This is a genomic window from Flavobacterium sp. B183, assembly GCF_023539155.1.
Taxonomy (GTDB): domain Bacteria; phylum Bacteroidota; class Bacteroidia; order Flavobacteriales; family Flavobacteriaceae; genus Flavobacterium; species Flavobacterium tructae.
Genome location: NZ_CP097434.1, coordinates 980,415 through 1,095,757, shown reverse-complemented (window position 1 = coordinate 1,095,757; position 115,343 = coordinate 980,415). Strand labels below are relative to the sequence as shown.

89 protein-coding genes, 1 tRNA gene and 2 pseudogenes (2 of these 92 cut by a window edge) are annotated in these 115,343 nt (G+C 34.2%); 40 read left to right on the top strand and 52 right to left on the bottom strand.

What is annotated here, in order from left to right; translation table 11 throughout:
- A protein-coding gene (locus tag M4I44_RS04885; RefSeq protein WP_249966673.1) for an FtsX-like permease family protein crosses the window boundary here: on the bottom strand, window positions 1-196 show its start. The gene continues 1,004 nt to the left of window position 1, outside the view; only the first 196 of its 1,200 coding nucleotides appear in the window; it begins with the start codon at window positions 194-196; its stop codon lies beyond the left edge, outside the window.
- Between the two features lies 1 nt (window position 197).
- Window positions 198-590 (bottom strand): 30S ribosome-binding factor RbfA, encoded by a 393-nt coding sequence (rbfA, locus tag M4I44_RS04880; RefSeq protein ID WP_017496883.1) that lies wholly within the window; start codon window positions 588-590, stop codon window positions 198-200.
- A gap of 230 nt (window positions 591-820) precedes the next feature.
- Here rbfA and M4I44_RS04875 point away from each other — a divergent pair, with 230 nt between their 5' ends.
- Entirely contained in the window at window positions 821-1,240 is a 420-nt protein-coding gene (locus M4I44_RS04875) for a CBS domain-containing protein (RefSeq protein WP_070906201.1), read from the top strand.
- A gap of 716 nt (window positions 1,241-1,956) precedes the next feature.
- Here M4I44_RS04875 and M4I44_RS04870 read toward each other — a convergent pair.
- The 18 genes from M4I44_RS04870 to M4I44_RS04785 all read right to left on the bottom strand — a co-directional run bounded on the left by M4I44_RS04870 (window position 1,957) and on the right by M4I44_RS04785 (window position 20,797).
- Window positions 1,957-3,210 carry a murein hydrolase activator EnvC gene (locus M4I44_RS04870; RefSeq protein ID WP_026110032.1) on the bottom strand — a complete coding sequence of 418 codons (1,254 nt, stop codon included), beginning with the start codon at window positions 3,208-3,210 and terminating at the stop codon, window positions 1,957-1,959.
- 23 nt (window positions 3,211-3,233) lie between these two features.
- On the bottom strand, window positions 3,234-4,019 hold the full coding sequence (locus M4I44_RS04865; RefSeq protein WP_249966672.1) for a DUF4292 domain-containing protein: 786 nt from the start codon (window positions 4,017-4,019) through the stop codon (window positions 3,234-3,236).
- 125 nt (window positions 4,020-4,144) lie between these two features.
- Entirely contained in the window at window positions 4,145-5,497 is a 1,353-nt protein-coding gene (locus M4I44_RS04860; RefSeq protein ID WP_249966671.1) for a tetratricopeptide repeat protein, read from the bottom strand.
- A gap of 49 nt (window positions 5,498-5,546) precedes the next feature.
- Entirely contained in the window at window positions 5,547-6,563 is a 1,017-nt protein-coding gene (locus M4I44_RS04855; RefSeq protein WP_017496877.1) for a sugar phosphate nucleotidyltransferase, read from the bottom strand.
- Between the two features lie 82 nt (window positions 6,564-6,645).
- Window positions 6,646-7,080 carry a dUTP diphosphatase gene (gene dut, locus M4I44_RS04850; protein ID WP_017496876.1) on the bottom strand — a complete coding sequence of 145 codons (435 nt, stop codon included), beginning with the start codon at window positions 7,078-7,080 and terminating at the stop codon, window positions 6,646-6,648.
- Between the two features lie 27 nt (window positions 7,081-7,107).
- On the bottom strand, window positions 7,108-8,568 hold the full coding sequence (locus tag M4I44_RS04845) for a lipopolysaccharide biosynthesis protein (protein WP_017496875.1): 1,461 nt from the start codon (window positions 8,566-8,568) through the stop codon (window positions 7,108-7,110).
- A gap of 94 nt (window positions 8,569-8,662) precedes the next feature.
- Window positions 8,663-9,109: an N-acetyltransferase gene (locus M4I44_RS04840; protein ID WP_249966670.1), complete on the bottom strand. Its 447-nt coding sequence runs from the start codon at window positions 9,107-9,109 to the stop codon at window positions 8,663-8,665.
- 479 nt (window positions 9,110-9,588) lie between these two features.
- Window positions 9,589-10,449: an ATP synthase F1 subunit gamma gene (gene atpG, locus M4I44_RS04835; protein WP_017496873.1), complete on the bottom strand. Its 861-nt coding sequence runs from the start codon at window positions 10,447-10,449 to the stop codon at window positions 9,589-9,591.
- A gap of 83 nt (window positions 10,450-10,532) precedes the next feature.
- Entirely contained in the window at window positions 10,533-12,110 is a 1,578-nt protein-coding gene (gene atpA, locus M4I44_RS04830) for a F0F1 ATP synthase subunit alpha (RefSeq protein WP_017496872.1), read from the bottom strand.
- Between the two features lie 38 nt (window positions 12,111-12,148).
- The gene (gene atpH, locus M4I44_RS04825; RefSeq protein ID WP_017496871.1) at window positions 12,149-12,682 is read right to left on the bottom strand and encodes an ATP synthase F1 subunit delta; all 534 of its coding nucleotides are present in this window, start codon (window positions 12,680-12,682) and stop codon (window positions 12,149-12,151) included.
- A 4-nt stretch (window positions 12,683-12,686) separates the two neighbouring features.
- Window positions 12,687-13,187, bottom strand: a complete 501-nt coding sequence (locus M4I44_RS04820; protein ID WP_017496870.1) for a F0F1 ATP synthase subunit B — start codon at window positions 13,185-13,187, stop codon at window positions 12,687-12,689.
- A gap of 89 nt (window positions 13,188-13,276) precedes the next feature.
- Window positions 13,277-13,474 (bottom strand): ATP synthase F0 subunit C, encoded by a 198-nt coding sequence (atpE, locus tag M4I44_RS04815; protein ID WP_008465835.1) that lies wholly within the window; start codon window positions 13,472-13,474, stop codon window positions 13,277-13,279.
- Window positions 13,475-13,507: 33 nt separating this feature from the next.
- On the bottom strand, window positions 13,508-14,686 hold the full coding sequence (gene atpB / locus M4I44_RS04810) for a F0F1 ATP synthase subunit A (RefSeq protein WP_070906205.1): 1,179 nt from the start codon (window positions 14,684-14,686) through the stop codon (window positions 13,508-13,510).
- Window positions 14,687-15,251: 565 nt separating this feature from the next.
- Window positions 15,252-15,479 (bottom strand): AtpZ/AtpI family protein, encoded by a 228-nt coding sequence (locus M4I44_RS04805; RefSeq protein ID WP_202700912.1) that lies wholly within the window; start codon window positions 15,477-15,479, stop codon window positions 15,252-15,254.
- Window positions 15,427-15,855 (bottom strand): polymer-forming cytoskeletal protein, encoded by a 429-nt coding sequence (locus M4I44_RS04800; protein ID WP_089076630.1) that lies wholly within the window; start codon window positions 15,853-15,855, stop codon window positions 15,427-15,429. The genes M4I44_RS04805 and M4I44_RS04800 overlap by 53 nt, the downstream gene beginning before the upstream one ends.
- A gap of 2 nt (window positions 15,856-15,857) precedes the next feature.
- Complete coding sequence (locus M4I44_RS04795; protein ID WP_249966669.1) at window positions 15,858-18,470, bottom strand: gliding motility protein; 2,613 nt, start codon at window positions 18,468-18,470, stop codon at window positions 15,858-15,860.
- Between the two features lie 88 nt (window positions 18,471-18,558).
- Window positions 18,559-19,254, bottom strand: coding sequence for an ABC transporter ATP-binding protein (locus tag M4I44_RS04790; protein ID WP_249966668.1), 696 nt, complete (start codon window positions 19,252-19,254; stop codon window positions 18,559-18,561).
- Window positions 19,255-19,336: 82 nt separating this feature from the next.
- Window positions 19,337-20,797, bottom strand: a complete 1,461-nt coding sequence (locus M4I44_RS04785; protein ID WP_249966667.1) for a DUF5687 family protein — start codon at window positions 20,795-20,797, stop codon at window positions 19,337-19,339.
- A gap of 127 nt (window positions 20,798-20,924) precedes the next feature.
- On the opposite strand from M4I44_RS04785, the gene M4I44_RS04780 reads away from it, so the two are divergent.
- From M4I44_RS04780 to M4I44_RS04770, 3 genes are all read left to right on the top strand, one after another.
- Window positions 20,925-21,977: a ferredoxin--NADP reductase gene (locus tag M4I44_RS04780; RefSeq protein WP_017496862.1), complete on the top strand. Its 1,053-nt coding sequence runs from the start codon at window positions 20,925-20,927 to the stop codon at window positions 21,975-21,977.
- Window positions 21,978-22,102: 125 nt separating this feature from the next.
- Complete coding sequence (locus tag M4I44_RS04775) at window positions 22,103-22,411, top strand: hypothetical protein (RefSeq protein WP_249966666.1); 309 nt, start codon at window positions 22,103-22,105, stop codon at window positions 22,409-22,411.
- 150 nt (window positions 22,412-22,561) lie between these two features.
- Window positions 22,562-22,975 (top strand): hypothetical protein, encoded by a 414-nt coding sequence (locus M4I44_RS04770; protein ID WP_017496860.1) that lies wholly within the window; start codon window positions 22,562-22,564, stop codon window positions 22,973-22,975.
- Here the strand turns inward: M4I44_RS04770 and M4I44_RS04765 are convergent.
- Together M4I44_RS04765 and M4I44_RS04760 are read right to left on the bottom strand one after the other, a co-directional pair.
- Window positions 22,964-23,971 carry a glycosyltransferase family 9 protein gene (locus tag M4I44_RS04765; RefSeq protein ID WP_249966665.1) on the bottom strand — a complete coding sequence of 336 codons (1,008 nt, stop codon included), beginning with the start codon at window positions 23,969-23,971 and terminating at the stop codon, window positions 22,964-22,966. The two genes, M4I44_RS04770 and M4I44_RS04765, sit on opposite strands and share 12 nt — an antisense overlap.
- 40 nt (window positions 23,972-24,011) lie before the next feature.
- The gene (locus M4I44_RS04760) at window positions 24,012-24,617 is read right to left on the bottom strand and encodes a DUF4254 domain-containing protein (protein WP_017496858.1); all 606 of its coding nucleotides are present in this window, start codon (window positions 24,615-24,617) and stop codon (window positions 24,012-24,014) included.
- A 111-nt stretch (window positions 24,618-24,728) separates the two neighbouring features.
- Here M4I44_RS04760 and upp point away from each other — a divergent pair, with 111 nt between their 5' ends.
- Window positions 24,729-25,382 carry a uracil phosphoribosyltransferase gene (gene upp / locus M4I44_RS04755; RefSeq protein WP_017496857.1) on the top strand — a complete coding sequence of 218 codons (654 nt, stop codon included), beginning with the start codon at window positions 24,729-24,731 and terminating at the stop codon, window positions 25,380-25,382.
- Here the strand turns inward: upp and M4I44_RS04750 are convergent.
- Window positions 25,377-26,306 carry a DUF6427 family protein gene (locus tag M4I44_RS04750; protein ID WP_249966664.1) on the bottom strand — a complete coding sequence of 310 codons (930 nt, stop codon included), beginning with the start codon at window positions 26,304-26,306 and terminating at the stop codon, window positions 25,377-25,379. The two genes, upp and M4I44_RS04750, sit on opposite strands and share 6 nt — an antisense overlap.
- A 141-nt stretch (window positions 26,307-26,447) precedes the next feature.
- Here M4I44_RS04750 and M4I44_RS04745 point away from each other — a divergent pair, with 141 nt between their 5' ends.
- A complete protein-coding gene (locus M4I44_RS04745; RefSeq protein ID WP_017496855.1) occupies window positions 26,448-26,678 on the top strand; it encodes a hypothetical protein in 231 nt (76 codons plus the stop codon).
- Here M4I44_RS04745 and purD read toward each other — a convergent pair.
- Window positions 26,670-27,943, bottom strand: a pseudogene (gene purD, locus M4I44_RS04740) (phosphoribosylamine--glycine ligase). The gene M4I44_RS04745 and the pseudogene purD sit on opposite strands and share 9 nt — an antisense overlap.
- A 134-nt stretch (window positions 27,944-28,077) precedes the next feature.
- Between purD and M4I44_RS04735 the strand changes: the two are divergent.
- From M4I44_RS04735 to M4I44_RS04720, 4 genes are all read left to right on the top strand, one after another.
- Entirely contained in the window at window positions 28,078-29,388 is a 1,311-nt protein-coding gene (locus tag M4I44_RS04735; protein WP_249966663.1) for a phenylacetate--CoA ligase family protein, read from the top strand.
- A 40-nt stretch (window positions 29,389-29,428) separates the two neighbouring features.
- Window positions 29,429-29,959 carry an ORF6N domain-containing protein gene (locus M4I44_RS04730; protein ID WP_249966662.1) on the top strand — a complete coding sequence of 177 codons (531 nt, stop codon included), beginning with the start codon at window positions 29,429-29,431 and terminating at the stop codon, window positions 29,957-29,959.
- Window positions 29,960-30,065: 106 nt separating this feature from the next.
- A complete protein-coding gene (gene wecB / locus M4I44_RS04725) occupies window positions 30,066-31,154 on the top strand; it encodes a non-hydrolyzing UDP-N-acetylglucosamine 2-epimerase (RefSeq protein ID WP_249966661.1) in 1,089 nt (362 codons plus the stop codon).
- Window positions 31,154-32,341, top strand: coding sequence for a glycosyltransferase family 4 protein (locus M4I44_RS04720; RefSeq protein ID WP_249966660.1), 1,188 nt, complete (start codon window positions 31,154-31,156; stop codon window positions 32,339-32,341). The genes wecB and M4I44_RS04720 overlap by 1 nt, the downstream gene beginning before the upstream one ends.
- Window positions 32,342-32,397: 56 nt before the next feature.
- Here M4I44_RS04720 and M4I44_RS04715 read toward each other — a convergent pair whose 3' ends face one another.
- The 15 genes and pseudogenes from M4I44_RS04715 to M4I44_RS04650 all read right to left on the bottom strand — a co-directional run bounded on the left by M4I44_RS04715 (window position 32,398) and on the right by M4I44_RS04650 (window position 46,676).
- Complete coding sequence (locus M4I44_RS04715) at window positions 32,398-33,381, bottom strand: UDP-glucuronic acid decarboxylase family protein (RefSeq protein WP_017496849.1); 984 nt, start codon at window positions 33,379-33,381, stop codon at window positions 32,398-32,400.
- 126 nt (window positions 33,382-33,507) lie between these two features.
- Window positions 33,508-34,245 (bottom strand): hypothetical protein, encoded by a 738-nt coding sequence (locus tag M4I44_RS04710; RefSeq protein WP_249966659.1) that lies wholly within the window; start codon window positions 34,243-34,245, stop codon window positions 33,508-33,510.
- A gap of 93 nt (window positions 34,246-34,338) precedes the next feature.
- Complete coding sequence (locus M4I44_RS04705) at window positions 34,339-35,463, bottom strand: glycosyltransferase (protein WP_249966658.1); 1,125 nt, start codon at window positions 35,461-35,463, stop codon at window positions 34,339-34,341.
- A complete protein-coding gene (locus M4I44_RS04700) occupies window positions 35,456-36,658 on the bottom strand; it encodes an O-antigen ligase (RefSeq protein ID WP_249966657.1) in 1,203 nt (400 codons plus the stop codon). Before M4I44_RS04700 ends, M4I44_RS04705 begins: the two co-directional genes overlap by 8 nt.
- Window positions 36,642-37,448: a glycosyltransferase gene (locus M4I44_RS04695; protein ID WP_249966656.1), complete on the bottom strand. Its 807-nt coding sequence runs from the start codon at window positions 37,446-37,448 to the stop codon at window positions 36,642-36,644. Before M4I44_RS04695 ends, M4I44_RS04700 begins: the two co-directional genes overlap by 17 nt.
- Complete coding sequence (locus M4I44_RS04690; protein WP_249966655.1) at window positions 37,441-37,692, bottom strand: hypothetical protein; 252 nt, start codon at window positions 37,690-37,692, stop codon at window positions 37,441-37,443. Before M4I44_RS04690 ends, M4I44_RS04695 begins: the two co-directional genes overlap by 8 nt.
- Window positions 37,692-38,822 (bottom strand): O-antigen ligase, encoded by a 1,131-nt coding sequence (locus M4I44_RS04685; protein ID WP_249966654.1) that lies wholly within the window; start codon window positions 38,820-38,822, stop codon window positions 37,692-37,694. The genes M4I44_RS04690 and M4I44_RS04685 overlap by 1 nt, the downstream gene beginning before the upstream one ends.
- A complete protein-coding gene (locus tag M4I44_RS04680) occupies window positions 38,815-39,903 on the bottom strand; it encodes a glycosyltransferase (RefSeq protein WP_249966653.1) in 1,089 nt (362 codons plus the stop codon). Before M4I44_RS04680 ends, M4I44_RS04685 begins: the two co-directional genes overlap by 8 nt.
- 6 nt (window positions 39,904-39,909) lie before the next feature.
- Window positions 39,910-40,194: a polysaccharide biosynthesis C-terminal domain-containing protein gene (locus tag M4I44_RS22575; protein ID WP_371923037.1), complete on the bottom strand. Its 285-nt coding sequence runs from the start codon at window positions 40,192-40,194 to the stop codon at window positions 39,910-39,912.
- A pseudogene (locus M4I44_RS04675) lies at window positions 40,195-41,126 on the bottom strand (oligosaccharide flippase family protein); the annotation flags it as partial.
- Window positions 41,127-41,264: 138 nt separating this feature from the next.
- On the bottom strand, window positions 41,265-41,561 hold the full coding sequence (locus M4I44_RS04670) for a hypothetical protein (protein WP_249966652.1): 297 nt from the start codon (window positions 41,559-41,561) through the stop codon (window positions 41,265-41,267).
- Between the two features lie 315 nt (window positions 41,562-41,876).
- Window positions 41,877-42,863 carry a hypothetical protein gene (locus M4I44_RS04665; RefSeq protein WP_249966651.1) on the bottom strand — a complete coding sequence of 329 codons (987 nt, stop codon included), beginning with the start codon at window positions 42,861-42,863 and terminating at the stop codon, window positions 41,877-41,879.
- Window positions 42,864-42,872: 9 nt separating this feature from the next.
- Complete coding sequence (locus M4I44_RS04660) at window positions 42,873-44,552, bottom strand: hypothetical protein (RefSeq protein ID WP_249966650.1); 1,680 nt, start codon at window positions 44,550-44,552, stop codon at window positions 42,873-42,875.
- Between the two features lie 127 nt (window positions 44,553-44,679).
- Window positions 44,680-46,164, bottom strand: a complete 1,485-nt coding sequence (locus tag M4I44_RS04655) for a GH3 auxin-responsive promoter family protein (RefSeq protein WP_089078495.1) — start codon at window positions 46,162-46,164, stop codon at window positions 44,680-44,682.
- A gap of 11 nt (window positions 46,165-46,175) precedes the next feature.
- Window positions 46,176-46,676: a hypothetical protein gene (locus M4I44_RS04650; RefSeq protein ID WP_017498755.1), complete on the bottom strand. Its 501-nt coding sequence runs from the start codon at window positions 46,674-46,676 to the stop codon at window positions 46,176-46,178.
- 212 nt (window positions 46,677-46,888) lie between these two features.
- On the opposite strand from M4I44_RS04650, the gene M4I44_RS04645 reads away from it, so the two are divergent.
- A complete protein-coding gene (locus M4I44_RS04645; protein WP_017498756.1) occupies window positions 46,889-47,071 on the top strand; it encodes a twin-arginine translocase TatA/TatE family subunit in 183 nt (60 codons plus the stop codon).
- Window positions 47,072-47,144: 73 nt separating this feature from the next.
- Here M4I44_RS04645 and M4I44_RS04640 read toward each other — a convergent pair whose 3' ends face one another.
- A complete protein-coding gene (locus M4I44_RS04640) occupies window positions 47,145-49,268 on the bottom strand; it encodes a Tex family protein (protein ID WP_070906231.1) in 2,124 nt (707 codons plus the stop codon).
- Window positions 49,269-49,384: 116 nt separating this feature from the next.
- On the opposite strand from M4I44_RS04640, the gene M4I44_RS04635 reads away from it, so the two are divergent.
- On the top strand, window positions 49,385-49,654 hold the full coding sequence (locus M4I44_RS04635) for a DUF1294 domain-containing protein (RefSeq protein WP_249966649.1): 270 nt from the start codon (window positions 49,385-49,387) through the stop codon (window positions 49,652-49,654).
- Window positions 49,655-49,807: 153 nt separating this feature from the next.
- Here the strand turns inward: M4I44_RS04635 and rpiB are convergent, their stop codons facing one another.
- Complete coding sequence (gene rpiB / locus M4I44_RS04630) at window positions 49,808-50,239, bottom strand: ribose 5-phosphate isomerase B (RefSeq protein WP_249966648.1); 432 nt, start codon at window positions 50,237-50,239, stop codon at window positions 49,808-49,810.
- An 814-nt stretch (window positions 50,240-51,053) separates the two neighbouring features.
- A complete protein-coding gene (locus tag M4I44_RS04625) occupies window positions 51,054-51,287 on the bottom strand; it encodes a putative signal transducing protein (RefSeq protein ID WP_017498760.1) in 234 nt (77 codons plus the stop codon).
- 173 nt (window positions 51,288-51,460) lie between these two features.
- Between M4I44_RS04625 and rnr the strand changes: the two genes are divergently transcribed.
- From rnr to M4I44_RS04610, 3 genes are read left to right on the top strand one after another with little or no spacing between them, the layout of a single operon-like run.
- Window positions 51,461-53,641 carry a ribonuclease R gene (rnr, locus tag M4I44_RS04620; RefSeq protein WP_017498761.1) on the top strand — a complete coding sequence of 727 codons (2,181 nt, stop codon included), beginning with the start codon at window positions 51,461-51,463 and terminating at the stop codon, window positions 53,639-53,641.
- Between the two features lie 25 nt (window positions 53,642-53,666).
- Window positions 53,667-54,335 (top strand): head GIN domain-containing protein, encoded by a 669-nt coding sequence (locus M4I44_RS04615; protein WP_017498762.1) that lies wholly within the window; start codon window positions 53,667-53,669, stop codon window positions 54,333-54,335.
- Window positions 54,336-54,349: 14 nt separating this feature from the next.
- Window positions 54,350-55,027, top strand: coding sequence for a LysE family translocator (locus M4I44_RS04610; RefSeq protein WP_017498763.1), 678 nt, complete (start codon window positions 54,350-54,352; stop codon window positions 55,025-55,027).
- A gap of 539 nt (window positions 55,028-55,566) precedes the next feature.
- Here the strand turns inward: M4I44_RS04610 and M4I44_RS04605 are convergent.
- Window positions 55,567-55,637, bottom strand: a tRNA-Cys gene (locus M4I44_RS04605).
- 94 nt (window positions 55,638-55,731) lie between these two features.
- A complete protein-coding gene (folB, locus tag M4I44_RS04600; protein ID WP_017498764.1) occupies window positions 55,732-56,091 on the bottom strand; it encodes a dihydroneopterin aldolase in 360 nt (119 codons plus the stop codon).
- A gap of 107 nt (window positions 56,092-56,198) precedes the next feature.
- On the opposite strand from folB, the gene M4I44_RS04595 reads away from it, so the two are divergent.
- From M4I44_RS04595 to M4I44_RS04575, 5 genes are all read left to right on the top strand, one after another.
- Window positions 56,199-58,316: a glutamine--tRNA ligase/YqeY domain fusion protein gene (locus M4I44_RS04595; RefSeq protein WP_249966647.1), complete on the top strand. Its 2,118-nt coding sequence runs from the start codon at window positions 56,199-56,201 to the stop codon at window positions 58,314-58,316.
- Window positions 58,317-59,560: 1,244 nt separating this feature from the next.
- Entirely contained in the window at window positions 59,561-60,040 is a 480-nt protein-coding gene (locus M4I44_RS04590; RefSeq protein ID WP_249966646.1) for a hypothetical protein, read from the top strand.
- Window positions 60,041-60,130: 90 nt separating this feature from the next.
- Window positions 60,131-60,457 (top strand): YtxH domain-containing protein, encoded by a 327-nt coding sequence (locus tag M4I44_RS04585; protein WP_249966645.1) that lies wholly within the window; start codon window positions 60,131-60,133, stop codon window positions 60,455-60,457.
- 126 nt (window positions 60,458-60,583) lie between these two features.
- The gene (locus M4I44_RS04580) at window positions 60,584-60,934 is read left to right on the top strand and encodes a hypothetical protein (protein ID WP_017495753.1); all 351 of its coding nucleotides are present in this window, start codon (window positions 60,584-60,586) and stop codon (window positions 60,932-60,934) included.
- Between the two features lie 2 nt (window positions 60,935-60,936).
- Window positions 60,937-61,191: a DUF6327 family protein gene (locus M4I44_RS04575; RefSeq protein ID WP_249966644.1), complete on the top strand. Its 255-nt coding sequence runs from the start codon at window positions 60,937-60,939 to the stop codon at window positions 61,189-61,191.
- A 20-nt stretch (window positions 61,192-61,211) separates the two neighbouring features.
- Here the strand turns inward: M4I44_RS04575 and M4I44_RS04570 are convergent, their stop codons facing one another.
- Together M4I44_RS04570 and gltX are read right to left on the bottom strand one after the other, a co-directional pair.
- Window positions 61,212-62,195: an SPFH domain-containing protein gene (locus tag M4I44_RS04570; RefSeq protein ID WP_017495755.1), complete on the bottom strand. Its 984-nt coding sequence runs from the start codon at window positions 62,193-62,195 to the stop codon at window positions 61,212-61,214.
- Window positions 62,196-62,328: 133 nt separating this feature from the next.
- The gene (gltX, locus tag M4I44_RS04565; protein ID WP_249966643.1) at window positions 62,329-63,852 is read right to left on the bottom strand and encodes a glutamate--tRNA ligase; all 1,524 of its coding nucleotides are present in this window, start codon (window positions 63,850-63,852) and stop codon (window positions 62,329-62,331) included.
- 162 nt (window positions 63,853-64,014) lie between these two features.
- Between gltX and M4I44_RS04560 the strand changes: the two genes are divergently transcribed.
- From M4I44_RS04560 to M4I44_RS04525, 8 genes are all read left to right on the top strand, one after another.
- Complete coding sequence (locus tag M4I44_RS04560; RefSeq protein WP_249966642.1) at window positions 64,015-67,425, top strand: hypothetical protein; 3,411 nt, start codon at window positions 64,015-64,017, stop codon at window positions 67,423-67,425.
- Complete coding sequence (ybeY, locus tag M4I44_RS04555; RefSeq protein WP_017495758.1) at window positions 67,422-67,841, top strand: rRNA maturation RNase YbeY; 420 nt, start codon at window positions 67,422-67,424, stop codon at window positions 67,839-67,841. Before M4I44_RS04560 ends, ybeY begins: the two co-directional genes overlap by 4 nt.
- A 399-nt stretch (window positions 67,842-68,240) precedes the next feature.
- A complete protein-coding gene (mnmG, locus tag M4I44_RS04550) occupies window positions 68,241-70,112 on the top strand; it encodes a tRNA uridine-5-carboxymethylaminomethyl(34) synthesis enzyme MnmG (RefSeq protein WP_249966641.1) in 1,872 nt (623 codons plus the stop codon).
- Between the two features lie 311 nt (window positions 70,113-70,423).
- Window positions 70,424-71,272: a bifunctional 2-polyprenyl-6-hydroxyphenol methylase/3-demethylubiquinol 3-O-methyltransferase UbiG gene (locus M4I44_RS04545; protein ID WP_249966640.1), complete on the top strand. Its 849-nt coding sequence runs from the start codon at window positions 70,424-70,426 to the stop codon at window positions 71,270-71,272.
- 622 nt (window positions 71,273-71,894) lie between these two features.
- Window positions 71,895-72,473 carry an OmpH family outer membrane protein gene (locus M4I44_RS04540; protein WP_017495761.1) on the top strand — a complete coding sequence of 193 codons (579 nt, stop codon included), beginning with the start codon at window positions 71,895-71,897 and terminating at the stop codon, window positions 72,471-72,473.
- A 99-nt stretch (window positions 72,474-72,572) separates the two neighbouring features.
- Window positions 72,573-74,852 (top strand): helix-turn-helix domain-containing protein, encoded by a 2,280-nt coding sequence (locus M4I44_RS04535; protein WP_249966639.1) that lies wholly within the window; start codon window positions 72,573-72,575, stop codon window positions 74,850-74,852.
- A gap of 164 nt (window positions 74,853-75,016) precedes the next feature.
- The gene (locus M4I44_RS04530; RefSeq protein WP_249966638.1) at window positions 75,017-75,775 is read left to right on the top strand and encodes a hypothetical protein; all 759 of its coding nucleotides are present in this window, start codon (window positions 75,017-75,019) and stop codon (window positions 75,773-75,775) included.
- A gap of 127 nt (window positions 75,776-75,902) precedes the next feature.
- On the top strand, window positions 75,903-76,664 hold the full coding sequence (locus M4I44_RS04525) for a hypothetical protein (RefSeq protein ID WP_249966637.1): 762 nt from the start codon (window positions 75,903-75,905) through the stop codon (window positions 76,662-76,664).
- A 37-nt stretch (window positions 76,665-76,701) separates the two neighbouring features.
- On the opposite strand, the gene M4I44_RS04520 is transcribed toward M4I44_RS04525, so the two are convergent.
- Window positions 76,702-77,667 carry an SPOR domain-containing protein gene (locus M4I44_RS04520; RefSeq protein WP_249966636.1) on the bottom strand — a complete coding sequence of 322 codons (966 nt, stop codon included), beginning with the start codon at window positions 77,665-77,667 and terminating at the stop codon, window positions 76,702-76,704.
- Between the two features lie 238 nt (window positions 77,668-77,905).
- On the opposite strand from M4I44_RS04520, the gene dprA reads away from it, so the two are divergent.
- Window positions 77,906-79,006 carry a DNA-processing protein DprA gene (gene dprA, locus M4I44_RS04515; protein WP_249966635.1) on the top strand — a complete coding sequence of 367 codons (1,101 nt, stop codon included), beginning with the start codon at window positions 77,906-77,908 and terminating at the stop codon, window positions 79,004-79,006.
- A 46-nt stretch (window positions 79,007-79,052) separates the two neighbouring features.
- On the opposite strand, the gene trpS is transcribed toward dprA, so the two are convergent.
- Window positions 79,053-80,027, bottom strand: coding sequence for a tryptophan--tRNA ligase (gene trpS / locus M4I44_RS04510; RefSeq protein WP_249966634.1), 975 nt, complete (start codon window positions 80,025-80,027; stop codon window positions 79,053-79,055).
- A 204-nt stretch (window positions 80,028-80,231) separates the two neighbouring features.
- Between trpS and M4I44_RS04505 the strand changes: the two genes are divergently transcribed.
- Complete coding sequence (locus M4I44_RS04505) at window positions 80,232-80,978, top strand: 1-acyl-sn-glycerol-3-phosphate acyltransferase (protein ID WP_017495768.1); 747 nt, start codon at window positions 80,232-80,234, stop codon at window positions 80,976-80,978.
- A gap of 555 nt (window positions 80,979-81,533) precedes the next feature.
- On the opposite strand, the gene recA is transcribed toward M4I44_RS04505, so the two are convergent.
- The 4 genes from recA to M4I44_RS04485 all read right to left on the bottom strand — a co-directional run bounded on the left by recA (window position 81,534) and on the right by M4I44_RS04485 (window position 84,874).
- Window positions 81,534-82,541, bottom strand: a complete 1,008-nt coding sequence (gene recA / locus M4I44_RS04500) for a recombinase RecA (protein WP_017495770.1) — start codon at window positions 82,539-82,541, stop codon at window positions 81,534-81,536.
- 148 nt (window positions 82,542-82,689) lie between these two features.
- Entirely contained in the window at window positions 82,690-83,199 is a 510-nt protein-coding gene (locus M4I44_RS04495; RefSeq protein WP_026109914.1) for an acyl-CoA thioesterase, read from the bottom strand.
- A gap of 135 nt (window positions 83,200-83,334) precedes the next feature.
- The gene (locus M4I44_RS04490; RefSeq protein WP_249966633.1) at window positions 83,335-83,718 is read right to left on the bottom strand and encodes a DoxX family protein; all 384 of its coding nucleotides are present in this window, start codon (window positions 83,716-83,718) and stop codon (window positions 83,335-83,337) included.
- Window positions 83,719-83,725: 7 nt separating this feature from the next.
- Window positions 83,726-84,874, bottom strand: coding sequence for a DNA polymerase III subunit delta' (locus M4I44_RS04485; protein ID WP_017495773.1), 1,149 nt, complete (start codon window positions 84,872-84,874; stop codon window positions 83,726-83,728).
- 437 nt (window positions 84,875-85,311) lie between these two features.
- Between M4I44_RS04485 and M4I44_RS04480 the strand changes: the two genes are divergently transcribed.
- The 10 genes from M4I44_RS04480 to M4I44_RS04435 all read left to right on the top strand — a co-directional run.
- Window positions 85,312-85,764, top strand: a complete 453-nt coding sequence (locus M4I44_RS04480) for a hypothetical protein (RefSeq protein ID WP_017495775.1) — start codon at window positions 85,312-85,314, stop codon at window positions 85,762-85,764.
- 185 nt (window positions 85,765-85,949) lie between these two features.
- Window positions 85,950-87,242 carry a hypothetical protein gene (locus tag M4I44_RS04475; protein WP_017495776.1) on the top strand — a complete coding sequence of 431 codons (1,293 nt, stop codon included), beginning with the start codon at window positions 85,950-85,952 and terminating at the stop codon, window positions 87,240-87,242.
- Between the two features lie 100 nt (window positions 87,243-87,342).
- Entirely contained in the window at window positions 87,343-87,756 is a 414-nt protein-coding gene (locus tag M4I44_RS04470; protein WP_249966632.1) for a hypothetical protein, read from the top strand.
- Window positions 87,753-89,234: a gliding motility protein SprC gene (gene sprC, locus M4I44_RS04465; RefSeq protein ID WP_249966631.1), complete on the top strand. Its 1,482-nt coding sequence runs from the start codon at window positions 87,753-87,755 to the stop codon at window positions 89,232-89,234. The genes M4I44_RS04470 and sprC overlap by 4 nt, the downstream gene beginning before the upstream one ends.
- A gap of 1 nt (window position 89,235) precedes the next feature.
- A complete protein-coding gene (locus tag M4I44_RS04460) occupies window positions 89,236-93,684 on the top strand; it encodes a type IX secretion system membrane protein PorP/SprF (RefSeq protein WP_249966630.1) in 4,449 nt (1,482 codons plus the stop codon).
- A gap of 136 nt (window positions 93,685-93,820) precedes the next feature.
- Window positions 93,821-96,490: a hypothetical protein gene (locus M4I44_RS04455; protein WP_249966629.1), complete on the top strand. Its 2,670-nt coding sequence runs from the start codon at window positions 93,821-93,823 to the stop codon at window positions 96,488-96,490.
- Entirely contained in the window at window positions 96,453-111,299 is a 14,847-nt protein-coding gene (locus M4I44_RS04450; RefSeq protein ID WP_249966628.1) for a T9SS type B sorting domain-containing protein, read from the top strand. Before M4I44_RS04455 ends, M4I44_RS04450 begins: the two co-directional genes overlap by 38 nt.
- Window positions 111,300-111,343: 44 nt before the next feature.
- Entirely contained in the window at window positions 111,344-112,318 is a 975-nt protein-coding gene (locus M4I44_RS04445; protein WP_249966627.1) for a type IX secretion system membrane protein PorP/SprF, read from the top strand.
- A 158-nt stretch (window positions 112,319-112,476) separates the two neighbouring features.
- Entirely contained in the window at window positions 112,477-113,664 is a 1,188-nt protein-coding gene (gene pgk, locus M4I44_RS04440) for a phosphoglycerate kinase (protein WP_026109916.1), read from the top strand.
- Window positions 113,665-113,774: 110 nt separating this feature from the next.
- A protein-coding gene (locus M4I44_RS04435; RefSeq protein WP_249966626.1) for a LysM peptidoglycan-binding domain-containing protein crosses the window boundary here: on the top strand, window positions 113,775-115,343 show its 5' portion. The gene runs 279 nt beyond the window's last position; 1,569 of the gene's 1,848 nt are visible here — the first part of the coding sequence; the start codon lies at window positions 113,775-113,777; its stop codon lies off the right edge, out of view.

The following is a 115,343-nucleotide window of genomic DNA, read 5'->3' as shown; positions in this document are numbered from 1 at the left end:
TTTTCAGATCAGGATCTATTTCGTTGGTGAACGAAAGACTGAAAACCTTTAGTCCGCTAAAAACGGACAAAACCACAAACAAAGCCATCGTTCCAACAATAATTCCCATGCTGGCAATACGATTGATGATATTGATAGCATTGTTTTTACTTCTGCTAAAAATATAACGCTTGGCTATGTAAAGGGGGAAATTCAATTTATGATTTTCTTCTTTTTTCTAAAAGATCACGGTTTTCAATTGGGTTCTCTCTGTTAGATAACGCATTATCAATCTTTTCGATATAATCTAAAGAATCATCAATAAAAAACACCAGGTTAGGTACACGACGCAATTGCAAACGCACACGTTGTGACAAATCGTGTTTGATTAAAGTTGTATTTGACTTTATGCCTTCTAAAGTTTCTTGGGCTTTATCCTGAGGAAAAATGCTTAAATAAACTGTCGCTACCGATAAATCTGTAGTAACACTAACTTTGGATACTGAAATTACTAAATTAGTGATTCCATTTTTTCGCACTTCACCTTGCAAAATATCAACCAAATCTTTTTGGATGACACCGCCTATTTTTTTCTGTCTGTTTGTTTCCATACTGCAAAAATACTATTTTTAAATTTCAATCGGTGCAATTTCAAATGAACAATAGGATGAATTTTGCATTCTCGTTCAATTTCTTTCAAAAATAGCTCTCCTTCTAAAGAAAATTCAACAAATACGCTACTTGTTTCAATATTTTGAGAAGTTGTAAAACATGATAAAGGTCATTTGTTTTATGTGAATTATTTCACAATTTTAATGGAAATAATACAACACTTCATATTATGAAAAAGAGAGAACCTATCAGTCATATTATGACTAAAAGCGTCATTACTGCAAGTGAAAATGACGACCTTAAAAAAATCGTTGAACTTATAAAACAACACACTATCCGCCATATTCCAATCGTTAGAGGCAAAGAAGTAATTGGTATCATAAGCCGCACGGATATTAATCGCCTAACTTTTGGTGCTTTGTTCGAAGGACAGGAGGAGGCAGACGAAGCTATTTTAGAAATGCTCAGTATTTCTCAAATCATGACTTCAAAGCCAAAAACCGTTTCATCAGATACCAGTATTCGGGATTTAGCTCAAATTTTAGTTACGGAGGAATTTCACGCACTTCCCGTTGTCGACAATGGTAAACTTACCGGAATTGTAACGACAACAGATGTTATGAAATATTTACTTGAACAATACGATTAACTTCAAATAACAAAAAACCTTTTCACCAGTCTATTTCCGGTGAAAAGGTTTTTTTCTATTTAAGTGTGAATCGACTTTATTATTACACAGTTTTCTAAATCTTTGTAAAAGTTGAATTTAAATATGCCTATCCGTTACTTATACTAATTTTTAAAATGGCACACGGATGACACAGATTTAAACCGATAAAAACAGATTTTTAGAAAATCCGTTTAATCTGTATGCATTATTGACTTATTAGCCCGCTTAACGGACAATCATATAAATTAAAATCTTTCTTAAAAAGAACTACTACTATTTTTTATAAAACTGCTCCAACGGAGCAAAATAGGTATAGTAATTTTAATTTCCCAATATCAAAAAGCTCCAGCGGAGCGGCATATAAATCTTTTTAACTTTCCCTTTTTATATCAAATTTTTCACAATCCATTCATTACAAGAAACAAAGAATCTTTGCTGTGATTATCTGCAATTTTGTCAAATTTTCTCCTGATAATATAACAATAACATCTTATATAACGCTCCGTTGGAGCTCATTTGTTGTACTTAATAATTTTGCTATATCTATTAGGCTCCGTTGGAGCCCTATTCGGAGTTAATTTGTGTTATCTGTGACCATTTTCAAAATTATGCCAATTATAACATTTATCCAGATTATATCGGTATTAATACAAATAACGGATAATTGTAAATTCAAAAACTGCAGTTGACTACTATTATCTGTTTTGCAACCATCCTTCCGGATTGTTATTGGATGTATTTTGAAGAATCAAAAACTTAATGATTGTTTTTCCGGTGTCACCACTGGTTCTCACTTTTCCTATGCTTTGTTTTACATTTACTTTATCACCTTTCTCCACAAAAACCTGACTAAGATTTTGATAAACGGTAAAATAATCTCCATGCTGAATCATAACAGCTCTGTTGATTGGAGACAAAACAATTACACTCGATACTACTCCTTCAAATACGGCACGGGCACTTGCTCCTTGTTCTGTTGTAATCTCAACTCCTGAATTATGCACCGTTAATGACGGATAAAGAGGGTGAGGCTGATCACCATATCCTAATGAAATAAATCCTTTTTCTACCGGCCATGGCAATTTTCCTCTGTTGGCTTTAAAGTCGGCAGCTAAAATTTTTCCTTCCGGAGTCAATGCAATTTTAGAAGAAGAAACCGGCGTTTTAGATGCTGTCGAACCAGGATTTTCTTTTGCTCTTTCCAAGGCAGCTTTTCTGTTGGCTTCTGCAATGGCTTCACGAATCAAACGATCAATTTGTCTGTCGATTCTTTTGGCCTCCTGCTGTTTGCTTCTCGTATCGGCAATAATTTTGTTCTTGTCTTTTTTAATCGAATTAACTAGTTTTTGCTGCTCTTTCTTTTCCGTTTCTAAACTTTGTTTTTCTTTTTCATTTTCAGCAATAATCTTCTTCTTCACAATACGCTGACCATTTAATCTGGCATTATAGTCTTCCAGCTCCGCGGTTTTAGATTGAATTTCTAATCCCTGGTTTTTTCTGAAATTGGTATATTGTTTCAAATATTGCGCTCTTTTGTAGGCTTGCAAAAAGCTCTCTGAAGATAAAATAAACATGGCTCTGCTTTGCTCAGATCGGCTTTTGTATGATTTAAGAATCATTTTTGAATAATCTGCCTTTAATACTTCCAGCTCTTTTTTAAGTTTATTAACCTTAACCTGATTAATATACATATCATTACTCAAAAGTTTTTCCTGTTTTGCAGTAGTATTAATCAGCTTTTCTTTCAGCTTGATTTTATTGGATTGAATTAAATAAACATTTACTGCCGATTTTTCTTTTTTCTTTACCGATTGCAGCATCTTTTCATTATCTCTAATTTCCTGCTGAATCTGCGCTTTACGCTGTTCCAGTTTTTCTTGTTGCGAATCTTGTGCCCACATAAAAGTAGTGGCACATATAAAAATTAGGCTTAGGAGAAATTTTGGCATGTTTATATTTTCTTTTTGCAAATTTACTTAATTATAACTTTCTTATAACCACTTGGCACACTGTAAGGAAAAGAAAGTTCTTCGTTAAACGAAATCGTATTGTAATTTAAACTAATATTTGTTTTTCCTTTTGGCTGAATTGCACTGATTTCAATACTTGTTGGAAGTATTCCCTGATTGAAAACCTTACTGTCGCCATAAGAAATCTGCAAGAATCTGTTTTCTGATGGCTGTGAGATCTCTTCTTTTTGCAACAGGTATTTTTCAGGATCCAAATAGAATGATTTTTTCAAATTAGAATCTTTTTCATCTTCTAAACGAAAAAGATTATCTACTATAGTTTGGGCATATTTTCCCTTTCTCAAATCATCTAAAGCTTCACCAACCAATAGATTCTGAACTTTACTGTAATCCAGTTCTGTTCCCAGCCATTTACTTAAACTTGTAAAATCGCCTTCGTAATAGGTCCCGTTTATTTTTTCGTAGTAGCTTACTGTTGTTGGCGTAATCAAAGCTTTTGCCATAGTAATACCCAAGAAACGAACACTTACTAAAATTTGTTTGTCTTTTTCAATTTTAATCTCAGCGGTAACATTCTGACTTTGTTTATCGTCAACGTATCTTGCACCGGCTTTTACGTACAGCGTTGAAAAATCTAACTTATTGTTATAATGATTCTCTATTACTTTTTTTTCTTCTTTTGGAGTAATTTCTTTTACTTCGCTGGTATTGTTCTGCACTGCAACCGCCTTTGATTTACAGGAAATCATAAAAACAGACAATACCGCTATCGCTATATATTTTTTCATTTACCGCCTTTTTTAATTTTGAATCTGGACAAATCAAAATCTGTTTAATTGTTTATAGTGTTGTTTCAGGTTGTAGAAAACTAAAAATCAAGATCTTAGAATGTAAGTACATCCCCCTCTTTCCTCTATTTTCTCTTTTTCAATAATTCATTTGCCTTCAAAAAGTATTCCTCTTTTTTCTTTGCATCTCCCAATCCATTGCAAGCCTCTCCCAACTGAATATTAAAATTTGCCTCCAGTGTTTTGTCCTCTACCACATAATCGAGTCCTATTTCTAAAACGGTTTTTGCGTTTTTAAATTGCTTTAGCTGATTGTTTCCTAAACCGGCATAATAATAAAACTGCGGCTGACTTGGATAAACCTCGATCATGCTCATCGCTCTTTTTGTCATTGGCTCGAACTGTTTCATCTGGGCATACGCTTCAAGCAAAAGCAAATTGGTTTCACGGTCTGTTTCTGAATTGGCTTTTAAATCTTTTTCGTAATATTTAATCGCATTTTCAAACTGACCTTTACTATGATAGAATTTTCCAATTTCTTTGGCCACATCCACATTAGGATCGTTATCGAAATACGAAATGGCTTTCTCTAAATCTGGAGCATACTGTGGATTTTTGTTCGTATAGATCAAAAACTCATTTAAGGTACGATGTTTTATTTTGGAATCAATTTTTGAACTTCCTAAAATTACATTCATTGCCTTAATCGCTTTATCGGCCTGATTAGCATCCAGATAGACTTTAAACAAACTTACCTGCGCCCATTCTGAAGTTGGAATTTCCTTTGCCAGTTGTTTCGCAACATTTAGCGCCTTATCTGTTTCTTCTGATTTTGAATATAAAAAAATCAGATTTACATAATTTGATTCTTCTTTTGGATGTTGCTTTATCTGCTCAATCAAGTTATCAATTTCTGCATTTTGATATTTCCCCTGAGATAAGATTTGCAATCTATAGCGATCACGATCTTCTGATTTCCCATACTTCTCATTCATTTCATTGATCGCCACCAACGCTTTATCAAACTGATTGGTGATCATATACAGCGAAATCAAATCATCTTTGTACTCTTCATCAAAAACCATTATTTTCTGAATGGTTTCAATCGCCAAAGGATAATTTTTGGTTTCATAACTTACGTCATAAATTCCCAACCAATACCATTTGTTTTTAGGATCAAGCTGAGTTGCTTTTTCAAACGAATCCTGTGCGTTTCGATAATCTTTTAAGGACAGATAATTTTTCCCAAGTTCAAAATAAGCTACCGCATCATTGGGTTTTAGTTTGATACACTTTTGTAATGAAGTGACAGCCTTATCATAATTTTCAATTCCTTTTTGTTTCAACGATTCATAAAAAGCATCCTGATACTCATCGGTTGCCATAGCAATATCTTCCGGCTCTGTTTGAGCCATAACCGAAATGGGATTGCCAAGCAAAACGAAAAATAAAATTGCGATAACTCCTTTTTGTATCATTTTTTTAAATTTATTTTTAAACAAAAACGAATCTATTCCAACTGATAATCTATTCTAAAACTGAATAATCTCCAATGCTAACACTGCTAAACTTACCATCATAAACCACATGATTTCCAATCATTGCATTGTCAAGCTGTGCATTTTTTATTTGAGAATAAGTTTGTATTAAACTGTTGCTAATTGTACTGTCTGTAACGTGACAACCTTTACCAATGGATACATTTGGACCAACTGTTGTGTTTTTCAACACTACATTTTCGCCAATATAACACGGTGGAATGATAGTTGAATTTTCCAATTTCACGTCGTAATCTACTAAGTGCTCCCCATCATTGTGTAAAAACCCTAACATTCTTGAATTTGTTTCAACGGTAACATCTTTATTTCCGCAATCCATCCATTCATCCACACTTCCGGTTTTAAACACTTTACCGTTTGCCATCATGGCTTTGATACCGTCGTTAATCTGATATTCTCCACCATTTTGAATGTTATTATCCAAAACTCCCTGAAGTTCCTTTTTCAAATCACCTACTTCTTTAAAATAATAGATTCCAATCACCGCTAAGTCACTAACAAATTCTTTTGGTTTTTCTACTAATTCTATAATTTCATTATTGGCGTTTAACTTTACTACACCAAATGCCTCCGGCTGATCTACTTGTTTTACCCAAATAACGGCATCCGCAGCAGGATCTAATTCAAAATCGGCTCTGATTAAAGTATCTGCATAAGCAATTACTGCCGGACCTGATAAAGATTCTTTGGCACACATAATCGCGTGACCTGTTCCTAAAGGTAAATCCTGGCGGTAGATGGAAGCTTTAGCTCCTAAACTTCCAGCCAATTCTTCTAAACTTGCTACAAGATCGTCTCCAAAAAAAGCCGCGTCTCCTAAAATAAAAGCAACCTCTTCAATAGGTTCTTTTAATATTTTAGCAATGTCTTCTACCAATCGATGTACAATCGATTTACCAGCAACTGGAATTAATGGTTTTGGAACTGTTAAAGTATGTGGTCTAAGTCTTGATCCACGACCTGCCATTGGAACGATTATCTTCATTTTTTTATTGAAAGATTAAAAAATTGAAAAATTAATAAAATAGCAAATCTTTTAATTTTTCAATTTTTAAATTATTAAATTTTTATTTTACTCCTGTACTGCCAAATCCGCCTTCTCCTCTTGACGTTTCAGAAAGTTCTTCCACTTCAATCCACTCTGCTCTTTCGTGTTTTGCAATGATAAGTTGTGCGATTCGCTCTCCGTTTTCGATTACGAATTCTTCATTGGATAAATTTACTAAAATTACGCCTATTTCACCTCTATAATCTGCATCAACAGTTCCTGGAGAGTTTAAAACGGTTACTCCTTTTTTCGCCGCCAGTCCGCTTCTTGGTCGTACTTGTGCCTCATAACCAATGGGTAACTCTATAAAAAGTCCGGTTTTTACAATGGTTCTTTCTAAAGGTTTTAGCGTAATAGCTTCTGTTAAATTGGCACGCAAATCCATTCCTGCCGAAGCTATCGTTTCGTAGTTCGGTAAAGCGTGCTGTGATTTATTGATAATTTGTATTTTCATTTTTATTATAAAAGATAAAAAAGTACCTTACTTTTTATTCATCATTCCTTTGATTGTTTGTTTTTCGTTATGATATACAAAATACACAAAGCCCAAAAACAAAGGGATTCCAACGAAATAATTTTCTCTAAATCCATAAAAAGAAATAGCCGAAAATACGATTGAAATTCCTAAGTAAGCTCCAATTTTGTTCATATCATAAGGAATTGGATAGTACCTGTTTCCTAAAATATACGAAATCAACATCATACTCCCGTATGCAGAAATAGTCGCAATTGCAGAACCGTAGTAACTGTACTTTGGAATTAAAACATAGTTTAAAATCAAAGTCACGATGGCACCTACAATAGAGATATAGGCTCCAATTTGTGTTTTGTCTGTCAGTTTATACCAAACCGATAAGTTGTTGTAAATCCCTAAAAAGAAATTTGCCAAAATGATCAACGGTACCACTTTCATGGCCTCCCAATACGATTTATTATCTAGCAATAAATATTTTAAAACGTCTGCAAATACAATGACACCTAATAAAATCAATGATCCTAAAATCACGAAGTATTTTGTAATCACGGCATAGGTCTGAGGTGCATTTTCGTTTTTCGCATGACTGAAAAAGAAGGGTTCGATTCCTAATCTGAATGCCGTTGCAAATAAAACCATGAACAAACCTAATTTATAACAGGCTGAATACGCCCCAACTTCAGATTTTGCAAGATTCTCAGGTAATAGATAACCCAATAAAATTTTATCAAAATGCTCGTTAACTGCGAAAGCAAGTCCCGCCACTAAAATAGGCAAACCGTATTTCATCATTTTTTTCCAAAGTACCGGATCAAATTTACGTCCGAGATAAAGATAGTTTGGTGAAAGCACGATGAACGTCGCTAAACTCGCCAATAGATTTGCAATGAATATATAAGCAATCTGAAAGTTTTCGACATACAAATTATCCCAAACAGAATTAGGGTTTGATGCCGCCAGTTTAGGAAGGTACATCAGGAAAAATAAGTTCAGTAACAGATTGATTATAACATTTCCAATTTTAATGGCCGCATAAACCATAGGCCGCTGATTGGCTCTTAATTTAGAAAAAGGGATTAAAACCAAAGCATCTAAAACCAGAATCCATACGGTGTACGTGATGTACTGTACGTCTACTTCGGCCAGAGTTGCCAATGTATTTCTAAAAATTAAGGCTGCAAAAAGGAAAATTATGGACGACCAGAATATTGAAATTGTGGAAGTAGCTATTACATTTTTCTTATCGTCTTCGGCACTGTAAAACCTAAAAAATGCCGTTTCCATTCCGTAGGAAAGCACCACATTAAAGAAAACCATCCAGGACAAAACAATCGAGACTTCACCGTATTCTGCAGTTGGTAAAATACCTGTATACAGTCTGACTAACAGAAAACTCAGCATTCGCGGCAAAACCGTCGCTAGTCCGTAAATAGCCGTTTGTTTGAATAGATTTTTATATAATCCCAAAATATATGTGTGTAATAAAATTTATAAAACAAAAATAACCAATTCTTTGGTTTATTATTGATTTTGCGCTTCAATAAAAGAACTTGCCGAAATTTTAGTGCGTTAATTTTTTTTCGTCCAAAATTTTAACAAAATGAAAACCTCTTGGCGCGTACCCCTGATTGTAATAGAAACGATGCGCGGCAAAATTTCCGGTAAAAGCATCCAAAACGATACTGCTGCAATCTAAATCCAGGGCTTTTTGTTCGATATAATCCGTTAGTAATTTCCCAATACCTTTTGATCTAACGTCCGGATTTACGACAAAATTGTCTATTTCAAGATATTTACCTGTCCATAGTTTGGTAGCCGACCAGCAACCGGTAATTCCTAAACAAACGCCCTCTTCAAAAACACCTATCTGGATATAGTTATGTGGAACCATTTCTGAAAGATATGCTGTGTACTTTTCGAGGGTAAGATTTGGATAAAGAAATCGCATGGTTTCAATTTGTTCCAGCATTTCTTCGACTGTAGTGAGTTCTTGTATTTGTAGTTTCATTGTTTAAAAAAATAGATTTCAAAAATACTCAATTTTTTCCATTGCTCCTCACAAAATTGAACCGCAACTTCACCTGTAAAATGTATAAAAAAGTTCGAAAATTATATAAATTTCTAAAACCGGTTCTATCTTAACTTTGTAACAAAGGGAATGAGGAAAGCTAGAATACAACCCTACAAAAAAGCAAAGCATGAGGACAAATAAAGCTAGTTTGTTCCTATAAAAGACAAAGCAATGGGATTGATTCTGCTGAAATGTAACCCTCAAAAAAACAGAGCATTGGGACTAATAAAGCTAGTTTGTTCCCAGAAAAGACAAAGCACTTGGTGATTTATAAAATGGTATTGATTCTCTCTTTTTGACTAAATTGAGAATCACCATTTTATAAGCTTCATTTCAAAAAACAACAACCCTATATATAAAAAAGGAGCCGACATTGATATGCCGGCTCTTTTGCTTTTTCTTATACTGAAATTCTCTTATCCATTTAAAGCTTCCGCTCCACCAACGATTTCTAAGATCTCATTAGTAATAGCAGCCTGACGTGCTTTGTTGTAAGTTAATTTCAATTGGTTTCTTAATTCAGTTGCGTTGTCAGTTGCTTTGTGCATTGCTGTCATACGTGCTCCGTGTTCTGAAGCAAATGAATCGCGGATTCCTTTATATAATTGTGTTTTCAATGATTTAGGAATCAAAGTCAACACGATTTCTTCTTTTGAAGGTTCAAAAATGTAATCTCCTGTAGAAACTGCAGCATCAGATTTAATTGGAGCTAACGGTAAAAACTGTTCTGTCTGAACAATTTGAGTCGCAGCATTTTTAAACTGATTGTAGATCAATTCGATTCTGTCGTACTCTCCAGTAAGGAATTTCTCTGTTAAGTTATCAGCAATTCCGGCAACATTTTCAAAAGTTAAATGATCAAAAATTGCATTATGATGACCGTGTACTTTATGCGTTTTGCTTAAAACATCATTTCCTTTTTTACCAATAGCAAAAACGTCAACTTGTTTTCCTGCGTAAAATTCGGTACGATTCTTAACCTCTTTAATTACGTTAGAATTGAATGCACCACATAAACCTCTGTTTGAAGTTATGGCTACAAGCAATACTTTTTTTACTTCACGTTGAGTAGTGTAATCACCTCCAACTTCACCATCAAGTGTAGCGGAAAGATTTTGCAACAACTCCGTTAATTTCTCGGCATAAGGGCGCATCGCAGTGATTGCATCTTGTGCTTTCTTAAGCTTTGCAGCAGAAACCATTTTCATAGCCGATGTAATCTGCATCGTCGATGAAACGGAAGTAATTCTATTACGGATTTCCTTTAAATTTGCCATTAATTTTATGTTTATTGTTTGTTGTTTTTAGTTTATTGTTGGGACAAACCACAAACAATAAACTAAAAACTATAAACTAAATATTAGTTATATTTTGCTGAAATTTCTTTTGCTGCTTTTTCGATAACATCAGTAATGTTGTCATCTAACTTACCAGCTTTTAACGCGTTAAGCGTATCTTTATGTTTGCTGTTTAAGTAAGCTAAGAAATCAGCTTCAAATTCTTTTACTTTATTTACAGGTACGTTTCTTAATAAGTTTTTAGAACCTGCATAAATAATAGCTACTTGATTTTCAACAGGATAAGGATCATTTAAACCTTGTTTCAAGATTTCAACGTTTCTTTTTCCTTTTTCAATTACGTTTAAAGTAACTGAATCTAAGTCAGAACCAAATTTAGCGAAAGCTTCTAATTCACGGAATTGAGCTTGATCTAATTTTAAAGTTCCTGAAACTTTTTTCATTGATTTAATCTGAGCATTACCTCCAACACGAGATACAGAGATACCTACGTTGATCGCAGGACGAACTCCAGAGTTGAACAAATCTCCATCAAGGAAAATCTGACCATCTGTAATCGAAATTACGTTTGTTGGGATATATGCAGAAACGTCACCAGCCTGAGTTTCGATAATTGGTAATGCAGTTAATGAACCACCTCCTTTTACGATAGACTTGATAGAATCTGGTAAATCGTTCATGTTTTTAGCAATTCCATCATCAGCAATTACTTTACAAGCACGCTCTAATAAACGAGAGTGTAAGTAGAAAACGTCTCCAGGGTAAGCCTCACGTCCCGGTGGTCTTCTTAATAAAAGAGAAACCTCACGGTAAGCAACAGCTTGTTTAGATAAATCGTCATAAACAATTAAAGCCGGGCGACCTGAATCTCTAAAATATTCTCCAATTGCAGCACCTGCGAAAGGAGCATAAACTTGCATTGGAGCCGGATCAGAAGCATTAGCTGCAACAATAACTGTATAAGCCATTGCACCTTTTTCTTCTAACATTTTAGCAATTCCTGCTACAGTTGAAGCTTTTTGCCCAATTGCAACATATATACAGAATACAGGTTTTCCTGCATCGTAAAATTCTTTTTGATTTAAGATTGTATCGATACAAACAGTTGATTTACCTGTTTGACGGTCACCAATTACAAGCTCACGTTGTCCACGACCAACCGGGATCATAGCATCAACTGCTTTTACTCCAGTTTGTAATGGCTCCGTTACCGGCTGACGGAAGATAACACCAGGTGCTTTTCTTTCTAAAGGCATTTCGTATAAGTCTCCACCAATTGGTCCTTTTCCATCAATTGGAAAACCAAGAGTGTTTACTACACGTCCTACCATTTGCTCACCTACTTTAAGAGAAGCAATACGTTGCGTTCTTTTTGCTGTTGATCCTTCTTTGATTCCAGTTGATGGTCCTAAAAGTACCACACCAACGTTGTCTTCTTCAAGGTTCAATACAATAGCTTCAAGTCCGTTGTCAAATTCAACTAACTCACCATATTGTACATTCGATAGCCCGTAAATACGAGCAATACCGTCTCCAACTTGAAGTACTGTTCCTACTTCCTCTAGCGTAGCACCAGATTCAAAACCTTCTACTTGCTTTCTTAATATTGCTGAAATTTCAGCAGGTTTGATTTCCGCCATCTTAATTTATAATTTAGACACTTTTATGTGTAATAAAACTAATTACTTAACTCTCTTTTTAATACCTGCAATCTGTTTGCCACAGAAGCATTGTATTGTTGATCCCCTATTCTTAAAATAAACCCTCCAATGATAGATGGGTCTACTGTATTTTCAATTGTTATTTTTTTATCTGATAAAGTCGCCACTTTTGCCAAAACTTTAGCTTCTAAAGCGGCATCCATTGGGATTGCTGTTGTAACTTTTGCTACTTCAACACCATTACCTTCGTCAAATATTTTTTTGTATTCTAAAGCAATAGCTTCCAGAATTTCAAATCTTTTGTTTTCAAATAATAAATGAAATAACCCTTTAGTTACACCATTTACATCTGCGAAAACTTCTAAAAGAGCACTTTCTTTAACTTCAACTTTTGTAGTTGGGTTTTGAATAAAGGCACTTAATTCTTCATTACTCTCAATTGCTGTTGCAATTGACTTCATATCGTTATTGACAGCTTCGGCAACACCTTTAGAGTTTGCTAAGTCCAGAATTGCTTTTGCATAACGAATTGCTGCTCTTGTACTTGCCATAATCTTAGTTTAGCTTTACGTCACCTAACATTTTCTCTACTAATTTAGTTTGAGATTCTTTGTTAGATAATTCTTCTTTCAATAATTTTTCAGCGATGCTTAATGATAAAGTTGAAACTTGTGATTTCAATTCAGCCATAGCAGCATTCTTTTCACTTTCGATAGCAGCTTTAGCTTGCTCGATCATTTTTTGACCCGCTTCTTGTGCTTCGTTTTTAGAATCAGCAATCATTTTCTCTTTCATTTCACGAGCTTCTTTTAGCATCGCGTCACGCTCTGCACGAGCTTCATTCAAAATTCTTTGATTGTCAGCTTGTAAGTTTTCCATTTCTCTCTTTGCATTTTCTGCAGAAAGTAATGCATCTTTAATACCTTCTTCTCTTGCTGTAATAGATTCCATAATTGGTTTCCAGGCAAACTTTACTAAAAGTAAAATCAAAACCAACAAGATTAGCGCTTGCCAAAAGAATAAACCGAATGAAAAATCGTTAATTAACTTATCCATTTTATAACTATATTAAATATTTAATTTCTTTTTTTAAAAGTAACAACACCTTTAACCAACCGTTAAAGATGTTGTTAGTTCTTTCTTTATTATTTTCCTAAGATTAAAGCAGCAAACGCTAAACCTTCTAATAAAGCCGCGATAATAATCATCGCAGTTTGAATTTTACCAGCAGCTTCTGGTTGACGAGCAATCGCGTCCATAGCAGATCCACCGATTTTACCTAAACCTAAACCTGCACCGATTACTACTAAACCTGCACCTACTAAAGTTGGAATTGTTCCCATAAGTATTTATATATATAAAATTAAACTTCTAAATTAAATAATAACATTGTCTTCGTGTCCGTGCCCATGATCATGGTCGTGATCTGCAACAGCCATACCTATAAATAATGACGATAACATTGTGAAAATGAACGCTTGCAAAAATGCAACTAAAACTTCAATTACCGAAATAAATAATGTTAGTCCTAAAGAGATTGGCAAATCTGCTGCTAAATTTTTACCTACGAAAATCATCGCGATCAAACTCATAATTACTACGTGACCTGCAGTAATATTTGCATACAAACGAATTAATAATGCAAATGGTTTTGTTAATGTTCCCAAAACTTCGATTGGAGCTAAAATAATTTTCATCGGAACTGGTACTCCTGGCATCCAGAAAATGTGTCCCCAATAATCTTTGTTAGCACTAAACTGAGTAATGATAAAAGTAAACGCAGCTAAACAAACTGTGATTGCAATATTTCCTGTAACGTTAATTCCAAGTGGAGTCATACCTAATAAGTTTAACAACCACACAAAGAAAAACACCGTTAAAAGGTAACCCATAAATTTTCTGTATTTTTTCTCTCCAATATTTGGAACGGCGATCTCATCTCTGATGAAAATAATAAGCGGTTCTAATACTCTTCCGAAACCAGTTGGGATTGGTCCTTTTTTATAGGACTTCGCTAATCCGGTAAACATTAAAAATAATAATACCGAAACAAAAAGCATTGACACTACATTTTTTGTAATCGAAAAATCTAATGGTTTTTCGTTTTCAGGATGTCCGTGGTCATTAAAAGTAATAGTTCCGGCAGCATCTGTTTTGTAAATTTTACCGTGAACTAATTTGTAGAAGTTTCCGTCAACTTCAGCAACTGCTTCACCGTGGTGTAATTTTGAAGAAGAGAAAATTTTCAAACCTCCGTCAATAAGAATTACAGGTAATGGAAAACCGTAATGTTTATTTTCTTTTTCATCTGAGAAGAAAACAAAATCATGAGAATCTTGTAAGTGATGATCAATAAAAGCGTCCACTTTTGCTTTTGGGTCAAGAGCTGCATGCTCCTCTTCTGACGGCGCGTTATGTGAAATTACTTTTTCTTCATGAGCGGCTTCAGCATGTACATGCGTTGAGTCATTCTCTGAATTTGCAAAACTCATTACTGGAGAACAAGCTACTAAAGCTGCAAGAATAAATTTGAGCGGTTTGTTTGAAATCACCATATCTGTTAAAAATCTTATTTTTTACGTTTCTAAAATTTGGTGCAAAGGTACATTTTTTATTAATATTCAAAAGGATATGAAAAATTATTTTTGAACCTTCTTTTGCATAATCCCCATTTTAATGCTTTTCATTTAATAATCGGACAGTTAAAAGCGTCTGAAATAACAAAAACAAAATAAATGTTATAAAAAAATTGATTTTTTCAACCATCACCTCGCCACTTTTGTTTTCCAAAATCGGTCTTAAAATTAAATAGGCTAATAACATTTGGCTGGCGGTCCCGAAAAGGAAAGCCATTCCGACAATTTCAAAATTCTTCTTTTTTACTACTAATAATATAAGGTATAAAAATGCCGACAGTGTGAAAAAAATCAAATACAAAAAGGCTGTACTATAATAAAAGTTTTGGGTATTAATTTCTAAAACTGAAAAAAGGGCTTTGTGCAATAAGTAAGCCGCCAAAGCAAAAAAGAATAAATATAGAATGGGTTTGTAATTTTTTAAAAGCATTTGATTTTTTTTTGCAAAGATGCAATATTTATTTCAAGCTGTTTAAAAGATGATTTACTTTGTTTTATTGATTTCGTTAACCTGACGAATTACATTGTACAAAGCCAATCCAACTCCAATCATGACAAAAATGGTATTGTAATCTAATTTTGGACTGGGATGATTTTCATCCAGCCAGGTACCAAAATAGGAAAATAAAAAAATAATGATCCCCATTTGAACGGGAATATTAATGAGCGGAAGCCACTTGTTCCTTTTGTTTTTGTTCGGTTCCTTTTCCATCTTTTAGGGTTACATCTTTAGTATGAGTTAACATGGTACAGGTAGCGGTAAAATTGGCGCCTGGTTCAATAGACAGTTTTCCTATGGCAACTTCTCCATGAATCTGTGCCGATGCTTTTATATTAAGGACTTCTAAAACTTTAATTTTTCCCTGAAATACTCCTTCAATATCGGCATTATTACAAACAATTTCGCCTTTAACAACGCCGGAGACTCCAATAACCAATTTACCTTGTGAAGTAAAATTTCCTATCAATTCTCCATCCAGTCTAAAATCGTCTTTAGCAACGATGTCTCCTACAATAGAGGTTCCTTCAACTATTCGATTCGTTTTTCCTAAAAGTTCTGTTCCGTTTTTTTTTACTTTATCAAACATGATTATGGTGTTTTGGGGGCTAAGTAGGTATCGAGATTTTTCTTAATTTGAACCAATTTGTAATTATCACTCGATATGATAATTGCGGGATTCGGTATTTTATACTTTTTATCGTCTCTAAAAACTCCTGAAATATCTCTGGCGTATGCCTCTGATTTTAAACCGTGAATCACCACAAAACTTTCGGTTCTATTGTATTTATCAAAAGAAGTTGTCAATCTCTCATAATTTTCAACTAATAAAAAGACTCTGATCGCTTCTTCAATCTTTTGACGGGTTTTAGTGTCATTATTAGCAACTACATATACAATTTTCCAGTTTTTACTGTCAACAGAAGTAAAATCAAGTTTTTCTAAAGCCGGTATTTGCTTTTCTAAAATCTCGCGCGCATTTTTTCCTTCATCACTGTTTGGATAATTATCGGCAACTGATTCTAAACCTTTTTTGTAAGCGGCCAGACCATTTACTTTTCCTAAGGTATTGGCTTTTAACAATTCATACTTAGAAACTATTTCATCACCTGAATATTGATTGATCAGATTGTCAATATTATCTAAGACGGTATCAAACTGTTCCTCCTGAAACAATTTATACCATTTTTGGTACTCTTTATCCGGTGATGCTAAATCGGCCGCATTGGTATTGTTTAAAATTTGAGCGTATCGTGAAGTCGGATAATTGTTTGTAATATCTGATTTTATCCTTTCGGCGCGGGCAGGATTTGTAATTTGATATATTTTGTACAAATTATACATCGCCGGTAAAATCAATTTTTCCTCCGGCTTATTTTTTAGTAATTGCTCCAGTTTGTCACTCGCCAGATTGTATTCCTTAAATTTTTCTTTGTAAATGAGCCCTAATTGATAGTACGCAAAATTACGTTCAACACCAATACTATCGATTGCAGCTTGTGTTTGAGGGAGCTGTTTTTCGTAGAAATCTGTAGTGTATTTTTCAATAACTATAGTGTCTTTGAGTGCATTTGCAGCGTTATTATTTAACGTGTCATTTAATGCCGCATTATTGGCTGATTTCACAGCGGCCAATCTCCAGTTGCCTTCTAAAACCCGATTACCCCATAATTTCTTAAACTGCAATTTTCCGTAAGCAACTGTGGTAGGATTGTAAAAATAAAAAGTACTGGTACTTGCCGTTTCATTTCCTGACGGCGGATTAAATGCTCCTATTCCGGGATTAGCCGCTCCAACTGACTGAGGGTTAACCGCTGTTGGTCCTCCATTAGCATTTGTGTTACGATCGATATTGGCCAGTTTTTCCTTTTCTTTTTCTTCTAAGATTCGTTTCTCCTCGTCTTTTTCTTTGAGAACAGCTATATAATCATTAAAATAACTTTTTCTGTCAGTCGGAGACAAACCGTATACTTTTATGATGCTATCGTTACGTTTTGCAATTGCTTCATACTTGATAACATTGTCCAGATTTTTTCTGTTTTTTTCAATAAAAGCAAACTCTCTGGATTTAGGATCTAATTTTACTAACGTACTGTCATAATATTTGGCAGCGATAGTGTAGTTGGTATTCTTAAAATACATGTCGCCAATATTTCTGTAAGTCGACGCTATTAAATAAGGGTCTTTTGATTTTCTTCCCAATGACTTGTTGTAGAAAACCAAAGCATCCTGCTGTTCGTCATTTTTGTCAAAGAAGACTCCCATTTCATAAAATAAAACATCCAGATAAGGTCTGTTTTCACGGTCTGCCACTAACTTATTGTACATTTCTAAAAACAAATCCTGATCTCCATTTTTATAATCAAACATTTGCGCCTTTTTTGCGTAGGCATGCATCATGTATTTTCGATCTGCTTTTCTGTTCATGTCAATTACACCGTCATAGTAATAGAACGCGCTATCTCTTATTCCGGCTTCCTGATACATCTGACCTAAGATAAAACGGTAACGTGCGCGGTCTTCGTTTATTCTGGTAAACTCCTCGGCGATTTTAAGTTTAGCAACTGCACTATCCTTTTTTTCTAAATTCAAATAAGCTTCTGCCAATAAAGCATTCGCATCTGAAAATGTCTGCTTGTTCAAATCTGTATTTTTTAAGAGCAGATTGATATTTTTTACCGCAATAGCATCATTACCTAAGCGCATATTGGTTTTTTCGCGCCAGATTTTCGCTGTATAAATATTACTGCTGTTCGGGTATTTGTACAAAATATAATTGAATGCCTCCAAAGCCGGAATAAACCTCTGATCATAGTATCTCGCTTTTCCAAGCATCAGATAAGCCTCGTCGATTTGCGAATTTCGCTCTCTTCCTCCAATATTCATGGAGTGTTTTTGAATCGCTTTCGTGGCCTTGGTCTCCGCCTTTTCAAAATCAGCATTTTTGGGTTTATCTCCTTGTGAAAAGTTCTCATCAAACTGCATCTTTTCGATCGGAAGCATTTTCCAGAAGTTATCCTGATTATTCGCATGAACAGCCTTTAATCCTTTGTCAAGACCAATTCCACCATTATACAAAATGTTGTACTTTGTACTTAGTGCATGGGAATTTCTCGCCAAAAAATTATTTTTCTTGGTAGAACAGGCTATCAAAAAGAATAAAAAAACAATAAAAAAACTATATTTAAGAGTATTCTTTTTCAATAGAAAAGAGTTTATATCAATTAACTTCTAAAAAGGATTTTTAGTATATTGACTTGTAAAAATACGCTTCTTTTTGAAATATAGAAACTTATACTGCAAAAAACAATTCCAGTTCTTGTAAGGTTTCTTTTGAAGTTTGAATATCTTTTACAATTTCTCCTTTATTTAAGGCTACTATTCGGTCACAAACCTCTACGGTATGCTGCAAATCATGACTGGAAACCAGTACGGTAACATTTGGATTATGGGCCAGATCCTTAATGATTTTTTTTAATCGGCTTACCGTTGTCGGATCCAGATTTGCAAAAGGTTCGTCTAAAATAACGACTTCCGGATTTCCGATAAGTGTAGCGATGATACCTACTTTCTTCTGATTTCCTTTGGATAAATCTCTTAAATATTTTTTGTTGTTCAGGATTTCTCCGTTAAAAAACTCTTCATGCTGCTGTAATAAAGCATCAATATCGGCTTTGTTCTGGTGGCGTAAATCCCCAATAAAATAAAAATATTCCTCAGGAGTTAAATACCCAATCAAAAAACTTTCATCGAGAAAAGATCCTGTGAAAGATTTCCAGTTCTCGTTTGCATTTACCTGAATATCGTTGTTTATTATATTTCCTGTTGAAGGCTGAATCAAATCAAGTAACAAGCTGAAAAAAGTGGTTTTTCCCGCTCCGTTATTTCCTACTAGTCCAAAGCTCTGCCCTTTTGGAATTTCAAGATTGTTTATGTTTAAAACTGTTGTACCGTTGTATTTTTTTGAAAGTTGGTTTACTTGTATCATTTTTGAAAGTTTAATTGTTGATTTGTTTAATCGTTAATTTATTGATTTCCAATTATATGCTATCAATTTTCTAATTAACTAATTAGTTTTTTTGTTTATAAGCGCTTATGGTGCTGTACTTCTCTATTTTATATCTTTTTTCGATCAGTGAAAATACTTTTTCTTTAAAAGCAAAACCTAAAACTCCTGCTCCGGCTACAAGTGCTAATCCTATGGTTTTGTTTCCTAAATACAATCCGATTCCATAAAGTCCTAAAGGCACTAATATCTTTGGTAATGTCAGCAGCATTGCATTAACATTAAACGCTTTTTTATCTCCAAAGGCACCTCCCGCCGAACTCAAATCAATTGGCGTTTTTGTAAAAGCACCACCCAAAAGTACCAGATGCGAATTGACTCCTATATTATAAATTGCTCCAACAACGACCGTCAAATAAATTTGCCATCCAAAGAAAAGATAAAAAGACGCCAGTATTGTAGAGATGAAAGTAGCAATAACAATCAGCCACCATTTTGACGTTATGTAACCGCGATACGGAATATTCTGGGTCATCATTAATTGGTAATACGAACTATCCCAGCTCGGTACAAACTGTCCAAAGACAAATAAGAATCCACCTGAAACAAATATTCCGGCAAAAATGGTCATTACCTCGGGCTGTTGTTTGTTTCCGAAAAAGATAAGTCCGTAAAACAAAAAGATAAAACTCATTACCAGAGTCGTTTTTGATCTTTTGTTTCTCTTAATCAATTTGATATCGTTTTTAAGAAAGGTTCCTAAAGTCCCGAATTGATTCAGCCACGAAAGATTTTCAGTGGTAGCGATGTCTTCTTTTTGTGAAAGTCCTGCATCTAAAAACAAATTATTCTTGAAATATTTGAAAGTAAACAGATAGAGCCCTATCAGAATCAAAGCAGGAATCAAAAACAATCCTTTTGTCGTATAAAAACCCTGGAAAATTGGCGTTGTAAAACTCGTAATGTCAAAGAGTTTATAATACTGTGCAGCTCCTAAAGCGATAATTGCTCCAACAAAAACAACAAACAACTTGTCGATATTACTTAGAATAATATTCAAAAAATTGTTGATATAAATTAAGGAGAATGCTGCTAAAAACCAGAAGATAACTCCCAAAAGATCATAACCTTCTAAAACTAACACTATTGAAAAAGGAATAAAAAACAGTGCATGAACCCAATTGAAAAAAGACAATGCTGTTTTACCTAATGAAAAATGAACGATGGTCGGTTTTTTGAACGGCAGAATTAATAATGGTTTAATATTCAAAACCGGAATTGCCTGCATCAATAAACGAATCACCAGATCGGAAAGAAAATAGTAAATCAAAAATTGGTTGATTGTCACCAGAGGCTCCAGTTTCATTTTTTTTAAAATATAGAATGCTCCTATTCCGGCTCCAACAAAAAGCAAGGAAAAATAGACCATTAAAAAACCTAATAAAACTTTCATCACGACACTTGTGCCGAATGATGCAGATCTAACAAAGGCTTTCCATTCCAGGTAAATAAACTTTTTAATCATGGTTATTTGTTTTGAGTTTTCTAGTATGTGATCAAATGTAAGAAAACGTTACAAAAAAAGTTAAAAATAATCGTTTAGTGCCTGTCAATTAACTGTCGTTTGCTACTTTTGCATAAAAAATACAATCATGCCTTCATTCTTAAAACTAATAATTAAAGAGGTAAAACGCGAAACTGCTGATGCTGTTTCTGTACTTTTTAATGTTCCTGAAGAACTAAAATCGGACTATAAATTTATAGCCGGACAATACATAAATTTAAAACTAACTCTTGATAACCAAGAGATTCGTCGTGCTTATTCTATCTGTTCTGCGCCTGAAAGCAACGAATTACGTATTGCTGTAAAAGCAGTAAAAAATGGTTTATTTTCTCAATTTGCCAATACGAGACTTAAGGCTGGAGATGTTCTTGAAGTAGGTCATCCGGAAGGAAAATTTACTTTTGAACCAGATGCTGAAAGACAAAAAAACTATGCGGCTTTTGTGGCCGGAAGTGGAATTACTCCGGTACTTTCTATTATTAAATCGGTTTTAAAAAGTGAGCCAAAAAGTTCATTTGTATTGGTTTATGGAAACAAAACTCCTGAAGATACAATTTTTTACCAGGAATTACATGATTTACAATTACAGTATGTAGGCCGTTTTTTCATCCATTATGTTTTTAGTCAGGCTAAGGCTGAAAATGCTTTGTTTGGAAGAATTGATAAATCGGCAGTAAATTTTGTTTTGAACAACAAACACAAAGAATTACAATTTGACAAATTTTTCTTGTGTGGTCCTGAAGAAATGATCGATACGGTTTCGGGAATTTTAAAGGAAAAGAATGTAAAAGAATCGGCAATTAAATTTGAACTTTTTACTTCTTCTACTCAGGAAAATAAAATCAATACCTCATTAGAAGGACATACAAAAATTACGGTTTTGGTTGATGATGACGAAGTTTCATTCGAAATGTCTCAAAAGCAAACCATCCTTGATGCCGCTTTAAAACAAGGAATCGACGCTCCATACTCTTGTCAGGGTGGAATTTGCAGCAGCTGTCTGGCTCGTGTAACTTCCGGAAGTGCTGAAATGACTAAAAACTCGATTTTAACAGATAGCGAAATCGCTGAAGGTTTAATTTTAACCTGCCAGGCACATCCTACTTCAGAGTCTATTTATGTAGATTATGATGATGTTTAATCGTTAAAATCTCAAAATATTCAAATTCCAAATCCCAAACTTACAATTGGGATTTGGAATTTTTTTTGTTTTATAATTATTAGCAACCTTTGTAAAATTTGAATTTGGAACTTAAAAATTATGTTATGAAATCTGTACAGGAAATTTTTAAAAATAAAGAATATCTTCTAGACGAACCTGAAGTTGAAAAACTTGTGGAATATTGTGAAGAACTTCAGGATGAACTTATAGAATTTAAATTTCAGAAGACAAACAATAAAGAACTCGCCATGCTGGATATGCTTAAAGAAGTTATAAAAGGCTGCGATGCTGTCGAAAAAGAACAAATGGAACACGAACGATTTGGTTATGAAGCACCAAATTACCAAGTCACAATTTCGAATCTAAAAAGTTATATTTATAGCAGATGCCGGGATGAGAAAATTTGGCTCTAATTGCAATTATAATAAAAGCATTTTTTCGATAAAATATTGCTGAATTTTTATTATATTAGAGGTAAAATTATAGCAATCACAATCTCATGTGTTCTTCTGTAGATTTGTAGTGCTAAATCAAATTTGTCAACAGTTTAAATCTTAAATATTATGACAATACATCACTTACTTCGTTTATCCTTTATAGCACTTTTTGTAATAACAGCTCTTTTTTGTATCTACTTTATCATTAAGAAACAACAAAATAAAAAAGGTCCCAAATTACTTACCAAAGAAAAATATAGTGCCACAATGATTGGTAAAATGACCGAAATAAATGTTTCTGAGAAGAATACTTTTAATATCTGGCCCTACATAAGCAAATTAAAAGCTGCTAAAATACTATCGAACAAAATTAAAGAGTCACAATTGGTGCACAAAATCTACAGAAATTCAACGGAGGATTTTGAGCACATTTTATTGTCTACAGAAAAAGAAAATCATTTTGTTGTAATCGTTGCTAATAAAACCAAAAAGAAAACAGTTGGCTACTTTTTCTATGATTTAAACGGATTATATGCTTAACTGAATCTTCGTGACTATATCTTTGGGTGAAATCGATCTCATAGCGTCTTCGTAACCTTCAACGATTTTGTTTCCATAAACAGATGTTGGTAATTTTGGATATTGATTTCTGTCTGAAACCAAAGCATTTTCCATTGTTTGTCCGAATGGTAAAAATCCGGCATACGGATGTGTAGCACCCCAAAGTGTAATGACTTTTACTCCCAGCATTGCTGCAATATGAGCATTTCCGGAATCCATAGAAAGCATAACGTCTAAATTACTAATGAGCTGTAGTTCCTGTTGAAATTTAATTTTTCCAGCCACATTAACTACATTTTCAAAGGATTGTGAAAACGAATCCAGGATTTCAATTTCTTTCTTTCCTCCACCAAAAAGTAAAATGGTATACGTTTTATTCTCTGCCAATTTTGCAATTACTTCCTGCATTAAATCTTGTGGATATACTTTAGAATTGTATTGTGCGAAAGGTGCAATCCCAATTAATTTTTGGTTTTGATCACCAATGATTTCTAAAATATCTGAGCTTAATTTTGCTTTTTGCGGGAATTCAGGATTTGATATGTCTAAAGGAAAACCAAGTTTTTCAAATACTTTTGCATGCCTTTCAAACATGGTTGGCAATTGTGCAAAAATTTTATTCTCGGCACGAGTTAATTCTTTTTTACCTTCACGTCCTTTGTCAACTGTGGCTCTTTTTTTTCCGCTTAAAGCAAAAAGAAGGCTTACAATTTTGGATCTCAGAACATTATGAAGATCAGCAAAAGCATCGATTTTGAGTTTTTTTACATCACTGTATAATCTAAGTAGCCCTGCAAATCCTTTGTGACGTTGCTTTTCATCAAAAGCAAAAAACTCAAGATTTGGGATTCCTTCAAAAAATGGCTTAAAAAACGGTCGTGAAATTACGGTGATTTTAACCGTTGGATACTGCTTCACAAAAGTGCGTAAAACAGGAACCGTCATGGCGACATCTCCCATTGCGGATAGTCTCATGACGGCTATATGCTTTATTGTATTGGACAACTCTGCCAAATTATTTTTTGTTTTGATATAAAACAGGATTCAATTCATCGTCATTGTACATTTTCATTTGTTTGTACACTTTCATGAATTTATCTCCATTTTCAATGTCAGTCAATAAATCATCAATTGCAGTTGATAAATCACTTCTTTGTTCTAAAAGTACATTTAATTTCTCCTGACATTTATCTCTGTGCTCCTGTGAAGCTTCAGCACGAGTTGCCTCCTCATGCATATGATAAATTTTTAAAGCTAAAATAGACAATCGGTCAAAAGCCCAAGCCGGACTTTCAGAATTGATTTTTGCTCCGTCCTTTACTTTTACTTCACTGTATTTTTGTAAAAAGTAGCTGTCGATATATTCCACCATATCTGTACGCTCCTGGTTTGAGGCATCAATTCTTCTTTTTAGAGTCAAAGCCGCTACCGGATCAATTTGCGGATCACGAATGATATCTTCAAAATGCCATTGAACAGTGTCAATCCAGTTTTTCAAATACAATAAATGTTCAAATTTATCCTTTGGGTAAGGATTGTTTATAGGTTGATCAACATTATCAAATTGATGATAATCTTTAATGCTTTGTTCGAAAACAGAATATGCTAATTTTGAAAACATGTCTTTATTTATTAGAGTCACAAAGATACTTTTTATACTTTTATGGTGTGAAGAAAACGATTAATTTTTCGTTATTGCACTACAATCTATCCATAATTCTAAAAATTCAGTATGAAAATTCATTATATCTCCAAAAATAACAGCGTATTAAATCACTTTTTAGGCCAAATCAGAAATGTTAATGTTCAGAACGACAGCATGCGTTTCCGAAGAAATATTGAACGAATTGGCGAGATTATGGCTTATGAACTGAGCAAGGATCTGGCTTATAAAAATGTTGAAATCCAAACTCCGCTTGGCATTAAAAATACGACTGAAATAGAGAGTGATTTAGTTTTATGTTCCATTTTAAGAGCCGGTTTACCGCTGCATAACGGTTTTTTAAATTACTTTGACCATGCCGAGAATAGTTTTGTTTCGGCTTGCCGATACCATCCAAATAACGATGCCGAATTCGAAATTCGGGTTGAATACCAGGCTGTTTCAAACATAAACGACAAGACTGTTTTACTTCTTGATCCAATGTTGGCAACGGGTCAGTCTATCGTTGCTGTTCACGAAAAACTAATTCAAAATGCAACTCCAAAAGAGATTCATATCGTTGTGGTTATTGCTGCTCCGGAAGGTGTTGCTTTTCTGGAAGAAAATCTTCCTGAAAACTGTCATTTATGGGTCGCTTCTTTAGATGAAAAGCTAAATGAAAAAAATTATATCGTTCCGGGTCTTGGCGATGCCGGAGATCTTGCTTACGGAAGTAAATTATAATTGAGAGAAAAATGTAAATAAACTACACAAAATCAACACATAAAAAACAATTTCATTATTGAGCTTTTGTTGCATATATTCTACATGACTTGCTGCCATAATAGTCAAGGGCGCAACACTAAAAAAGAGCAAATCGTTACTTTTATCCGGCGATAGAATATAAACAAAGGCTGCAATAAAGAAACAAGCTACTACCTTTTTGTATGAAGAATGTACTATTTGTGGTCGATTTGACAAGGTAGTCAGCATCGAAACTACAAAAAATAAGGTTACGGCCACATAGATTGAAAGTGCTCCGTTTTCATAATTGCTCTTGAAATAATCAATGTTAAAATCGATTACAGCACGTTTCTGAAAAAAATCAGTGATGTCGATATGGAAAATTAAAGAGACCAATAAAAAGATTATGAACACTGCTACAAGTGCTATAAAAGGTAAAATCCAGTTTCTATAATCTCTGGAAACATGGAAAACTATCGAGATAAAAACTAAAATCAGGAAAAGAATACACCAAAATTGAAATAAAGAGGCTATTAAAATCCAAAATGATGCATCAAATATTTTTTCCTTAGAAGCTTTCAACGACTGCAGCGAAATCAATCTTCGAAGTGCCAGAAGTATAAAAAAGTTACCATATATTACATTGGCATTGTTAAATATTGTGGGGAAAAACAATAGAAACAATAAGTAAAAAAATATCGCGTAACCATTGTCTTTACTGAGTCCGTTCTTTTTTACGATAAAATTTATCAGGAAAAATGAGGCCAGAATAAAGCACAATAAGCTCACTTTTTGGAATGCCAAAAAATAAGATGTTATCCAGGAAGGTTCCTGAATTTGAAACAGAAAAAAGAAAACCAGTATTAAAATTACGACCAATGAATAATTTAATGGTGTAGATTTTTTAAAAACACTTGTTATCATAAGGATATTTTATACTTTTGTGATTGTAAATATAATACTTGTTTAAAAAGGAAAACCAACAAGTTGAAAAAAGATTCTGCTAACAGACTTCTGGTTTCAATGCGTTACACAACAATAAATAACATATAATTTTATAAAATTATGACAGCTTTTTTTGAAGGAATACAGTACTTATTCGTTAACATTTTATTCGCACCACTTGATTTTTTACGTCGTTTGGAACTTGTTACATGGTTTGGTGCTAATACGATCAACTGGATTTTCATGATCATCTGTTCATGCGCAATCGTTTATTGGATTAAACAATTACGCATTTTTGATGATGCCGGAACAGAAAACCAAGATACTACGGCTCACTCTTTTTTAAAGTAAGTCGAAGCCGATATCTTTTCTAAAATACATCTTATCAAAGCTTAGTTTATCTATGTTTTGGTAAGATTTTTTATGGCCTGTTGGAAATCGTCTCCATAAGAAGTTACCGTTAATACACGTCCTCCATTACTCACGATACTATCGTTTTCTAATTTTGTACCTGCATGAAAAACAATAGAATCTTCAATATTTTCTAAACCGGTAATTACTTTTCCTTTTTCAAATTCTTCAGGATATCCACCGGAAACCACCATAATAGTAGTAGCACTTCTTGGATCAACTTTTAATTCGAATGTATCTAATTTTTGATTGGCTACCGAAAGGAACAATTCCACTAAATCAGATTCTAATCTCGGTACTACAACTTCAGTCTCAGGATCTCCCATTCTTACGTTGTACTCAATTACTATTGGTTCATTTTTTACATTGATCAAACCAATAAATACGAATCCTTTATATTCAATTCCATCTTTCTGAAATCCTTCGATAGTTGGTTTTACAATACGTGTTTCAATTTTTTCCATCAAAACAGCGTCAACATAAGGAACCGGAGAAACAGCTCCCATCCCACCTGTATTTAAACCTGTATCGCCTTCACCAATACGTTTGTAATCTTTTGCTGTTGGAAGGATTTTATAGCTTTTCCCATCAGTCAAAACAAAACAGCTTAATTCAATTCCGTCCAAAAATTCTTCAATTACCACTTTTGAACTCGCTGCTCCGAATTTTTCGTGAACCAGCATGTTTCTCAATTCTGTTTTAGCTTCTTCTAAATCCTGAATAATCAAAACTCCTTTTCCTGCAGCCAAACCATCGGCTTTTAAAACGTATGGAGGTTGTAATGTTTCTAAAAAAGCACATCCGTTCTCTACCGTTTCAGCCGTAAAACTATCGTAAGCGGCAGTTGGAATATTATGTTTCATTAAAAACTCTTTGGCAAACTCTTTACTACCTTCTAACTGAGCTCCTAATTTTGATGGCCCAATAACCGGAATATGCTGTAAGCTCTCGTCATTTTTAAAATAATCGTAAATCCCTTTAACCAAAGGATCTTCCGGGCCTACGACTACCATTTTTACATTCTCCTGAATTACAAATGCTTTGATTGCATCAAAATCTGTTGGAGACATTGCAACATTTGTAGCAATTGCCGACGTTCCAGCATTTCCAGGTGCAACAAAAAGTTTTTCGCAAAGCGGACTCTGAGTCATTTTCCAGGCAAAAGCATGTTCTCTTCCGCCCGATCCCAATAGTAAAATTGTCATGGTGTAGTTGTATTTAGTTGTGGTGCAAAAATAATTGCTTTTACACGTAAAAAATAATTAAATCTTAAAAAGTTGTTGATTGTTCTCTGTTAGTAATTTGATAGTATTATTTTTGACGAAAATTAGCTCCTCAAATGATTTCTCTTTTCGATATTTCGCTGCAATTAAATGGTTTTCCGATTAAGAAAGCCAAAACTCAATTGGATGAAATCAGAAATTTATCGGAAGAACAGTATGCACATTTTCTTCAAAACAGAAAAGAAGAAATCGTAGCTTTTCATTTGGAAAACAATTCTTTCTACCGGGAATTGGCTGGAGGTAATACAAAATTGAAATGGGAAAATTTACCCATCCTGAACAAACAAAATTTACAAAAACCACTAGAAGAAAGGCTTTCAAATGGCTACACCTTAAAAAATGTGTACCTCAACAAAACTTCAGGATCTAGTGGAACTCCTTTTGTTTTTGCCAAAGATAAGCATTGCCATGCCCTGACCTGGACTTCGATTTTTATGCGTTTTGGCTGGTACAATATCGATTTTAATCGCTCGTATCAAGCTCGATTCTATGGTATTCCGATGAATTTCGCCGGATATTATAAAGAACGAATTAAAGATTTTTTGACGCATCGTTTCCGATTTCCGGTTTTCGATTTATCTGATGGCGTTCTCGAAAAATTTCTGCAAAAATTCAAAACTAAAAAATTCGATTATATCAACGGTTACACGAGTTCGATTGTTTTATTTGCTAAGTATTTAGAACAAAAAAATCTTATCTTAAAAGAAGTTTGTCCCTCTTTAAAAGCTTGTTTCGTTACTTCGGAAATGCTTTTTGAATCCGATAAAAAACTCTTAGAAAAACAATTGAATGTTCCAATTATTAATGAATATGGCGCTTCAGAACTTGATTTGATTGCTTTTGAAAACTTAAAAGGCGAATGGCAGGTTAATTCGGAAACGCTTTTTATAGAAATTTTAGATGAAAACAATCAGATTCTTCCATATGGAAAAGAAGGCCGAATTGTGATTACATCTTTGTTTAATAAAGCACATCCCTTTATCAGATATGATATAGGTGATATCGGAATTTTGGATGAAAAAAGTACTCCGCAGAAACCCATTCTAAAAAAACTTATTGGAAGGACCAATGATATTGCTGTCTTACCAAGTGGGAAAAAAGCACCGGGTTTAACCTTTTATTATGTTACTAAAAGTATTATTGAAGACGATGGAAACGTTAAAGAATTTACCATCAAACAAACACAATTAAATACTTTTGAAATTGAATATGTTAGTGATATTAAATTAAATGTAACTCAAATTCAAAAGATAGAAAAGGCAATTACGGTATATTTAGAACCAAATTTAACTTTCAGCTTTACCCGAAAAACAGTTTTAGACAGAAGTAAAAGTGGAAAGTTAAAACAATTTAAATCTTATCTTTAATATAAATAAAATCCTACATTTGTTTTTTTAATGAAAACTTATGGAAGATCAATCTTTACTTTCTGAAGAAACTATTTCTAACAAAATATATTATATCCGCAATCAAAAAGTAATGCTTGATCGTGATTTGGCTTTACTTTATGGAATTGAAACTAAGGCTCTAAAACAAGCTGTTAAAAGAAACTTATTGAGATTTCCTGACGATTTCATGTTTGAATTATCAAAAAAAGAGTCCGATTCTTTAAGGTCACAAATTGTGACCTTAAAAAAAGGAAGAGGTGAGCATCAAAAATATTTACCTTTTGTATTTACTGAACATGGAATCTTAATGTTATCAAGCGTTTTAAAAAGTGATAAAGCCATTCAAACTAATATACAAATTATGCGCATTTTCACCAAAGTGAGAGAAATGCTGCTAGATACAACTGAAATTAAAGTGGATATTCTTCAGATTCAAAAGAAGTTAGAAAATCATGACAAAAATATTGAATTGGTTTTTTCCTATTTAGATGAACTAACCGAGAAAAAAGAAGATGGAAATGAGAGAGTAAAAATTGGTTATAAAAAATAAGCAAATTCACAGTTCGCTATTTAAGAAATTATTCCATTCTGATTAAATTCCAATTTAAACTTTACTTTTGCCGAAAGAATGTTTTTAGAAAGAATCTAATAGTCCCATGAAAATCACCCTAATCGCAGGTGCAAGACCTAATTTTATAAAAATAGCACCTCTTATTAACGCTATAAAAGACAAGCAAAATCAAGGCTTTGATGTTTCCTTTCGTTTGGTTCACACAGGACAGCATTACGATAAAAACTTAAGTGATACCTTTTTCGAAGAATTAAATATTCCAAAACCAAATGTAAATCTGGAAGTAAAAAGTGGCTCTCAGGCAGAACAAACAGCTGCAATTATGATTGCTTTCGAAAAGGAACTTATTCAAAATCCTTGTGATTTAGTTTTGGTTGTTGGTGATGTAAATTCTACTATGGCGTGTTCGATTGTAGCCAAAAAATGCAATACTAAGGTAGCACACGTTGAAGCGGGAATTCGTTCCGGAGATTTAACAATGCCGGAAGAAATCAACAGAATGCTGACAGATAGCATTACGGATTACTTTTTTACGACCTCCACATCCGCTTCAGAAAATTTATTAAAACTAGGATCAAATCCTGAAAATGTACATTTCGTAGGAAATGTTATGATCGATACTTTATATCAGAACATCAATAGAATTTCGGCTCCGGATTTTTGGGAAGAACATCAGCTTAGTGAAAAAAACTATATTGTTCTAACCTTACATCGTCCTGGAAACGTAGACGAAGTTTCTTCTCTTATTGCTTTACTACATGGAATTGATGATTTAGCTCAAGGCAAAAAAATATTGTTTCCAATTCATCCCAGAACACAGGCTATCTTAAGTGAAAGCTCAACTAAGTTTAAAAATATCCTCTTTGTTGCTCCACAAAGCTACCTGAATTTCATGTATTTAATACAAAACAGTTTTGCCGTTATTACTGATAGCGGTGGTATTTCTGAGGAAACAACCGTAATGGAAATTCCTTGTTTTACCATGCGAAATAACACTGAGCGTCCTGAAACCGAGACCATTGGTTCAAATACTATTGTTGGAACGTCATTAGAAAATTTACAAAAGGTATACGGTTCATTTTTAAAAAATGGTCCCAAGAAAAGTGGTGTCCCGGATTTATGGGATGGAAAAGCATCGGAACGAATTGTTTCAATTTTACTGGCTAAAAAATAATGAAGGATATTCTAATCATATCAAACTATTATCCACCCGAAAAAGGTGCTGCGGCCAATAGAATAGAACAACTAGCTTTAAAATTGGATCAAAATGGTTATAAAGTTTCGGTAATTTCTCCGCTTCCAAATTATCCAAAAGGCGAATTATTTCCGGAATACAAAGGCCGGTTTTCTGTTACCGAAAAAATCCAGAATATTACCTTAAAACGTCTTTGGATCTATCCGAGTAACAGTTCGAATATCTTTAAACGAATTGTCTCGACACTATCGTTTTCAAGTACTTTGTTTTTTTATTTATTGTTTGCCAAGACACCTAAAAAAGTAATTGTACAATCACCGCCACTATTACTTTCGTTTGTTTCTGTTTTTGTACTTTGGATTAAGGGTAAAACAATCCTTTTGAATGTTTCAGATCTTTGGCCAACTGCCGCTATCGAATTGCAGGTATTAAAGAAAAACAGTATTTCACACCAAATTTTGCTTTTTATTGAACGTTTTATTTACCAAAAAGCAACGCATGTTTTTGGGCAATCTAATGAAATCATTACCCATATTCATTCCATCTTTCCCGAAAAAAAATGTTTTCTATATCGTAATTATCCGGATCATTTTGTTGAAGATTTCCTCGAAGAAAAAAACAATTCCAGCGAACCTATTAAACTATTCTATGCCGGATTATTAGGCGTTGCGCAAGGAGTTTTTGAACTTATTCAGCAATTGAATTTAGAAAATGATAACATCGAACTGCATATTTTTGGTGATGGTGCCGAGAAAACTCAGATTGTGAATTACCTCAACCAGAATCCAACTAAAAAAATTGTTTTTCACGGAATGTTAGAACGAAATGTTTTGCATGAAACTTTAAAAAATTTAGATATTGCCCTTGTTCCGCTCAAAACAAGGATTTACGGCTCTGTTCCGTCCAAAATATTTGAATATAGTGCTTTAGGATTTCCAATACTTTACTATGGAGGAGGCGAAGGAGAAAATATTGTAGAAGAGAATAACCTTGGTTGGGTAGTTCCCGTTGAAGATTTCCAACAATTAAATACAACTTTAGGAACAATATCGACATTAGGTAAAGCAGAAATTCAGAAGATGAAAAAGGCTATTTTTCTTCATGCCAAAAGTCATTTTAATTTGGACCAGCAAATGAAGGAACTCATCGAAAAGAATGCTTTTTAAGTAACTTAATAAAAAACGGGCAATTATTCTGGAAATAATTGCCCGTTTAAATTTTCTTATTTGATATAGTTCGAAAAATCTTTGTGTTCTTCTTTTGAAAGCTCTTCTTTCGAAAGTGATCTGAAATAATCATACGTAATTTTCATTCCTTCAGAACGGCTTACTTTTGCTTCCCAACCCAATAACTCTTTCGCTTTTGTGGTGTCTGGCTGGCGTTGTAACGGATCATTTACCGGTAATGGATGGTAGACTACCTTTTGATTGGTTCCTGTTAATTTAATGATCTCTTCTGCAAAATCCTTAATCGTAATCTCATCCGGATTTCCAATATTTACGGGATATACATAATCTGAATGCAACAGTCTAAAAATACCTTCGACCTGATCGTCTACATAACAGAATGAACGTGTTTGCATTCCATCTCCAAAAATGGTTAAATCTTCCCCGCGCAATGCCTGTCCGATAAAGGCCGGAATTACACGCCCGTCGTTCAGACGCATTCTTGGGCCGTAGGTGTTAAAAATACGTACAATTCTGGTTTCTACCCCATGGAAAGTATGGTAGGCCATGGTAATCGATTCCTGAAAGCGTTTGGCTTCATCATAAACCCCACGCGGACCAATGGTGTTTACGTTTCCGTAGTACTCTTCTGTTTGTGGGTGAACCAACGGGTCTCCGTAAACTTCGGATGTTGACGCAATTAAAATTCTTGCTTTTTTCACACGGGCTAATCCCAATAAATTATGTGTTCCCAGAGATCCTACTTTTAAGGTCTGAATTGGAATTTTTAAATAATCAATCGGACTTGCAGGTGAAGCAAAATGTAAAATATAATCTAAATCACCTGGAATGTGCACAAACTTGGTGATATCGTGGTGATAAAATTCGAAATGTTCTAATTTGAATAAATGCTCTATGTTTTTAAGATCTCCGGTAATCAAATTATCCATTCCGATAACATAGTATCCCTCTTTGATAAAACGATCACATAAATGCGATCCCAGAAATCCGGCTGCTCCTGTAATAAGTATTCTTTTCATAGTAATTATTTATACCTCACAAATGTAACTGATTTGAAAATTATAAAAACTATTCTATAAAAAAACTGCCTAAAAAAATAATTAGGCAGCTCTTAGAATATCACAAAGAAAAACATTTGAAAGCAATTACTTCTTGTCTAACTTTGCTTCAAGTAATTCAATCCTTTTATTTTGTTCTATAATGTAAAGTGTTAATTCTTCTATTTTTTGCAAAAGTGCGTTGCTCATTTCTCCTACCTGTAGTCCTTTTTCTTTTATTTCCTGAGCTGAAGGGACACTTGGTAAGTGATTGTTCTCTTTTGTGAATTTTTCTACCTCAGCTAAAGTTGGCATCACATAATCCGATTTTAAATCTGATTTACCTGTGTAGTACTTTTGAAAAACATAATCTGCAGGGACCTGTAAATCCACTCTTACTTCCTCAGCATGGATTTTACCTTTTACTGTAAGTTTTTCATCGGGATTGATTGAACCTATACCGACATTACCGTTATTATTACTTATAAACAATCTAACTTTGGCTCCCGAAAAATCATTATTTGCATGAAGAGGTATTGTACTAAAAGCTAATCCGAAATTATTTCCATCGGTTCCTGTTGGGGAAAATAGAGTATGAATTGCATTCGAAGTATATGTTTTTTCTGGGTTACCCGACCACCTGGAAAACAGGATTGTAGGTTCATTTGCCGCACTACCCGTAGGTATAACTCCTAATAATAGTTTCATATTAAGGATGTCGTAAATTTCTAATTTACTGGTTGGTGTACTTGTCCCGATACCAACATTAACACCACTTTGAAAAATGTTTTGACAATAAGATAATATGCTAGCAAAAATAGCAATGGTTGAAAATATTTTTTTCATAATTTAAAAACTAATGGTTAAAAATTATTGCAATTATAAGAAAAAAATTACAATAAATAATCCGAAAAATCTTTAAATCATATTGTTATTATATTATTTTAATTCTTCTCTGTAAATAAGTTCAAGATTCTTTATTTTTTCATTAATATTATGGTGTAGTAAAAATGTCTCTTTTGCATTTCTTGAAAACTCATTGTGTAAATCTTCTTCTCTCAACAATTTAATTATCCTTTGACTAAATTCTTCTGTATTATTATCCTTTATACAAAAACCATTAAAATCATTTTTTATCAAATCACGATTTCCATCACAATCTGAAACAACATTTGGAATAGATAATGCTAAACTTTCAATTATTGCATAAGGTAATCCTTCATATCTTGATGTCGAAACGTATAATTTTGACTTACCAATAATGTGCAAAACATCTTCCCTTGAAGTCCAATTCAGAATGGTAATTTTATCTTTTAAATTTAACTTTAAAACGAGATTTTCAACAATATTCAATTGATCCGCATGATATCCAACACCAACTAAAACCAAATGTATGTCTATTGTTTTATTAACTTCATATAACACACGTATCAATTCTTCGGTATTTTTTTGATAGCATGGTCTACCAACATTACAGAGATAATTATCTGGCCATGTTTTTGGTACAGAGAGTTTTAAAACTTTCTCAATTGGTCTTATAGCATTATTAAAAAGTGCGGTTTTAGATCTTACATATCCTACCTCATTAATCGCTCTTTGTAATTCTGATTCTGAAGAAGCTAACAAAATTGAATTTCCCTTTGAAAGTAGTTTTTCAATTAATAAAAAAACAATTCTTTTTATTTTATTTTCTGTGCATAAATAAGAAAAAGCCTGTGGCGTGTGAAGTACTTTTATACCCGTTAGAAAGCCAACTAATCTGGCAATAACTCCCCCTTTTGTACTATGTGAATGTATTAAATCTGGTCGCTCTTTACGAATAATTTTTAGTGCTCTTGTTATAGCTAAAAAATCATTTTTTAAAGAAATTTCCCTGTAAATCGGTAATTTGAATTCTATAATTGATTCAAAATTCTTGTCACGAAATAAACCCTGAGTATCAGAATCGCCATGTATGACAATATTTTCAAACTTTACTGTATTTATATTCTCAAGGATTTGACGCAACGATACATCGACACCACCAACAGAATGCAAAATATGAGCAATTTTAATCTTATTCATTTATTTCCTTCTTAGTATAACATAAACTTAAAATAAATATCCCTACAAGATAACATCCAAATTGCCTGTAAAATATATTCTCAACACAAAAAAACAATAAAAAAGATGCGACAATAGCTGTTTGAAAAAAATTCTCTCTGACTTCCAGAAATAATTTAATAAAAAAAGCAACAAATAGTGCTAAGCCAATTAAACCTCCAATTAAATAAAAATCTATAAACTGATTGTGAGAGTTAAATTTTTCTGAGAGAAAATATTCTTTTTTAGATACATTTTCAATAGTATTACTATAACAATCTAAAAAATTATCTGAAACTGTACTGTATCCATCGAATCCAATGAAAGAATTAAAATCACTTTTCTGTGTCATTGAAAATGCACAATTCCAGATTACAATTCTTGGTTCATAATCAGACGCTACTTTAAGTGATTCTTCAAGATTACTCTTGATAAAAAAACGCTCTGATATATTTTTGTTTGTTACCACAATAAATCCAAAGAAAACAATAAAAGAGATAAGAAAAATTACCTTTTTTAAAAAGCTAATTTTAACGTAAAAAAACAAATAAATTATTGTCACTAAAAGTAATGTTATAATAGAAATTCTAGCTGAAATTAAAATTATAAATAAGAATAACAATGCTGCATTGATTATCCAAACATACTTATATTGTATTGAAAGAAATACTTTTTCAATAGCTAGTAAAAACCCTAAAACAGCAATAAAACCAATGTAAGGTCTCTCTAGAAGTAATAAGTCATTTACCTCGGCCGTGTTTGAAAAAGGTAAGCTATGGTGTTTCAAAAAAAACAGACCTACTAAAAAGACAGAACATACAATTACAGCATTAATCCCCCACAGAAGAACTCCTTTTAAAGAATTAAGATTGGTTACTTTTTTCAAAACAATTGCTAGCCAAAACAATAAAAAGAATCCTTTATAAATCTTAAAATCATACACTATCGTACCAAAAAAAACTGATTTTACTGTAAGAAATCCCAATAGAACTAATAAAATTGTTCTTGCTGAAAACGTAAAATTCAATACTAAAGCTCTATTTTTTATACAATTAATAATTGTGTAAACGGACAAAATTACCAGTATAATATTTGGAACCGCCATTGAAAAAAATAACGACAGTAATAATATATAAATGAGATATTCAAAACCTTTTTCTTTAATTAAATCTCTCATTTTTTAATCTTTTTTTGATTGCTAAAATTATAGTATAAGGAATAACTAGCAAGATATAATTCCTAATAAGCCCATATATCGGATAATATCCAATATAAAAATTTTCTTTAATAATTTGTATTCTCGCTTTTACCTGATTCCTTCTTCTTTGAATTGAAATCCCATTTTCATTAATTTCAATTTGGGTCAAATATTGCTCAATGTTAGCCATTTTAAACTTTTTTGAAATAGCAAAAAAGAAAGCAAAATCCTCTGCAGATTTATGATTTGTAGAATAAAATCCTATAGCATTTATAATTGATGTAGTAAATAATATTGCCGGATGAATTAACATAGAGTTGAAATACATCTTATTTTTTATTTCTTTATCATCTAATGGTAAATTAATTGAATACAAATAATTATCATTGTTGTCAACTGCCAATACATTTGAACCTACAATTTTTACTTCAGGATTTTGATCTAAAAATGCTGCCTGAATAGCAAATCGTTTTCCTAAACAAACATCTCCACAATCTAGTCTTGCGGTGTATTTATATCCTCTTTCAAGACTAATTTTAAGTCCATGATTTAATGCAAATTCAATTCCCTGATTTTTCTTGAAATATTCGAAATAAAGAGTTCCTTTTGCTTTAAAATTCTTTCGAAGTGTTGCCTCATCAAATTTATTTTTACTTCCGTCATCTACAATGATAATGTCCAATTCTTCACTAGCATCAATCGAATTCAACGATTTTATTAACCCAATAGAATTATTATAGTAGGGAATCAAAAGTACAATCTTATTCATTTTCTGCTAAATTTGATTTTTTTCTCATTCTAATTAAAATTGCCAAACTTAACCAAACACCATACATTCTAAAAGTATCTATTTGAAACCAATTTACATATAAACCAATAAGTGAAATAAGAAGAATCATTAACAGAACTTTTTCTTCTCCTTTAGCTATTTTTATTAATAGTCGTATTTCATTAATTGAAAAATAAAGTATCATTAAGAACAATATAATTCCAACTAATCCTGTCTCTGCCATCAAACGCGTATAGATATTATATCCAGGTGGAAATGCTCTTTCTTTTTATTCTTATAAAACAATGTAAATTCATAATTGTTTCGAGTTGCCCATATTGGATAATGTGTTCTACTATGATAGGTTTGCTGACCAAATCCTACACCAATAATCGGATTTTCTAAAAACACCTGCAAAGAAGCATATTGCATTCCGAATCGTGATTGATTAGAAACACTTTTTGTTAGATTCTTTTTAAAGTCTAAAGAATCCATTTTTTCAGATACAGATTTTAGTACTTTTTCTCCGTTTAAAACCAGTAACACACTAAAAAAAAGAGAAAATACTAATCCAAAATTTATAATATATTTCTTGAATTTTTGATCTTTATACAGAAAAACTGAAAAAATCATTAACTGAATAAAAATTACAACAAGTCCTGTACGAGATCCTGAAAAATAAGTTAAAACTAAAATACAAATTGTAGGTAAAAATCTGCATGGGTTATTACTAGTAATGATGTAACTAAACATCCATCCTGAAATTGTAATTAAATAAATTGCCAGAAATGGTGGCTCATAGCATATTGATGAAATTCTTTCTTGAGGAAAAAGATTAACTTCTAAAAATGGAAAATAATTGAATAACTCCAGGATTTTGTGAAAAAAACGATATCCTCCTGCGGAAATTAAAATTTGAAGAAAGCCACAGACAGAAGCTACTACTAAAGACCAAAGAAAAATTTTCCTGATTTTAAAAAGAATTTCTTTCAAATGCATTTTAGCCAAAACATTGATATACAAAATCAAAAACACTAAAATTGATAATAATAAAGCAAAATATTGTCTTATAAATCTATTTATACCGCCTGTTTGTTTAAAATAATTAGATAAAACAGTATTTATATTTAATAGAGTGGTAATCAAACACCAAACTAGAAAAAACATTACTAATTGAAAAATAAGATTTTTATAAGGTATATGAATTTTTCTGGAACAGATAACGTCAACACACAAAACCAAAAATCCCGCAATAAAAAAAATAGCACCAGCCTCACTTTTAAATTCGCCCAGGAAAGGAATTCCTTCATAAGTATTGAATGGAAAAAAGAAAAATCCTAAAAAGAATAATATTGTATATAATTTTCTAAGCAATACTTTTAAGTTTTTTGATTTTCAGATTATTTAGATTTCGGGCCACTTCTGAGATTCTTGGATGATACATAACTTTAGCCATCAAAACTAATAAATACAAACCCCTCTCAGATTTGTTTTTTATAATTTTCAAAACTAATACTTCAAAGACTCCTTGTTTGTTTAAAATATCTTCAGAATACTTCTTTGATACCTTAATAACTTCGGGATCAAAAGCTATGGTTTTTATTTTTTCAAATTTCTCCGAAAAAGAAGTTTCTATAGTTGCGTACTTAAATATCAAATAAAAAACTTTCTGAACAAATCGAATTGCTTTTAGTCTATTTATCTCTTCTTCTGGAAGGATTAAATCACATCTTTCTTTATAATCTAAATGAAGTTTCTGACGCGCTATTTCAAAATAATCAACTTTAAAAAGATTTTTGGAAACTCCATTAAAAACTTCTCTGTAAAAATAACCTGAATAATCTATAAAGAGAGCATTTGACGCTACATTAAAAGCTAATAAATTAAACAATTGATCTTCTTCATACCCACTTGGAAAAGTTATCTTATGTCCTAAAATAAGATCTCTTTTATATAATTTATTCCAAACTGAAAAAAGATCCTCTCTTTCTAACAAATTCGAAATAATTTTCTTTTGAATGTACTCTTTATCATAAACTATATTTACTGGAAATATTTCTTTTTTAAATACATACTTTTTATCTCTTCCTAAAAAATAATTAGAAACAACCAAATCTACATTTTCCTTACTTACTCTATTGTACAAAGTTTCAAACATTTCATCTGCCACAAAATCATCAGAATCTATAAAACCGATATACTGTCCTTTTGCTTCAATTATTCCAACATTTCTTGCTATACTTCGTCCAGTATTTTCCTGATTAATAATTCTAATTCTTTTATCAAGTTCTTGATACTTCTCAATTATTTCCAAACTTTTATCAAATGAACCGTCATTCACAAAAATAAACTCACATTCTTGCAATGTTTGATTTGTTAACGACTTAATACAATCTTCTAAAAAGCGTTCCGCATTATATACTGGAATAATCACACTAACTTTTATTTGTTTCATGCTAATTTATTTTAGAACGATTTTATCCATCTCTTTTCTTGCATAGAACCACATTCCTAAGACTATAAAAATTTGCGTAATCAGCAACGAAATGGCTGTACCGAATTCTTGATATAATTGAGTTAAAATCAAATTAATAATCAAATTTAAAATTGTTGCAAACAATATAACCCGAAAATATAATTTATCTTTTCCTAAATTTAATAGAATCTGTTTACCGAACATCGTATCCAAAAACGATAACAAGGGTATAAGAATTACTATTCTGAATAAAAGTACTGCAGGAAACATTTGACTACCATAAATAATTACTATGATTTGCTCTGCAAAGCAAAAGCATACGACTATAATTACAGAAAACAAAATGGCTCCAAATTTTGTTATTTTATTTATTTTTTGAACTGTTTTTAACTTATCAACAATCATTTCCTTTGAAAGGTATGGAAAAATTGTATTTGAAATTGGAGTTTGAAAATTACCCACAGCCCTAACAAGTTTTTCTGCTGCTGAAAAGTATCCAACAGCATGATTTCCTGCTAAAATTCCTAAAATTAAAGTATTTGTATTCGTAAATAAAGAAATTTTAAGTTCAGATAAAAATACATATTTCGATTTTTGAAGTTGCTCTATGATACCACTTAACGGTTGTACTTGAAATCTAATATTAAAATCTCTATGTATATAAAACAACGCAAAAACTCCGGCAAATATAAACCCTAAAGCGTTAAAAACGGGAACTAGGTAAAAATCAGATTTTTCTCTAACAAAAATAAAAAGTGCTATAGTAAAAACTAACTTGGTAATTAAGTTGAGATAAGTAATATATTTCATCTTTTGAACTCCCTGAAAATACCAAACAGGAAAAATTGCCTGTCCAAGAATAGAACCAAATGAAAATAAATATATAACCCAATATGTTCTGAAAATTTCAAATGAAAACACAAGTGTCATCATTAAAATAAAACTTACTGTCACTAAAAATAATTTTGCTGACATAATTTGATTAAAAATCAAATTATGCTTTACATAATCGTCAATAGTTAATGAAATATCACGAGTTCCAGTAGCATTAAAACCATAATCTGTAACAATTTGAAAATAGGTAACAAATGCAAAAGAAATGACAATAGTCCGAAATACTCAACACCTAATACTCGAATTAAATAAGGAAGAGTAATTAAAGGTAAAAGCAAATTTAATCCTTGAAGAATAGAAAGATACACGAAATTTGAAGCTAAAATTTTATGCTTTTTACATTGCTGAAATATATCAAAAATTAGTTTCAATATTTATGTATTATTATTAAAAGAAAGTTATACCTTAGAAGGGACAGCCTCAAAAAATTAATTGTATTAAAAAAACTACAATTGAACTCCTCTTACTTTTTCTATTTCAGTATAAATTACTGGTTTTGTTAAAAAATACGGATCAAAATTTTCTCCATTTTTAATAAACTTTACTTCTCCTGTTTCTTCATCAAATTTTATAAATTCATTTGGCGTAAAATATTTTAAAATATCTCTTTTTTCAATTTTAAAAACTCTTCCTTCAAAACTTAAAGTTATTGCATTAATTATTATCGGATCTTGATCCTTTTTTGAACTAATATCAAGACGAATATCATTTGGTAAAATTCCTTCCGGAACACTGAATGTCAACGATTGAATCTCTGAACTTCCTTTTACACCGTTATAAACTGTATTTTTACCATCAAAATATGCAATAGAAGGATCCTTGTAAAAGAGAATTAATTCGTCATCCTTTTGTATTTTTAGATCAACAATTACATCAAATGTATTGGCTTTAATTTCCTCAACTGGTGTAACTTCTTCTTTATTCTTACATGATATAAAAAAATTAGTAAAACTAAATTTATAAAAATTAGCTGTTTTTTCATTGTAATATACTTTTTAAATAGATTTTTTTTAAACTAATAATATATTCCATTCTTTAATTAGAATAATTTTTAATCATTATTTATTTGAATTTAAAAACTTTTGTTTCTTATAAAAAATTTTAAAAAGATTTATAAATCCAAATAGAATAATAAATAAAACTGGAAGTATAAATTTTAACTTTCCGAAGATAGATTTTGTATTTTTTATATTTAGAGTAGCGTTAATGTCTTTAATCGTTTTATCAAAACTTACTAATTTTAGCCTATTTTTTCCTTGTTCAGTAACCAAATACTGCTTTGTCTTTATAATATCATTTAGTTGTGTATTCTCGTTATAATATACTAATTTATCATTTTTAGTAGTGTTTTTTACTGTGCCTGAAAACCCGTTTAAAACATCATTTATCTGAGCAATAATAGTATCATTTTGAGCAATTTCCTGCTCAACATTTTTGAATTCTATTTTTTGAATTGAATTATAGTATTCCGAGTTATTTAAGTATTTTAGTAACGGTTCTATAATTTCTTTTTCATCAATTAATTCATTTGAGATAAATGAAATCGAATGAAAAGTATAGTTTTTACTGGTAACGTTATCCAATAAGATTTTGTTAATGTCACCATCTTCGGCCATTAACTTTATAAGTTCAAAATTTTGTTCTTTATTTTCTACAAATTTAAAAACGTCAGATATGGGTTTAATTTCAATTTTTGAAATTACTCTAGGATTCGAAATTCCAACAACACTTTTTAAGAAAACAGTATCTCCGGAAGCAATCTTTGAATCAATTAAATCAATCTTTGCATATAAATAATCAACACTCCCAAAATTTGGTGCAACAATAATTTTATTATCATACGATTCTCTATTGGCATCCAAATACCAACCCGTCAGAAAACCTAACAAAATGAGTACTGCTACCAAAATCCAGTTTCGAACAAAAAACTGAATACCCCTAAAAATAGAAGTATTGATCCTCTGAAAAAAATGGTTGATTTTTTTTGAAATCTGCAACAAATCAATTTCCTGATCTTCTTGATTTTGGGGTACTCTTGTACTCATTTATAAGTTTTATTTTACGTTGAAAATCTGTTCTAAAATTTTAATGGTGATCAGATACGTTGGTTTTACACCTGTTGTACCTAATCCACCTGAAGCTAATGTGCTACCTGTTTCCAATGGATTATCTGATGCATAATAAGCATAGCGAACTTTAATATCGTGTGGTACACTTTTTCTGATTTTAGAGGCAGACTGAATCGCTTTCTGATAATAAGAACCTTCCATTTCAAGACCGATTACACCCCAGGTAGACTCATGGAAGAATTTCAACAAATCTCTGTTTTGCAACGATGTTCCTAAAACGGTAACCATAGCTCCTTCAAAAACAGCAATATCATTTCCTTCAAACATGGCTCCTGTTAATTCATTTTCAAAGAAATAATTATCAGCAGTTCCTTCATTTATGTGTGCAGTAGGAATCATAATATCTCCTTTTCCACCTTCCAGAATTCCGGCTTTACCCATTATCGAAACCGATTTTACGTTCAATAAAGTATCTTTTTTATACGGTTTCAAAAGTTCGTCAATCGTTTCATACGCCTGTTCTCCAAATGCATAATCCATTACAATAATAACTGGTTTTTCTTCTTCCAGTTTTGCTTTTGGAAAAGCCGTTTTTCCCCAGTCAATTTTAGCCGTATCAAAAATCTGAACATCGATATTCGTTCCGGAGCTATCCGGTAGCGAAATCATTCCGTTTTTTAACGCCAGCTCTTCTACATGGCTTCTAATTTCTTTAGCACCTGATTTACTTAATTCTTCATAAATATAGAAATCAGACTTGTCCTTAAATTTTGTTTTCAACAACGGTGTTGCAAAAATTGAATTCATGACACTGTGCATATTTGCACTGATCACATGAATTGGACGTTTTAACAGATTATTTGCCTTAAGAACTTCCTTGATGTTAGTTGCCCAGATTTCACCGTGAATATGGTGCCCTAAACGTTCTCTTAAAACCGGACTAAAAGTTATGGTACGTTTATTATTGTCGATTACTTCTTCAATCGCCAGTTTTCCTAACCAGTAAATAACGTGAAGGAAACGATCAGGAGCATTCTCTGATCCAAAAGCATCATAAATATCCAAAACTTCTTCAAAAGTTCTTGCCAGAATATTAGCAACATGCGAAATTGCTTTTTCTTTTTCTATTTGAGAAAGCTTCTTCGTCTGCAATACGGCTTGTTCTAATTTCAGCCAATCACGGGAAACCTCTCCTCCGTCATCTAATAAAACTCTGTTTTTAATTTTATGTGATTCGATGAAAATAAAAGTCAAATGCGTCAGAATATCATAAATGTCTGATCGCCCGCGAGTGATTTCAACATTCATTTGCTCCTCATCAATACGATAACAGTTTCTTCTTCTTTTTGGAGGAACAATGGGTTGAAAATGTGATTTAGAATATCCTTCGTCTGAAGTTAAATTAATGAAACGACATTGCTCGATTCCTATCGGCAGACGCTCTATTACGTATAAAAGACCATTAAGTTCTACTTTTTCTTCCCCTATATTTCCGTATATCTCCGGACGTAATGCTAGTAATGACTCACGTAAACTATCTCCCGAAACTCCCATTGGTTTATAAAAACCACGGTTGAATAAGTGACGCATTGTAATGTACATTTTTTCTATAGCAGCAGACGATTCCTGTGCTCTTGATCTTGATATATGTTTGGTTTCTTTCATGCTATTCTATTTTAAAATCTTCTTCTTCAGAAGATGCAATTTGTATTTTTCAATCAACGAAAGTAGTAATTTAAAACTATAGTTTCATAAAACCCTAGTGTTACTAAACTGTTGTTTCATTATAATCTTACTTTAAATTATCGGCAATATCTCTATTATTTGATAATCTAGGAATTTTGTTCTGACCTCCTAATTTTCCTTGCGATTTCATGTATTCCTGAAATCCGTTTTTTGAAACTTTGCTTACCACAACTTTACGCAAAACATTTCCGGTTATCAAATCATCGTAGTAAATATTTTGCTTTCGCATCGAATTATCAATTGTTTCTGCAAAAACGTCCATATTTTCGGGTTCTGTTTCAAATTCAATCAGCCATTCATGATACGGTAATCCATTTGAAGGGTTTATTTGCGGGGCAACTGTAAACTCATTAATTACGACTTTGGTTCCTTGCGTGGCTTCTTTCATCGCATTTTCGACCTCGTTTGCAATGACATGTTCTCCAAAAGCTGAAATAAAGTGTTTGATTCGGCCCGAAACAATAACTTTGTGTGGAAATAAGGAAGTAAACTGTACTGTATCTCCAATATTATAACGCCAGAGCCCAGCATTTGTTGAAATAATCAAAGCATAGTTAACACCTGTCTCTACTTCTCCAATGGTCAGACTTTTTGGATTTGGTTCAAAAAATTCATCTGCTTTGATAAATTCGTAAAAAATTCCTGAGTTCAGCAACAGCAGCATCCCTTTTTCTTTTTGAGAATCCTGATACGCGAAAAAGCCTTCTGAAGCGGGAAACAGTTCGATACTGTCTACCTTTCTGCCCATCAGATTTTCAAACTTGGCACGATATGGTTCGTAATTTACTCCTCCGTAAATAAACAATTGAAAGTTTTTAAACAAATCCGTGATTTTCTTACCGCCGCTTTTTTCCTGTAAACGCTCAAAATACATCTGGACCCATGACGGAATTCCCGAAATAATGGTCATATCCTGTTCAATCGTTTCCTCAACAATCGCATCAATCTTAGTTTCCCAATCTTCAATACAATTGGTTTCCCAGGATGGCATTCGGTTTTTCTGAAGATATTTTGGTACAAAATGTGCCCCTATACCAGATAATCTTCCAAATTTGATTCCGTATTTTTCAATTAAAATGGGACTTCCCTGAAGGAAAATCATTTTCCCATCAACAAAATCAGCATTTCCGGTTTCATAGATATAATGTAGAATCGCATTTCTGGATGCTTCAATATGAAAAGGCATCGACTCTTTGGTAAGCGGAATGTATTTGGCTCCGGAAGTTGTACCGGAAGTTTTAGCAAAATAAAGCGGTTTTCCTTTCCAAAGAATATTTTTTTCCCCCATCCTCACCTTATCGATGTAGGGCTTTAAATCTTCATAATCCCGAACAGGCACACGTTTTCTAAAATCATGAACTGTTTTTATCTTATCAAAATGATGGTCTTTTCCAAACTGAGTTTCTTTGGCACTGTGTATTAAACTCTTAAATACAGCTTGTTGGGTTTCGACCGGTTTATTGGCCCAGGCCTTGGTTTGATAATATATGGTGCTGGCAAATAATTTTGCTGCTACTGACTTAATAGACATTGTTTGAGGTATTAATTCTTGTCACTTTTCTTTTTATTTCGGGATTTTTCACCCGACTCCTTCTCCATTTTGGCCACTTCTTCTCTTAATTTAATTTCTTCTTCCGAAGCTTTCATATCCACCTCCGAAGGCTCATCTGTTTCTGCTAAAATAGAATCTTTATTGAATTTTGCATATTCCAATTCTCCTCTTAAAACCTTCTGAATCCCGTTTATATAGGCCTCATTTTTCTTTAAAGCAGTTTCCAGTGAATCTGATTTTATAGCCAATTCTGTCGCGTTCTTTTTTAATTCAGAGGAAGAATACCCCGGAATAAACTCGCGCAAAGGGGTAAAAGCAATGATGAAAGTAGTAATTAAAATTAAAAAAATTCCACCCAAAGTAAACGTCACAAAAACGTTCATTAAATTAAGTTTGAACGAAAAAATTTCTTCAAAAGTATCCTCATTCAAAATCACCAATCGGTTCTTAATGAATAAACTTTTCCTGAAATTGAACTTTTTCCTGGTCATTTATGGTTATTTATTACGAGCAAATATAACAATTAATCGTCTTGTTGCTGCGAGCCAAAAATGAACGAATACACTTATTTTACTATTTTATAAAATATTTAACGCTGTCACAAACAAATATTTTAATCTAAAAAGACTCCTTGTTCGTATATTTCTATATACCTTTGCTTAAAATTTAGAAAACAATTTGCTTCGGCATTAAATATACAATCATGGGAAGATTAGGTCTTACAGAAATCCTCGTAATAGTAGGTATTGTGATATTACTTTTTGGAGGTAAAAAAATTCCGGAATTAATGAAAGGTTTAGGAAGCGGAATTAAAGAATTCAAAAATGCCGCTAAGGATGATCAATCTGCTCCTGCTGCTAAAAAAGAAGAGGAAGAAACAAAATAATAACTTTCGAGTTGTTAGAAATCCCAAATTACAATTATATAAGATTGTAATTTGGGATTTTTTTATTTCCTTTTTATAGTATCATCGTCAGCTGAATTCTCTTTCTATCTTCATCAACCTCGGTAACCTTAACGTCAACATGCTGATGTAGTTTTACTACTTCGTTTACATCGCTGACAAATCCTGCTTTTAGCTGAGAAATGTGAACCAGGCCACTTTCTTTAATTCCTATATCAACAAAACAGCCAAAGTTTGTTATGTTATTCACAATTCCAGGTAAAATCATTCCGGTTTTCAAATCTTTTATCGATTTTACATTGGCATCAAACTCAAAAACCTTAGCCGACTTTCTTGGGTCTAATCCAGGCTTTTCAAGCTCTTTTATAATATCTTTTAAAGTTAATAACCCAATTTGAGGAGTAATATAATTTTCGGCCTTAATAAGCGCTGTTTTCTCTTTATTAGCAATTAATTCATTTACCGAAAGTTTTAAATCTTTTGCCATCTTTTCAACAACCGGATACGCTTCCGGGTGCACTGCCGAATTGTCCAGCGGATTTTTAGCATTTGTAATTCTAATAAAAGCAGCTCCCTGCTGATAAGCCTTATCTCCTAAACGAGGCACTTTCTTCAATTGTTTTCTGTCCTCAAAAGGGCCATTTTCAGAACGGTACTGAACAATATTTTCGGCCAGCTTCTCTCCTATTCCACTCACATAACTCAATAAATGTTTACTCGCCGTATTGATATTGATTCCAACCGAGTTCACACAACGAATTACCGTATTGTCTAATTCTTCTTTTAATTTCGTCTGATCCACATCATGTTGATATTGACCTACTCCAATTGCTTTTGGATCAATTTTTACCAACTCGGCCAACGGATCTGAAAGTCGCCTTCCAATAGAAACAGATCCACGAACCGTAACATCATAATTTGGAAATTCCTCCCTTGCAATTTTTGATGCCGAATATACCGACGCTCCTGCCTCAGAAACAATAAAAACCTGTAACGGTTTGTCAAACGCGATTTTTTTGATGAAAAACTCCGTTTCACGTGATGCCGTTCCGTTTCCAATAGAAATAGCGTCAATCTGATACGCATTTACCATAGAACGAATTTTTTTGATCGCCATAGTTTCCTCATTTTGAGGCGCGTGAGGATAAATGGTTTCATTATACAACAAATCTCCTTTTTCATCTAAGCAAACTACTTTACAGCCACTTCTAAATCCTGGATCGATTGCCAAAATACGCTTTTCTCCCAACGGCGGCGCTAATAATAACTGTCCTAAATTATTCGCAAAAACCTGGATTGAATTAGCATCCGCTTTTGCTTTTGCTTCCTGCAAAGTTTCATTTCCAATAGCAGGATTTAGCAATCGCTTATAACTGTCTTCAATCGCTAACTGCAAATGTGCGGTTGTACTGTTTTGTTTTTTAATGATGATTTCATCAATAATGTCATAGGCTTCGTCCAGATCAACATCCACTTTCATTTTTACGAATCCCTCATTTTCAGCACGAAGCATTGCTAATAAACGATGTGAAGGCGCTTTTGTCAACGGTTCTTCCCACTCAAAATACTGACTGAACTTTTGAGCTCCTTCTTCCTCACTCTTCTTTTTTACAACTTTAGTTGCTATCACTGCTTTTCGTTGATACAATCTTCGCAATTGTTTACGAACATAAATATTTTCGTTTATCCATTCCGCGATAATATCTCGTGCGCCCTGCATGGCAGCTTCTTCATTAATCACATTTTCGTTCAGGTATTGTGTTGAAATAAAATCAACATCAACATCATTCTCCGACATAATGATTTTTGCCAATGGTTCTAAACCAAATTCACGCGCAACATCTGCTTTTGTTTTCTTTTTCTTTTTAAAAGGCAGATAAAAATCTTCTATTTCCTGTAAATCAAAACTTTGCTCAATTTTCTGTTTCAATTCCGGCGTAAGTGATTTTTGTTCCTCAATAGATTTCAAAACCGCTTCTTTGCGTTTTACAATCGTTTCATATTCCTTTTGAAGTTTCGCAATTTGCTCAATTTGAACTTCGTCCAGATTTCCGGTTGTATCTTTTCGGTAACGTGAAATAAACGGAACTGTACAATCTTCCTCTAGTAATTTTACCGTGTTTTGAATGTTAATTGCTGCTGTTGGGACAGACTTGGCAATGAATTGAATATTAGTCATACTTTATAATGAAATAATTTCTGGATTAGAAAATGAGATAATCTGTCTGTCAAAATTGACATTAGATTAATCAATCACCCCGCTAAAATAATATCTTTGTTTTTAATTTTAAGCCGATGGAAATTTTATTAACGTATTTTTTAGTCGTAAATATCACTGTTTTTATTCTCGCAGGATATGATAAATATCAAGCCCGGAAAAACAAACAAAGAATTCCTGAAAACACCTTATTTTTTCTGGAAGCCATTGGTGGCACAGTTGGATTGTTCTTAGCAATGTTATTCTTTAGACATAAAACGAGCAAATCTTCTTTTATTATAAAATTCTCGTTTATTTTTTTCATTCAGATTGTATTGATTTATCTAAAAATGAAAGTTAAATTTTAAACAATTACATTGTTAATAACTACATAAATACCTTTTGATCAGTTACTTAAAATTAAAACTTCTGTTATTTAAACAACAAACCGGATGAATTTTAAAAATCCGCCCGGCTTATGTATTTAGTATTGGTGCGAAGCACCGAATTTTTTTGAATTTTTACTGACAAGCAATTTTATTCACTCTGTTTTGATGTCTTCCGCCTTCAAATTCCGTTGTTAAAAAGATTTCAACAATCTCAACTGCCTGAGGAATAGAGGTAAAACGAGCCGGAATACTTACAATATTAGCATCGTTGTGTAAACGTGTTAAATAAGCAATTTCTTTAGTCCAGCATAAACCAGCTCTTACTTTTGGATGTTTGTTAGCCGTCATTGCAATTCCGTTTCCGCTGCCGCAGATTACAATTCCAAAATCAGCTTTACCTTCAGATACATCACTTGCAACCGGGTGGCCAAAATCAGGATAATCAACAGAAGCCTCTGTATCAGTCCCATAATTGGTTACTTCATATCCTTTTGCCTGCAGCATTGCAACAATTGCTTTTTTGTAATCCGGTCCTGCGTGGTCATTTCCTATCGAAATTTTCATTTTTTCTATACTATTAAGTTGTGTGGTACAAATTTACTCAATTAATAAATGTTTGCCACGAATTACATGAATTTTCACGAATTTCTTTTTTCTGCTCACTTATAAACATTCCATAAATCATCTCAATTAAAATCGATGTACATTCGTAAAACCAGCCGGAAAAAAACAAAATATATAACTATCACACTATCAAATTCTTAACAGTTATTAACATTATTAACAACTCTGTAACTGTCTCATTACCAATAAAGAATAATTATAATATTTGTTAAAATTTTGAAGTGTTGATAGCGATTCGTAATTCGTTGATATTCAATTAACTTTAAGTTAACATTATTTGTTAATAAGTAAGAATAGAAAATAAGAAGTTTTTTTTGGTCGTGTCGAAAAAAAACCTAATCCAAAACGCAAATGAAATAACCTAATAAAGTTTCAGGAATTTTTGGAAAAGTTATCAATACCAAAAATGCCATTTTCAACAAAAATCAACTTATGAAGTTATCTACAAATTGAATTCATTTTTGGTTGTCAACCGTTGTTAATTAAAATACAAAAACGCTTAGAAATTAATCCTTTAACAAAATATAAGTATGTTGATAACTCAAGATAACTAAGAGAAACTTCATTTCAATGCTTTTAAAAATAAATTTATAGCACATATTAACAAGCTATAATAACAAACAAATTTTTTTAAATTTTTAAAATTCTTTTTTGTTGTATTTAATATATGTTGACAACTTTGAAAACTGAAAAAGAAAAAATTTAAATTTTATTTGAATTCAAAGCTAATTTGAATTTGTTTTTGATTGTTGTTTCAAACGATTTTCAGAGGATTGTTCAGATTGTCCAGAATTTGCTGAACTTCTTCGAAATCGTTCGGATGAACTTTGAGTTTGATTCCACCCAGCGCAGTGCTGTACAAGGGAACGACAGACAGTGTCATTTCGTTTTCAAAAAAATAAGGAATCCCTTCCTGTTCTAATAAGTGTTTCAGAACCACGGTTTCGTGTAAATAATTGAATACAGCAATGGTTTTAAAGCTTTCCATATCAGGTCTTTTTGTAAAGATACTCAAATGAATAGTACCAAAATTTGTTCTTGGTACTAATTTGAATAGACGAATTGCAACGACTTCCAGAAAGTTATATTTTTAATAATTTATTTGTTAAAATATATAATCTGATATCTTATTTGTAATTTTAAACTTTTAAGAAAAGATATATGAGTAAGAAAATTAGAAAGCCGATAAAAAAAGAGAAAGATTTCTCCAGTAAAATAGTAAAAATTTTATCGCAAAGCCCAAATAAAGGATTCAACTACAAACAAATAGCAGCAAAACTTGAACTTGACGATACTAAAAGCAGAAATCAGATTATAAAAGATTTAAAAATTCTGGCTGCTTCAAAGAAAATTATTGAATCAGAACCGGGTAAATATTTAGTAAAAGCCGAAAGTCAGGATTATTACGAAGGAACAATTGATATGACCAGTAGGAAAACGGCCTATTTTATTTGTGATGAGTTTAGCGAAGATGTATTTATTCCAACCAATAATTTAAACAGAGCTTTAGACAAAGACAAAGTAAAAGTTTATGTTTACAACCGAAGAAAAGGTAAAAGACCTGAAGGTGAAGTAATTAGCGTAATCGAAAGAAACAAAACGGAGTTTGTTGGAGTAATTGATATTCAGGCCAATTTTGCCTTTGTATCTACCGCAAACCCTAAGATGTATACGGATATTTTTATTCCAAAAGATAAACTGGGAGAAGCAGAAAATGGTGACGTTGTTTTAGTTGGTATTGAAGATTGGCCTAAAAGAGCCGATAGTCCGTTTGGATCTGTATTAAGAGTTTTAGGAAAACCCGGAGAACACAATACGGAGATTCATGCGATTTTGGCCGAATACGGTTTACCGGCAGATTTTCCGGTAGAAGTAGAGGTTTATGCTCAAAAAATTGATACTTCAATTCAGGAAGCTGAGATTGCAAGACGTCGTGATATGCGTGATACACTAACGTTTACGATAGATCCGAAAGATGCTAAAGATTTTGATGATGCCTTATCTTTCAAAAAGTTAGAGAATGGAAATTATGAAATTGGAATTCATATTGCCGACGTTTCCTATTACCTGGAAGAAGGAACAATTTTAGATGATGAAGCCTATCAACGTGCCACTTCGGTTTATTTGGTGGATAGAGTAGTACCAATGCTTCCGGAAGTATTGTCTAATTTTGCCTGTTCATTACGTCCAAATGAAGAGAAATATACTTTCTCAGCGATTTTTGAAGTTTCTCCAACTGCACAGGTTATTAACCAATGGTTTGGAAGAACTGTGATTTATTCTGATCAGCGATTTGCATACGAAGAAGCACAGTATATAATTGAAACAAAAGACAATACAATTCCTGTTGATATCTCAATCACCGGAGAATCGTATACGGTTTCTGATGAAATTACAGAAGCCACTTTAAAATTAGATGAGTTAGCAAAGATTTTAAGAAGAAAAAGAATGGCCAATGGAGCTATTTCTTTTGATAAAGTCGAAGTAAAATTCAACCTGGATGAAGAAGGAGAACCGGAAGGAGTGTATTTTAAAATTTCAAAAGATGCCAATCATCTGATCGAGGAATTTATGCTTTTGGCCAACAGAAAAGTAGCAGAATACATTGGTAAACAAAAGAAAACATTCGTTTACAGAATCCATGATGAACCTAACGAAGACAAATTAATTGCGATGCAAACCGTAATTGCTAAATTTGGATATAAAATAGATTTTAGAAACAAAGGAGATATTTCGAAATCACTGAATGCTTTGATGGAAGAAGTAAATGGTAAAAAAGAGCAGAATTTAATTGATACTCTGGCGATCAGAAGTATGAGTAAAGCTAAATATTCGACAGAGAATATTGGTCACTATGGTTTAGCTTTTGATTATTACAGCCATTTTACATCACCAATTCGTCGTTATCCGGACGTTATGGTACACCGCTTGCTGCAGTATTATTTAGACAATGGAGCTTCTGTAGATGAAGAAGCCTACGAAACAAAATGTTTACATTGTTCTAATATGGAAAGTTTAGCCACTAATGCTGAGCGGGATAGTATCAAATACATGCAGGTGAAATACATGCAGGATCATCAGGACGAGGAATTTCTTGGAGTTATTTCTGGTGTTACGGAATGGGGAATTTATGTGGAGATTGTTTCCAACAAGTGTGAAGGAATGGTAAGAATCAGAGAGATAAAAGATGATTATTATACTTTCGATGAAAAACAATATGCATTAGTTGGAGCCACTTCAAACAGCATTTTACAATTAGGAGACGAAATTTATGTAAAAGTTAAAAATGCTGATTTAGTTAAAAAACAGTTGGATTTTCATTTTTTAAGAAGAGCAGAATAGAAGTTTAATTTAAAAGAATAGAAGTATGAAAAAGTTAATTATAGTAGCTGCAATTTTATTGGTTCAGATGTCTTTTGGTCAGGTTACTAAAGAGTTAGGTGATTTTGATTCCGTTAAAGTATTTGATAAGTTAAGTGTAAAATTAGTTCAGTCTTCAGAAAATAAGATTGTAATTAAGGGAGCAAGAGAATCAGAAGTCGAAGTTGTTAACAAGAAAGGTTTATTAAAATTAAGAATGCCTTTTCCTAAGTTATTATCGGGAAATGATTTGGATATTACCGTATATTACAAACGTTTAGAGCTTATAGATGTTAATGAAGGAGCCAGTGTTAGTAGTAAAGATGTTATAAAAGCAACGGTATTTAAAGTAAGTGCACAAGAGGGCGGAACGATTAATGTTGAATTAAATGTTGATAAACTTAATGTAAGCTCCGTTTCTGGTGGTTCAATTACTTTAAGTGGTAAAGCCGATAATCAGGATGCAGGTCTTGGAGCCGGTGGTTATTTGTTGGCAAGTAAATTAAAGACCTCACAAACGAAAGTAAGCGTTTCTGCGGGAGGAAAAGCAGATGTGAATGCTTCAACCCTTGTTGATGCAAAAGTGAGCGCAGGAGGCTCTATTTACATTTATGGAAAACCGAAGCAAATAAATCAAAAAACGGTTTTTGGAGGTAAAATCGAAGAAGTAAAATAAGAAATTGTATTTGAATGATAAATGATATTTTGGCTGGACTGCCATGGGGACTTTTTTTAAGTTTTATGGTAGGTCCGGTATTTTTTATACTATTGGAAACCAGTATTACGAAAGGATTCAGAGCTGCATTAGTTTTTGATCTTGGTGTAGTATTAGGTGATATTTTCTTTATTGCAATTGCCTACTTGGGAAGTTACAGACTGATTCAGAGTTTAAAAGACAAACCTGCTCTTTTTATTTTTGGCGGAATTATTATGCTGGCGTACGGTATAATTTCTTTCGTAAGACTAAAGAAAGAAGCAAAAATAAACGACGAAGAAATCGATCGTGATATTATTAAAAGAAACTACGGTAGTTTATTTGTAAAAGGCTTTTTACTGAACGTTATTAACATTGGCGTTCTTGGTTTTTGGTTAGCCGTTATTATTTCTGTTGGTCCAAAGTTAGAAATGCAAAATTCGAGAATGTTTACTTTTTTTACTTCGGTTATCATTACCTATTTAGTAGTTGATTGCCTTAAAATATTATTAGCCAAACAATTAAAATCAAAAATGACACCTACGAATATCCTAAAAATTAAAAAAGGTATTAGTGTTGTATTGATGGTTTTTGGTGTTGTTTTAATGATTCAGGGTTGGTTTCCGAAAGAGAAAGAAATGGTTAAAAACGCTTTCGAAAAGATTGAAAAGTAAGTTGTTAATAACTCCAAATTATAAAATTAAACCTCTGTATATCAGAGGTTTTTTTTATATATTAAACCGGACAGGTTTTTAAAACCTATCCGGTTTGCAATTTTGCGTAAAGTTTGTCATTTCGAGGAACGAGAAATCACACAAGAAACTCCGTAAACTTAATCGACAATCTTTGTCGATTAATTGGTGTGATTTCTCGTTCCTCGAAATGACAAGATTGTGTATAATTTAATGCCTCAAAAACCTCTAAATTTCTTTAGAGGTTTTTGAGGCATCGTCCGGATTCGAACATAAATCTTTATCTAATTTTTTCTAAAAATTACCATAAAAAAAGACACATTTCTGTATCTCTTTTTGAGGCATCGTCCGGATTCGAACATAAATCTTTATCTAATTTTTTCTAAAAATTACCATAAAAAAAAGACACATTTCTGTATCTCTTTTTGAGGTATCGTCCGGATTCGAACATAAAATCTTTATCTAATTTTTTCTAAAAATTAAACATAAAAAAAACCTCTAAATTTCTTTAGAGGTTTTTGAGGCATCGTCCGGATTCGAACCGGAGTAGGAGCTTTTGCAGAGCCCAGCCTAGCCGCTCGGCCACGACGCCATTACTTGAACGGATGGCAAAAGTAACTAAAATCTTTAAATTTCAAAAGTTTCAAAGTAACTATTTTAAAAAATTAGCATTTTTAAAGAAAAAATTATTTTCTCGTTTCCGTCATTTTTATAGTAACTGTTTCAACATCACCACCAATAGGAGGATTTATCTTAGAAACCCAAACAGTAGTTTTTTCTATCATTTCAATCTCCGAAAGTACACGAATATTGATTCTTTTGGCTACATGCTCTAATAAATGAGAGCGAATTGCCATTTCTTCGGTTACAATTTTGTTCAAATGAACGTAATCAACAGTATCTAACAAATGATCTGTTTGTGCTGATTTTTGTAAATTAGTTTTGATTTTTAGATCAACCGTGTAATCAGATCCAATTTTTCCTTCTTCAATTAAACATCCATGGTAGGAAAAAGTACGGATGTTTTTTAATTTTATAACTCCCATTTTCTTATTGTTTAAAGTTTAAAGTTTCAGGTTCAACGACACTTAAATGACTTTAAACCTGAAACCTGAAACCTTTTTTTTATCTTTGCTAAAATTACTATAAAATAATGGCATCAGAAGAGAAATCACTCAATTTTATTGAACAAATCATAGAGGAAGATTTAAAATCAGGTCTTTCTAAAACCAAACTTCATTTTCGTTTTCCACCAGAACCAAATGGATATTTGCACATTGGGCATGCAAGTTCTATTGCGTTAAATTTTGGTTTGGGAATTGATTATCAGTCACCTGTAAATTTACGTTTTGACGATACAAATCCCGAAAAAGAAGAACAGGAATTTGTTGATGCTATAAAAAAAGATGTAGAATGGTTGGGATATACCTGGTCAGAAGAACGATATGCTTCAGATTATTTTCAGCAACTATATGATTGGGCTGTTTTGTTAATTAAGAAAGATAAAGCTTATGTAGACAGTCAGTCTTCAGAAGAAATGGCGATTCAAAAAGGAACTCCGTCAACGATAGGAACTGATAGTCCGTACAGAAATCGTTCAGTCGAAGAGAATTTAGACCTGTTCGAAAGAATGAAAAATGGTGAATTTGAGGCTGGTACTCATATTCTTCGTGCCAAAATAGACATGAAATCAACCAATATGTTGATGCGTGATCCTATCATGTACAGAATTTTACACAAACATCATCATAGAACAGGGGATAACTGGAAAATCTACCCAATGTACGATTGGGCACATGGACAAAGTGATTATTTGGAAGGCATTTCACACTCATTTTGTACACTGGAATTTTTGCCTCACCGTGAATTATACGATTGGTTTTTAGACCAAATTTTTGAAGATAATAAACTACGTCCGAAGCAGAGAGAATTTGCCAGACGTAATCTTTCGCATACAGTTGTAAGCAAAAGAAAATTACAGCAACTAGTTAAGGAAAAGCATGTTAACGGTTGGGATGATCCTAGAATGTCAACCATTTCCGGACTAAGAAGAAGAGGTTATACTGCTGCATCTTTGCGTAATTTTGCTAATACAATTGGTATTGCAAAACGTGATAATCTGATCAGTGTATCGGTTTTAGAATTCTGTATCCGTGAAGATTTGAACAAAATTGCACCACGTGTTATGGCCGTTTTAGATCCGGTAAAATTGGTAATTACAAATTATCCTGAAGGAAAAGAGGAGTGGTTGGAAGCCGAAAATAATCAGGAGGATGAAAATGCAGGTTTCAGAAAAGTGCCTTTTTCACGTGAATTATATATCGAAAGAGAAGACTTTTTAGAAGATGCGCCTGCTAAATTTTTCCGTCTTACTTTAGGAAAAGAAGTACGTCTAAAAAATGCTTATATCATTAAAGGTGAAAGTGTTATAAAAGATTCAGAAGGTAATATTACGGAGATTCATGTAAGTTATGACACTGATTCTTTAAGCGGAAGCGGGACAGAAGCAAGTCAGAGAAAAGTATCCGGAACCTTACATTGGGTTTCCATTCAGCATGCAGTTGAAGCAGAAGTTCGTATGTACGATCGTTTGTTTACAGATGAAGCTCCGGACAGTTATAAAGAGAAAAATTTCTTAGATTTTGTGAACCCAAATTCGTTGGAAATAATTACAGGATTTGTTGAACCAAGTTTGGCTACAGCTCAAAACGAAGATAAATTTCAGTTTCAACGTTTGGGTTATTTTACAGTGGATAAAGATTCAACTCCTTCAAAATTAGTATTTAACAAAACGGTTGGACTAAAAGATGCCTGGGAAGAGAAGGGTAAAAAAGAAGAAAATAGTATCAACAATTCTTTGAAGGATATCAATAAATATTTCAAAGTGGAGACAAAAGCAGAACGTATTGCTATTGAAAGTGCAATAGGGGAGAGCATCAAAAATGTTTCTAGTTTTTCGTTGTTGCAAAATTCTTTAAAGAAGAATATTAACAATAACAAAGGATCATTGTTGTTTGCTCAGTTTATTCTAAAATATTCCAGTTTGAAATCTCCTGATTTTGAAGAAGAGGATATTAAAAAATTGTACACGATGTCTCTTAGAAGTGAATCTACTTATGTGAGATCTAAAGCACTTTTAAATTTAAGAGATTTAGAAAATGAAAGTTTAAGAAAACAATTTGAAGAAGATATTTTGAAGTTACATTCAAATCCTCCAAAAAATGCTTCGATGAGAGAAATTGAAATTCTTTCTGAAATGATTCAAAAATAATATAATTATAATCTATTAAAAAGCGCTTTTTGTAAGCGCTTTTTTTATTATTTGTATTTTCTATTAATATTTAAAAATTTATAGAGTTTTTAGATTAAAAACAGCCTTCATAAGTTGATTTTAAGCTATAAAAAAAACTTCTTTCGACTCATTTATCATCTTTGTGAAAATAGTTAAAAATTTAGCTTTATTTTAATTTTAGCTTTTATTTTAGTCTGATTTACTACTTTTGAACATTAGATTATGGAAAAAGTTATGAATTCGACTGGTTTTGTAAATTTTTCAAAGAATTTATTCAATTTTATCACTTTTGAAGCAAAATGAAAAGATAAAATTATAATAATTAATTTTATCTATTAATTTTTATTATAATTAAGTTTTTATTTATTATTTGTAAAAATTATATAATGGATTAATTTTATAGTTTTTATAGATTAAAAATGACTTTCATAAATTAAATTTAAGACAGAAAAAATAATCAGTGGAGTTATTTATCATCTTTTAAAAAATGATTCAAAAATAAAGCTAGTATTAATTTTAGCTATTTTTAGGGTAGAATTTTTAGACGAAGAACCCATTATTGCTCATAAAATTCGTAGTTATCTAATTTTTGTAAAACGGAAGATAAATTTGGTTCAAAAGAGAGATTTAAATGGGAATTTTAACCAATTAGCATATGATTTATTTTAATTATAAAATTTATTTTTTGTTATGTTTTTATCTATTATTTATAAAAACTATTTTATTTTTAAAATTTATAGATGTTTTAGATTAAAAATGGCTTTAATAGAGTGATTTTAAAATAATTTTTTATTTCTTCTATGTTGTAACTCATTTATTGAATAATCGTTGATTTACGGCCTTTATTTTAGTTTTTGATGTTATTTTTCTCAGTTTAACGGGTTATTAACACACAATTGTTTATAAAGTTCGTATTTTTATGCAAATGTCAAATTGAAAATGTTTTTTCGATAATTTAAAACGAAAGCTGAGAATCGAAAAGTGAGTTGGGCTAAAGTTTAAAAATGATTCATTTTTGCTTTAGTTTTAATTCTGGAAATGAATTCTTGTCAATCGTTTTATATTCTAATTTTCATTGTGATCTCATTTTGATAATATTTCAGCGAATAAGTATTTTTTCAAAGTAGTTTCATAATGTTAAAAATCATAGAATTATTCATACTGATAGTTTCAAATTTTGATTTTCAATTTTTGACTGTAAACAATTTTAAATTTATTTAGTTATGAAAAATATTATTATTACACTGTCGTTTTTATTTGCAAATCTTGCAATTGGTCAAACGCACCAAATTACAAAACACAATGGAGAACAATTGGATGTTAATTTCATCAAACAAGAAAATGATTTAATTTATTATTCATTAGATGGGAGTAGAGAAGAACAGAAAATTAGTAAGTACGCAGTTTCACAATTGACCAATAAAGAAACAAAAGAAACAAAAAAAATAAGCGATAAAGTTCTGGTTGATTCTAAATCAGATTACAAATTGGTTACCGTTTTACCTCAGGAGAAAACAGCCGGTTTGAAACAAGTAGCTAATTTTTCAGGAGTGTCAACAAAAACAAAAGGGGAGTCGCCACTTGCAAATCAGAAACAGACTGCAATGAGAATAAAAACAAAATCGGCTTCTAACGGATACCCATTTGTGAGCATTGTTGAAAAAGCAGATGGAAAGTATGAAGCGGTAGCTTATGCGTATTAAATTTTGTGTTAACTTTTATTAAATAACATCAAGTCAATATTTTATAGTTTAAAAAAAGAGTACCTTTATTAATCACTTAAATTAAATATTATGTCAAAGAATCTAAATACTGTAGCAGCAATTATAGGTGCTGCGGCCGCTGGTGCAGCGATTGGAATTTTATTTGCTCCTGATAAAGGATCTAAAACTCGTGCTAAACTGAAAGAAGGTTTAGATGATGCGGCGCATAATTTAAAAGATTCACTTTCAGCAAGTTCTGAAGTATTGCGTGAAAAGTTTACGCACGCAAAAGAAAATTTAGATGGAACTTATGGAGAGCTGCTTTCAAATATGAGTTATAAAACAGAAGAAGTAATTAGTTTTTTAGAAACTAAACTGTCTGATTTAAAAGCACAAAACGCTAAACTTCAGAAATAATAATCCGGAAGCACAAAGCTTAGAATGATTTGTTGGATTGTGTTGGTTATTTTATTCTTAGAATGACTAAATGACAATTTTTAAATCATAAGTTTTGTGCTTCTTTTTTTAACCAAAACTACAACTATGGCTTTTGAAGAATTAAAAGAGAATACTGAAAATATTCAGGATCAGGCTAAAATTTATCTCGACAGTCATTTGGCCTATTATAAACTTTGGGGTTTTAAGGTTGCAATGAAATCGACCACTCTGATTTTTAAGTTTACTTTGATATTATTGTGTGTTGGAATGGTATTACTTTTTGGATCTGTAGCAGCAGCATTCGCTTTTAGTAATTTGTTTGGAAGTTACACTTTAGGATTTCTGACAGTAGGAGGGATCTATCTTTTGGCAACAATACTACTTTTCTTTGTAAAAGATAAGTTTGTAGAAGGGCCAATTTTGGAGAAATTTTCAGAAATATTTTTTAATGATTAATTATGGAAACAAAAAAATATTCATCATACGCTGAAATCGAGAGAGATTTAGAAATTCTGAAATTGGAGAAAGATATTAATTATCAAAAATTAGTATTAAGTTTTCAAAGAACTAAGGAGTCTATAACACCCCAAAATATAATTAACGGAGTATTTTCTTCTTATAAAGAGTATTTCTTTAATTCATATCCACAAATTTTACAATCCATTTTACCCTATATTATCAATTGGTTTTTAAATAAAAAAAGAGGCAAATAAGCCTCTTTTTCTTTTTTAAATTATTTTATTTCCGGTTGAATGTCATCTTCATAGCCGGATTGTTGTGGTTCGATTGGTTTTATTTTCTCAATTTTCTTATTTGTTTTTTTCATCATTTCACCAACCTGATTAGAAGCTGTAAAAGAAGCAACCATATTGTTAAGCATATCGCTTCCGGCTTGTGGAGAATTTGGTAACAAGATTAGGTTCGAATTGGCATCAGCACCAATCGCTTGTAACGTATCATAATGTTGTGTAACGACAATTAGGGCGGAAGCTTCCTGAGAATTGATACCAACATTGTTTAAAACTTCAACACTTTCTACAAGACCTCTTGCAATTTCACGACGCTGATCTGCAATACCTTGACCTTGTAAACGTTTACTTTCGGCTTCGGCTTTTGCTTTTGCAACGATTCTGATTCTGGAACTTTCGGCTTCAAATTCAGCAGCAGTTTTTTCTCTGTCAGCAGCATTAATTCTGTTCATGGCATTTTTTACCTGAATGTCAGGATCAATATCAGTCACCAAAGTATTGATGATATCATAACCATAAGTGGTCATCGCTTCATTCAATTCTCTTTTTACTGCAATCGCAATATCATCTTTTCTTTCAAAAACGTCATCCAGTTTTAGTTTTGGAACTTCGGCACGTACCACATCAAATACATAAGCAGTAATTTGATCGTGTGGATATTCTAACTTATAAAAAGCGTCGTATACTTTTTCCTGAATAACTTTAAATTGTACCGAAACCTTCATTTTTATGAAAACGTTATCTCTGGTTTTGGTTTCAATAATAACATCTAACTGTTGTATCTTAAGATTAACACGTCCGGCCAATCGGTCAACCAAAGGAATTTTAAGTTGTAATCCTGAATTCCTTACGCTTAAAAATTTTCCAAATCTTTCTATAATTACAGACGATTGTTGTTTCACGGTAAAGAAGGAGGACATTAGTATAAAAAATGCCAGGACTAAAATGATAATAAATGCTGTGTTCATGGTGATATTGATTTAGTTTTTGATGTTGTAAATTACGAATATTCTTCCAATTTAAAATTTTAAAACATTAAAAAAACGCTAAGAACATTTGTTTGATGTTACTTAGCGTTTCTATTTTTAAATGGAATTGTGTTTATAAAGTTGAAATTGCTTTTTGAATTCTCGAAATAGTTTCTTCTTTTCCAATGATTTCAACAATGTCAAATAGATGAGGACCTTTTAGTGCTCCAACCAAACTAAGTCTGAAGGGCTGCATGACTTTCCCCATACCAATTTCATTTTTAGTCAGCCAGTCTTTTACAATGGTTTCAATATTTGCAGAAGTAAAATCTTCAATATTTTCCAGAACCGAAATTAATTCTTGCATTAAAGTAGGTGTTTCTTCCTTCCAGTTTTTACTTGCTTTTTCATCATATGAGGTTGGAGCCTGGAAAAAGAAATCCGTTAAATCCCAAAATTCTGAAACGAAATTTGCTCTTTCTTTGATAAGTGATACGATTCTTGTAAGCTTTGCAATGTCTTCCTTAGCGGAGACGAAGGAAGAGAAGCCTTTTTCAACCAAAATAGGAGAGAAGCTTTTTGCTAAATCGGTATCATTTTGTTGGATAAGATGCTGATGATTGAACCATTTATTTTTCTCAGGATCAAATTTTGCTCCCGCTTTATGTACTCTGTTCAAATCAAAAGAGGCTACTAATTCTTCTAAAGAGAATATTTCTTTGTCCGTTCCATCATTCCATCCTAATAAAGCCAGGAAGTTTACAACCGCTTCCGGGAAAAATCCTTTTTCTCTGTATCCGGATAAAATGCCTTCTTCCGTTTTCCATTCCAATGGAAACACAGGAAATCCTAATTTGTCACCGTCTCTTTTAGATAATTTTCCATTTCCAACCGGTTTCAAAATCAAAGGTAAGTGTGCAAATTCAGGAGCATCCCAGCCAAAAGCTCTGTATAATAAAACGTGAAGAGGCATAGAAGGAAGCCATTCTTCACCACGAATTACATGTGAAGTTTCCATCAAATGATCATCCACAATATTGGCTAAGTGATACGTTGGCATTCCGTCACTTTTGAATAATACTTTATCATCCAATAAATTGGTTTCAAATTTTACATCACCACGGATAATATCTTTTAAATGTAAAGTTTCGTCAACTGGAGTTTTAAAACGAATGACATAATGTTCTCCATTGGCAATTCTTGACGCAACTTCATCGGCAGAAATTACCAAAGAAGTATCCAACTTTTCACGGTTATGATGATTGTATATAAACGTTTTTCCTTCAGCTTCATGTTGCTTTCTGTGTGCATCCAGTGCTTCCGGAGTATCAAATGCATAATATGCCCAGCCAGACTGAATCAACTGATCGGCATATTTTTGGTATATTTCTTTACGATCACTTTGTCTGTACGGACCAAATTTTTCATTTTTTCCAACCGTTTCTTCAGGAGCAATTCCTAACCACTCCAGCGCTTCCATAATATAAGCTTCAGCACCTGGAACAAAACGAGTCTGATCTGTATCTTCAATTCTCAGATAAAAAACACCGTTATGTTTTTTTGCAAATAAATAATTAAATAGGGCAGTACGAACACCGCCAATATGTAATGGTCCGGTTGGACTTGGTGCAAAACGCACACGAACTTGCTTTGACATTTGTTTAAATTTTGATGCAAAGATACGGTTTATGATTTTAGATTTTAGAATGTCGATTTCAGATTTTTGCCTCCTAAAAGCTTAGCGTCTTAGTAACTTAGAATTTTAAAAGGTATTATTAAAATTACTACTTTTATAGGTTATAAATAAAAGAGATTCATTTTGAAAACAACATCTGCCATATATCAAAAATTAGAAGCGTTTATAAAAAAATATTATACAAATGAATTGATAAAAGGAGGACTTCTTTTTATTGGTTTTGGATTATTGTATTTTCTTTTTACACTTTTTATAGAGTATTTTCTATGGTTGAAACCATTTGGAAGAACCGTATTGTTTTGGTTATTTATTGGAGTAGAAGTTTTTCTTTTGTTTCGATTTATTTTATTTCCCGTTTTTAAGTTATTTAAACTTCAAAAAGGAATAGATTACAATCAGGCTTCGGCTATTATTGGGAATCATTTCACAGAAGTAAGTGATAAGCTGACTAACTTTTTGCAATTATCAGCTTCAGGAAATACAGCTGAAAGTTCAGAATTAATGCTGGCTTCAATAGAACAAAAAGCCAATTCTTTACAACCGATTCCGTTCGGTAATGCTATTAATTTTAACAACAACAAAAAGTATTTGCCATTAGCAATCGTTCCGGTTTTGCTTTTTGCCGTGTTTTATATTTCAGGAAACAGTACTATTATTTCGCAAAGTTTAAATAGAGTAGTGCACTTTAATGCCACGTTTTTACCTCCGGCACCTTTTAAATTCGTTGTTTTAAATCAGAATTTACAAACAGAGCAAAACAAAGATTTTGTTATCAAGATGGAATCTGTTGGTAAGATCGTTCCCGAAAATGTGATGATTCATATTGGGAATGAAAGTTATTTTATGGAATCTTCTCAACCGGGAAAGTTTGAATTCAAAGTAGAAAAGCCAGTTGAAAATGTTTCTTTCTCTTTTGAAGGTAATACAGTTTCATCAGAAGAATACGAATTGAAAGTGATCACAGTTCCATCAATTTCGAACTTCGAGATGGTACTTAATTTTCCATCTTACTTAAAAAAGAAAGCAGAAATTATTCAGGGAACAGGTAATGCAATTCTGCCGGAAGGAACTTTGGTAACCTGGAAAATGAAAACACAATCTACTCAGGAGATCGTTTGGAAGGGCGAAAATTCTATTTTTAAGTTTAATAGAGACCAAAATGAGTTTAAATTGGCTAAAAGTATCAGTCAAAATACAGAATATCAAATTCTTACCTCGAATAATAAGGTCAAAAACTACGAAAAATTGGATTATCAGCTCTCAGTGATAAAAGATCAGCACCCATCAATCCATGTTGCACCAGCTCCGGATAGTTTGAAGTTAGATAAAAATTATGTTTTGGGTAGGTTAGGTGATGATTATGGTTTGTCTAAATTACAGGTTGTGTATTATGAAAGAAACAAACCCAACACTGCTAAGCGTGGAACAATACCTGTGAAGTCTGGAGTATTTGATCAGTTCGTTTTTAACTTTCCAAGTAATCTGGCAGTGCAGGAGGGAGTATCTTATGAATACTATTTTGAAGTTTTTGATAACGATGCACCACATGGTTTTAAAAGTACAAAGTCTTCTGTTTTTTCTGATCGTGTTGCTACCACTGATGAAATTCATGATCTGGAATTGCAACAGCAGAATGAGAACATTAATAGTTTAGAGAAGTCTTTAAAGAATCAAACGAAACAGTTTTCTGAGATGGACAAGATTCAGAAAGCCGGTAAAGAGAAGGAAAATTTAGAGTTTAAAGATCAGCAAAAAGTAAATGATTTTATCAAGCGTCAGAAACAACAAGACGAATTGATGAAACAATTTACAGAGAAGATGAATAAAAATCTGGATAAGTTTCAATCGGATAAGAAAGATAAAACAGCTGAAGATTTGCAAAAGAGATTGGCCAATGCTGAAAAGGATTTGGAGAAGAATCAGAAGTTAATGGAGGAATTGAAGAATCTAAATGACAAGTTGAATAGCGAAGATCTGTTTGATAAGATGGAAAAATTCAAACAGATTAGTAAAAACCAATCCCGTAATTTAGAACAATTGGTTGAATTGACAAAGCGTTTTTATGTATCCAAGAAAGCAGAGCAAGTTGCTGAAAAGTTAAACAAGCTTGCTGAGAAACAAGAGCAGCTTTCAAATAAAGACAAAGAAAATACACAGGACAAACAAGAAGATATTAATAAAGACTTTGATAAAATTCAGGAAGATTTAAAGAATCTGAAAGAAGAAAACAAAACATTAAAAGCTCCACTAGACATTCCGAATGATGCTTCAAAGGAAAAAGAGGTGAAGAATGATTTGCAGAAAGCTTCAGAAGAATTGAGTAAAAAGAATTCGGCATCAGCCAAACCTAAGCAAAAGAGTGCTGCTAAAAAAATGAAAAGTATGGCAGAACAAATGGATGCCGGTATGGAAGGTGGAGAACAGGAACAAATGGAAGAAGATGTTGCTATGCTTCGTCAGATTCTGGATAATCTTTTAGCCTATTCTTTGTCGCAGGAAGATGTGATGAAACAATTTAGGACAATGAAATTGGGTTCGTCAGCGTATACGAAGAACATTAAAATTCAGCAAAATTTAAAACAACAGTTCAGATATGTGGATGACAGTTTATTTGCTTTATCACTTCGTAATCCTAAAGTTGCCGAAGATGTAACCAAAGAAATTGGAAATGTACAGTACAATATTGATAAAGCTATTGAAAGTTTAAGCGATGTTCAGGTTCCAAAAGGAGTATCGCATCAGCAGTATGCAGTTTCCTCTGCAAATAAGTTGGCAGATTTTCTGAGTGATTTATTAAATAATATGCAGATGTCTATGTCCAAACCGGGATCTGGAAAACCAAAACCGGGTGATGGGCAAGGAATGCAATTACCAGATATTATCCAAAAACAAAAAGGTTTAGGAGATAAGATGAAAGAAGGTATGAAGTCTGGTAGTAAGCCGGGAGATAAACCTGGGGATAAATCAGGAGATAAACCAGGAGATAAACCGGGTGAAGGAAAAAATGGTGAAGGCAAAGAAAGTAATGGTAAGGATGGTAAAGGTAAAAACGCTGATGGTAAAACTGGTCAGGGAAATAAAAATGGAGGTCAAAGTAATGGGCAGATGAAGGACAATGATGGAGAAGGAGATGCTGAAGCAATCATGGAAATTTACAAAGAGCAAGTAAAATTGCGTGAAGCCTTGCAAAAAGAACTTGCTAAAAAAGGATTAGATTCTGAAGGTAAATCTGTAATCGATCAGATGAAAGCTTCCGAAAAACAAATTTTGAATAAAGGTTTTAAGAATGAGAACTTGCAGCGTATTCTTAATATTCAGCAAGAATTACTAAAATTAAACAACGCAGTTCAGCAACAAGGCCAAGATACGAAGCGTCAATCTGAAACCAATAAGACTGAATTTCCTAATAGAACAAACGCATTGCCGAGTTCATTACTGGAATATTTAAACAGTGTGGAGATATTAAACAGACAATCACTACCTTTGCGCTCGAATTTTAATCAAAAAGTTCAAGAATATTTTAATACAAAATGATCAATTTTAATTACGAAACCGAATTTACTTTAGACAACGAACAAGCTTTTTCTGATTGGTTAAGTGCTGTTATCGTTTCTGAAAACAAAAACGAAGGAGAGATAAATTACATTTTTTGTGATGATGAGTATCTTCATAAGATTAATGTAGAGTATCTAAATCATGATACGTTAACAGATATAATCAGTTTTGATTATACAGTTGGGAACGAACTTAACGGAGATATTTTTGTTTCTGTTGAAAGAGTAGAAGATAATGCTAAAGATTTTAATGTTTCTTTTACTGAGGAATTGAAGAGAGTTTTAGCGCACGGTATATTACATTACTGTGGGTATAAAGATAAAAGTGATGCTGAAGCGGAGTTAATGCGATCGAAAGAAGATGAAAAGATTGCTATGTTTCACGTGGAACAGTAGATAAATTATTTTTTTAATTCAGTTTTACGTGTTCCACGTGAAACATAAAAAAATAAAAAAGGTGATTATATTAAAGTGTTTCACGTGGAACATGAAAAAATAGTTTATTTCTGTATATAAAAGAACCGGATGTTCCACGTGGAACGATTGTTTTTTGATTAAGAAAGGTTTTAGATTGTTTCACGTGAAACAATGTTTTTTAGAGATTATAGAGATTTAGTGTAGAAAAGGTTTAAGGATTTAGGAGGGTTTTTAGTTTGTGTTTTGAACCAGGAAGCTTCAGCCTGAAACCTGAAACCTGAAACCTGAAAAGAAAAACCACGTTCCACGTGGAACAAAAGAAAAGAAAATTAATTCTGAGAACCACCTTAAACGGTTTGAGGAGAATAATAAAACAAAATGTTTTTAGAAGAATACGATGTTATTGTAGTTGGTGCTGGTCATGCAGGATCTGAGGCCGCGGCAGCGGCAGCAAATTTGGGATCCAAAACTTTATTGGTTACAATGAGTTTGCAGAACATCGCACAGATGTCTTGCAATCCTGCGATGGGAGGAATTGCAAAAGGACAGATCGTGCGTGAGATTGATGCGTTGGGCGGATACTCAGGAATTGTTTCTGACCGAACGGCTATTCAATTTAAGATGTTGAATAAATCGAAAGGACCGGCAATGTGGTCGCCAAGAGTTCAAAGTGATCGAATGCGTTTTGCTGAAGAATGGAGAATGATGTTGGAGGGAACTCCAAATTTGGATTTCTACCAAGAGATGGTTAAAGGTTTGATTATTGAAGATGGCAAGATAAAAGGAATCAAAACTTCGTTGGGAGTTGAGATTAGATCGAAGTCTGTTGTTTTGACGAACGGAACTTTTTTGAACGGTTTAATTCATATTGGAGAAAAACAGTTTGGTGGAGGACGTGCAGGAGAAAGTGCAGCAACGGGAATTACTGAAGATTTAGTTCGTGCAGGTTTTGAAGCGGGAAGAATGAAAACCGGAACGCCACCACGAGTGGATGGACGTTCTTTGGATTATTCTAAAATGAACGAAGAGAAAGGTGATGCAAAGCCGGATAAGTTTTCTTATTCTGATTTGACTTCACCGTTAACGCATCAGCGTTCTTGTTACATGACGTATACGTCATTGGATGTTCACGATATTTTGAGAGATGGTTTTGATCGTTCGCCAATGTTTAATGGAAGGATCAAAAGTCTTGGTCCAAGATACTGTCCTTCGATAGAAGATAAAATTAATCGTTTTGCAGATAAAGAGCGTCATCAATTATTTGTGGAACCGGAAGGGTGGAATACATGCGAAGTGTATGTGAATGGATTTTCAACTTCACTTCCGGAGGATATTCAATTTAAAGCATTGCGTTCTGTAGCCGGTTTTGAAAATGTGAAATTCTTTCGTCCAGGTTATGCAATCGAGTATGACTATTTCCCACCGACACAATTGAAACATACTTTGGAAACAAAGTTAGTGGAAGGATTATATTTCGCCGGACAGATTAACGGAACAACCGGATATGAAGAAGCGGCTTCTCAAGGTTTGATGGCGGGAATAAATGCACATTTGAAAGTACATGAAAAAGCGCCGTTGATTTTGAAACGTGATGAAGCTTATATCGGAGTATTGATTGATGACTTGATTACGAAAGGAACAGAAGAACCTTATCGTATGTTTACTTCGAGAGCAGAGTATAGAACTTTGTTGCGTCAGGATAATGCCGATTTTAGATTGACGCCAATGTCGCACGAAATTGGTCTTGCTTCTGAAAAGCGTTTGCGTCGAATGGAAAAGAAATTAAATGAATCTGAAAAGATGGTTGCCTTTTTTAGAGTGACTAGTGTTTCTGTTGCAGAAACAAATCCGATTTTAGAAGCTAAAGAAACTGCTCCAATTTCACAAGGAGATAAAATGTTTAAAGTTTTTTCTCGTCCGCAAATTGATTTAGACGATATGCTTAAGTTTGAAAAAGTGAAAGCTTATGTGGAGGAAAATAATTTGGATCAGGAAATTTTAGAGCAGGCAGAAATTCAGGTGAAGTATTCCGGTTATATTGAAAAGGAAAGAAATAATGCGGATAAACTAACTCGTTTGGAAGAAGTGAAAATACCGGAGAATTTCGATTACGATAAAATTAAATCAATGTCGATTGAAGCTAAACAAAAGTTAAGCAAGATCCGTCCTGTAACTATTTCTCAGGCTTCAAGAATAAGCGGAGTTTCTCCAAGTGATATTTCTGTTTTATTGATTTACATGGGAAGATAAAAAATTAGAGACGTGCCAATAGGTGCGTTTTTATTTGTTTTGATTTTCTTTGTTTCAGGTTTCAAGTTTCAGGTTTGGGGTTTGAATTTTATTAAGTTGGATTGTTTGAAGAGAAGGTATCTGAAATAAAAAAATGTTCCACGTGAAACTACTTTGAGAAGGCTTGCTAAACTTGAAGAAAATCGTAAAACTATTTAAAAAAATCTGTGAGATGCGTAGTAAAGCATTTTAAATTAATTAATACTTGTTGCATTAGTATATGTGATGTAACAACCGCGTTGCCAAATTCTATTAAAAACCTATAATTAAAAATGAACGTTTTAAACAAAAAACATTTTCTTACTGTAAAAGACCATTCTGTATCTAAAGAAATTTTTGATCTGTATTACGATGAAACTTTGGATATGCTGATTACTTCTCCGCAACCCGCTTTAGAAAACCTTGGAAGATATTACGAAAGCGAAGATTATATTTCTCATACCGACAATAAAAGATCTTTGTTCGAAAAAGCGTATCACTTTGTAAAAAGTATTGCTTTAAAAAATAAGTTGAATTTGATTAATGGTGAACAATCTCAAAAAGGAAGGATTTTAGATATTGGTGCCGGAACCGGAGATTTTTTGTTGACAGCAAAAAATGATGGTTGGGAAACAGTTGGAGTGGAACCAAGCGAGAGAGCAAAAAATATTGCAATAGAAAAAGGAATTTCTTTTGTAAACGGAATTGATGCTCTTGAAAATAATTCTTTTGATGTAATTACCATGTGGCACGTTTTAGAACATGTGCCAAATTTAGAATTACAAATTCAGGAATTGAAACGTTTATTAAAACCAACTGGAACTTTAATTGTTGCGGTTCCAAATTTCAAATCGTTTGATGCAAAATATTACAATGAATTTTGGGCTGCTTATGATGTGCCAATTCACTTTTGGCATTTCTCAAAAAAAGCCATTCAGTCTCTTTTTGGAAAAGTTGATATGAAATTAGAAAAAGTGCTTCCGATGAAATTCGATTCATTTTATGTTAGTCTTTTATCTGAAAAATACAAAACGGGAAAAATGAATTTCATTAAGGCCTTTTTTATTGGTTTGCGATCCAATTTAAAAGCATCGGGAACAAAAGAGTATTCATCGCACATTTATGTCTTAAGAAACAGCTAAAACGCAAAATAAGCGCATTTAAGGCGTTTTCTGAGGGAATACGAGGGTTTGTGTTGTCTTTTTTAAGAAATCGCTTTAAATAAAAGCTATGAAAGCCACTTTTAATAGTGATCTTTTATGGTAAAATCCCAGTCCATAAATAAAATTAATGCAGTAAAAATGGAGCATTTTTCTGGAAATTTTGTTGTTTCTTTTTAGAAATTCGAGGTTTTAGAAAAGTGCTTCTTTTTTTGCTAAGTTTTGTTTTGTGAATGCAAAAAATGAAAAATAAATTTTTTTGACTGGATTAATTTTATGGTTTTGCGATCAGATGAAGCGTAACGGTAAAAAAGAATAATTCTTAACGGATTTACGCTTTAAATTACCCTAAAACTTAAAATAAGCTTGTTTAAGGCGTCTTCTAATGAAAGGCGAGTATTTGTGTTGTTATTTTTGAGAAAACGCCTTAAAAAAAGGCTGTGAAAGTCATTTTTAATAATGATATTTTATGGTAAAAATCTCCTCAATAAATAAAAGTAATATCATAAAATTATAGCATTTTTTAAACTTTAGTTTGATGCTATTTATTTTTTTATATTTTTGTCTTCATTCAATACAATAAAAAAAATAGAGATTTAAAAAAATGAAAAAAGCATTAGTAATTATCGCACTTTCAATTTTCGCTGTTTCATGTAGTGACAAAACTGCGGAAGTTAAGGAAGTAAAAACAGCTTACGTAGATACTTCAGTTTTAATGAAAGAATACACTGAAGCAAAAGACCTTGAAGCTAAATACAAAGCTCAGGCAGAAGAAAAAGGAAGACAACTACAAGCTGAGATTACACGTTTTAAACAAGACGCTGCTAATTTTCAAAGTCAGGCACAAGCAAACGGTCAGGCGTGGGCACAACAAAGAGGTGCTGAATTACAAAAAAGAGAACAACAATTGGGTTATGCACAACAAGCTTTGTCTCAACAATTACAACAGGAAAGCGGTGTTGAAATGGATTCTTTGGTAAGTGGAGTGAAGAAATTCATCAAAGAATACGGTAAGAAAAACGGTTATTCTTATATCTATGGTACTGGAGATGCTGCTTCAATTTTGTATGCTGAAGAGAAATTCGATATCACAAAAGATATCGTTAAAGCTCTGAATGACAAATATAAAGCGACTCCAAAAACAGAAGAAAAACCAGCTGTAAAAGAGGAAGCTAAAAAATAATACCAGACTAACTAACTAAATTTAAAAACCTAAATCTGTCAAGATTTAGGTTTTTTCTTTTATAAAAATACGATACTTTTAGCTCTCAATTTACGCCTAATGCAAAACGTTTCAGAAGCAGCAGCTTATACTTTACAATTCATCAATCAAACGCAAAAATCTATTTTCCTGACCGGTAAAGCTGGGACCGGGAAGACTACACTTTTGCGTGAAATTATTGCCACTACGCATAAAAACACTGTGGTTGTGGCTCCAACCGGAATTGCGGCGCTGAATGCCGGAGGTGTTACGATTCACTCGATGTTTCAATTACCATTTTCAGCCTTTATTCCATCATACGAAGAGGCTTCTCAGTTTACTGAAACAGTGAAGTTTGAGAATAAGGAAACTTTACGTCGACACTTTAAAATGAATAATGTGAAGCGTAACGTAATCAGGAATATGGAGCTTTTGATTATCGATGAAGTCAGTATGTTACGCGCTGATCTGTTGGATGCAATTGATTTTATGATGCAGACGGTACGTAAAAATACCCGTGCTTTTGGAGGTGTTCAGGTACTTTTTATTGGAGATTTGTTGCAGCTTCCGCCGGTTATCAGAGATGAAGAATGGCGAACTTTACGCAATTATTACAAAGGAAAATTCTTTTTTCATTCACATGTAATTCAGCAATATCCGCCGTTATATATTGAATTATCAAAGATTTATCGTCAGTCAGATGATACTTTTATTTCGGTTTTAAATAATTTGCGCAACAATCAGATTACGCCTCAGGATATTCAGGTTTTAAATGAATATGTGAAACCTGATTTTGACTTAAAAAATAATCCCAGATATATTACACTTACTACGCATAATGCCAAAGCCGATTCGATTAACGAGCTGGCAATTGGCGATTTAGCCGGAAATGAATTCGCTTATCAGCCGTTTATTGTGGGGGATTTTCCAGAGAAAATTTTTCCGGTTGAGGAAAATTTGAAACTTAAAGTGGGTGCTCAGGTTATGTTTGTCAAAAATGATTTGTCTTTTGAAAAGCGTTATTTCAACGGAAAAATGGGCGTTGTAAAGTCACTTTCGGCCGAAGAAATATTCATACATTTTCCTGAGGAGGATAAAACCATTGAAGTTGAAAAATACGAATGGAAAAATATCCGATACAAAGTAAACGATCTCACCAAAGAAGTTGAAGAAGAAGTTTTGGGCACATTTGCACATTATCCACTTAAGCTGGCATGGGCAATTACGGTGCATAAAAGTCAGGGTTTAACTTTTGAGAAAGCTGCGCTCGATGTATCGCAAGTTTTTTTACCCGGACAAGCCTATGTAGCATTATCACGTTTAAGGTCCTTAAACGGGCTTATTTTGTTGTCTCCGCTGCAAATGAATGGTATTTCGAACGATCAGGATGTGATGGATTATGCTTTGAACAAAGCAACAGAAGAAGTTTTAAAACATTCTTTGCATTTTGAAACTAAAAATTTCATTCATAACTATTTGATTAGCAGTTTTAATTGGGCTGATTTGGCTCAGGAGTGGCGCAATCACCGTTTTAGTTATAACGAAAATGCAGTTGCTTCTGAAAAATCAAAACATTCTGCATGGGCACATAAGCGTTTAGAAATAATAGATTCGTTAGCAGATCCTGCACAAAAATTCGTTAATCAGCTTAATAAAATTTTTAATAAAGAAACTGTCGATCTCTTTTTTGTACAGGAAAGGGTAGTGGCAGCTTATGATTATTTTTTTAAACCAATGGACAAACTGGTTACGGATCTTTTGAATAAAATGGCCGAAATTCAGAAATTTAAAAAAGTAAAAGAGTTCTACGAAGAGCTCGCTTTTTTGGATGATTTGCAAACAAAAGCTGTTTTGCGTTTAATGAAGGCCAAATTACTTATCGAAATTGTCGTGGCAGGTGAAACCATCTGTAAAGAGAAATTGTCGTCTACAGCGATTAAAAACTACAAATTTGACAAGGTTGCAAAGATCCGCGAGGAATTTAATATGTCGAACACTGATATTTTTAAATCTGAAGAACCTACAGTTCGTTATACGGCACGTAAATTAGATAAAAGCATACCAAAGGCCGATAAGAAAACAACCATCGAAGAAACCCATGATTTATGGCTGGAGAAAAATTCGATTCAGGATATTGCCCGAATTCGTAAACTTACAGTGCAAACAGTTGAAATGCATTTGGTTAAACTAATTCAGGCTAAAAAAGTCGAGATATCTGATGTTTTACCGTATGATAAAATCCTGGCCTTGCGTGAAGCTTTCGAGTTTTATAGTGAAGAATCTTTAAGTCCGCTAAAAGAAAAGTATGGTGATGAGTTTACGTGGGATGAGTTGAAGATGTTTAAAGCAAGCATTAACTGATTGTTAGATTGTTAGATTGTTAGATTGTTAGATTGTTAGATTGTTAGATTGTTAGATTGTTAGATTGTTAGATTGTTAGATTGTTAGATTGTTAGATTGTGGAATTTGAAAGTTCTGATGAAATTTTGGAATCTATTATAAAAACATTATGTAAAATAGGAATTATGAAAAAGTTACTGTATGTTCTCTTCATTGGCATTATGGTTCAAAATATATCAGGTCAGGACTTGAGACCCGAATATCAGAAGTTTGTCAAAAAATTTATTGATAATGTAAAAAATGATAGGAAAGAGGCTGTAGCCGAGTCTATTAAATACCCTTTAAGAAGAGATAATCCAATTCCGTCTATCAAGAATAAAGCAGAGCTTGTAAAAAGATATGCTGAAATTTTTGATGCTAAACTGAAAGCCGAAATTTCACAATCGGATGCGGCAAAAAATTGGTCAGAAGTAGGCTGGCGTGGCATAATGCTAAATCAGGGAACTTTGTGGATGGATACTGACGGAAAAGTTTTTTCAATAAATTATCAGTCAAAAGTGGAGAGTGATCTCAAAAACAAATTGATAGCTTTTGAAAAAAGTAAACTTCACCCGTCAATTGCAAAGTTTAATGAGCCACAAATTATCATAGAAACATCTGAATTCAGAGTTCGAATTGATGACTTAGGAAATGATAATTACAGATATGCTTCATGGTCGATAAAACAATCGATGAGCGAAGAACCGGATTTAATCATTGCCAACGGAAAATGGTTTCACGATGGAACAGGAGGTAATAACCATTACGATTTTAAAAAAGGAAATTACTTGTACCAGTGTTATATTACGGTTTTAGGTACAAAAGATTCAGCACCAGCTAATTTAACCATTTATCAAAACGGAAAAGAAATCCTTAATCAGGATGCTAAAATTGTTCCACGTTAAACATAATCCTATTCGAAAGAATGGGATTTTTTGTTTTATTACCCAATTTCAATTCGATTACAACTATCATAAATTTGCTATATTTGATTGTAATTGTCGGATTAATAATTAATTAAAAATATTTGAGATGAAAAGAAGCAATTTATTTTTAGTAGTATTATTTTTTTGCAGCGGTTTTATGGTTGCCCAGGATTCAGACATCGATTATCAGAAACGGGTTAAAAAGTTCATTGAAAATGTCAAAAATGATAAGAAAGAAGCCATTGCTGATGCGGTGGTTTATCCGTTAGAGCGCGTATATCCTATACCCGATATTGCGAATAAAGCAGATTTTATAAAACGATATTCTGAAATTTTTGATGTTACGTTAAAAAACGAAATTACAAAATCGACGCCGGCAAATGGCTGGAATGATATGGGTTTACGCGGAATTATGCTAATTCACGGTAAGATTTGGCTTGATACTGAAGGCCGTTTAACGGCCGTAAATTATCAATCGAAAGCCGAAATAGAACTTAAAAACAAGCTAATTGCATCGCAAAAGAAAAATCTGGATCCTAGTATTGCTTTTTTTCAGGATCCAATTTGTATTCTGAAGACTTCTAAATTTAAAATTAGGATCGATCATTTAGGTTTTAATAACTATCGATACGCATCATGGTCCATTCAAAAGGAAATGACTGAAAAGCCTGATTTAGTGATTAATGGTGGAGTATTAGTCGTTGAAGGTATTGGCGGCAATCACCAGTATGAATTTAAAAAGGATGGGAATGTTTATGAATGTGCCATTATCGTTTTGGGCGAAAAGAATTCTCCTCCGGCAAGACTGAAAATATATAAAGGGAAGAAAGTAATTCTTTCGCAGGATGCAGAAATAATAGTGAACTAATAAAAAGCCCATTCAGAGGAACGGGCTGTTTTTAGTTTTATAAAGGCTGTACAAGAATCCAGGCATCTGGATTTTCTCCTTTTTGTATTTCTTTTTGTGCTTTTTCGGCTTCAGCCATTGTTGCATAGCTACCGTAAAGAACCGGGAATAATCCGTGTTTGTTTTCGCCCAGCATTCTGGCGTCGTAACCATCTTTTACCAATTGATTATAAGCTTTTCTGGCATTTTTTTCACTTCTGTATGCACCGGCCATAATGTGGTAAGGCATTGTTTTTTCAGCAGCTGTTTCTACATTTGTTGTATCTACTGAGAGTGTTACAGCAGGCATAGGATTTTGGATAAAGAAAGTCGCTTCCTGAATCTTGTTCTCCACTTTTTTCTGCACACTGCTTTCTACAACAAGTGTTTTGGCGGCGATTTGATTTTGATATAAAGGATATCCGATACTTCCTGTAATTCCAAGTCCTAAGACTAGTATTGCAGCATATTTCAAAAGTGGATTTGTTGTTCTTCCTTCTTCATTTTCGTATAGTGAAATTGCATCTCCTTCCGAAATTTCCTCGATTTTTCGCTCGAAATTCTCTTTTTTAACGAGCGGAGAAACAAATGGACTTAGTCCAAAAGAACTTGTTAGGAAATTGGTCTGATCATTAGGGGTGAATACCATTTTCTGATCAGCATTATATCGAATTTCACCAATATTTTTAAGTGTTACAACACCATTTTCTTCTAGTGTTTTTTTCCAGCTCACGACTTCAAAAGCAATGGCGCTAACTGCAAAACCATAAGAAGTTTTTTCAGCCTGTGCGATATGATTTGCCAACAATCCATCATTGTTTTTTAGATAACCGTTGAAAGAGATCATTTTTGTCGGTGGAAAGAAAGAATTTGTGCTTTCATTCAGCTTTGCCGATTGAATTTCTGTTAAAAATGCTCCAAACCCTGGAACCGTTACACACTGATAACGATACAGTAACTGTGCTATGTAATTTTCGATTTTCATAGTAACAAAGTTACAACTACAGAATACTTATCAAAATGTTATTCACAATTTTTATTAACAATTGCTTTATTTTTATAGACAATTCTTTTTCAAATAGTTAATAGGTAGTTTTTAAGGCGTGTATGTTTTGAAACCGTATTTATATTAAAATTTAATAGGATTATACTTTCTTTTTATGATATTTGTGCTTCAAATTTTAAGTTTTAGTTTTTCTTATTTTACATAATATTTTACACGGATGCCGGATCAGGATTTATTCTATTTATTAGCCTTATTAAAAGTCGATGGAGTTGGAGATATAATGGCTAAAAAGCTGCTTCATTATTTTGGCAGTGCAGAAGCTGTTTTTAAAAGTAAGGGGAGTCAAATTACTGCTATTGATGGTGTTGGATCGGTTTTATTGCAGAATTTTAAGGATAAATCGGTTTTTGACAAAGCGAATCAGGAAATGGAATTTATGAAATCTAGTGGGGTTAAAGTGTCTTTTTTTAAAGAGGATGGCTATCCGGAACGTTTAAAACATTGTATTGATTCTCCTGTCCTGATTTTTAGCTCTGGAAACATAAATTTAGCAAATAAACGAATAATCAGTATTGTGGGAACGCGCCAGATTACCTCTTATGGAACAGAGTTTTGCCGAAATTTAATTGAAGAACTGGCACCTCTCGATCCGATAATCGTTAGCGGTTTTGCGTATGGTGTGGATATTGTAGCACATCAGCGGGCGATGGATTTTAACCTGCAAACTATAGGAGTTCTGGCACATGGTCTCAATCAGATTTATCCAAAATCGCATAAGAAGTATATTGTTCCAATGGAAGAAAATGGTGGTTTTATAACCGAGTTTTGGAGTACATCAAATCCTGATAAGGAAAATTTTGTACGTAGAAATCGTATTGTAGCGGGTATGACTGAAGCAACGATTGTTATAGAATCTGCTGAAAAGGGTGGTTCGCTGATTACCGCAAATCTTGCCAATGATTACAATCGTGATGTTTTTGCCGTTCCCGGACGTGTGACAGATAAATACAGTCAGGGGTGTAATAATCTAATTAAAACACAACGGGCCAATGTGTTAACGAGTGCTGCTGATTTGGTTTATATGCTGAATTGGAATGTGGAAACAAAGGCAAAACCGGTTCAAAAACAGCTCTTTATTCACTTGGAAATAGAGGAGCAAAAGGTGTATGATTTTCTGCTAAAAAACGGTAAAGAATTGCTTGATATTATCGCACTGCAGTGTGATTTTCCTATTTACAAAATTTCGGGAATTCTCTTAAACATGGAATTGAAAGGAGTCATTCGACCCTTACCTGGAAAGTTGTTTGAGGCCGTTTAATTTGAATTAAACCTGACGGGTTTTTAAAACCCGTCGGTTTAGATGTTTATTTACTAAATCCAAGAACTTCTCTTACTTTGGCTAAAACTCCATCAGCAATTACGGAAGCTTTTGATGCTCCTTTTTTCAGTAAAGCGTCTACTTCTTCAAGGTTGTTCATGTAGTAAGTATATCGTTCTCTTTCGGTTTTAAACTTTTCTATAATCAGTTCAAACAAAGCCTGTTTGGCGTGACCGTATCCATAGTTTCCTCCTAAATAGTTGGCTCTCATTTCGGCGATTTGCGTTTCGGTTGCCAGCAAGGAATAAATGGCAAAAGCATTACAAGTGTCCGGATTTTTAGGTTCTTCAAGTGGCGTACTATCGGTTTCAATACTCATTACCTGTTTACGAATTGTTTTATCGTCAAGGAAAATATTGATCAGATTGTTAGCTGATTTACTCATTTTTCCACCGTTTGTTCCCGGAATCAGTTTGCCGTCTTCCTGAATTTTAGCTTCCGGAATTACAAAGGTTTCGCCCATTTGGTGGTTGAAACGCGAAGCGACATCACGAGTGATTTCTAAATGCTGTAATTGATCTTTACCAACAGGAACAAATTCAGCATCATACAATAAAATATCGGCGGCCATTAACATCGGATATGTAAAAAGTCCGGCGTTAACGTCGTCTAAACGATCGGCTTTATCTTTAAATGAATGTGCCAGAGTCAGACGCTGAAAAGGAAAAAAGCAGCTTAAATACCAGGTTAATTCTGTCGTTTGTACCACATCAGATTGTCTGTAAAAGGTTACTTTATCAGGATTTAGACCACAGGCTAGCCAGGCGGCAGCAGTGCTGTAGGTGTTTTCTCTAAGAGTTTTACCGTCTTTAATTTGTGTAATCGAATGTAAATCAGCGATAAATAAAAAGGATTCATTTGCCGGATTGTTTGATAATTCGATTGCAGGAATAATTGCTCCCAATAAATTGCCTAAGTGTGGCGTTCCAGTACTCTGAACACCGGTCAGTATTTTTGCCATTCTCGTTTTTTCTTAATCTTTCAATCACAAAGATTGCAAGTTTATTTTTTTTAACCGCAAAGGTCGCAAAGTTTTTTACAAAGTGGGCAAAGTTTATCAAACATCTCATTGATTTTAAGTTTTATTTTGGAGAAAAGAGTAAGATTTAAAAATTCTAAGGAGCGAAAAATCCAAATTCATTTCTGATTTATTACATTTGAAACCATGAAAGGATTAAAAGTTGTTTTTTGGGTTTTATGGCGTGTATGGTTTTATATTTTAATGGCCATTCCGATATTGATTATGCTGCCGTTTTTGCTAGTTTCTATAGCATCAGAGAAGGGTTACCCCTATTTTTTTAAAATGGCCCGCATTTGGGCTAAATTTATCCTTTTCGGGATGGGTTTTTATTATAAAGTCGAGCGTGAAGAGAAGCTGGTTCGAAATAAGAGCTATATGATCGTGGCCAATCATACTTCGATGACCGATATTATGCTAATGCTGGCTCTGGTTAAAAATCCGTTTGTTTTTGTTGGAAAGAAAGAACTTTCGAAGATTCCTTTGTTTGGATTTTTCTATAAAAGAACCTGTATTTTAGTTGATCGAAGTTCTTCGAAAAGTAAAAATGAGGTTTTTAAAAGAGCGCAAAACAGGTTGAATCAAGGGCTTAGTATTTGTATTTTCCCTGAAGGTGGAGTTCCTGACGATGAATCTATTTTACTGGATGAGTTTAAGGACGGTGCTTTTCGTCTGGCAATCGAGCACCAGATTCCGATCGTTCCCATTGTTTTTGCAGATAACAAGGAAAGGTTTTCATATACTTTTTTCAGTGGAAGTCCTGGAAAAATGCGTGCAAAGGTACTTCCTTTTGTTTCTACAGACGGATTGACTGCTGACCATCGAAAAGAATTACGAGATCAGGTGAGACAGATGATTTATAAAGATTTACTGAAGTTTAAAAACAAAGAGTAGTAACTCATTTTAAGGATAAAACCCGGCAAAATTTTGAAAATTGCCGGGTTTTCTTTTGAATTAAAATTACTCCATTTTATATTCAATAATGATTATCTATGAATTATTTTTTCGGAAATAAAACGCAATACTTTTCTCAATTTCAATTTGGTTTTTTTACGGTTTTTGTTGTACAACACTTCTATTCTCTCTTTCATGGTTAAAATATTTTAGGTTGATACTAAAGAGTTTAACAAAACTCAAGTTAATGATATACTAGTATAGAGCGTAAAAAATGAAAAAGGTTGCGTGAAAAGGTGAAAAAAAAGAATAAAAACCCGTTAGAACCAAAAAACTAACGGATTTTTATTGAACAAACCAACCAAATTTAAAGAAAAACCTTTGATCAGATACTTTTGGCTAAGTACCAGTCAAATCTTTTGTCTCTTACTAAGATGGCTCGGTTGCGGAATGGTTGCGTCAGTAAATGCATATTTTTTTAAATAAAAAACCCGATCATTTTTTGGAAAGGATCGGGTTGTATGTAAAGTATTGATTGTAATACTTTTAATGATTTTAAGCGTCTGCTAATTCTTTGATATGTGCTTTGATTTTAATCTCAAGTTCGTCCGCTAATTCCGGATTATCTTTGATCAAAGCTTTTACAGCATCACGACCTTGTCCTAATTTGGTGTCGCCATAACTAAACCAGGAACCTGCTTTTTTAACGATTTCAAATTCAACAGCAAGATCAAGAATTTCACCAGTTTTAGAAACTCCTTCTCCGTACATAATATCAAATTCGGCAGTTTTGAAAGGCGGAGCAACTTTGTTTTTTACAATTTTAACTTTGGTTCTGTTTCCAATTACATTTTCACCGTCTTTAATTTGCGAAGAACGACGAATATCTAAACGTACCGAAGCGTAGAATTTTAGAGCATTACCTCCCGTTGTGGTCTCAGGATTACCAAACATAACACCAATTTTTTCCCTCAACTGGTTGATGAAGAAAACGGTACAGTTTGTTTTACTGATGGTTCCGGTAAGTTTTCTTAATGCTTGTGACATTAAACGTGCATGAAGACCCATTTTTGAATCTCCCATTTCACCTTCGATTTCACTTTTTGGAGTCAATGCAGCAACAGAGTCAATTACCACAATATCAATTGCTCCTGAGCGAATTAAATTTTCAGCAATTTCCAGCGCTTGTTCTCCGTTATCCGGTTGCGAGATGATTAAGTTTTCGATATCGACACCCAATTTTTCAGCATAATTTCTGTCGAAAGCATGTTCAGCATCGATAAAAGCAGCTATTCCGCCGGCTTTTTGAGCTTCAGCTATTGCATGCAAGGTTAGAGTGGTCTTACCAGAGGATTCAGGACCGTATATTTCAATAATTCTTCCTTTTGGATATCCATTTACTCCAAGGGCTAAATCAACGCCAAGTGAGCCAGAAGAAATCGTTTCTACCTCCACAATGGCTCTGTCGCCCATTTTCATTACGGTTCCTTTTCCGTAGGTTTTGTCAAGTTTATCAAGCGTTAGTTGTAACGCTTTTAATTTGGCTTCTTTGTCTGAACTCATCTTTTCTTAAATGTCTAAATTGTTATTTTTTTCTTTCAAATAAATGTAAAGAAGATACTAACTTCTTGATCTTTATTAGGCAGGCTTATATTTTGTAAAAATAGTTCTTTTTTCGAAGTTTGATTGTTCCAAATTGTCACAATTTGTACTACAAGAATAAAGCCTTTAATTCTGTGGCATCGGAAGGATTTAGTTTCCCGGCTAACACTAAACTAAGTTGTTTACGACGCAAAGCAGCATCAAAACGTTGTATTTCAAGTTCAGTTTCAGGCAATATAGCAGGTACTTCTACAGGTCTGCCGGTATCGTCTACGGCTACAAAAGTGTAGATGGCTTCGTTGGCTTTGGTTCTGTTACCAGATTCGCGGTCTTCTACCCAAACATCAATGAAAACTTCCATTGAACTTTTGAAAGATCTTGAAACTTTTGCTTCAACCGTTACAACACTTCCTAACGAAATAGCTCTGTTAAAAGCCACGTGATTTACAGAGGCCGTAACTACAATTCGGCGGGAATGTCTGCGGGCTGCAATACTTGCGGCACGATCCATTCGGGCTAATAATTCGCCACCAAAAAGGTTGTTTAAAGGATTTGTTTCACTTGGTAAAACTAAATCGGTTAAGATTGTAAGGGACTCTGATGGGTGTTTTGCATTCATTTTTTTACTGTAAATTTTATTTTTTGCCACAACTTTATTTTTTGATTTCAATTCAGTTTTGTTTTACGAATGTTGAATCTGTGACGATTTAATTTTTATTTTTTATTGACTTTAAAGCGGTACGATTATGTCAGATTAGTTCAACCAGTAAACCGCCATTACTGCCGGAACAAAATAGATAACTATGGTTCTTGCACCGTCGTAATCTTTGGCTAACCGCTGTCCGAAAAGCATCATTAGCAATGTGATACATGAAAATATAGCTCCGTATAAACCAAATTCCCGGCCACTGTCGGTGAGCAATTGTATCGCTCCGACAACACATAAAATTCCGGAGATTAATTCCATAATTAAAAGATGAAGCAAGGCAAGTGGTACTTGGTTTTTAAGTCTTGTTTTGGCAAAATGTCCTTTAAGCCACTCGACATTGTCTTTCCAGTAAAATATTTTTTCGTATCCGGACTGTAAGAAGGTTAAAGCTAAAAATGCTAATAGTAAAATGGAGGCAACATTATTCATTTGATAACTATTTTTTGTGGATTAAACGAGTCAGTTTTATAGATAAGTCGGTTAAAATTATTTTTGCATTTCCGTTTCTTTCGATATGATACATCGCATCCGAAAGTTCTTTGAAAATTTCGTGAATATTGTTCCCGTTGACAAAAGGTGCAAAATTTTCGAGTTTGAATTTATCTACTTTTGGTTCGATGTACACAAGAGTAGGAGCCTGATAGTTAAGCAGCAAGGCTTGTCGAAACATTTCCATGCAAAACTGGATGAATTTTTTCTGACTTTCACGTCCCAGACCGGCAATTTCTTCACTCCAGGAAATTAAATCCTGAATGGCAGCTGCATTTCCTTTCGCTCTAAACGCAGCACGAACCCAGTTGACAAACCATTGTTCGAAAGGTAACTCTGAATCATCTTCTTTTATGAGATGTAAGGCCTTACTAAAATTTCCCTGTGCCTGATGTGCGATTTTAAAAGCTAATTTTTCGTCGATATTTTCTTTAGAAACTAAAGCTTCTGCAATTACTTTTTCGGGAAGTCCGTTAAAGTGAATAACCTGACAACGGGATCGGATGGTTTGAATTATATCTTCTTCGTTTTCAGAAATAAGAATAAAAATAGTCTTGTCTGAAGGTTCTTCGAGTAATTTTAAAAGTTTGTTGGAGGCGGCAATATTCATTTTATCGGCCATCCAGATAATCATAATTTTGTAACCGCCTTCGTATGATTTTAGTGAAAATGATTTCAAAACTTCCTGTGCATCTTCAACTCGAATTTCTCCTTGTTTGTTTTGAACACCAAGTACTTTGTACCAGTCAAACAAACCTCCATATGGCATTTCCTGTATAAAAGTGCGCCAGTCCTGAATAAAATCTAAACTTTTGGGTTTTGTTTTGACATCCTCAGTGGTCACTGTCGGATAAATAAAATGCAAGTCGGGATGAGAGAGATTTTGAAATTTCAAATTGCAGGAATCATTTCCGTTTGAGTTTTCGTCTCCTGTGTTGTTGCACAAAATATATTGTGCGTAGGCAATTGCTGTTGATAATGTGCCACTTCCTTCCGGCCCAATGAATAGTTGTGCATGCGGAATTCGTCCGGAAGCTGCACTTTTTATCAAGTGACTTTTGATGTAATCCTGACCTAAAATTTGAGAAAATTGCATGAAGCAAAGATAGAAGAAAATGATGTAGTCAAAAATTTTAGCTCAAAAGTTTATCCATACAGAGACATTTCTAATAATCATGAAGATTTCGGACTGTTTTTTTGACGTTTGTTAACCAACTTTTGTTAATAAACATAGCAAGATGTGGAGATATTAAGACTTTTTTGTTAATAGTTTTTTGCTGTATAACGATTAACGAAAGCTTTTTTTGATTAATACTGTAGCGTATTGTTTTGTTTTTATAGCCAATATCTTACCCTTTAAGATCGAGTCAATTTTAACTAAAACCTCGTTAAAACGCACATTTTCTCGACATAACGCTGGTTTTTAAGCTTTTTTTAAGCTTTTTTTTTGAAAAAAGAAATTAATAAAGTTGCAGTTTAAGTTAATTTCTATATTTTTGTTTTTATGAACAACCAATTATAAACTAAGAATCTATGAAAGGGAAAATTATTTTATTAAGTGCACTTTTTTTTATGACGACTGGTGCCATTTCGGCTCAGGCGAAAAATGCTCCAAGAAGTATAATCAGTACAACTGCGATTATTCGCAAATACCATGATCAAAAAGAACTGAGTGGTATGCAAAAAGGAGAACTTTTAGAATTGTACATCGAGCGTATTAAAGTTTTAGTAAAAACTCTTCCTTACATTGCTTTGGTAACAAAACCGGGAGTTACAATGGCCGACTTAGGTATTCCGGACGACAACGAACACAAAAAAGTGTTAGATGGACAGGCTGTTGGTACAACAACATTTTTAGATACAACAGTAGAATTTCAAAGAAAGATGATGCCGTATTCTGATAAAGGAAACTTAATCGCCGCAATTTTATTCTACGAAAGCACATTGAAATCTTTACACGAGTTCAACGAATTGAACGAAATGTAATATTTATAATTTTTAAAACTTTTTTTGTCAATGTCTATATAGATGATTAAATTTATATAGATGTTTTTAGAAAAGAAATAAAAAACAACTCTCTCGAAAAGTTCTGAGTATTATCAGAAAATTCGAGACGAGTTTTTTCATTTACGCATACCCAAATTTATTATTAACTGTAATACCCCCTTATCATGAAAAAAATTACTCAAATGATCTGCGTTCTTTTGACAGTTACGAGTATGAGTGCTCAACAAGAGAAAGGAATTATGGGCTACAACAATTGGTTGAACAACTGGACCGAATTTAAGCCTAACAAAGTAGAGTATGGAGAAGCAAACCAAATTTTAGCAGGAAATATTTCTGTTAATACTAAATTGCTGAAAAAGAATATTTACGTACTGCAAGGTAATGTTTATGTTACGAACAATGCAGTTTTAACTATTGAACCAGGAACTTTAATCATTGGTGATTTTGAAACAAAAGGAACTCTTGTTGTAACAAAAGGTGCCCAAATTATGGCCGATGGTTTAGAGACTGACCCAATTGTATTTACTTCAAACCGTAGCCAGAAAAAAGCTGGAGACTGGGGTGGAATCGTAATTCTTGGCGATGCACCAATTAATAAATTTGGAAATGTTGGTTCTTATAACTTAGATCTTGATCCTAGTTTAACGACTTACGGTGGTGATAATGCTGCTGCTAATTCAGGAATTTTAAGATTCGTAAGAGTTGAATTTGCAGGTAAAAAAGTAAAAGGTGTGGACACTTTCAACGGTATAACTTTTGCCGGTGTTGGATCTAAAACAGTACTTGACAACGTTATGGTAAGCTACTCTGGCGGTGACTCATTTGCCTTTTTTGGAGGTGATGTAAACGCTACTAAATTTGTATCTTATAAATCAATCAATGACGATTACAAATTTACTCAGGGTGTACAATGTCGTTTGTACAATTCATTAGCAGTAAGATCTTCTTATTTATCAAGTAATAAAGACGGTTCTCGTTGTATGGAAGTAAAATCTTTCGAAAAGAAAAGTGAAACAGATTTTACTAAAAAACAAACTTTAGTTGTTGCAACTAATATCACTATGCTTAATGACAGCGAAAACATCAAAGCTGATATTCAGTCAGGATTAGTAAAAGAAGCTGTTTTTGTAGCTGAAAATGCTTCTCTTGAAATGAAGCGTAGTGTAATTTCCGGATTTAATCCAGCTGTTTTATTAGACAGTAAAACAGAAATTAATGATGCTAATCTTAAGAAAATCAAATTTGAAGAAATGTACTTTAACCTATGTAACGGAAATATCTTTACAGAGTACAACTCAAACAATGAAGACTTAGAAAGCTGGTACGGAAATAGTGTATTTTTCAATGTGTATTCTCAAAGTAACAACAGAGAGACTTTCATTGATATTTTCAATCCTAAGAAACCAGATTTCAGATTGCAATTAGGAAAAATTACAGCGTCTAGCAGCAACAGATAATAGATTTCGATTTTTATTTCAGCGTAAATTTTATTAATAAAGTCCCCAGACACAATTTATGTATTCGTCTTAATACCGGACAAATAAAGATCAAGACATAATGGCAACATCTAGAAAAAAATATTTTATATATATAATATTTTTGGTTTTCCCTATTTCGCTTAGTTTATATGCTCAAAATACCACAGTAGAACGACCTACTTCTACTGAAGCAATAAGCGAAATTAGAGGCTGTGAGAACCAAAAGATAAAAAATGCTGATCCAGTATGTATCGGCGAATTAGATAATTCTAATCAGTTATTAGCAGGGCTATCCATCCCCAAGGATAGCCTTTCTATGGCAGCTGAAGGGAAACATCAGAATTCAGAGTGCAAAGAAAATTCGTTTTTAACCGGTTCTTTTTCAGTTCTTGCAAAGGATATTATCGAGAACTATAAGTACGATTTTTCTGAAACATTTATTGATATCCTCTTTTTTGAAGACATAGATTTAGCAAGAACACGCACTATATGATTCAAAAAATTACCCCAAATTTCACCAAAATAGTGCTTTTGTTTTCTTTAGTTGTTTTAACTAAATTAAATTCATATGCCCAAACGCCAGTAATAGGACCACAGCAGCTTCCCTTTGAGAGAATCTGCGCTGGTTTTATTGTCAATGGCGTTGTGTTTAATGAATATTTTGCAACTTTCAGCTACGTGGATTTTCCCGCTGGAACAACTTTTGCCGTAGAACTTTCTGATGAGACTGGAAGTTTTACAAACCCAACTGCGACTACAACACTTGCGGTTACAGATGACACTGCTTTAAAACAACAAACAATTAAATTTGCGGTTCCTACTAATCTAAAAGGATCAGATGTATACAGTTTACGCGTTAAGAGCTTAAATACTACACCTGTGGTAAATAGCCCAAGATTTAAGAACGCCGTTGGTAATACAACCTTTTCTGTTTATTACAGTACTTATGTAAGTTCGTTTTATATTAACGAAAAACAGCCAACAGCGTCTTTTTGTGCTGGCGGAAATCTTACACTCTCCGTTTATAATCCTACACCTTCTGATCAGGCTTCGTCACCTGCTAATTATTCCAATCTAAAATACAAATGGTACAAAGATGGTGCTGTAATTGCCGGGCAAAGTTCTAAAGATTTGATTGTAAATTCTGCCGGAAAATATTATGCCGAAATTGACTATGGTTTATGTTCTGATGTAAATTTTAGCTCTAATCGTGTTGATGTAACCACATCAGGATCGGGAGGATCGGCAGTTACCATTAGCTCTAGTTTAGGAAACCCATTTTGTGCATCCGGATCAGGAACTGTTTTAACAGCTACTTCCGGAAACACTTATGTATGGAAGAAAGACGGAGCGATAATTTCTGGTGCTACTACCCGTAGTATTAATGCAAATGCATCGGGAGTTTATACTGTGCAGGTTGATTTTGGAGGATGTAGTGCTACAGGAACTATCGATCTGAAAAGTAATAGCTTTAATGCGAGTATAGATGCTCCGGAAACCACTTCGTTAAACGAGGGGGAGACTCTGAATGTTTCAGTTACAACAGATGCTTCAAATCCTACTTTTGAATGGTTTTTAAATGGGAACGCAATTGCAAGTGCAACATCAAGTTCTTATGTTGTATCTGTTCCTGGTAATTATAAAGTTAAAATTTCTCAGGCATCGGGCTGTATTTCTTCTCAGGAGTTTAGTTTTAAAGTTACGGGGCCAATGGCGTCGACAACAGTGATTCCTAATGTTGTAAGTCTCCAGAATCCTTATTGGAATATTCCGGATGTTTATAAAACAGTCCAGACGAAAATAATAATCATGAGCTCTAATGGTGAAATTATGTATGACGGTTTAGGTAGTGATTATAATCCTGAAACCAATACGTTTATAAAAGATTTTAAAAATGTTAATCCGGTATATTACTATGTCATTAAATCCGACAATGGTGAAAAAAAAGGATCAATAACTGTAATAAGGTAATATGAAGAAAATTTTACTATTCATCACACTATTTTACGGTTTTTCAAATACACTCTATTCTCAGGACAAAAATGAGGATGGAGTTGTTTCGTTTTCGTTACCTATTAGAAATTCTTTAAAGTTTAATCGATATTTAATTAACCCGGCTTTTAGCTTTGTTCGTGAAACAAATGCATATGCCAGTTTTTATAATAAAAGGCAATGGGTGCAGTTTGAGAATGCACCAAACAGCTATTTAGCTAATTATTCGGGCCGTTTCAGAGAGAATGAAGCTTTTGCTTTTGGTCTGTTTCAGCAAAATTATGGTTTAATGACGGTCTTTGGAGGAATTGGAAACTTTGCACATAACATTGTTTTAGAGCAAGACAGTAATTTAACTTTTGGTTTAAATGTTGGAGTATACCAAAGCGGTTTAAATAAAGGAAAAATCATCTCAGATGATCCAAATATTTTAATGGGTGATTATCCATCAAATACTTTGCTTACAGTTAATCCTGGAGTAAATTACGGAACAGAGTTCCTTGACTTTGGATTAGCGGTAAACAATCTTATCCTTTATAATTTCGGTGGTGGAATTGTAAAAGAAGATCCTGAAAGAGCGATTCAGTTGCATGCCATGTATACAGGATATATTGATAGTTATGGCTTTTTTGACAGAAGTAAATTTTCAGGAATTGTAAAAACAGAAGTTAAAAAAGGTAAGACAGTAATTTCCGGACTTGCGATGATTGCAATTCCAAAAGGAGTTTGGGCTCAAGCCGGATACAATACATTATATGGGATTTCTGCCGGTCTTGGATTTAATATCTCTCCAAGTATCGCATTTGAATACAACTATGAAAAAGGCATGGGAAATTTTACCAATATGGGTGGTTCTCATGAATTTACAATTGCTTATAAATTTAAAAATAAAAACTATTACTATGGTGATGATGAAGAAGGCTCTTTAATAGATCCGGCTAAACCAAAACCGGTATTGGCAAAACCATCATCAGCGACAACTGCTGAGAGAACTGATGGTGCAGAAAAAGCGAGACTGGCTGCGGATGCTAAGGCTAAAGCCGATGCAGAAGCGCTAAAAGTGAGACTTGCGGCAGCCGAAAAAGTGAAGGCTGATGCAGCAGCGGCAGCAAAAGCAAAATTAGAAGCAGACAATAAAGCCAAAGCTGATGCCGAGGCAATTAAGATAAAAATAGCCGCTGATGCAAAAGCAAAAGCCGATGCTGCAGCAGCGACAAGAGCACAAACTGCAACGGCAAACAGAGCTGTTGCTGCAGAACAAAAAACACAGGCTCAGCTGGCTGCTGATAAGGTTAGAGCCGATGCTGAAGCCCGCAGAATAAAATTAGCTGCAGATAATAAAGCGAGAGTAGATGCAGCGGCAGCGGCAAGAGCAAATGCTGCCAACGCCAATAAACCTGCAACGACGCCACAAAAAACACAGGCACAACTGGCTGCTGATAAAGCTAAAGCTGATGCCGAAGCAATGAAATTGAAATTGGCCGCAGATGCTAAAGCAAAGGCTGATGCTGAAGCTGCTAAAGCAAAAACTGCTGCAGAAAATAAACCGGCAACAGCGCCACAAAAAACTCCGGCTCAATTAGCCGCTGACAAAGCAAAAGCTGATGCGGAAGCCGCTGCAAAAGCAAAATTAGCTGCCGATGCTAAAGCAAAAGCCGACGCGGAAGCTCTGAAAATAAAACTAGAAGCAGATGCAAAAGCGAAAGCTGATGCTGCAGAAGCAAAACGTAAAGCAGATGCAAAAGCGAAAGCAGAAGCTGCAGACTTACAATCAATTTTAGCTGCAGATGCTAAAGCCAAAGCAGATTCAGATGCGCTTCAGGCGAGACTGGCTGCTGAAGCGAAAGCCGCTGCTGCTGCTGCTGCAAAAACTAAGGCAAGTATAGATGCTGCCAATAAAGCAAAATTAGCTGCTGATGCGAAAGCTAAAGCCGCTGAAGAAGCTGCCTTAAAAGAAAAACAAGCTGTTGAAGCTAAAGCCAAAGCAGATGAAGAAGCCAGACAAGCCAGAATCGCTGCTGATGCGAAAGCGAAAGCCGATGCAGAAGCTCTTAAAGCGAAGTTGGCTGCGGATGCTAAAGCGAAGGCCGATGCAGAAGCACTTCAAGCGAAGTTGGCTGCTGATGCTAAAGCCAAAGCAGATGCAGAAGCTCTTCAGGCAAAATTAGCTGCCGACGCTAAAGCGAAAGCCGATGCGGAAGCACTTCAAGCGAAGTTGGCTGCCGATGCTAAAGCCAAAGCGGATGCGGAAGCCCTTCAGGCAAAATTAGCTGCCGATGCAAAAGCAAAAGCGGATGCGGAAGCTCTTCAGGCAAAATTAGCTGCCGATGCTAAAGCCAAAGCGGATGCAGAAGCCCTTCAGGCAAAATTAGCTGCCGATGCAAAAGCAAAAGCGGATGCGGAAGCTCTTCAGGCAAAATTAGCTGCCGATGCTAAAGCCAAAGCAGATGCCCAGGCTCTTCAAGCGAAGTTGGCTGCCGATGCTAAAGCCAAAGCCGATGCGGAAGCTCTTCAGGCGAAATTAGCTGCCGACGCTAAAGCGAAAGCTGATGCAGAAGCCCTTCAGGCGAAGTTAGCTGCCGATGCTAAAGCGAAAGCTGATGCAGAAGCCCTTCAGGCGAAGTTAGCTGCCGACGCTAAAGCGAAAGCAGATGCTGAAGCTCTTCAGGCGAAGTTAGCTGCAGATGCAAAAGCCAAAGCGGATGCTGAAGCTCTTCAGGCGAAATTAGCTGCTGATGCTAAAGCAAAAGCTGATATGGAAGCTTTACAAGCTAAATTACTTGCGGATGCGAAGGTAAAAGCGGATGCTGAAGCAACTGCGAAAGCGAAAGCAGATGCAGAAGCAAAACAATTACAGGAAGCGGAAGAAGCTCGTTTGGCAAAATTAGCTGCTGATGCAAAAGCAAAAGCAGATGCAGAAGCCCTTCAGGCTAAGTTAGCTGCTGATACCAAAGCGAAAGCAGATGCTAAAGCCAAAGCCGATGCAGAAGCTCTCCAAGCGAAGTTAGCAGCAGACGCTAAAGCAAAAGCAGATGCAGAAGCTCTTCAGGCGAAGTTAGCTGCTGATGCTAAAGCAAAAGCAGATGCCCAGGCTCTTCAAGCGAAGTTAGCTGCTGATGCTAAAGCCAAAGCCGATGCAGAAGCTCTTCAAGCGAAGTTGGCTGCCGATGCTAAAGCAAAAGCAGATGCAGAAGCCCTTCAAGCGAAGTTAGCTGCTGATGCTAAAGCGAAAGCAGATGCCCAAGCTCTTCAAGCGAAGTTGGCTGCCGATGCTAAAGCTAAGGCTGATGCGGAAGCTCTTCAAGCGAAGTTAGCTGCCGATGCTAAAGCGAAAGCTGATATGGAAGCTGCACAAGCGAAGTTATTGGCGGATCAAAAAGCGAAGGCCGATGCTGAAGCAACAGAAAGATTAAAAGCTGAGGAAGAAACAAGACAGTTGCAATTAGCAGAAGAAGCTCGTTTGGCAAAATTAGCTGCCGATGCTAAAGCTAAAGCTGATGCGGAAGCTCTTCAGGCTAAACTTGCTGCCGATGCACTTGCAAAAGCTGCTTCAGCTCCAAAAGATGATACAGCGAAAGCAATAGATAACTTATCTCAGTCTATCGAGAGCGCAAGTAAAATGCAGAAAGATTTATTGTCACAGTTTAATACAACAGTGGCAAGTAAACAAAAAGACTTGAATGACTTAAGAGAAGAGAATGATTTAAGTGAAAAAGGAATTTATAAAGAACCAAAACCTTTCAAAAGTGTGGCGGCTGAGAACAGTCAGCTAGAAGCTTTAAAATCTCAACTTGCTGAAGTAAATAAAGCACAGAAAGATGAAATTGCGAAGTTGACTAATCTATACAATGAAAGGCTTAAAAAGTTTCCTAATAAAAACGATGCTTTGAATAAGGCTTATCTGGAAAAGATAAACGAGTTAAAAGCAGCACAATTGAAAATGGAACAGGATAGCGCAACATTACTTTCTAATTTAGAACGTATCAAGGCCGAGACTGAAATTGAGAAAAAACGTCGAATCAAACGTGCAGCATATGAGAATGATCAGGGTCGATATGCACAGGATGTTGCCGCTCTTAAGCGTATTAGAGAAACAACAAAATTAAGCAGTACGCCTCTAACAGCAAGTGATTTTGATTTTGGTGAAGACCAATCAAATATGCAGATTATCAAAAATATTAAGAATGCTGATGGTGGATATTATTTAATTATTGCGGTTCACAGTAGTGTTGAAAAACGCGATCAGTTCCTGGCTAAAGCAGTTGCAGCAGGACGTACAGATGTTAATTTCTTCTACAATGTAACGACAAGTAAGTATTACATCTATTATGAGAAATTCGACGGACTGTCAGAAGCTACAAAAGCACTGGAAGCAAAAGGTACTAAGCCATACAATGGGAAAATGGCAATTGTGAAAGTGGAGAATTAATACAATTATTGAGAATAAAGCCCCGTCCTTTTTATTTTTTGAGAAGGACATCTATTATAAATGTTTCAGAATGCTTTGATTTATTTTTTAACGCCCCTTAAAAAATAAAAGAGAAGGCAAAAACAAAATGAAGATTATGAAAAAACCTACTAACCTAAGATTGATTTTATTAGCTTTGATTTTTTTTCAAAGTTACGTTGTAATTTCTCAGAATCTTAAGTCATTTACTCCGAGATTTGACAAGAGGCTAAAAGGAGACATGTTGCTTATTGGTAATAATATTCTAAATAGAAATACCAATAACAGGGATCCGGAAGATGCCTATAATGGTTCCGGATACAATTCTGATTTCAGTATGGAATATATTGATATCGATAATGACAACAGTACTTTCAGTTCGAGTAGTGCGACTTTAACTGTACCAAAACCGGCTTGTTATAAAATTGTTTATGCAGGTTTGTATTGGGGAGCGATCCTACAGCAAAATGATCGTACAGGCATTGAAAAAGTAAAGCTTAAACTACCAACAGGTGGTTATAATGATATTACAGGTCAGATCGTGTATGATGCTAATGCAGCCCCAATTGGTGGTGACAATAACAAAGCATATGCATGTTATGCAGATATTACTTCTTTAGTGACCGGACAGGCTAATGCACAAGGTTTGTATACCGTTGCAAATGTTAAGTCTAGTGAGGGTTCTAATGGAGGAACAGGTTTATCAGCAGGTTGGTCTATTTTTATCGTTTATGAAGACCCAACTTTGCCAGCCAAATATATTACATCATTTGACGGTTTTAGCGGAATTGGAGGGGCAACTACTTTAGATATTCCTGTTTCAGGGTTCAAGACCATTCCTAAAGGCCCGGTTCGTGTAAAATTCGCTTTTGCTGCTTTAGAGGGAGATCAGCCGATTGCAGGGGATTATCTGCAAATTAACGGAATTCCAATTAGTGCTACAAATGCAGCAAATACAGCTATCAGAGCTTCAAATAACTTCTTTAATAGTAGTGTCACTTATGTTGATCCGGCTACGGATAAAACAGAAGATTTCTTAAATCGAAACCCTGCCAGTACTAACACCTTAGGGTATGATGCGGGTATTTTAAATATTAATAACCCCGGTACCCTTTTGAAACCGGGAGGTATTGTTATTGATAATAATGAGACTTCGGCAAATATTAGATTAGGAAGTACTCAGGACGTTTACTTTTATTATTTTAATGCATTTGCAGTAGATATTATTGAGCCTCATATTGTACTGACGAAAATTGTTAAAAATTCGGCAGGAACGGATATTGGAGGCCAGAATGTAGTATTAGGGCAACAATTAAATTATGAAATTGGTATTAGAAACTCAGGTAATGATGATGCTAAATCTTTAACCATTAGAGATCAGCTGCCAATTAATATTATATTTAATTACCCTGCAGATTTAAACCCGCTGCCAACGGGAGTAACGGTGCAAAGTTATGATCCTGCAACCAGAAGCATTGTTTTTAAAGTAGACGAATCTATTGTTAAAGCCAATACTCTAACAGAAAAAGTGATCAGCTTTAAAGTTAAAGTTGTTCCGGATTGTAATTCCTTGAGTGAAGCATGTTCTAATAGTATCGATAACTCTGCATATGCCACTTACAAAGGAACTTTAAATCCTGATTTCCAAATTTCAGATGATCCGAGTGTCAATACCAATACAGGATGTATATTAACTCCAAAAGCGACTAACTTTTTAGTAGGTGTTGATGGTTGTAAGTATACAGCAAACGTTACTTTATGTAAAGACACGGTAGATTTAGTTGCAGCAAACGGATATACAAGTTATACCTGGTATAGTGACGAAGCCCGTACAAAACAAATCGGAACAGGACAGACACTTACTGTTAAAGATCCGGGAACTTATTATGTATACAATTTGGCTGCGGCACCTTGTAGATCAATTTATCAGGCTATTACAGTAACCAGATTTGGTGCTACAAATACAAACCCTGTAATTCCTTATGCAAAAGCTCCGTATAAAGGAGAGGTCTTAATTTGTCCAAATAACGGAAAAGAGTTACCTAACCTTTTCTTATGCGGTGCAAATGATTCCAGACTAATTGAAACGCATATCTCAGATGGTTCTACTCTTGTTTGGGAAAAACTAGATGAAGCAAGCTGTACAGCGCCAAGTAGTCCAAATTGTGCTAACGAAGGAACTTCTTGTTCGTGGACTCAGGTTGCAACCGGACCAAATTACCTGGCTAAAATCGCCGGGCAATATCGATTAACATTAAATTATGCCGGTGGTTGTTTTAACCGTTTTTATTTTAATGTTTTCACCAATTCATTAAGTCCTACAGAGAAACATACGGACATTATTTGTGGTAAACCAGGTACGATTACAGTAGGAGGTGTTCCTGCCGGATATGAGTACAGTATTAATGGTACAACTTATCAGGCTAGTAATGTATTTAATGTTACGACTGCGGGCTTCTATACAGTATATATAAGACTGGCAGGTGTAACAGGTAACACGTGTATTTTTACAGTTCCGAATATTCAAATCAGACAAAGAAATTTTAACGTAGTACAAGAGGTAACACAGCCATTGTGTTATGGTGAAAAAGGTAAAATTAAAGTAGCCGTAAATGATGCTAATGCACAATATTATTATAAACTTTATAATAATGGAACGTTATTATCAAGCGTTGGACCCGTACCAGATTCTGAATATACTTTTGATAATTTAAATACAGACCAGAATTATGTTGTAGAAGTTACTACAGATGATGGTTGTAAAGACACTAAGTATATATGTTGGTAAGGTTTGGAATGAGTATAAAGCGACAGTTGCTTTAGTAGAACCTCTTACTGCATGTAGTGATGGAAAAGTTAGAATCACAACAGAAGGAGGTAATTCTCCTTATAATTATTTTATAAACAGCGATACTGTTTTTCAAACCAGTAATGAGTTTGTGGTAACAGCTCCGGGACTTTATACTATTAAAATTGTAGATAAAAACAACTGTACGATAACAAGAACAATTACAGTTCCTGATAATACAAAACCTGCTTATACTATTGATCATACCAATAGTAATTGTTACGATGGAAGCTCTAAGATAGAAGTAAAACTTACTGCCGGAGCAAACGGGTACACAATGGGGTATAGTATTAATGGTGGTGTTAGTTTTCAGTCTAATCCTGTTTTTTCTAATTTACAGCCGGGAACTTATGATGTAGTTGTCAGATATGGTATAGGAACGCCAATCAAGTATTGTACAGATCCTGTACAAAAGATAACAATTACGGGACCAACTTCTGCTATTTCGGCTTCAGCCGGAGTTGCGGCTTTGGCCGGATGTACACTACCTGACGGTAGCGGTGCAAACCAGGGAGGAAAACTGCGTATCAATAACGTTCAGGGTGGAACTCCTGCTTATCAATTTAGTTTTGATGGAGGTGTTACATGGCAGGCATCGAATGAAAAAGACGTGTTGCCGGGTAATTTTATTTTACAGGTTAAAGACGCTTTAGGCTGTATATTCGAAATTCCTTATCAGGTTACTTTAGATCCAAAACCTGCTGATCCAACGATCACTGTGGCTGATCCTGTTTTTGGATGTAATGGTATGGCATCAACGACAGTTACGGTTACAAATCCGTCAAATAATTATACGTACGAGTATTATATTAACGGTGTACCTAACACGCCAATTACAAATAATGTCTTTACAAATGTTCCTTCCGGGACTCATACTATAAAAGTTAAGTACAAAGTTACTACCGTACCTACTTACAGTAACTTGTTAACAGAAGATTTTGGTAGAGGGCCAGATACAACTACTCCGGGTATTCACCCTAATTATTGTTGGGAAAAGCAAGATGCTGTAGAAGATTGCGGTATTGGAGGTTATATGCCAATTTTGCTTAATGATGGGGAATATGTTGTGACTCAGGCTTTGTTGCCACAGCACGTATCTGGTTTTAACTGGAATTTGCCTAAAGATAATACGGCAGTTATTAATAATACACCACAAATAAAAGACGGAAGATTTTTAGCGGTTAATGTTGGAGGTGTGGTACCAATAGGTGGTGTTTTGTATAAAAAAACCATCAATGATGTTATTCCAAATCAGGACATACAGGTATCACTTTATATGCTTAACTTATTAAGTAAAAATAATAATTTACCTTCTCCAAGATTAACCATACAACTTCAGAAAAACGGAGTTCTTATACCAGGAGCATCAAAGGATACACAAAGTATTCCTAGAGATGAGAAATGGCATAATACAACTGATCTTGGAAGTGGCCAGGTATTAACTTTAAATCCTGGAAATAATACTTCTCTTGACTTTGTTATCTTATCATACAGCCAGGTTATTTCTGGTAATGATTTAGCGGTTGATGATATTTGGGTACGTCAGATTCCGGAGGTTTGTGGAGCTGAGAAAGATTTCCCAGTTGTTATTGGAACAGATAAAGCCTTTAAGGCTTCAATTGTAGGTCATAAAGACGTAACCTGTAATGGTGCTAATAATGGAGAGATTACATTATCTGCACAAAATTTTGATGCCACTTATGGATTTGATTACTCTTTAGATAATGGTACAACATGGGTAAATTCTAAAACTTCACCGGTTACCGTTAAAAACTTGACGAGTAAAACGTATAATATTTTAATTCGTTATGATGATAAAGCCGGAACTTGTAGTTTCCCATTTGATCAGCCAGTAGGTACTCCTGCTGCATTAACAATTACGGCAAGTGTTACAAAAACAGCTACTTGTACTACAGGAGCAACTATTACAGCAGTTGCAGGAGGTGGAACACCAGCATATCAATATGAATTAAGAGCAGCAAATGGTATTACGGTAATAACTGCATTCCAGAATTCTGGCGTATTTGCAAATGTTCCTACCGGTACCTATACAGTTGTAACTCGTGATGCATATACATGTTCTTCAAGCGCATCTGCACAGGTTAATGTTGTTGCACCAACAATGCCAACAGCATCTTTAGCTGCTACTAGTGATTATTGTGTTACCGGGACTAAAGGAGCAACTCTTGTTGTTACGGCTACAGGTACAGGAGCTCTAACGTATAGTTTAAATGGTGCACCTGCACAAACCAGCAATACATTTACAAATGTTGGAGCAGGAACACATACTATTACAGTTACTGACAGTAATAATTGTCCGGTTACCATAAACGGAATTGTAATTGCTCCTGAGTTAAAAGCAGCAGCCTCTATTACAAAAACATTAGATTGTACAACTCCAAATGCAACGATTAAAGTTGACATTACGGATGGTGTTGCAGCCTATACTTATAAAGTTAAAAAAGACGCAGGCGCTTATGGTGGCAGTGTAAATGTTACAGGTAATACGTTTAATTATCCTGCACCAACAGCCGGACTTTATACTTTTGAAATTACAGATTCTAAAGGATGTAAAGCTTATATAGATGCTACAATTAGTCCAATTACAAATCCAACAGTTACTGCTAATCCAACACAAATTACTTGTAATGGTCTTAAAAATGGTAGTGTACAGCTAGTTGGAGCAGGAGGTTCAGGCGGATATGAGTACAATTTTAATAATTTAGGTTGGTCAACAACTTCATTATATTCCGGTTTAGATCCAAATATTAGCTATTCTTATCAAGTAAGAGACAGTAAAGGATGTACTTCTGCTGTTGGAAATATTACATTAACGCAGCCAACTGCAGTGTCTGGAACTATTGGAGCTACTATTATTAAATGTGGTACACCAAGTACTGTACCAGCGGTAGTTACAGTTACTGGTTCTGGAGGAACAGGTGCTTATACTTACAGTTTCAACGGAACTGCAAACTTTACAACAACGAATACTTACTCAACAACAGCTGCCGGAACAGTTACGGCATATGTTAGAGATGCAAATAACTGTCAGTTTGGACCATTATCAATTACAATTGGTGCTTTAGAACCAATTACAGATATCACTATTGTTGATAGTGGATATGATTGTTCTACAGTTCCGGCTGGTGGACGTGTAACTTTGACAGCGGTAAAAACAGGAAGTACAGCAAATGTTACTTATCAGATTATTTCTGGTCCTGCCGGATTTACCCCTGCGGTAAATACAACAGGAAACTTTACATCACTGACTCCGGGAGATTATATCTTCGAGGCAATTGATACGGCTACTAATTGTTCATTCACAAAAGGACATACTATTAAAGCAACGTCAGATATTGTTACAGGTGGTTCAGTACTTACAAATATTCAATGTTTTGGTTCTACCGGAACTATTGAATTTACAGTAAATGGTGTTAAGGCAAACGGATATGATTATGTTATTAAAAATGCTGCCAATACAATCATTCAGCAAGCTACTGGTGTAAGTGCAGCTACAACTACCGTTGCAGTTCCTACTGCTCAGCCTGTAGGGGCGTATACTATTACTGCAACAGACAGATTAACGAAATGTCAGTCTTCTTATACAGTAACTTTAACGCAGTCAGCTGCAGCTGTTGATGTTACTGCCGTAGCTACTACAGTAAATTGTAACAAATTTACAGCTGAGATTACAGCAACCGGAACAGGTGGTACACCAAATTATACTTATGCTGTAGCAAGACAAAGTGCTCCGGTTCCTACGGTTTATGCTTCAAATAATGTTCTAACAGTTGATACGGTTAACGGAACAGTATTAAACTGGGTTGTTTATATCAAAGATGCAAACGGTTGTTTGGATAATTTCCCTATAAAAATTGATGTTGACGCTAAACCGGTTATTACCAGTGTGGTGGTTGACAATCAATGTCAGACAGGATCCGTTTCAAGTTTTACCATTACAGCTACTGCTACAGGATTAGTGCCTTTAACGTATAGTATTGATGGAACTAATTTCCAGACTAGCAATACTTTTACAGTAAGTGCAGGATCTTATACCGTAACGGTAAAAGATAAAAATGGTTGTACAACAGCTGCTGCAGTTCCTGTAGTAGTTTATCCTAAAGTTGGTGCTTTAGCAGAGGTTACTAAAGAATTAGATTGTAGTGCAACTCCAAATGCAACGATTAAAGTTGATATTAGCGGAGGAAAAACTCCATATACCTATACTGTAGCGAAGGGTACAGGAACTCCAGGTGGAGTTATTAATGTTACCGGAACATCGTTTACAATTTCTGTTGCTGCTGCTAATGCTGATAAATATACATTTGCAATTACAGATGCAAACGGATGTACTACGACAACATCTGCGACTGTTGCTCCTATTGCACCTCCTACAGTAACTGCTGTAAAAGTGGATGCTTCATGTAACGGTTCTGCAACAGGTACGGTTCAATTAACAGGTGCTAATGGTTCAGGTGGATATACCTATAGTAAAGACAATGTTACTTTTGCAGCGGCTTCATTATTTGAAAATCTGTTAGCAGGTAACTACACTTTCTATGTAAAAGACAGTAAAGGATGTACAGGAAGTGTTAATGTTACAATAGGTGAACCTGTAAAATTAACAGCAAGTGCTACTGCTACTAACTTTACTTGTAGTGTTACCAATACGAAACAATCTGCGACTGTTACCATTACAGCAACAGACGGTACAGCTCCTTATACGTACAGTTTTAACGGAAGTGGATATACTGCTACAAATACGTTAACAGTAAACGATAATGGTGCAGATCAAATCATTAGTTATTCTGTTAGAGATGCTAAAGGATGTACCACTGCGGTTCAACAAATTACTATTAAGAAATTAGATCCTCCTGTTATTGTTTCAATATCAGGTAGTGCAATTCTATGCTCACCAGCTGCAAGTACTACCAGTACTGTAACGGTTACAACAACAAATGGAGTAGGAGCTTTAGCTTATGTTATTACAGCACCAGCTTCTGCAACTTCAAACGTAACAGGTGCTACAACTGGAGTATTTAGTGGATTAGTGGCAGACACTTATACTTTTAAAGTAACAGATGCAAACGGATGTTTTGCTATTCAGTCTTATACAGTCCTTCCATTAACTCCAATTGCAGTTGCTGAATCAAAATTAAGCGATGTTTTATGTAAAGGAGGAAATACCGGTTCTGCAAAATTCAGTATTTCCGGATTTAGTGCTACAGGAAATTATGCGGTAGTAATAACATCTACTCCTGCAGGATTACCATATACAAATGTAACAACAGGAGATGTGATTACCTTAAACGGATTAGTTGCGGGTACTTACAACCTTGAAGTAACAGATAATACAACAAATTGTAAGGCAAACAAATCAATAACGATTACAGAGCCAGTAAATCCATTAGGAGGAACGCTTACAATTGTAAATGCTAATTGTAATGTTCCAAATGCACAGGTAACAGTTAATGCTACTGGTGGAACGCCAACATATTCTTATGCATTTGTACACAATAATGTGGCTCCTGTATCGACAGATTATAAATCAAGTAACACCGCTAATCTTGATCCTGCTATCTCAGATTGGGATGTTTGGGTAAAAGATGCAAATGGTTGTGTGATTAAATTAGACGCAGCAATTATTAAAGATGCAGTTCCGGATGTTACGGCTTCGGTTACTAACCAATGTACCTCTACAGGAACTTCATTTAGTATCAAAGCTGTGGGAACAGGAGGTATTGCTCCTTTAACTTACTCTATTAGCAGTGGTGTTGCACCATCTCCTGCAGATACTTTTACAGTAACGTCACCGGGTACTTATGTGATTACGGTAAAAGATGCGAATAACTGTACAGATACGGTTACAGTGACAGTAAATTCTGTTTTAACAGCCAGTGCAGTTTTAGTGAAAGACATTACTTGTGCTGCTCCTGTTAATGCAACAATTACAGTTAATGCTGGAGGAGGTTTAGCGCCTTACACTTATTTAGTTTCTACGGATGGTGTGACTTTTGGAACATCTCCTGATTTGACTGGTAATACATTTACAACAAATACTGCCGGAGATTATTATTTCCAGGTAACAGATGCTAGTGGATGTACAAAAATAACCAACAAAGTTGTAGTAACATCACCACAAACAGTAACAGGAACTGCTGCAAAAGTTGATCCTACCTGTAACGGTTATACAGATGGTTCTGTAACATTGACAGCTACAGCCGGAGTTTCTCCATTTACGTACAGTATTGATGGAGGTACTACTTTTGTAACTACAAAAGTTTTTGGAGGATTAGCTTCCGGAACGTATACTTATGTAGTAAAAGATGCTAAAGGATGTACTTCGGTACCTGCAACTATTACTTTGGTTAATCCAGCTCCAATTGCTGTTAACATCGTACGTAATGCTATTTTATGTAATTTAAATACGCCTGGTAGTTTTGATGTTAATGTAACATCAGGAGGAACAGCTCCGTATGTATATACATTATACGATAATGCTTTTACACAAATTGCAACCTATACAGAAACATCTACAGTAAATCCAACACCTGTTTATAAATTTGCAGGATTGAATTTTGGAGATTATTACATTACTGTTGTTGATGCGAATGGTTGTGAATTCAGAAGTGCTAAATTAAGAATTGAAACACCTCCTTACTTAAAGATGAGTGCTGTTGCAGATTCAAATAATTGTGCTACAGGTGTGAATGTTACCGTAACTACTTCAGGTGGTACACCAGATTATAAATACTCTATTTTTGGACAGCCTTTAACAGAGAGCCCTGCACAAACGAGTCCTACTTATACTTTTGTAGGTTTAAAACATGGAACGACTTACTTTTTACAAGTAAAAGACATTAATGATTGTATTTCTATTTTAGAATTTACAACACCTAATCCACCATCAAGTATAAAAGTTACGGGAACAACTGTAACAGATGTTACTTGTAATGGAACTTCAACAGGAATATTGACGTTTACTGTAAGGGATTTTGATCCATCAATTACTACCGTAAATTATGAAGTATTAAATGCTTTAACCTTGTTACCGGTTTCACCGGCAATTAATAGCACATTAACTGGTCCATTAGGCGGCCCAGTTTCTGGAACTATTTCAACATTGAAAGCAGGAAATTATGTTCTAAGAGTTACTGAGGCAGGAGGAACACTTTGTTCTACTACATTTAGTTTTACAGTATCACAACCGGTTCAACCGCTTAAAACAACAATTACAAAAAATGTAAATGCTACTTGTAATGTTGGTGCACAAGTTACACTAACCACTATTGGTGGTACGGGACCTTATGAGTACGCAGCGGGTGCTCCTGGATTTACACCAACAACTTTTGGAACTAGTAATGTTTTGGTTTTAGATTATACTACAAGACAAAATTGGGATATTGTTGTACGAGATGCAAAAGGATGTATAGACAGAGTTAATACAACAATAGGCCTGGATCCTAGTCCGGTTATTGCATTATCAGTTGTAAATAAATGTGTGGCTGAAGGAGCCTATGTGGTGAGAGTTTCTCTTACTACAGCAGGAATCTCTCCTTACGAAATTAGTGTAAACGGTGGCGTATATGCACCTGTGACTATTACAACAGCTGTACCATATGACGTAACGGGTCTTAATTCAGGATTAAATACAATTAAAATTAAAGACGCAAACGGATGTGTTGATACTAAATCAATTACGATTGATAAACCACTAGGTGTAACACCAGTGATAACAGCATTGCCAACTTGTGCAAACAATGACGGAGTTATAACGTTAACACCAATTGGTGGTGCAGGACCGTTTACTTATAGTATTGCGCCTCCTGTTGGAACTGTTGTTGGGAATGTTATTTCGGGAGTTCCTGCCGGAACTTACACCATAACGATTACAGATACAAATACGCTATGTACTGCAACAGCTCCGGTTGAGCTTTCTGCACCAACACCAGTAGATTTTGATGCTGTAGTAACGAATGCTACTTGTAATGGCTCACGTAACGGAACTATTACCGTAAACTTAGCAGCTGGAAGCGATAACCCGGTTTATACTTATTCTATTTTGCCTGTTCCGGTAGGATCAGTACAAACAGATAATGTATTCTCAAATCTTCCTGCAGGCACTTATTCAATTACAGTGTTTTCAGGCAGAGGATGTTCAGCATCTAAACCATTTACAGTAGGTCAGCCACTTACATTAGCGGCTACTGCAGCTGTTACAGATTACGCTTGTAATACAAGTAATGTTGCGCAGCCAGCTGTCGTAACTGTAAATGTTACAGCAGGTACAGGAACAGCACCTTACAAATACAATTTTGATGGTTCTGCTAACTATTTTGACGCTAATACACTAACAGTCTTAGATAATGGTGCAGTACAGACTATTCACTATTATGTAAAAGATGCTAACGGATGTTTATTTGATAATACAGTAACAGTTAATCCATACCAAAAAATTACCGATTTAACTTTTACGGGTGCTGCAATTACTTGTAATGCTCCTGCAACAAGTATTACAGTTACGGTAGCGGGTGGATATGCGATTACGAAATATGAAATCGTTTCACCAACTGCAAACGCAGTTGATAACGGAACGGTGAATGTTTTCAATGGTTTATTGCCAGGCACTTATGTTTTCAAAGTGACAGATGCTAATGGATGTTCATTCCAGAAATCATTAACAATTAAACCAGTAACCAATATTACCGTTTCTGGTCAATTAATAAAAGATGTAAGTTGTAACGAAGTAGCGGCAACACCTAATGGTTCTGTTGAGTTTACTGTAGGCAACTTTGCAGCAAATTATACGTATTCTATTAACGGAGTTGCGGTTGCGGGTACACATACTAATCCTAAAGTTACACTTACTAATTTAGCAGTAGGTAATTATAAAATAGATGTTATTGACGTAGCTACTGGTTGTGTTGCAACAGCAAATGTGGATGTTAGCGAACCGGCAACACCATTACTATTAACACTAGTTTCTAATGTTAATGCGAATTGTAATTTTGGTGGAAAAGTAAGCGTTGTAGGTTCAGGTGGAACGCCTGGTTATACTTACGCTTATGCTGTGAGCCCAACGGCACCGGCACCGGCAGCTTACAATACTAGTCCAAGTGCAGTTTTAGATCCATCTAAAGTTTGGATTGCTTATGTAAAAGATGCTAACGGATGTATTGCTCAGTTACCATTGACTATTGCGACAGATCCTCTGCCATCAATTGACCCAATTACGGGTGTTTGTTACGATGGTTCTCCAGTAAATGTTACTTTGGTAGGTCATGGTGTTGGTCCATTAACATACAGTATTGGTAATGGATTTAAAACAAGCCCAGACTTTGTGCTTAACGCACCGGGTTCATACACTTTCTACGTGAGAGATGCTAACGGTTGTGATGCAACAACTCCATATGTTTACCAATTGGATCAGAAATTATTATTAGACGCTGTACTTCAGGATTTAACTTGTGCGGCTCCTAATATGGCGACTGTTACATTAACAGCTACGCAAGGATCTACTGTGTATACTAACTATGAAGTTTCATTTAATGGAGGTGGTTTTACACCAACAACATCTCCATACACAACGAATATTGCAGGTACCTATACTTTTAGAGTTACAGATAGTAAAAACTGTCAGTCAGTTTCAAAACCTGTAGTGGTGAATCCTATCGTGATGCCTACTATAGCTACTTCGGAATTCAACGTAAGTTGTAACGGAGGAAACGACGGAAGCATTACAATTACTGCTGGTAGCGGACTTGCTCCTTACGAATATAGTATTGATGGTACAACATATCAGGCATCGAATATTTTCGGAACATTAGGTCAAGGTTCTTATACAGTATACGTAAGAGATGCTAAGAAATGTGTAGTGAGTAAAACAGTTTCTATTTCAGAGCCAACTATTTTGAATGTTGGTGCAGCAGTTACTCCATTTGGATGTACTGTAACTAATACACCACAGGATGCTGTAGTAACTTTAACGGCTACTAATGGTACACCAGGATATAAATACAGTTTTGATAATGGTGTTACTTTTGGAGATGCTTCAACATTAAATGTAAGCACTATAACGGCTCCTAAAACAGTGTTCTATGTGGTAATTGATGCCAACGGATGTAGAGTTTCAGGAAACGTAACGGTAAATCCTTACACGCCTCCTACTGATATGGATATTACTGCAACACCAATTTATTGTAATACTATGGGAGGAGTTTCTATAGCTACAGTAAATTCAGTAACAGGTGGTGTAGGGCCTTACAAATACGAAATAGTTTCACCGGCAGCGGCTGTTACTAATAATACAACTGGTATTTTCCCTGGATTATTACCAAATACTTATCAAATTAAAGTTACTGATGCTAATGGTTGTAGTACAACAAAAGCTATTGTGATTAAAGAATCTGATAAGATTAAAGCGACTACTCAGTTGATAACTGATGTGTTATGTAATGGAGGAAGCACCGGTACGGCATCATTTGTTGTAAGCGGTTATATTACTCCTGCTGATTATATCTATTCATTAGCACCACTTGCTGGTACAGCGACTAAAACAGGTGATGTTATAAGCTACACTGGTTTAGCTGCAGGTATTTATACGTTTACAGTAGTAGACAGGATATCTGGATGTCAGGATCAGGTGGTAAACTTTGAGATCAAGCAGCCATCGGCTTTAGATTTTACATCTACTGCTACAAATACAAATTGTAACAATAAAACGGCTCAAATAACGATTACAGCAACTGGAGGTACTCCTGCTTATCGTTATGCTGCAGTTGTTTCATTGTCAGCGGCTCCTACGGTTTTTGGAACAAATAATGTTATTACTGTTGATACTAACAACGGAGCCAATAGAAATTGGGATATTTATGTACAAGACCTTAACGGATGTCCAGTAATGAAATCTCAAACTATTGTGGAAGATGCATTACCAACAACTCCGTCAGTGGCACCATTTAGCCAATGTCCGGATCCATTAAACGGAACGTATACCTTTACGATTACAGGAGTTACAGGTGTAGCACCTATCGAATATAGTATTGGTGGTGGATTCCAATCCAGCCCAACATTTACAGTAAATACATCTGGTACTTATGATGTAACTGTAAAAGATGGAAATGGTTGTGAAGTAAAAACGGCAGCAGTAGTTAATATTTTCCCAGCTCTGGCTTTAGATGTTAAGATCACAGCTTTACCAGACTGTAACACTAACAATGGAGCTATTACAGCTACAGCTTCTGGAGGTTCAACCCCAGCAAATTATAGCTATAGCTTAAACGGAAACTTTGGTCAGACATCAGGAATATTTACCAATATCGGTCCTGGAAACCATACAATTACTGTAACAGATGTCACTACAGGTTGTACCAGAACCGTTAAATTTGAAATTATACCTGCGACTCCAATTAAAGGATTTACTTTAGCACACACAGATGTTACTTGTAATACATTTACTAATGGAACGATCACTGCAACTATTGATGAAACAGGTGGAAATGACAACCCAATTTACTATTACAGTATTACAGCGGGACCAGTTCTTAGACCTAATCAAACTTCAAATGTGTTCACAGGATTACCAAAAGGTCAATATACAGTAACAGTTACATCTGGAAGAGGTTGTAAAGATTTAGAAGATGTTGAAATTTTTGAACCAGCTCCAATTGTTGTTTCTAATGTTGTATTTACTCAGTTTGGTTGTACAGCAGGAACAAACACAAATACAAATGCGACAATTACAGTAAATACTGTAACTGGAGGATCTGGTACGTATGTTTTATATCAATTCATGAAAAATGGGGTTGAAGTTCAAAATAGTACTTCAAATACTTATACTGTATTTGATCTTACAGGAGGAATTTATACTGTAAATGTTTTCGACGATAAAGGTTGTGTTGGGTCATCGACATCGGTAATCGATATTAAGCCTTTTATTAGCCTGGACGATGTTACAGTAACAGTGGATAAAGACATTACTTGTGTAAATAATGAAGACATTACTGTTAAAGCTGTTGTAACGGGTGGTACACCAACACCGACTCAAATAGTTTACACTATTAAGGGAATAGGCGGAAGTACTTTTACTGATACTAACACGACAGGAGTGTTTACAGCATTACCAATTGGTAACTATTTAATTACAGTTGAGAATTCGTTAACTGGATGTAAAATTGAGAAAGCCCATTACGTAACTAATCCGAATACATTCGAGATTAAAGCTACTCCGGTAGTAGCTGAAATTTGTTTTGGAACTGCTGATGGAAGTGTGAACTTAACTTTTGTTGACAATCAAAAACTTCCAAGCGATGATGCAGGTATATTTGATTACACAATTACAGGTCCTGTAAATGTTCCATTAACTCGTTCAGCAAATGCTGGTCCGGTTTCTATTACAGGTCTTCGTGCAGGTCAGTATACGGTAAACGCTACTTTAGTAGGCAAACCATATTGTTCAGTTTCAACTATTTTCTCAATAGGACAGCCTACCGCTGCTTTAGTTGTAACAACAACAAAATCTGAAATCACTTGTGTGGCAGGTAATAATGATGGCGAAATTTCAGCTACCGCAACAGGTGGTTGGGATACGAATTACCAATATGAGTTAGTATTAAACGGAGCAGTTATTGCAAATAATACTAACGGTAATTTTACCGGACTATCTGCGGGTAATTACACAGTTAATGTTAAAGACGGTAAAGGATGTCCGGCATCAGCAACACAATCATTGAAGATTCCTGATCCAATTGTGGTTAGTGCAACAGCAACAGCTTCAGTATTACCATGTTTCGGAGACAGATCTGGAATAATTACGGTAAACCCTCCAACAGGTGGTCAGGGAAGTAACTATATGTACACCTTGAATATGTTGTCAGAAAATCCGGTTGTTTCATCAGGTCCACAAAGTAGCCCTGTTTTCACAGGCTTACCGGCAGGAACTTACAGTATCACAGTTACTGATGGATTTACATGTTCTGCAACATCAGCAAATGTTGTAATTACAGAACCAACAGAAGTAGTTCCAAGTTTAGTGCTGGCAACGACACAAACTTGTAATACACAATCAACACTTACGTTAAGTGCAACAGGAGGTTCTGGTCCATATACATACAGTACCGATCAGACTTTTACAACAACAACTGGTTCATTTGCAACTTCTGTTACCTTCGCGGTACCAGTGGGTAAATACCAATATTATGTAAAAGATGCTAAAGGTTGTGTGGCGAAAATTTCTAACGAAGTTAAAATCGATCCATTAGAGCCATTAGTAATAGAATTAGATGTGACCAATGCAGTAGTAAAATGTATGGGCGAAGCTACAGGAGTTATTGTAGCAAATGCAAAAGGTGGTTTAGGAAACTATATCTATACTTTAGAAAATAATGCAGGTGGTGTGGTTAGACCGGCACAGCCTACTGGCAGATTCGAAGATCTTCCAATAGGAACGTATGTTGTAAAAGTAGCTAGTGGTGATTGTCCTGCGACATCAGGCGCTATCGAAATTAAACAACCTGCTACAGCTATTCAGGCTACATTTACACCAACCAATGTTTCTTGTTTTGGAGAAAGTAACGGTCAGATTGTAGTTGCTGCAACAGGTGGTACAGGAATTATTAAATATGCAATATCACCGGATTTAGATCAGTTTGATGTTAAAAACACATTTGATAAACTTGCACCAGGTAAATATACGGTTATAGCTCAGGATGAAAATGGTTGTTATGTTATCGATGAGATCGAAATTACACAGCCTAAACCTTTAATCGTTACAGAACTTCCAAACTCTATGATTCCGGAAGTTTGTAAAGGAGATAAAGATGGAGCATTCAGTATCGAAGTTAAAGGAGGTACTGCGCCATATAGTGTAAGTCTTGACAATAAAAACGGAACGTATACACAAGGTACGACAACTCAAACTATATTTGATTTTAATAATCTTTCAGGAGGAGTTCATACGGTTTACGTTAAGGATGCTCAGGGATGTGTAAATGAATTTGTAGAAAACATGCCTTTACCGGTTGTTCTTGATCCAACTACCGTAACCAATTACGATTGTGTGAACAACGCTCAAACAAATATGGTAATCGTTACAGTGGATGAGAGCAATACAGATCTTACACAAATAGATTATTCACTTGATAGTGATGTAGGTCCTTGGCAGGCAGCAAATATCTTTACCAATATTGCTCCTGGAACGCACTACATTGTAGCAAGACATACGAATGGATGTAAAGTACCAACGGCAAGTTTTGAAATAAGAGCTTATGAGAAGTTAACACTTGCTGAGTCAACAGGAAAACCTGAAATGAACATCATTTCGGTTACTGCAGCCGGTGGAGCACCTGCTTACGAGTACAGTTTCAACGGAGAGCCGTTTACTTCTTCTAACAAATACAAAATCTACAAAACAGGAGATTATGTAGTAGTAGTAAGAGATCAAAACGGATGTACAGCAACAATTACAGTTCATGCAGTTTATGTGGATGTGTGTCTTGACAACTACTTTACTCCAAACGGAGATGGTGTTTATGATACGTGGGGGCCTGGTTGTACAAACATTTACAACAACCTTGAATTCTCAATCTTCGACAGATACGGTCGTGTAATTGCCAAATACCATTACGGACAAAAATGGGACGGTAGATACAATGGTGCCGAATTACCATCAGGAGATTACTGGTATGTTCTTAAATTAAATGACGAGAAAGATGCACGTGAGTTTGTAGGACATTTCACTTTATACAGATAACAAAATAAGAGCCCCTAATGATGTTATCTAAAAAAATTATTACAATGAAAAAGTTTATTTTATCTTTAGTACTCATGGCTGTAACAACAAGTTACAGCCAAGAGTTAAACCTACCGGTTTTTACACAGTATTTAGCCGATAATCCTTTTGTTATTTCACCAGCCTTCGCTGGTATCGGAGATAACCTTAGAATTAGAGCCAATGGACTTACCCAATGGGTAGGGATAAAAGATGCACCGGACAACCAGTCGCTTTATGCTGATTTTAGAGTTTTAGACCGTTCAGGAGTGGGTATCAATGTGTACAATGATAAGAATGGGTATACGCGCCAGACTGGAGCTAAAATCTCCTTTGCGCACCACATTATTCTGGATTATTATTCAAAACAATACTTGTCTTTCGGACTTTCGTATAACTTTAATAGTTTTCGTATTGATATTGACGAATTCAATAACACCATCGAGCATCCTATTTTAGATCCAAGTGTAACCGACAATCGATATACCGCAAACAGCAACTTTGATGTAAGTGCTTTGTACCGTAACAAAGGATTCTACATCAGTTTTAATGCGAATAACGTATTAAAGAAAAACACAAACAAATACAGAGGAGTAGAGCCAAGTTTACTTTCCAATTATCAGGTGTATACAGGATTTGTTTTTAAAGACGGAGAAAACAGCCGTATCGAATACGAACCATCGCTTTACTACCAATACTTCGCAAGTGATAAACGTTCTACAACCGATTTTAACTTCAAGTACAGACGTTACAACCGTTACGAGGATTATTACTGGATTGGGGTTTCGTACCGTTTTTTAAACGATCAGTTCCCAAAACCATTATCCGTTGGACCAATGGTAGGTTTTATGAAATCTAAGTTCTACTTTGGGTATTCGTATCAGGTAATGTTTAACAATTTAGGGAATTACAACACGGGGACACACTCGGTAACTATTGGTTTCGATTTCTTACAATCCATCAGTAACTGTCCTTGTACACAAAGTCCGGTTCACGACTAAACAAACATTTTTAGCGTTTTTAAAGTTAATTTGTTTTTTTTCATAAATTATATCGTTTTCGCTGTTACAGCGGGTTTATTTTTATATTTTTCAAATTTGTTGCAACCCTAAAAGTTCTATATTTGTTTTTCTATCAGAAAAAATTAAAAAATTATCAAATGAAAACTCTAAACGATTTCGACTTTAAAAATAAAAAAGCAATTATCCGTGTGGACTTTAATGTGCCATTGGATGAAAACTTTAATGTAACGGATGCTACACGTATCGAAGCGGCAAAACCAACTATCGATGCAATTTTAGCACAAGGAGGAAGTGTAATTTTAATGTCGCATCTAGGCAGACCAAAAGGAGCAGAAGATAAATATTCGTTAAAGCACATTTTAAAAACAGCTTCTGAAATCTTGGGAGTTCAGGTGAAATTTGCTGAAAATTGTGTTGGAGAAGTAGCAAAGACTGCCGCTGCAAATTTACAGCCTGGAGAAGTTTTGTTGCTTGAAAATTTACGTTTTCACGCTGAGGAAGAAGCCGGAGATGTTGCTTTTGCAAAAGAATTAGCATCATTAGGAGACATCTATGTAAACGATGCTTTTGGTACAGCACACAGAGCACACGCTTCAACCACAATTATTGCCCAGTTTTTTCCAACTGAAAAATGTTTTGGAACCTTATTGGCAAAAGAAATAGAAAGTTTAAATAAAGTACTTAAAAATAGTGAAAAACCCGTAACAGCAGTTCTTGGAGGTTCGAAAGTATCTTCAAAAATTACCGTTATCGAAAACATCTTAGACAAAGTAGATCATATGATCATCGGTGGTGGAATGACATTTACATTCGTTAAAGCACTGGGAGGTAAAATCGGAGAATCTATTTGTGAAGATGACAAACAGGATTTAGCACTTGAAATTTTGAGATTAGCCAAAGAAAAAGGAGTTCAGGTTCACATTCCCGTTGACGTAATTGCAGCAGATAGTTTTTCTAATACTGCAAATACTCAGGTAGTAGATGTAAACGCAATTCCTGACGGATGGCAAGGTCTTGATGCAGGGCCTAAATCTTTGGAAAACTTTAAAAAAGTAATTCTGGAGTCAAAAACAATTTTATGGAATGGCCCATTAGGAGTTTTCGAAATGGAGTCCTTTGCTAAAGGAACGATCGCTTTAGGTGATTATATTGCTGAAGCTACAGAAAATGGTGCCTTCTCATTAGTGGGTGGTGGAGATTCTGTTGCCGCAGTAAAACAGTTCGGTTTTGAAGATAAAATGAGTTATGTTTCTACCGGAGGTGGAGCTATGCTTGAAATGTTAGAAGGTAAAATTTTACCTGGAATCGCAGCGATTTTGGACTAAAAAATCACAATTAACATTTTTTTACATAGTTTTCTTCAATAAACTGTTTAAGTTTGTAAAACTAAGGTTTCTGTAATTTATTGAATTATAGAATTTTAAAAAAATGTTATATGATTGTAAAAAAAATAGCAATAGTGGTTTCCGCTTTTTTTTCTATTTCTGTGGTCGCACAGAATGTTGCAAAAGCAGATGCTGAAATTAAACCGGTTGTAAAAATATCGTATTTAGATTCTGTTAAAAGTACCTTCAAAAAAAATGAACTGGCAACACGTGTTGACAGTCTTTGGATGAACGAATTAGTAAGTCTCGATATTTACGACGATTTAACAAAAGACATTCAAACCATTAACACAGATGTAACAGTTGATGAAGAACTGCCTACAGATTTGCTAAAACAGCGATTGCAGGCAATGAATGGGAAATCACCTTTTAATATTGAATACAATCAGGGATTAGAAAACATCATAAAGTCATTTCTTAAGAATCGTAAAAAATCGTTTTCACGATTAATGTCTTTATCAGAATATTACTTTCCAATTTTTGAAGACGCTTTTGCTAAACAAAATGTGCCTTTAGAAATTAAATATTTAGCCGTTGTAGAATCTGCTTTAAATCCTAAAGCAGTTTCTAAAATGGGCGCCACCGGACTTTGGCAATTCATGTACGGAACCGGAAAACAATACGCACTTAAAATAGATTCTTATATCGATGAACGCAGTGATCCGCTTAGAGCAACTGCCGCGGCATCAGAATATATGACTAAAATGTTCAGCATCTTTGGTGACTGGGAATTGGTTCTGGCCTCTTACAACTCAGGACCCGGAAATGTGACCAAGGCCATTCGTCGTTCCGGTGGAAAAACTAAATATTGGGACATTCGAAGCCATCTTCCAAAAGAAACTCAAGGTTATGTACCCGCTTTTTTAGCCACCATGTACCTTTTTGAGTACCATAAAGAACACGGAATTAATCCACAAAGAGCCGTTGTTAAAAATTTTGAAACGGATACCGTTCACATCAAAAGCCAAATGTCATTCAAACAAATTGCTGATTTGTTAGACATGCCGCAATCTCAAATTCAGCTTTTAAATCCATCCTATAAACTAAATGTAGTTCCGTTTTATCAGGGGGAGGAGCATTATCTACGTTTACCCAAAGATAAAATTGCCACCTTTGTGTCAAACGAAGACAAAATTTATGCCTATGTGGCTTACCAATCGCAGAACAAAACCATTCCAGTTCAATTGGCGATGAGGACAGCCCCAAGAGCCAAATACATTGCGAAAGCCAAAGAAAAAGAAGAATCTCCTAAAGAAATTCAGTTTTACAAAGTTCGTAAAGGTGATAATCTGGGAGCAATTGCCGAAAAGTATAACGTAAGCATTGTAGATCTTAAGAAGTGGAACAATCTGAAATCAAACTCAGTGGCCTTTGGAAGAAATTTAAAAATTAAATCTGAAATAGAGGCAGTTGTTAAAAATCCTAAAGAAGCTAAAGCAACACTTGCAATAGATAAAAAATCAGAGGAGGCTATTGCTTCAGCAGATGATAAAGATAAAAATAATGCACAACCGCAGGAATATGTAGTAGCTGCCGGAGACAATTTAGGCAGTATTGCAAAGAAATTCGGTACGACTATTGCGGAGTTGAAAGAACTTAATAGTCTAACTTCAAATAAT

Bases quoted from the DNA above. Each gene is read 5' to 3' on its own strand.
- rbfA (WP_017496883.1), bottom strand. From the start codon at position 590: ATGGAAACAAACAGACAGAAAAAAATAGGCGGTGTCATCCAAAAAGAT.
- M4I44_RS04875 (WP_070906201.1), top strand. From the start codon at position 821: ATGAAAAAGAGAGAACCTATCAGTCATATTATGACTAAAAGCGTCATT.
- M4I44_RS04870 (WP_026110032.1), bottom strand. From the start codon at position 3,210: ATGCCAAAATTTCTCCTAAGCCTAATTTTTATATGTGCCACTACTTTT.
- M4I44_RS04865 (WP_249966672.1), bottom strand. From the start codon at position 4,019: ATGAAAAAATATATAGCGATAGCGGTATTGTCTGTTTTTATGATTTCC.
- M4I44_RS04860 (WP_249966671.1), bottom strand. From the start codon at position 5,497: ATGATACAAAAAGGAGTTATCGCAATTTTATTTTTCGTTTTGCTTGGC.
- M4I44_RS04855 (WP_017496877.1), bottom strand. From the start codon at position 6,563: ATGAAGATAATCGTTCCAATGGCAGGTCGTGGATCAAGACTTAGACCA.
- dut (WP_017496876.1), bottom strand. From the start codon at position 7,080: ATGAAAATACAAATTATCAATAAATCACAGCACGCTTTACCGAACTAC.
- M4I44_RS04840 (WP_249966670.1), bottom strand. From the start codon at position 9,109: ATGAAACTACAAATACAAGAACTCACTACAGTCGAAGAAATGCTGGAA.
- atpG (WP_017496873.1), bottom strand. From the start codon at position 10,449: ATGGCAAATTTAAAGGAAATCCGTAATAGAATTACTTCCGTTTCATCG.
- atpA (WP_017496872.1), bottom strand. From the start codon at position 12,110: ATGGCGGAAATCAAACCTGCTGAAATTTCAGCAATATTAAGAAAGCAA.
- atpH (WP_017496871.1), bottom strand. From the start codon at position 12,682: ATGGCAAGTACAAGAGCAGCAATTCGTTATGCAAAAGCAATTCTGGAC.
- M4I44_RS04820 (WP_017496870.1), bottom strand. From the start codon at position 13,187: ATGGATAAGTTAATTAACGATTTTTCATTCGGTTTATTCTTTTGGCAA.
- atpE (WP_008465835.1), bottom strand. From the start codon at position 13,474: ATGGGAACAATTCCAACTTTAGTAGGTGCAGGTTTAGTAGTAATCGGT.
- atpB (WP_070906205.1), bottom strand. From the start codon at position 14,686: ATGGTGATTTCAAACAAACCGCTCAAATTTATTCTTGCAGCTTTAGTA.
- M4I44_RS04805 (WP_202700912.1), bottom strand. From the start codon at position 15,479: ATGGAAAAGGAACCGAACAAAAACAAAAGGAACAAGTGGCTTCCGCTC.
- M4I44_RS04800 (WP_089076630.1), bottom strand. From the start codon at position 15,855: ATGTTTGATAAAGTAAAAAAAAACGGAACAGAACTTTTAGGAAAAACG.
- M4I44_RS04790 (WP_249966668.1), bottom strand. From the start codon at position 19,254: ATGATACAAGTAAACCAACTTTCAAAAAAATACAACGGTACAACAGTT.
- M4I44_RS04785 (WP_249966667.1), bottom strand. From the start codon at position 20,797: ATGATTAAAAAGTTTATTTACCTGGAATGGAAAGCCTTTGTTAGATCT.
- M4I44_RS04780 (WP_017496862.1), top strand. From the start codon at position 20,925: ATGCCTTCATTCTTAAAACTAATAATTAAAGAGGTAAAACGCGAAACT.
- M4I44_RS04775 (WP_249966666.1), top strand. From the start codon at position 22,103: ATGAAATCTGTACAGGAAATTTTTAAAAATAAAGAATATCTTCTAGAC.
- M4I44_RS04770 (WP_017496860.1), top strand. From the start codon at position 22,562: ATGACAATACATCACTTACTTCGTTTATCCTTTATAGCACTTTTTGTA.
- M4I44_RS04765 (WP_249966665.1), bottom strand. From the start codon at position 23,971: ATGAGACTATCCGCAATGGGAGATGTCGCCATGACGGTTCCTGTTTTA.
- M4I44_RS04760 (WP_017496858.1), bottom strand. From the start codon at position 24,617: ATGTTTTCAAAATTAGCATATTCTGTTTTCGAACAAAGCATTAAAGAT.
- upp (WP_017496857.1), top strand. From the start codon at position 24,729: ATGAAAATTCATTATATCTCCAAAAATAACAGCGTATTAAATCACTTT.
- M4I44_RS04750 (WP_249966664.1), bottom strand. From the start codon at position 26,306: ATGATAACAAGTGTTTTTAAAAAATCTACACCATTAAATTATTCATTG.
- M4I44_RS04745 (WP_017496855.1), top strand. From the start codon at position 26,448: ATGACAGCTTTTTTTGAAGGAATACAGTACTTATTCGTTAACATTTTA.
- M4I44_RS04735 (WP_249966663.1), top strand. From the start codon at position 28,078: ATGATTTCTCTTTTCGATATTTCGCTGCAATTAAATGGTTTTCCGATT.
- M4I44_RS04730 (WP_249966662.1), top strand. From the start codon at position 29,429: ATGGAAGATCAATCTTTACTTTCTGAAGAAACTATTTCTAACAAAATA.
- wecB (WP_249966661.1), top strand. From the start codon at position 30,066: ATGAAAATCACCCTAATCGCAGGTGCAAGACCTAATTTTATAAAAATA.
- M4I44_RS04720 (WP_249966660.1), top strand. From the start codon at position 31,154: ATGAAGGATATTCTAATCATATCAAACTATTATCCACCCGAAAAAGGT.
- M4I44_RS04715 (WP_017496849.1), bottom strand. From the start codon at position 33,381: ATGAAAAGAATACTTATTACAGGAGCAGCCGGATTTCTGGGATCGCAT.
- M4I44_RS04710 (WP_249966659.1), bottom strand. From the start codon at position 34,245: ATGAAAAAAATATTTTCAACCATTGCTATTTTTGCTAGCATATTATCT.
- M4I44_RS04705 (WP_249966658.1), bottom strand. From the start codon at position 35,463: ATGAATAAGATTAAAATTGCTCATATTTTGCATTCTGTTGGTGGTGTC.
- M4I44_RS04700 (WP_249966657.1), bottom strand. From the start codon at position 36,658: ATGAGAGATTTAATTAAAGAAAAAGGTTTTGAATATCTCATTTATATA.
- M4I44_RS04695 (WP_249966656.1), bottom strand. From the start codon at position 37,448: ATGAATAAGATTGTACTTTTGATTCCCTACTATAATAATTCTATTGGG.
- M4I44_RS04690 (WP_249966655.1), bottom strand. From the start codon at position 37,692: ATGGCAGAGACAGGATTAGTTGGAATTATATTGTTCTTAATGATACTT.
- M4I44_RS04680 (WP_249966653.1), bottom strand. From the start codon at position 39,903: ATGAAACAAATAAAAGTTAGTGTGATTATTCCAGTATATAATGCGGAA.
- M4I44_RS22575 (WP_371923037.1), bottom strand. From the start codon at position 40,194: ATGTTTCCTGCAGTACTTTTATTCAGAATAGTAATTCTTATACCCTTG.
- M4I44_RS04665 (WP_249966651.1), bottom strand. From the start codon at position 42,863: ATGAGTACAAGAGTACCCCAAAATCAAGAAGATCAGGAAATTGATTTG.
- M4I44_RS04660 (WP_249966650.1), bottom strand. From the start codon at position 44,552: ATGAAAGAAACCAAACATATATCAAGATCAAGAGCACAGGAATCGTCT.
- M4I44_RS04655 (WP_089078495.1), bottom strand. From the start codon at position 46,164: ATGTCTATTAAGTCAGTAGCAGCAAAATTATTTGCCAGCACCATATAT.
- M4I44_RS04650 (WP_017498755.1), bottom strand. From the start codon at position 46,676: ATGACCAGGAAAAAGTTCAATTTCAGGAAAAGTTTATTCATTAAGAAC.
- M4I44_RS04645 (WP_017498756.1), top strand. From the start codon at position 46,889: ATGGGAAGATTAGGTCTTACAGAAATCCTCGTAATAGTAGGTATTGTG.
- M4I44_RS04640 (WP_070906231.1), bottom strand. From the start codon at position 49,268: ATGACTAATATTCAATTCATTGCCAAGTCTGTCCCAACAGCAGCAATT.
- M4I44_RS04635 (WP_249966649.1), top strand. From the start codon at position 49,385: ATGGAAATTTTATTAACGTATTTTTTAGTCGTAAATATCACTGTTTTT.
- rpiB (WP_249966648.1), bottom strand. From the start codon at position 50,239: ATGAAAATTTCGATAGGAAATGACCACGCAGGACCGGATTACAAAAAA.
- M4I44_RS04625 (WP_017498760.1), bottom strand. From the start codon at position 51,287: ATGGAAAGCTTTAAAACCATTGCTGTATTCAATTATTTACACGAAACC.
- rnr (WP_017498761.1), top strand. From the start codon at position 51,461: ATGAGTAAGAAAATTAGAAAGCCGATAAAAAAAGAGAAAGATTTCTCC.
- M4I44_RS04615 (WP_017498762.1), top strand. From the start codon at position 53,667: ATGAAAAAGTTAATTATAGTAGCTGCAATTTTATTGGTTCAGATGTCT.
- M4I44_RS04610 (WP_017498763.1), top strand. From the start codon at position 54,350: ATGATAAATGATATTTTGGCTGGACTGCCATGGGGACTTTTTTTAAGT.
- folB (WP_017498764.1), bottom strand. From the start codon at position 56,091: ATGGGAGTTATAAAATTAAAAAACATCCGTACTTTTTCCTACCATGGA.
- M4I44_RS04595 (WP_249966647.1), top strand. From the start codon at position 56,199: ATGGCATCAGAAGAGAAATCACTCAATTTTATTGAACAAATCATAGAG.
- M4I44_RS04590 (WP_249966646.1), top strand. From the start codon at position 59,561: ATGAAAAATATTATTATTACACTGTCGTTTTTATTTGCAAATCTTGCA.
- M4I44_RS04585 (WP_249966645.1), top strand. From the start codon at position 60,131: ATGTCAAAGAATCTAAATACTGTAGCAGCAATTATAGGTGCTGCGGCC.
- M4I44_RS04580 (WP_017495753.1), top strand. From the start codon at position 60,584: ATGGCTTTTGAAGAATTAAAAGAGAATACTGAAAATATTCAGGATCAG.
- M4I44_RS04575 (WP_249966644.1), top strand. From the start codon at position 60,937: ATGGAAACAAAAAAATATTCATCATACGCTGAAATCGAGAGAGATTTA.
- M4I44_RS04570 (WP_017495755.1), bottom strand. From the start codon at position 62,195: ATGAACACAGCATTTATTATCATTTTAGTCCTGGCATTTTTTATACTA.
- gltX (WP_249966643.1), bottom strand. From the start codon at position 63,852: ATGTCAAAGCAAGTTCGTGTGCGTTTTGCACCAAGTCCAACCGGACCA.
- ybeY (WP_017495758.1), top strand. From the start codon at position 67,422: ATGATCAATTTTAATTACGAAACCGAATTTACTTTAGACAACGAACAA.
- mnmG (WP_249966641.1), top strand. From the start codon at position 68,241: ATGTTTTTAGAAGAATACGATGTTATTGTAGTTGGTGCTGGTCATGCA.
- M4I44_RS04545 (WP_249966640.1), top strand. From the start codon at position 70,424: ATGAACGTTTTAAACAAAAAACATTTTCTTACTGTAAAAGACCATTCT.
- M4I44_RS04540 (WP_017495761.1), top strand. From the start codon at position 71,895: ATGAAAAAAGCATTAGTAATTATCGCACTTTCAATTTTCGCTGTTTCA.
- M4I44_RS04535 (WP_249966639.1), top strand. From the start codon at position 72,573: ATGCAAAACGTTTCAGAAGCAGCAGCTTATACTTTACAATTCATCAAT.
- M4I44_RS04530 (WP_249966638.1), top strand. From the start codon at position 75,017: ATGAAAAAGTTACTGTATGTTCTCTTCATTGGCATTATGGTTCAAAAT.
- M4I44_RS04525 (WP_249966637.1), top strand. From the start codon at position 75,903: ATGAAAAGAAGCAATTTATTTTTAGTAGTATTATTTTTTTGCAGCGGT.
- M4I44_RS04520 (WP_249966636.1), bottom strand. From the start codon at position 77,667: ATGAAAATCGAAAATTACATAGCACAGTTACTGTATCGTTATCAGTGT.
- dprA (WP_249966635.1), top strand. From the start codon at position 77,906: ATGCCGGATCAGGATTTATTCTATTTATTAGCCTTATTAAAAGTCGAT.
- trpS (WP_249966634.1), bottom strand. From the start codon at position 80,027: ATGGCAAAAATACTGACCGGTGTTCAGAGTACTGGAACGCCACACTTA.
- M4I44_RS04505 (WP_017495768.1), top strand. From the start codon at position 80,232: ATGAAAGGATTAAAAGTTGTTTTTTGGGTTTTATGGCGTGTATGGTTT.
- recA (WP_017495770.1), bottom strand. From the start codon at position 82,541: ATGAGTTCAGACAAAGAAGCCAAATTAAAAGCGTTACAACTAACGCTT.
- M4I44_RS04495 (WP_026109914.1), bottom strand. From the start codon at position 83,199: ATGAATGCAAAACACCCATCAGAGTCCCTTACAATCTTAACCGATTTA.
- M4I44_RS04490 (WP_249966633.1), bottom strand. From the start codon at position 83,718: ATGAATAATGTTGCCTCCATTTTACTATTAGCATTTTTAGCTTTAACC.
- M4I44_RS04485 (WP_017495773.1), bottom strand. From the start codon at position 84,874: ATGCAATTTTCTCAAATTTTAGGTCAGGATTACATCAAAAGTCACTTG.
- M4I44_RS04480 (WP_017495775.1), top strand. From the start codon at position 85,312: ATGAAAGGGAAAATTATTTTATTAAGTGCACTTTTTTTTATGACGACT.
- M4I44_RS04475 (WP_017495776.1), top strand. From the start codon at position 85,950: ATGAAAAAAATTACTCAAATGATCTGCGTTCTTTTGACAGTTACGAGT.
- M4I44_RS04470 (WP_249966632.1), top strand. From the start codon at position 87,343: ATGGCAACATCTAGAAAAAAATATTTTATATATATAATATTTTTGGTT.
- sprC (WP_249966631.1), top strand. From the start codon at position 87,753: ATGATTCAAAAAATTACCCCAAATTTCACCAAAATAGTGCTTTTGTTT.
- M4I44_RS04460 (WP_249966630.1), top strand. From the start codon at position 89,236: ATGAAGAAAATTTTACTATTCATCACACTATTTTACGGTTTTTCAAAT.
- M4I44_RS04455 (WP_249966629.1), top strand. From the start codon at position 93,821: ATGAAAAAACCTACTAACCTAAGATTGATTTTATTAGCTTTGATTTTT.
- M4I44_RS04450 (WP_249966628.1), top strand. From the start codon at position 96,453: ATGATGGTTGTAAAGACACTAAGTATATATGTTGGTAAGGTTTGGAAT.
- M4I44_RS04445 (WP_249966627.1), top strand. From the start codon at position 111,344: ATGAAAAAGTTTATTTTATCTTTAGTACTCATGGCTGTAACAACAAGT.
- pgk (WP_026109916.1), top strand. From the start codon at position 112,477: ATGAAAACTCTAAACGATTTCGACTTTAAAAATAAAAAAGCAATTATC.